General features: G+C 74.4%; 86 protein-coding genes and 1 pseudogene (2 of these 87 cut by a window edge). 40 read left to right on the forward strand and 47 right to left on the reverse strand.

Annotation, left to right across the window (positions count from 1 at the left end; all coding sequences use genetic code 11):
- Positions 1 to 807 carry the 5' portion of an ABC transporter permease gene (locus ACZ3IG_RS26135; protein ID WP_467435180.1) on the reverse strand. It extends 111 nt beyond the left edge of the window, so only the first 807 of its 918 coding nucleotides appear in the window; its start codon is at positions 805 to 807; its stop codon lies off the left edge, out of view.
- A 5-nt stretch (positions 808 to 812) separates the two neighbouring features.
- Positions 813 to 1,892 carry a LacI family DNA-binding transcriptional regulator gene (locus ACZ3IG_RS26140; protein WP_467435070.1) on the reverse strand — a complete coding sequence of 360 codons (1,080 nt, stop codon included), beginning with the start codon at positions 1,890 to 1,892 and terminating at the stop codon, positions 813 to 815.
- Positions 1,893 to 2,120: 228 nt separating this feature from the next.
- Here ACZ3IG_RS26140 and ACZ3IG_RS26145 point away from each other — a divergent pair, with 228 nt between their 5' ends.
- On the forward strand, positions 2,121 to 2,996 hold the full coding sequence (locus tag ACZ3IG_RS26145; protein ID WP_467435071.1) for a phytanoyl-CoA dioxygenase family protein: 876 nt from the start codon (positions 2,121 to 2,123) through the stop codon (positions 2,994 to 2,996).
- 4 nt (positions 2,997 to 3,000) lie between these two features.
- Entirely contained in the window at positions 3,001 to 3,900 is a 900-nt protein-coding gene (locus ACZ3IG_RS26150; RefSeq protein ID WP_467435072.1) for a helix-turn-helix transcriptional regulator, read from the forward strand.
- Positions 3,901 to 4,133: 233 nt separating this feature from the next.
- Here ACZ3IG_RS26150 and ACZ3IG_RS26155 read toward each other — a convergent pair whose 3' ends face one another.
- Complete coding sequence (locus tag ACZ3IG_RS26155; protein ID WP_467435073.1) at positions 4,134 to 6,122, reverse strand: LamG-like jellyroll fold domain-containing protein; 1,989 nt, start codon at positions 6,120 to 6,122, stop codon at positions 4,134 to 4,136.
- Positions 6,123 to 6,308: 186 nt separating this feature from the next.
- Between ACZ3IG_RS26155 and ACZ3IG_RS26160 the strand changes: the two genes are divergently transcribed.
- Positions 6,309 to 7,256 (forward strand): methionyl-tRNA formyltransferase, encoded by a 948-nt coding sequence (locus tag ACZ3IG_RS26160; protein WP_467435074.1) that lies wholly within the window; start codon positions 6,309 to 6,311, stop codon positions 7,254 to 7,256.
- On the opposite strand, the gene ACZ3IG_RS26165 is transcribed toward ACZ3IG_RS26160, so the two are convergent.
- Positions 7,235 to 9,625 (reverse strand): beta-ketoacyl synthase N-terminal-like domain-containing protein, encoded by a 2,391-nt coding sequence (locus tag ACZ3IG_RS26165; RefSeq protein ID WP_467435075.1) that lies wholly within the window; start codon positions 9,623 to 9,625, stop codon positions 7,235 to 7,237. The genes ACZ3IG_RS26160 and ACZ3IG_RS26165 overlap by 22 nt on opposite strands.
- A 1,069-nt stretch (positions 9,626 to 10,694) precedes the next feature.
- Here ACZ3IG_RS26165 and ACZ3IG_RS26170 point away from each other — a divergent pair.
- From ACZ3IG_RS26170 to ACZ3IG_RS26195, 6 genes are all read left to right on the forward strand, one after another.
- A complete protein-coding gene (locus ACZ3IG_RS26170; protein WP_467435077.1) occupies positions 10,695 to 12,422 on the forward strand; it encodes a carbamoyltransferase family protein in 1,728 nt (575 codons plus the stop codon).
- A 47-nt stretch (positions 12,423 to 12,469) separates the two neighbouring features.
- Positions 12,470 to 13,195 (forward strand): HAD family hydrolase, encoded by a 726-nt coding sequence (locus tag ACZ3IG_RS26175; RefSeq protein ID WP_467435078.1) that lies wholly within the window; start codon positions 12,470 to 12,472, stop codon positions 13,193 to 13,195.
- On the forward strand, positions 13,188 to 14,402 hold the full coding sequence (locus ACZ3IG_RS26180) for an MFS transporter (RefSeq protein ID WP_467435079.1): 1,215 nt from the start codon (positions 13,188 to 13,190) through the stop codon (positions 14,400 to 14,402). Before ACZ3IG_RS26175 ends, ACZ3IG_RS26180 begins: the two co-directional genes overlap by 8 nt.
- A gap of 1,783 nt (positions 14,403 to 16,185) precedes the next feature.
- A complete protein-coding gene (locus ACZ3IG_RS26185) occupies positions 16,186 to 17,172 on the forward strand; it encodes an AfsA-related hotdog domain-containing protein (RefSeq protein WP_467435080.1) in 987 nt (328 codons plus the stop codon).
- Complete coding sequence (locus tag ACZ3IG_RS26190; RefSeq protein ID WP_467435081.1) at positions 17,169 to 17,861, forward strand: HAD family hydrolase; 693 nt, start codon at positions 17,169 to 17,171, stop codon at positions 17,859 to 17,861. Before ACZ3IG_RS26185 ends, ACZ3IG_RS26190 begins: the two co-directional genes overlap by 4 nt.
- Before the next feature lie 37 nt (positions 17,862 to 17,898).
- The gene (locus tag ACZ3IG_RS26195; RefSeq protein WP_467435082.1) at positions 17,899 to 19,104 is read left to right on the forward strand and encodes a cytochrome P450; all 1,206 of its coding nucleotides are present in this window, start codon (positions 17,899 to 17,901) and stop codon (positions 19,102 to 19,104) included.
- Between the two features lie 70 nt (positions 19,105 to 19,174).
- Here ACZ3IG_RS26195 and ACZ3IG_RS26200 read toward each other — a convergent pair whose 3' ends face one another.
- A complete protein-coding gene (locus ACZ3IG_RS26200; RefSeq protein ID WP_467435083.1) occupies positions 19,175 to 19,534 on the reverse strand; it encodes an ArsR/SmtB family transcription factor in 360 nt (119 codons plus the stop codon).
- Positions 19,535 to 19,726: 192 nt separating this feature from the next.
- On the opposite strand from ACZ3IG_RS26200, the gene ACZ3IG_RS26205 reads away from it, so the two are divergent.
- The 4 genes from ACZ3IG_RS26205 (at position 19,727) to ACZ3IG_RS26220 (ending at position 24,823) form a co-directional block, all read left to right on the forward strand.
- Positions 19,727 to 21,211: an MFS transporter gene (locus tag ACZ3IG_RS26205; protein ID WP_467435085.1), complete on the forward strand. Its 1,485-nt coding sequence runs from the start codon at positions 19,727 to 19,729 to the stop codon at positions 21,209 to 21,211.
- 5 nt (positions 21,212 to 21,216) lie between these two features.
- A complete protein-coding gene (locus tag ACZ3IG_RS26210; protein WP_467435086.1) occupies positions 21,217 to 22,755 on the forward strand; it encodes an FAD-dependent monooxygenase in 1,539 nt (512 codons plus the stop codon).
- 44 nt (positions 22,756 to 22,799) lie between these two features.
- A complete protein-coding gene (locus tag ACZ3IG_RS26215) occupies positions 22,800 to 23,738 on the forward strand; it encodes a beta-ketoacyl-ACP synthase III (RefSeq protein ID WP_467435087.1) in 939 nt (312 codons plus the stop codon).
- A 62-nt stretch (positions 23,739 to 23,800) separates the two neighbouring features.
- On the forward strand, positions 23,801 to 24,823 hold the full coding sequence (locus ACZ3IG_RS26220) for an aldo/keto reductase (RefSeq protein ID WP_467435089.1): 1,023 nt from the start codon (positions 23,801 to 23,803) through the stop codon (positions 24,821 to 24,823).
- 604 nt (positions 24,824 to 25,427) lie between these two features.
- Here ACZ3IG_RS26220 and ACZ3IG_RS26225 read toward each other — a convergent pair.
- The gene (locus tag ACZ3IG_RS26225) at positions 25,428 to 26,096 is read right to left on the reverse strand and encodes a TetR/AcrR family transcriptional regulator (protein ID WP_467435090.1); all 669 of its coding nucleotides are present in this window, start codon (positions 26,094 to 26,096) and stop codon (positions 25,428 to 25,430) included.
- Positions 26,097 to 26,240: 144 nt separating this feature from the next.
- Here ACZ3IG_RS26225 and ACZ3IG_RS26230 point away from each other — a divergent pair, with 144 nt between their 5' ends.
- Positions 26,241 to 26,993, forward strand: coding sequence for an SDR family NAD(P)-dependent oxidoreductase (locus ACZ3IG_RS26230; protein WP_467435092.1), 753 nt, complete (start codon positions 26,241 to 26,243; stop codon positions 26,991 to 26,993).
- 42 nt (positions 26,994 to 27,035) lie between these two features.
- Here the strand turns inward: ACZ3IG_RS26230 and ACZ3IG_RS26235 are convergent, their stop codons facing one another.
- Complete coding sequence (locus ACZ3IG_RS26235) at positions 27,036 to 27,767, reverse strand: glycoside hydrolase family 75 protein (RefSeq protein ID WP_467435093.1); 732 nt, start codon at positions 27,765 to 27,767, stop codon at positions 27,036 to 27,038.
- 362 nt (positions 27,768 to 28,129) lie between these two features.
- Here ACZ3IG_RS26235 and ACZ3IG_RS26240 point away from each other — a divergent pair, with 362 nt between their 5' ends.
- A complete protein-coding gene (locus ACZ3IG_RS26240; protein WP_467435094.1) occupies positions 28,130 to 29,125 on the forward strand; it encodes a fibronectin type III domain-containing protein in 996 nt (331 codons plus the stop codon).
- Between the two features lie 286 nt (positions 29,126 to 29,411).
- On the forward strand, positions 29,412 to 30,089 hold the full coding sequence (locus ACZ3IG_RS26245; protein WP_467435095.1) for a helix-turn-helix transcriptional regulator: 678 nt from the start codon (positions 29,412 to 29,414) through the stop codon (positions 30,087 to 30,089).
- Between the two features lie 53 nt (positions 30,090 to 30,142).
- On the opposite strand, the gene ACZ3IG_RS26250 is transcribed toward ACZ3IG_RS26245, so the two are convergent.
- The 3 genes from ACZ3IG_RS26250 to ACZ3IG_RS26260 form a co-directional block, all read right to left on the reverse strand.
- A complete protein-coding gene (locus ACZ3IG_RS26250; protein ID WP_467435096.1) occupies positions 30,143 to 31,939 on the reverse strand; it encodes a hypothetical protein in 1,797 nt (598 codons plus the stop codon).
- Between the two features lie 58 nt (positions 31,940 to 31,997).
- The gene (locus tag ACZ3IG_RS26255; protein ID WP_467435098.1) at positions 31,998 to 33,587 is read right to left on the reverse strand and encodes a COG1470 family protein; all 1,590 of its coding nucleotides are present in this window, start codon (positions 33,585 to 33,587) and stop codon (positions 31,998 to 32,000) included.
- Between the two features lie 441 nt (positions 33,588 to 34,028).
- On the reverse strand, positions 34,029 to 36,089 hold the full coding sequence (locus tag ACZ3IG_RS26260; protein ID WP_467435099.1) for an AAA family ATPase: 2,061 nt from the start codon (positions 36,087 to 36,089) through the stop codon (positions 34,029 to 34,031).
- A 270-nt stretch (positions 36,090 to 36,359) separates the two neighbouring features.
- On the opposite strand from ACZ3IG_RS26260, the gene ACZ3IG_RS26265 reads away from it, so the two are divergent.
- Positions 36,360 to 36,911, forward strand: coding sequence for a hypothetical protein (locus ACZ3IG_RS26265; RefSeq protein ID WP_467435100.1), 552 nt, complete (start codon positions 36,360 to 36,362; stop codon positions 36,909 to 36,911).
- On the opposite strand, the gene ACZ3IG_RS26270 is transcribed toward ACZ3IG_RS26265, so the two are convergent.
- The 6 genes from ACZ3IG_RS26270 to ACZ3IG_RS26295 all read right to left on the reverse strand — a co-directional run bounded on the left by ACZ3IG_RS26270 (position 36,912) and on the right by ACZ3IG_RS26295 (position 42,585).
- Positions 36,912 to 37,469, reverse strand: a complete 558-nt coding sequence (locus tag ACZ3IG_RS26270; protein WP_467435101.1) for a PadR family transcriptional regulator — start codon at positions 37,467 to 37,469, stop codon at positions 36,912 to 36,914.
- Positions 37,470 to 37,500: 31 nt separating this feature from the next.
- Positions 37,501 to 39,516 carry an FAD-dependent oxidoreductase gene (locus tag ACZ3IG_RS26275; protein WP_467435103.1) on the reverse strand — a complete coding sequence of 672 codons (2,016 nt, stop codon included), beginning with the start codon at positions 39,514 to 39,516 and terminating at the stop codon, positions 37,501 to 37,503.
- 101 nt (positions 39,517 to 39,617) lie between these two features.
- Entirely contained in the window at positions 39,618 to 39,992 is a 375-nt protein-coding gene (locus ACZ3IG_RS26280; protein ID WP_467435104.1) for a hypothetical protein, read from the reverse strand.
- Between the two features lie 101 nt (positions 39,993 to 40,093).
- On the reverse strand, positions 40,094 to 40,984 hold the full coding sequence (locus tag ACZ3IG_RS26285) for a hypothetical protein (protein WP_467435105.1): 891 nt from the start codon (positions 40,982 to 40,984) through the stop codon (positions 40,094 to 40,096).
- Between the two features lie 342 nt (positions 40,985 to 41,326).
- Entirely contained in the window at positions 41,327 to 41,620 is a 294-nt protein-coding gene (locus ACZ3IG_RS26290; RefSeq protein WP_467435106.1) for a nuclear transport factor 2 family protein, read from the reverse strand.
- Between the two features lie 140 nt (positions 41,621 to 41,760).
- Complete coding sequence (locus ACZ3IG_RS26295; protein ID WP_467435107.1) at positions 41,761 to 42,585, reverse strand: putative protein N(5)-glutamine methyltransferase; 825 nt, start codon at positions 42,583 to 42,585, stop codon at positions 41,761 to 41,763.
- A 221-nt stretch (positions 42,586 to 42,806) separates the two neighbouring features.
- Between ACZ3IG_RS26295 and ACZ3IG_RS26300 the strand changes: the two genes are divergently transcribed.
- The 5 genes from ACZ3IG_RS26300 (at position 42,807) to ACZ3IG_RS26320 (ending at position 46,768) form a co-directional block, all read left to right on the forward strand.
- Entirely contained in the window at positions 42,807 to 43,295 is a 489-nt protein-coding gene (locus tag ACZ3IG_RS26300; protein ID WP_467435108.1) for a MarR family winged helix-turn-helix transcriptional regulator, read from the forward strand.
- 81 nt (positions 43,296 to 43,376) lie between these two features.
- Positions 43,377 to 43,982 carry a sulfite oxidase-like oxidoreductase gene (locus ACZ3IG_RS26305; RefSeq protein WP_467435110.1) on the forward strand — a complete coding sequence of 202 codons (606 nt, stop codon included), beginning with the start codon at positions 43,377 to 43,379 and terminating at the stop codon, positions 43,980 to 43,982.
- Between the two features lie 16 nt (positions 43,983 to 43,998).
- Positions 43,999 to 44,739, forward strand: a complete 741-nt coding sequence (locus ACZ3IG_RS26310; RefSeq protein WP_467435111.1) for a ferredoxin reductase — start codon at positions 43,999 to 44,001, stop codon at positions 44,737 to 44,739.
- A 263-nt stretch (positions 44,740 to 45,002) separates the two neighbouring features.
- Complete coding sequence (locus ACZ3IG_RS26315; protein WP_467435181.1) at positions 45,003 to 45,587, forward strand: Rv1733c family protein; 585 nt, start codon at positions 45,003 to 45,005, stop codon at positions 45,585 to 45,587.
- Positions 45,588 to 45,799: 212 nt separating this feature from the next.
- The gene (locus ACZ3IG_RS26320) at positions 45,800 to 46,768 is read left to right on the forward strand and encodes an acetylxylan esterase (RefSeq protein WP_467435112.1); all 969 of its coding nucleotides are present in this window, start codon (positions 45,800 to 45,802) and stop codon (positions 46,766 to 46,768) included.
- Positions 46,769 to 46,791: 23 nt separating this feature from the next.
- Here ACZ3IG_RS26320 and ACZ3IG_RS26325 read toward each other — a convergent pair whose 3' ends face one another.
- Complete coding sequence (locus tag ACZ3IG_RS26325; RefSeq protein WP_467435113.1) at positions 46,792 to 47,514, reverse strand: class I SAM-dependent methyltransferase; 723 nt, start codon at positions 47,512 to 47,514, stop codon at positions 46,792 to 46,794.
- A gap of 283 nt (positions 47,515 to 47,797) precedes the next feature.
- Between ACZ3IG_RS26325 and rho the strand changes: the two genes are divergently transcribed.
- Together rho and ACZ3IG_RS26335 are read left to right on the forward strand one after the other, a co-directional pair.
- Positions 47,798 to 48,940 carry a transcription termination factor Rho gene (gene rho / locus ACZ3IG_RS26330; protein ID WP_467435114.1) on the forward strand — a complete coding sequence of 381 codons (1,143 nt, stop codon included), beginning with the start codon at positions 47,798 to 47,800 and terminating at the stop codon, positions 48,938 to 48,940.
- A 128-nt stretch (positions 48,941 to 49,068) separates the two neighbouring features.
- Positions 49,069 to 49,956: pseudogene (locus tag ACZ3IG_RS26335) on the forward strand (D-alanyl-D-alanine carboxypeptidase family protein); the annotation flags it as partial.
- A gap of 11 nt (positions 49,957 to 49,967) precedes the next feature.
- Here the strand turns inward: ACZ3IG_RS26335 and ACZ3IG_RS26340 are convergent.
- Together ACZ3IG_RS26340 and mptB are read right to left on the reverse strand one after the other, a co-directional pair.
- Entirely contained in the window at positions 49,968 to 51,350 is a 1,383-nt protein-coding gene (locus ACZ3IG_RS26340) for a glycosyltransferase family 87 protein (RefSeq protein ID WP_467435115.1), read from the reverse strand.
- A complete protein-coding gene (mptB, locus tag ACZ3IG_RS26345) occupies positions 51,347 to 52,756 on the reverse strand; it encodes a polyprenol phosphomannose-dependent alpha 1,6 mannosyltransferase MptB (protein ID WP_467435117.1) in 1,410 nt (469 codons plus the stop codon). The genes ACZ3IG_RS26340 and mptB overlap by 4 nt, the downstream gene beginning before the upstream one ends.
- A gap of 215 nt (positions 52,757 to 52,971) precedes the next feature.
- On the opposite strand from mptB, the gene ACZ3IG_RS26350 reads away from it, so the two are divergent.
- Positions 52,972 to 54,042 (forward strand): fatty acid desaturase family protein, encoded by a 1,071-nt coding sequence (locus ACZ3IG_RS26350; protein ID WP_467435118.1) that lies wholly within the window; start codon positions 52,972 to 52,974, stop codon positions 54,040 to 54,042.
- Positions 54,043 to 54,056: 14 nt separating this feature from the next.
- Here the strand turns inward: ACZ3IG_RS26350 and crcB are convergent, their stop codons facing one another.
- Entirely contained in the window at positions 54,057 to 54,431 is a 375-nt protein-coding gene (gene crcB / locus ACZ3IG_RS26355) for a fluoride efflux transporter CrcB (RefSeq protein WP_467435119.1), read from the reverse strand.
- Entirely contained in the window at positions 54,428 to 54,892 is a 465-nt protein-coding gene (locus tag ACZ3IG_RS26360) for a fluoride efflux transporter FluC (RefSeq protein ID WP_467435120.1), read from the reverse strand. Before ACZ3IG_RS26360 ends, crcB begins: the two co-directional genes overlap by 4 nt.
- 286 nt (positions 54,893 to 55,178) lie before the next feature.
- Between ACZ3IG_RS26360 and ACZ3IG_RS26365 the strand changes: the two genes are divergently transcribed.
- On the forward strand, positions 55,179 to 55,577 hold the full coding sequence (locus ACZ3IG_RS26365) for a MarR family winged helix-turn-helix transcriptional regulator (RefSeq protein ID WP_467435121.1): 399 nt from the start codon (positions 55,179 to 55,181) through the stop codon (positions 55,575 to 55,577).
- Between the two features lie 7 nt (positions 55,578 to 55,584).
- Here ACZ3IG_RS26365 and ACZ3IG_RS26370 read toward each other — a convergent pair whose 3' ends face one another.
- Positions 55,585 to 55,986, reverse strand: a complete 402-nt coding sequence (locus ACZ3IG_RS26370) for an SseB family protein (RefSeq protein WP_215171741.1) — start codon at positions 55,984 to 55,986, stop codon at positions 55,585 to 55,587.
- A 260-nt stretch (positions 55,987 to 56,246) separates the two neighbouring features.
- On the opposite strand from ACZ3IG_RS26370, the gene ACZ3IG_RS26375 reads away from it, so the two are divergent.
- From ACZ3IG_RS26375 to ACZ3IG_RS26410, 8 genes are all read left to right on the forward strand, one after another.
- Positions 56,247 to 58,010 carry a glycoside hydrolase family 35 protein gene (locus ACZ3IG_RS26375; RefSeq protein ID WP_467435122.1) on the forward strand — a complete coding sequence of 588 codons (1,764 nt, stop codon included), beginning with the start codon at positions 56,247 to 56,249 and terminating at the stop codon, positions 58,008 to 58,010.
- Between the two features lie 153 nt (positions 58,011 to 58,163).
- Positions 58,164 to 59,207 carry a LacI family DNA-binding transcriptional regulator gene (locus ACZ3IG_RS26380; RefSeq protein ID WP_467435123.1) on the forward strand — a complete coding sequence of 348 codons (1,044 nt, stop codon included), beginning with the start codon at positions 58,164 to 58,166 and terminating at the stop codon, positions 59,205 to 59,207.
- A gap of 77 nt (positions 59,208 to 59,284) precedes the next feature.
- Positions 59,285 to 60,550: an amidohydrolase gene (locus ACZ3IG_RS26385; RefSeq protein WP_467435124.1), complete on the forward strand. Its 1,266-nt coding sequence runs from the start codon at positions 59,285 to 59,287 to the stop codon at positions 60,548 to 60,550.
- A 118-nt stretch (positions 60,551 to 60,668) separates the two neighbouring features.
- On the forward strand, positions 60,669 to 62,114 hold the full coding sequence (locus ACZ3IG_RS26390) for a glyceraldehyde-3-phosphate dehydrogenase (RefSeq protein ID WP_467435125.1): 1,446 nt from the start codon (positions 60,669 to 60,671) through the stop codon (positions 62,112 to 62,114).
- Between the two features lie 129 nt (positions 62,115 to 62,243).
- Positions 62,244 to 62,663, forward strand: a complete 420-nt coding sequence (locus ACZ3IG_RS26395) for a CBS domain-containing protein (RefSeq protein WP_467435127.1) — start codon at positions 62,244 to 62,246, stop codon at positions 62,661 to 62,663.
- Positions 62,664 to 62,776: 113 nt separating this feature from the next.
- Positions 62,777 to 63,622: an MBL fold metallo-hydrolase gene (locus ACZ3IG_RS26400; protein WP_467435128.1), complete on the forward strand. Its 846-nt coding sequence runs from the start codon at positions 62,777 to 62,779 to the stop codon at positions 63,620 to 63,622.
- A gap of 76 nt (positions 63,623 to 63,698) precedes the next feature.
- Positions 63,699 to 64,235: a hypothetical protein gene (locus ACZ3IG_RS26405; RefSeq protein ID WP_467435129.1), complete on the forward strand. Its 537-nt coding sequence runs from the start codon at positions 63,699 to 63,701 to the stop codon at positions 64,233 to 64,235.
- A 106-nt stretch (positions 64,236 to 64,341) separates the two neighbouring features.
- The gene (locus ACZ3IG_RS26410; protein ID WP_467435131.1) at positions 64,342 to 64,782 is read left to right on the forward strand and encodes a DUF6098 family protein; all 441 of its coding nucleotides are present in this window, start codon (positions 64,342 to 64,344) and stop codon (positions 64,780 to 64,782) included.
- Between the two features lie 72 nt (positions 64,783 to 64,854).
- Here ACZ3IG_RS26410 and ACZ3IG_RS26415 read toward each other — a convergent pair whose 3' ends face one another.
- The 4 genes from ACZ3IG_RS26415 to ACZ3IG_RS26430 form a co-directional block, all read right to left on the reverse strand.
- On the reverse strand, positions 64,855 to 65,445 hold the full coding sequence (locus ACZ3IG_RS26415; RefSeq protein WP_467435132.1) for a hemerythrin domain-containing protein: 591 nt from the start codon (positions 65,443 to 65,445) through the stop codon (positions 64,855 to 64,857).
- Positions 65,446 to 65,456: 11 nt separating this feature from the next.
- Positions 65,457 to 66,656 carry a hypothetical protein gene (locus ACZ3IG_RS26420; RefSeq protein ID WP_467435133.1) on the reverse strand — a complete coding sequence of 400 codons (1,200 nt, stop codon included), beginning with the start codon at positions 66,654 to 66,656 and terminating at the stop codon, positions 65,457 to 65,459.
- 218 nt (positions 66,657 to 66,874) lie between these two features.
- Positions 66,875 to 67,792: a Rieske (2Fe-2S) protein gene (locus tag ACZ3IG_RS26425; RefSeq protein ID WP_467435134.1), complete on the reverse strand. Its 918-nt coding sequence runs from the start codon at positions 67,790 to 67,792 to the stop codon at positions 66,875 to 66,877.
- Between the two features lie 77 nt (positions 67,793 to 67,869).
- Positions 67,870 to 68,931: a sulfite oxidase gene (locus ACZ3IG_RS26430; RefSeq protein WP_467435135.1), complete on the reverse strand. Its 1,062-nt coding sequence runs from the start codon at positions 68,929 to 68,931 to the stop codon at positions 67,870 to 67,872.
- Positions 68,932 to 69,103: 172 nt separating this feature from the next.
- On the opposite strand from ACZ3IG_RS26430, the gene ACZ3IG_RS26435 reads away from it, so the two are divergent.
- Positions 69,104 to 69,907, forward strand: a complete 804-nt coding sequence (locus ACZ3IG_RS26435; RefSeq protein ID WP_467435137.1) for an SDR family NAD(P)-dependent oxidoreductase — start codon at positions 69,104 to 69,106, stop codon at positions 69,905 to 69,907.
- Between the two features lie 30 nt (positions 69,908 to 69,937).
- On the opposite strand, the gene ACZ3IG_RS26440 is transcribed toward ACZ3IG_RS26435, so the two are convergent.
- Positions 69,938 to 70,558: a TetR/AcrR family transcriptional regulator gene (locus tag ACZ3IG_RS26440; protein ID WP_467435138.1), complete on the reverse strand. Its 621-nt coding sequence runs from the start codon at positions 70,556 to 70,558 to the stop codon at positions 69,938 to 69,940.
- Between the two features lie 169 nt (positions 70,559 to 70,727).
- Here ACZ3IG_RS26440 and ACZ3IG_RS26445 point away from each other — a divergent pair, with 169 nt between their 5' ends.
- Complete coding sequence (locus ACZ3IG_RS26445; protein ID WP_467435139.1) at positions 70,728 to 72,185, forward strand: amidase; 1,458 nt, start codon at positions 70,728 to 70,730, stop codon at positions 72,183 to 72,185.
- Between the two features lie 529 nt (positions 72,186 to 72,714).
- Here the strand turns inward: ACZ3IG_RS26445 and ACZ3IG_RS26450 are convergent.
- The 7 genes from ACZ3IG_RS26450 to aztB all read right to left on the reverse strand — a co-directional run bounded on the left by ACZ3IG_RS26450 (position 72,715) and on the right by aztB (position 83,395).
- Positions 72,715 to 75,648, reverse strand: a complete 2,934-nt coding sequence (locus tag ACZ3IG_RS26450; RefSeq protein ID WP_467435140.1) for a hypothetical protein — start codon at positions 75,646 to 75,648, stop codon at positions 72,715 to 72,717.
- 2 nt (positions 75,649 to 75,650) lie between these two features.
- On the reverse strand, positions 75,651 to 77,507 hold the full coding sequence (locus ACZ3IG_RS26455) for an HSP90 family protein (RefSeq protein WP_467435141.1): 1,857 nt from the start codon (positions 77,505 to 77,507) through the stop codon (positions 75,651 to 75,653).
- A gap of 259 nt (positions 77,508 to 77,766) precedes the next feature.
- Positions 77,767 to 78,759: a hypothetical protein gene (locus tag ACZ3IG_RS26460; RefSeq protein ID WP_467435143.1), complete on the reverse strand. Its 993-nt coding sequence runs from the start codon at positions 78,757 to 78,759 to the stop codon at positions 77,767 to 77,769.
- Between the two features lie 191 nt (positions 78,760 to 78,950).
- Positions 78,951 to 80,162 (reverse strand): zinc metallochaperone AztD, encoded by a 1,212-nt coding sequence (aztD, locus tag ACZ3IG_RS26465; RefSeq protein ID WP_467435144.1) that lies wholly within the window; start codon positions 80,160 to 80,162, stop codon positions 78,951 to 78,953.
- Positions 80,163 to 80,251: 89 nt separating this feature from the next.
- Complete coding sequence (aztC, locus tag ACZ3IG_RS26470; RefSeq protein ID WP_467435146.1) at positions 80,252 to 81,241, reverse strand: zinc ABC transporter substrate-binding protein AztC; 990 nt, start codon at positions 81,239 to 81,241, stop codon at positions 80,252 to 80,254.
- The gene (locus ACZ3IG_RS26475; protein ID WP_467435147.1) at positions 81,238 to 82,518 is read right to left on the reverse strand and encodes a hypothetical protein; all 1,281 of its coding nucleotides are present in this window, start codon (positions 82,516 to 82,518) and stop codon (positions 81,238 to 81,240) included. The genes aztC and ACZ3IG_RS26475 overlap by 4 nt, the downstream gene beginning before the upstream one ends.
- Before the next feature lie 31 nt (positions 82,519 to 82,549).
- Complete coding sequence (gene aztB, locus ACZ3IG_RS26480) at positions 82,550 to 83,395, reverse strand: zinc ABC transporter permease AztB (protein WP_467435148.1); 846 nt, start codon at positions 83,393 to 83,395, stop codon at positions 82,550 to 82,552.
- 15 nt (positions 83,396 to 83,410) lie between these two features.
- On the opposite strand from aztB, the gene aztA reads away from it, so the two are divergent.
- The 4 genes from aztA (at position 83,411) to ACZ3IG_RS26500 (ending at position 86,810) form a co-directional block, all read left to right on the forward strand.
- On the forward strand, positions 83,411 to 84,154 hold the full coding sequence (gene aztA, locus ACZ3IG_RS26485) for a zinc ABC transporter ATP-binding protein AztA (RefSeq protein WP_467435149.1): 744 nt from the start codon (positions 83,411 to 83,413) through the stop codon (positions 84,152 to 84,154).
- 121 nt (positions 84,155 to 84,275) lie between these two features.
- Positions 84,276 to 85,106: a class I SAM-dependent methyltransferase gene (locus ACZ3IG_RS26490; protein WP_467435150.1), complete on the forward strand. Its 831-nt coding sequence runs from the start codon at positions 84,276 to 84,278 to the stop codon at positions 85,104 to 85,106.
- 54 nt (positions 85,107 to 85,160) lie between these two features.
- Positions 85,161 to 86,351 (forward strand): GTP-binding protein, encoded by a 1,191-nt coding sequence (locus ACZ3IG_RS26495; protein WP_467435151.1) that lies wholly within the window; start codon positions 85,161 to 85,163, stop codon positions 86,349 to 86,351.
- A 39-nt stretch (positions 86,352 to 86,390) separates the two neighbouring features.
- A complete protein-coding gene (locus ACZ3IG_RS26500; RefSeq protein ID WP_403539998.1) occupies positions 86,391 to 86,810 on the forward strand; it encodes a Fur family transcriptional regulator in 420 nt (139 codons plus the stop codon).
- 62 nt (positions 86,811 to 86,872) lie between these two features.
- On the opposite strand, the gene ACZ3IG_RS26505 is transcribed toward ACZ3IG_RS26500, so the two are convergent.
- From ACZ3IG_RS26505 to ACZ3IG_RS26565, 13 genes are all read right to left on the reverse strand, one after another.
- Positions 86,873 to 93,544: an amino acid adenylation domain-containing protein gene (locus ACZ3IG_RS26505; RefSeq protein WP_467435152.1), complete on the reverse strand. Its 6,672-nt coding sequence runs from the start codon at positions 93,542 to 93,544 to the stop codon at positions 86,873 to 86,875.
- Between the two features lie 260 nt (positions 93,545 to 93,804).
- On the reverse strand, positions 93,805 to 94,947 hold the full coding sequence (locus ACZ3IG_RS26510; protein WP_467435182.1) for a cytochrome P450: 1,143 nt from the start codon (positions 94,945 to 94,947) through the stop codon (positions 93,805 to 93,807).
- A gap of 149 nt (positions 94,948 to 95,096) precedes the next feature.
- A complete protein-coding gene (locus ACZ3IG_RS26515) occupies positions 95,097 to 96,713 on the reverse strand; it encodes a (2,3-dihydroxybenzoyl)adenylate synthase (protein ID WP_467435153.1) in 1,617 nt (538 codons plus the stop codon).
- Between the two features lie 50 nt (positions 96,714 to 96,763).
- On the reverse strand, positions 96,764 to 97,981 hold the full coding sequence (locus ACZ3IG_RS26520) for a cytochrome P450 family protein (protein WP_467435154.1): 1,218 nt from the start codon (positions 97,979 to 97,981) through the stop codon (positions 96,764 to 96,766).
- Between the two features lie 123 nt (positions 97,982 to 98,104).
- Complete coding sequence (gene asnB / locus ACZ3IG_RS26525) at positions 98,105 to 99,946, reverse strand: asparagine synthase (glutamine-hydrolyzing) (RefSeq protein ID WP_467435156.1); 1,842 nt, start codon at positions 99,944 to 99,946, stop codon at positions 98,105 to 98,107.
- Between the two features lie 34 nt (positions 99,947 to 99,980).
- A complete protein-coding gene (locus ACZ3IG_RS26530; RefSeq protein WP_467435157.1) occupies positions 99,981 to 102,731 on the reverse strand; it encodes a methyltransferase in 2,751 nt (916 codons plus the stop codon).
- A complete protein-coding gene (locus ACZ3IG_RS26535; RefSeq protein ID WP_467435159.1) occupies positions 102,728 to 103,855 on the reverse strand; it encodes a saccharopine dehydrogenase NADP-binding domain-containing protein in 1,128 nt (375 codons plus the stop codon). The genes ACZ3IG_RS26530 and ACZ3IG_RS26535 overlap by 4 nt, the downstream gene beginning before the upstream one ends.
- Positions 103,852 to 105,618 carry an ABC transporter ATP-binding protein gene (locus ACZ3IG_RS26540; RefSeq protein ID WP_467435160.1) on the reverse strand — a complete coding sequence of 589 codons (1,767 nt, stop codon included), beginning with the start codon at positions 105,616 to 105,618 and terminating at the stop codon, positions 103,852 to 103,854. Before ACZ3IG_RS26540 ends, ACZ3IG_RS26535 begins: the two co-directional genes overlap by 4 nt.
- Positions 105,615 to 107,429, reverse strand: coding sequence for an ABC transporter ATP-binding protein (locus ACZ3IG_RS26545; protein ID WP_467435161.1), 1,815 nt, complete (start codon positions 107,427 to 107,429; stop codon positions 105,615 to 105,617). The genes ACZ3IG_RS26540 and ACZ3IG_RS26545 overlap by 4 nt, the downstream gene beginning before the upstream one ends.
- Entirely contained in the window at positions 107,426 to 113,032 is a 5,607-nt protein-coding gene (locus ACZ3IG_RS26550) for a non-ribosomal peptide synthetase (RefSeq protein ID WP_467435163.1), read from the reverse strand. Before ACZ3IG_RS26550 ends, ACZ3IG_RS26545 begins: the two co-directional genes overlap by 4 nt.
- Positions 113,029 to 113,781, reverse strand: a complete 753-nt coding sequence (locus ACZ3IG_RS26555) for a VOC family protein (RefSeq protein ID WP_467435183.1) — start codon at positions 113,779 to 113,781, stop codon at positions 113,029 to 113,031. The genes ACZ3IG_RS26550 and ACZ3IG_RS26555 overlap by 4 nt, the downstream gene beginning before the upstream one ends.
- A 50-nt stretch (positions 113,782 to 113,831) precedes the next feature.
- Positions 113,832 to 114,977, reverse strand: coding sequence for a Gfo/Idh/MocA family oxidoreductase (locus tag ACZ3IG_RS26560; RefSeq protein WP_467435164.1), 1,146 nt, complete (start codon positions 114,975 to 114,977; stop codon positions 113,832 to 113,834).
- Positions 114,974 to 115,343, reverse strand: partial view of a salicylate synthase gene (locus tag ACZ3IG_RS26565; RefSeq protein ID WP_467435165.1) — the end only. It continues 1,109 nt past the right edge of the window; the window shows 370 of its 1,479 coding nt (coding positions 1,110-1,479); the start codon falls outside the window, past its right edge; it ends in the stop codon at positions 114,974 to 114,976. The genes ACZ3IG_RS26560 and ACZ3IG_RS26565 overlap by 4 nt, the downstream gene beginning before the upstream one ends.

The raw sequence follows: 115,343 nt of genomic DNA on the forward strand, positions 1-115,343 counted from the left end.
CGTGTAGTCGCGGTTGGCCACCGCGCCCACCACGAGCGAGCCGAGGCCGGGCCACGCGAACACGTTCTCGACGATCACGGCGCCGCCGACCAGCGCTCCGACCTGGACGCCCACCACGGTCACCACCGGGATCAGGGAGTTGCGCAGGGCGTGGCCGATGAGTACCTGCCGCTCGGTCAGGCCCTTGGCGCGCGCGGTCATGACGTAGCCCCCGCGCATCGTCTCCGTGAGGCTCGTCCGGGTCAGTCGGGCGATGATCGCGATGAACGGGAAGGAGAGGGTGACGGCCGGCAGCACCAGATGCTGGGGGGTACCGGTCCCGGAACTGGGCAGCAGGCCCAGGCTCAGGGCGAAGACCAGCACCAGCATGATGCCGGTCCAGAACGTGGGGAACGACTGGAGGGCGATCGTACAGGCCGAGACCATCCGGTCCAGCGGCCCGCCCGGCCGGCCGCCCGCCAGCACGCCGAGCGTGAGTCCCACGGTCACCGCGATCACCGTCGCCGTCACTGTGAGGTCGACGGTGGCGGGCAGCCGGTCGAGGACCGCGCCCATGGCGGGCCCGCCGAGCCAGTGCGACTCGCCGAAGTCGAGCCGGCAGACGTCACCGAGGTAGCCGAGGTACTGCGCGGCGAGCGGCCGGTCGAGGCCGAGCGAGGCGCGCAGGCTCGCGATCTGGCTCCGGTCGGCGTCCGGGCCGAGCAGTACCGTCGCGGGGTCACCGGGAGCGGCCCGGACGACGAGGAAGATCAGCGAGGCGGCGCCCCACATCACGAAGACCCCGATGAGCAGCCGGTGCGCGATCATGCGGATCACGGCCCGGGCCTCCCGTCGGGTGCCGGACCGATGGAGTCACCCGGTACGAAGGCGCAGGGCACCGTCAGCCGGCGCGGCTCGGGGGTGTCCTGGTCGAGCAGTTCGACGAGGACGCGTACGGCTTCCCCCGCCATCCGGGCACGCGGGAGCGAGAACCGCGTCCAGTCGCGCTCCTGGGGTGTCCACAGCGGTGGGTCGCCCAGCAGGGCCAGTGAGCAGTCCTGCGGGAAGCGGACCCGTCGTGCCGCGGTCATCACCGCCAGCGCCTCGGTGAGCCGGTCGTCCTCGGTCGGTTCGACCAGCACGGCGGTGACGCCGAGCCCGTCGGTCCATCCCTCCAGCCGCTCGGCCGTCAGGTCCGCCGGGTCGGCGAGGCACCGGATCAGCGCCTCGTCCCCGGCGATGCCGGCCTCGGCCAGTCCGCGCCGGTACCCCGCCTCCCGGTCCCTGGTGGGCTCGCCGTCCTCAAGGGCCCGCAGATACAGGATGCGCCGGTGGCCCAGGCGCGCCAGCTCCGCGACGAGTGCGGCGGTCGCCGAGACGTAGTCGGCCGCCACGTAGGAGAGTTCACCGCCGTCCACCTCGCGGCGTCCGACGAAGACGACGGGGAAGTCCTCGCGGACCAGTGCGGACAGCTCCTCGCGGCGGACGTTCCGGCCGAGCAGCACGCAGCCGTCCGCGATCTTCAGCCGGTTGGTCCCGCCGGCGTAGATCGACCGTTCGGCCCGTGCCGCACCGGAACAGAACAGCAGCAGGTCGTACCCCTGCCGTGCCGTCTCCTCCTCCACGCCCAGCAGGAACGGGTAGTAGAAGTCCCGCTGGTCGGTGGGGAACACCGACTCGAAGGTGTAGAGGCCGAGCAGCCGGTTGCGGCCGCGCTTGAGACTGCGCGCGGCGACGTTGGCCGCGTAGCCCAGTTCCTCGGCCGCGGCCAGGACGGCCCGGCGGGTCGGTTCGGCGATCTGCGCACCCGTCGCACCCCCGCTGATCACCAGTGACACGGTCGCCTGGGAGACCCCGGCACGTCGGGCGATGTCCCGCTGGGTGGAGCGTCGAGGCCGTTCGGGAGGAACCATGAACACTCCCGGCTGATGGCTAATACGTATTAGCGGATGCCGCAAGACGCTACTCGGCCCCGGAAAAAGCCGTCAAGGGTCGTGAACGGGCCTTGTACCGCCTCTTGGTGACTGATCACCAATAACCCGGGCATGACAGGATTCGCCATCCGCGTGCGCGGGCGAGCCATGGCACCGGGTGACGGTGTCCAGGACCATCGGGAGTACGGCCGTGCGAAGGAGGACTCGATGAACGTCCACATCCGTCCGCAGACCACCGGGAGCACCCTGGCGTCCCGCTTCGACCGGGACGGTTACGTCGTTCTGCCGGACGCCCTGACGCCGGACGAGGTGGCGGAGCTGCGCGCGGAGACCGTGCGGATCTGCCGCGGTGAGCGGGGCGCCGTCGAGGGGGCGCCGGCGGCGGTCAGGGGGGAGAGCGACGACGACACCGTACGGAAGTTCCTGTGCGTGCACTATCCGCACAAGCTGTCCGCGCTCATGCTCGACGCCATGCGCCATCCAGCCGTCGTGGGACCGCTGACCGAACTGATCGGTCCCGACGTCAAGTCGATGCAGTCGATGCTGTTCGTCAAGTCCGAGGGCAGGCCTGGCCAGGCGTGGCACCAGGACGAGATGTTCATCCCCACCCGGGACCGGTCGCTGACCGCCGCCTGGCTCGCCCTCGACGACGCGACCGTCGAGAACGGCTGCCTGTGGGTCCTGCCTGGTTCGCACCGGCCCGGCGTCATCTACCCCAACCGACAGCACGAAGACGCCCGTTACGACTGCACCGTCGAGTCCTACGGCTTCCCGTACGACGAGGCCGACGCGCGGCCCGTCGAGATCGCCGCGGGATCGGTGCTGCTCTTCAACGGCTATCTGTTGCACAAGTCGCTGCCCAACACCGGCCGGCACGGCTTCCGGCGCGCCCTGGTCAACCACTACATGAGCGCCTCGTCCCTCCTCCCGTGGGCGCCGCCCGACGGCGGAGTCCCCGTGGCGCAGGCCGACTTCAGGGACATCGTGCTGGTCGCGGGCCGGGACCCGTACGCCTACAAGGGCCTCACCGACGTCCGTACCCCCCGGGTGCGGCGCGACCGGTCCGGTGGTTGCGACAGGTGAGGCCGTGACAGACCGCGCCGGCCCCGTCCTGCCGCACGCGCCCGTGCTGCTGGCCCGGCTCGGTCCCGCGGTCGCCGACTACCCGCCCGGGTCGGTCTTCGGCCCCAGGGACGCGCGTTCGCACGAGTTCGTGTGGCTGCTGCACGGCAGCGCCCGCTGGGTCTGCGGTGACCGGACGGTGCCCCTGACGCCCAGCGTGCTGCTGCTCGTACGTCCCGGCATGCGCGACACCTTCCACTGGGACGCCCAGCGGCCCACCCGGCACGCCTACACACACTTCAGGCTCTCCCCCGCGGTACGCGACGACACCGGCTGGCCTGTCGTCCGGGACCTGACGGGGCGGGGCAACCCGCTGGTCTCCCTCTGCCAGTACCTGCTGACCCTCGGAGCGACCCGCCCGCCGGGCTGGGAGCGGCACGCCGAGGAGACGCTGCGGCTGCTGCTCTTCACGTTCGTGCACGGCACCGGTCCCGACGCGGGCGAGCAGCGGCTCCCCGAGCCGCTGCTCGCCATGATGGCGGCGGTCCGCGCCCACTGGTCGGACGGGGTGACCCGGCCGCTGGGCCTGCAGTGGCTGGCGCGGGCGGCCGGAGTCTCGCCGAGCACCCTGAACCGCCTCTGCCGGCGGCGGCTCGGCGTCAGCCCGGTGGCGGGGATCGAACGGCTCCGCCTCGCGAGGGCCGAGCCGCTGCTCTGGCTGAGCAACCTCTCGCTCGGGGCCGTGGCCGCCCAGTGCGGCTTCGCGGACGCGTACCACTTCTCGCGTCGCTTCCGCGCCGTCTACGGGATGTCTCCGAGCGCGTTCCGCGCCATTCCGCCCGAGTCGGCGCCCCCGCCCCCGATCGGCCACGGCGCGCTGTCCGCGCTCGGGCCTTCGGTGCCTCCCCCGCTCCCGGGCCGGTGACCGGGAGCAGGCACCTGACGGCGAGCGCGGTGACAGGTGGACCAGTACTGCCCTCCCCGACGGGCGGGGTCAGGCCTCGTGCGCCGTGGCCGCCGGGGCCGGCCGGGGGGCGGTGGGCTCGGCGGTGCGCCGGGGGCGGCGGCCCGTGGGGCCGGCGGGGCAGACGCCGAGGAGGCGGCTTCGAGCCGCCACCCCCTCGGCACAGCGAAAGCGAGGCCGCCCGAGTTGCCAGGTCAGGCGTTCATGAACTGTCCCGGCTTCAGCGCCCGGCCGCTGATCCGCACGTCGCCGATGGTGCCGTGGAACACCTGGCTGACGGCGTCGGCCCACTGGTAACCGCCCAGCAGGAACGGCAGGTCGAGGGCGGTCAGGCCGACGGCCCTGGAGGTGGGGTTGCGGCCCTCCTCGCAGCCGTTGACGTAGAGCTTGCTGATCCGGCCGTCGTTGACGACGGCGACGTGCCACCACTCCTCCTTCTGGAGCAGGTGGCTCCAGGCGGTCGTGGCGCCGTCCTGGTTGAGCGGGTAGGCGTTCCACTGCAGTTCGATGGAGCTGGACAGGCCGAGGCTGAGGACGGGCTCCTCCGCGGTGGCGGTCGGCCCGTTCTTGCCGGCCGCGGCCGCGGTGCCCGCGCGGCTGAGCATCGCCGACCAGCCGTTGCGGCCGCCGTCCCAGTCGGCGGGGACCTTGAAGAACACCTCGAAGGTGTAACCGCGTGCGAAGGTCTCGCGGTTGAGGGGGGCGCTGTCGACCGTGCGCAGATAGCTGCCGCTGACCGGGTTGCCCTGCCCGGCGAAGACCAGGCCGGCGTGGGCCGGCTGGTCGGGGTGGTGGTCGTCGGTGCGGACGAGGGCGTGCGCGGGGGTGCCGGGCACGGTACGCAGTTCCAGGTCGTTGCCGTTGCCGCTCCGGTCCTTGAACACCGTGCCGGCGGCGACGTCGGTGCCGGCGGCGCCCTCGTCGAACCGCCAGTAGGCGAGTGTGCCGGGCAGCAGCATCCGGCGGGCGGGGCGGGCCTCGCGGGGCGGTACCGGCGCGAAGCCGGAGAACCGCTCGTCGAAGTCGATCTCCATGGAGAACCGGTCGACGGCGGAGGTGAGTTCCAGCTCCTGGGCGGCGAGCGCGTTCAGCTCCCCGTCCGCCGCCAGTTCGCGGATCCACGGGGAGAAGGTCGCGATGTCGATCCGGCCGCGGTCGAGGTCGAACCGGTACGAGCGGACCATGCCGGCGCCGCCGTAGTACCGGTCCTGGTAGTTGGTGATGTGCAGGTGCACGTCGTGACCGGCGTCGTTCTTCATGACGGTGCTGCCGGGCGGCCAGTAGTGCCCGTTGAGGGTGAGGAAGATCTGGTCGTTGCCCTTGATGAGCTTGTCCCACAGCTGCTGTCCGTAGCCGGACAGGCCGGCCGTGCCGTCGTCGTAGGAGCCGACGATCTCGTGGGTGGTGACGATCACCGGGAGCGTGGGGTTGTCGGCGATGACCGAGTTGGCCCAGGCGAAGCCGGACTCCGACAGCCGCCAGTCCAGGGCGAGCAGCATCCAGTCCCGGCCGCCGGCCCGGAAGACGTGCGCGGTGTTGTAGCCGTCGGGGCTGGAGGCGTGGTGGCTGGGCCGCTTCTTGGCCCGGGCGACGCTGAAGGTGTCCAGGTACGGGGTGTCACCGCGCTGGTCGTCGTCGCTGACGTCGTGGTTGCCGGCCAGCACACCGTAGGAGGCGCCCGCGCGGTCCAGCAGGCCGAAGACCTCGGTCGCCGCGGCGTACTCCTCGGCGAGCCCGTTGTTGGTCACGTCGCCCAGGTGGGCCAGGAAGACGATGTTCTCGTCGTTGCCGCCCGCGCGGCCCTCGGGGTCCAGGACCCAGCGGAAGGACGCCTCCACCGGGGCCGGGTGGATGCGGTCCTGGTCGAACATGTACTGGGTGTCGGGCATCACGACGACGGTGAACCGGGGGCTGTCCGGGTCCGGACTCCACTTGCCCCGCGGCCCCCGGGACGTCGTGGTCCGGCCGTAGGGGTCGTCGTCCGCGCCCCGGCCGCCGTGGCCGGCGCCGGCCGCGTGCGCGGGGGCCGCCGCCAGCAGCCCGGCCGCGCCCGCGCCCGCGCCGAGCGCGCCCGCCCGCTGGAGGAAGGTGCGGCGGCTCGACGCGGCGACGCCGTCACCGTCGGGGTCCGCGGTGACGGGGCACGCGCAGTCGGATGGGTGCGCGTCGACAGGTCTGTGCATGATCACTCCCGTACTCGTCGTTCGAACGGGCGCACGCTAACGACGGCTCGGGAACGGCAGACCCGCGCACCGGAGTCCGGATACCGAACGCTGCCCCAACAGCACACAGCGATCGCCCCATTGTGCCGTTAGGTAAGCCTTGCTTTACTCAAACCCAGTCAAGTGCCGTTCCTGGGAGGAACCTCCATGCGGGTCGTCATGTTCGGCTACCAGACCTGGGGACACCGGACGCTGCAGGCCCTCCTGGACTCCGACCACGACGTGGTCACGGTCGTGACCCACCCCAGGAGCGAGCACGCCTACGAGAAGATCTGGAGCGACTCGGTCGCCGACCTGGCCGCCGCCCACGGCGTCCCCGTCGTCATCCGCGACCGGCCCGACGACGAGGAACTGGCCGGCCTCCTGGAGAAGGCGGAGCCGGACATCATCGTGGCCAACAACTGGCGCACCTGGATCCCCCCGCGCGTCTACTCCCTGCCCCGCCACGGCACCCTCAACGTCCACGACTCGCTGCTGCCGAAGTACGCCGGCTTCTCGCCCCTCATCTGGGCGCTCCTCAACGGCGAGCCGGAGGTCGGGGTCACCGCCCACATGATGAACGAGGAACTCGACGCGGGCGACATCGTCGTCCAGCGCGCCGTCCCCGTCGGGCCGGCGGACACGGCGACCGACCTGTTCCACAAGACCGTCGGCCTCATCGCCCCGGTCACCATCGGCGCGCTGGAGCGCATCGCCGCCGGGGACACCGAGTTCACCCCGCAGGACCGCTCCCAGGCGTCCTTCTTCCACAAGCGCGCCGAGGACGACATCCGGATCGACTGGAACTGGCCGGCGGAGGACCTCCACCGCCTGATCCGCGCCCAGTCCGCCCCGTATCCCGCGGCGTTCACCTTCCACAAGGGCAGGCGCCTGGAGATCCTCGCCGCCTTCGTGTCCCGGGGCCGCTACGGCGGCACCCCCGGCCGCGTCTTCTACCGGGAGGGCGACGGTGTCGTGATCGTCGCCGGAGCCGACGCCCGCAGGGGGCGCAACCACGGCCTCGCCCTCACCCGCGTACGGACCGAGGAGGGCCGCGAGTGCCCCGCGGCCGAGTACTTCACCACGATGGGCGGCTACCTCACCAGCCGGCCCTGACCGGCCTGACACACACACGCCGCGGCGTCCGTACGGCGTCCCGGTCGTCGAGCCGGAGCCGGGCCCCGGCGGGCGACGGTGCTCACGGCCGTCCGGCCGGTGAGGAGCGGAGGGCTTCCCCCTCCGCCGTCCTCGGGGCCGGCACCGGCAGCCGGGCGGCCAGCGCGGGGGCCGTGCGGCCCAGGGGCGTGGCCATGACGCCGGCGACGGTGGTGTGCCCGGCGATGTAGGCGTCGAGGCGGTGCCACGCCCAGGGCAGGCGGGTCAGGGCGGTGTGGGCGAGGCCGGGGGCCCGGGAGAACAGGCGCGTCAGCGCGCCGCCGGCGCTCATCTCGACGCCGAGGGTCTCGTCGATCCGGCGGCCGTAGTCGCGGGTGGCCGCGGCCGCCTGCTCGGCACCGGTGGCGGCGGCGAGGCGGACGGCGGCCCATGAAGTGGCCGATCAGGGCCGCCGGTTCGACGCCGTGGGCCCGCCACATCGCGGCCAGTCCCGACTGCACGGCGAAGACGACCGGCTGCACCCGGTCGAACCCGGTGACCACCTCGGGCCGGTCCAGGATCTCGCGCAGGGAGAAACCGGACTCCGCGGCCACGAGCGGTTCGAGCATGTCGACGACCCGGGTGAAGTCGGGGTCGTGGCCGAGGAGACCGCGGCACATGCCCGCCCACTGCGAGCCGTGCCCGGAGAAGACCCACACCACGCCCTTCCCGGCCTCCGGCACGGCCCGCCCGGTCGCCGTGCCCACGGCGGGCAGGGACCCCCGGGCCAGTTCCTCCAGCCGCGCCACGAGTTCCGCCCGGTCGGCGGCGACGACGGCGGCGCGCTCCCGGGCGGGCGAGCGGCGCACCGCCAGGGTGTGCGCGACATCGCCCAACGGCACCCGCGCCCCCGCACCGCGCAGCCACCGGGCCAGCCGTCCGGCCGCGGCCCGCAGCGCGCCGGGCGTGCCGGCGGAGAGCGGGAACACCCGGGAGGCCGCGCCGGAAAGAGCCGTACCGCTCACACCGCCCGGTGCCGGACGACGGGCCGTGCGCCGAGCGGCGGGGACCGTCGGCGGCGCTTCCACCACCACATGGGCGTTGGTCCCGCTGATGCCGGACGAGGAGACCGCCGCCAGCCGCGCTCCCGTCCGGACCGGCCACCGCACGGCGTCGGTCGGCACGAACAGCCGGGTCCCACAGGGGTCGATCTGCGGGTTCCAGTCGGTGAAGTGCAGACTGGCCGGCACCGTGCCGTGCCGCAGTGACGCGATGGTCTTCAGCAGGCCGGCCACGCCCGAGACGGGCTCGGTGTGCCCGATGTCGGTCTTCACCGAACCCAGTGCGCACCGGTCCCGGCCCTTGCCGTAGACGGCGGCCACCGCGGCGAACTCGATCGGGTCGCTCACGGCCGTGCCCGGCCCGTGCGCCTCCACCATGCCGACGTCCCCGGCCCCGGCCCCGGCCCGCTCCAGCGCCAGCCGGTACAGATCGATCTGCGCGGGCTCCGAGGGCGCGCTCAGCCGCGTGCCCCGCCCGTTCTGGTTGACCGCCGTGCTCCGCAGCACCGCCAGCACCCGGTCCCCGGCCCGCCGCGCGTCCGACAGGCGCTTGAGTACGACGACACCGGCGCCCTCGCCCCGGACGTACCCGTCGGCCGCCGCGTCGAAGGCGTGGCAGCGGCCGGTCGGGGAGAACACCCCCCTCCACAGCGCGGGCGCGACGACCCTCTCGGGTCCCAGGGTGAGCATCGCGGCCCCGGCGAGGGCGATGTCCGACTCGCCGGTCCGCAGGCTCTGGCAGGCGGTGTGCACGGCGACCAGCCCGGACGCGCAGGCGGCCTCGACGACGACCTGGGGCCCGCGAAGGTCCAGCATGAACCCCACCCGGCCGGGTCCGATGCTGTCGAAGCCGGTGTACATCGCGTAGGCGTCGACCTCCTCCAACGGCCGCTGCACCCGCAGCATGCAGTCCTTCTGATACATCCCGAAGAACATGCCCGTCGGCGTACCGGCCAGCCGCCGGGCCGGGATTCCGGCGTGCTCGATCCCTTCCCAGGCCACCTCCGACAGCAGCCGGTGCTCCGGGTCCACCCAGGGTCCTTCCTGCGCGTTGATGCCGAAGAACTCCGGCTCGTAGGCGCAGACGTCGTCGTCCAGGAAACAGCCGTGGCGCAGCCGGTCCGCGACCGGGGCGGGCAACCCGGCCAGCTCCGCCCGCTCCCACCGCTCCGCCGGCACCTCGCGCACCGTCTCCCGGCGTGCCAACAGCAACCGCCACAGCGAGGCGAGGGAGCGGACCTCACCGGGGAACCGGCAGGCGGCCCCGACGACCGCGACCGGCTCGTCCCCGCCGGCCCCCGGCTCCTCGACCCGGGCTCTTGCGTGCATGGGCAGTCCGTCCTTCGCCATGAGGGAACCGGGAGACGGCCGGTCCGGCACACCCTCCGCCGCGCCCGCAGACCGATCGGACGAGGTACCTCCATAGCGGCACGGGACCTGGCACGGCCCAAGGGCGTTCAGCGGACGGACGGAAGTGCGCCGGAGGAAGATCCGTGGGCCGACGCAACGAGTTCAGCCGGTCGAGTGGGCTGTTGAAGGACATTCATTCCGGTCCGGCGGTCACGGCGACAGCCGTACGCCGCACCGGTTCACCGAACCCCTCGGACCGGCCCGTGACCGGTGTCCGGACACGGCCGTCGGCGTTCACGCGTCCGACCAGCGACGAGCCCGGCCGGCAGCGGTCTGCCCGGAGCAGGATCGCAGGGTGCCACGGGGCCGGTCGCGCGAACGGAGCGTCTCACAGGAGACCGCGCGCAAGGGGCGGGCCCGGTTCGTCGCGGCCCGGCCGGGGGCCTGGTGGACCGGCCGCGCTCGGGAGCGCCGTCACCGAGCGCGGCCGGTCCATGACAGCGAGTCGGCCAATTTCCTCAGCCCGTTGCCCCCGTCCGGAACGGACCACGGGGGCGGAATTCCGCCCCGGGAACCCCGTCGCTTCAGGTTCGGTCCGCTGCGTGCCGCCCGGCGGCACGTCCCCACCGGCCGGCGTGACGCCCCACGCCCCGCCCTCCGCCGGCCCCGCGCGCGCCGCGCCCCGGCCCCCTCCGGCCGGCGAGTCCGGCCGCCGTCCCCCGGCCGACCAGCGGATGTCGCCGCCGTGGCGGCGACGGCATCCGATCGGGGCGCCGCGTCCCGGTGCCCACTGGGCGGGGCCGCCCGGCCCGCGGCCTGCCTCCATCGGCCGCGCAGCACGGTACGACCCGCTGATTCCATAGCTGGCCATCACACAACATCGAGGTTAACGCAACACCCATTGCCGTCGTATTTCTGGCCGCCGGACCGGATGGCCTAGAAGTGATCGTGACCTTGTCGAGTGGCGGACGCCCTGCCTAGCATCGGCGCCAGCCCGGGACATTCACGTCGTTTCCCGGGTTCCCGCATGGTCTTCGGAGGCATTACCGTGAACATTCTGGGCATCACGAACAACGACCTCGCCGGTGCATGTCTCGTCCGGGACGGAGAAATAGTCGCGGCGGTGAGCGAGGAACGCTTCACCCGCGTGAAGGACCACAAGACCTGGCCGGCCCGTTCCATCGAGTACGTCTTACGGGAGGCCGGCGTCACCCTGGAGGAAATCGACCGCGTGGCGTACGGCTGGTGTGCGGGATTCGACGCGGACAAGCACCTCCTCCTGTACGTCGACCGCGTCGCCGAGGAGGCCCGGGAGCGGCCCGAGGGCCTCGTCCACCTGCGCAAGCGGGTGTCCGACGAGATACGCAACGACAAGGCGAAGCGCGCCGAGTTCGACGAGTTCGTCGAGCGGAACGGGCTGCGCGGCAAGGCGGTCCTCGTGGACCACCACGAGTCCCACGGCCTCGGCGCCTTCCTCTGCTCGCCCTTCGACGAGGCGCTGGTGCTGACCTGTGACGGGCGCGGCGACTTCCAGTCCCTCACGGTGACGCACTGCTCCCCCCAGGGCGAGGAGGTCCTCCAGCGGGAGACCTCCGTCGACAGCCTCGGCTATTTCTACGGCCGTGTGACCAAACTCCTGGGATTCAAACCGAACCGCCACGAAGGAAAGATCACCGGACTGGCCGCGAACGGCGACCCGGAAAAGCTTCTCCCCCTGATGCGGAAGATGATAGACATCACCCCGGACGGGGCCATCAGGGCGCGGACCGGTAATTACTACCAGCCCTCCTACGAAGGTTATTCCGAGGAGCTTCTGGAGGAAATAGCCAAGCACGACCCGGCCGACGTCGCCGCCGCCGCGCAGGCGCACGTGGAAAACCTGCTGACCGCGGTGGTGGCCCACCACATCGGAAAGGTGCCGAGCGGGAACGTCTGCCTGGCGGGTGGTGTCTTCGCGAACGTCAAGCTGAACCAGCGCATATTCGAGACCCCCGGTGTCCGCAACATCTACGTCCTGCCGCCGATGGGCGACGGAGGACTCCCGCTGCAGGCGGCGTCGGTGGTCTCCTACCGCGAGAGCGGGCAGCGGCACAGGGTCCCGTCCATGGCGCTGGGCCCGGACGCCGCCATTTCCGAAGGACAGCTGGAGGAAATCCTCCAGGACTATCCCGGACTCCGGTTCCGCCGGGTCGACGACGGTCTCCAGGAGCTGCTGGTGCGGGCGCTGGAGAAGGAGAAGGTCATCGGCGTGCACCGCGGCCGCATGGAGTTCGGCCCCCGGGCACTGGGCCGGCGCAGCGTCATCTACCGCACCGACGACCCCTCCATGAACGACTGGCTGAACAAGCGCCTCAACCGCACCGAGTTCATGCCGTTCGCCCCCATCACCGCGGAGGAACTGGCCGCGGACTGCTACCGGGGCTGGGCGCCCGACCAGCCCTCCGCCCTCTTCATGACCATCACCTACGACTGCCACGAAAATTTCGCCAAGGCGTGCCCGGCCGTGGTGCACGTCGACAACACCGCCCGTCCGCAGATCGTGCGCCGCGGTGACGATCCCTTCCTGCACGGCCTGCTGCTGGCCTGGTACGAACGCAGCGGGCAGGCGGCGCTCGTCAACACCTCGTTCAACAAGCACGAAGAACCTATCGTGGGATCGCACCGCGACGCCCTGGACCCGCTGTCGGACGAGGTCGTCGACCTGCTGCTCATCGACGACGTGTACCTGGTGTGGAAGGACGGCGCGAACGGACTCATGGACGAGCTGACGTTCTGACGACCCGACGTCGACCGGACGCCGTGAGCGGCCGGGTGAGGAGAACAATGCGACCGGCAGCCGGCGGACCGTACGAGGTCGATGCCGTCGTCTTCGACATGGACGGGGTCCTCATCGACTCCAGACCCGTGATCGAGAACGCCTGGCGTGATGTCGCGCGGCGGCACGGCAGGACGGTGACGCACGCCGACATCGAACGGTACGTGCACGGACGGACCGGGTCCGAGACCGTCGCGCTGCTGTTCCCCGACCACTCCGACAGCGACCGGTCGGCAATCTGGGCGGAGGTCGACAAGGTGGAGGAGGAGGCCCTCTACCCGGCCGTGCCCGGCGCCGTCGCACTGGCGACCGGGCTGGCCGGCCGGGGCGTCCCGCTGGCACTGGCCACCAGCAGTTGGGCGCGCAAGATCGAGCACGCCCTCGGCGGGCTGGGCCTGCTCGACGTGTTCTCCCTCCAGGTCACCCGCGACGACGTCGCACGCGGGAAACCTCACCCGGACCCCTATCTGGCGGCCTGCCGGCTGTTGGGGGTCCGGGCGCACCGCGCCCTCGTCTTCGAGGACTCGGTCAGCGGGGTGCGCTCGGCCGTGGCGGCGGGCTCCGTCTGCGTCGGTATCGGCGGGGCCGAGCTGTCCGCGGCGGGCGCCGTGGCCGTGGCCCCCGACTTCACCGGCCTCGGGACCGCGAGTGCCCCCGGCGGGGAGGGACTGGTGCTCACCGGGCTCGACGCCCCGATCGTCATCGCCGCGGCCGGGGAGCGCGCCCATGGCTGAACCCGCCGCCGGGTCCCCGGCCGCGTCGGCCGCGGTTCCCGCGTCCCCCGCCGGTGCGGCAGCGCCCGAACCGCACCTGGCGAGGGCCGCGGTCGTCTCCGCGTTCTGCCTGTTCTTCGTCCTCGGCGCGCTCACCGCGTCGCTGGGGGCGTCGCTGCCGTACCTGAAGGACGAGTTCGGCTCCGGGCACGCGGTCGGACGCATCGTCTCCTTCTACAACCTCGGGGCGCTCGCGGCGACCGCCCTGATCGGACTGCTCGGCCGCAGGGCACGGCCCCGGCCGACGATCACCCTCCTTCTGGCGGTGTTCGCCGCCGCGACCACCGGCATGGCGCTCAGCCCCGACTGGGCCACCTACCTGTGCGCGGCCACCGTCGCCGGGGTCGGCTACGGCGGGATGGTACTCACCCTCAACACCGCCTTCGCCAAGGGCTTCGGCGGCAACAGCGTCGTCATGGTCAACCGCCTCAACGCCGTGTTCGGTATCGGTGCCATCCTCGGCCCCCTGGCCACCGGCCCCGTCGGCCGGACGGACATCCGCCTGCTGGCCCTGGCAGCCTGTCTGCTGGCCCTTCCCTGCGTCCTGGTGCGACGCCTGGGTGCGGTACTGGAGCAGCCGGCCCCCGCGCGGGCGGACAGCGCCCGGTTCCGGTCCGGCCGGCCGAGCGCGGTCCTGGTCCTCTTCCTGGTGACCGGTCTGCTCTACGCGGGTCTGGAGACCAGCATCGGCGCCTGGCAGTCCACCCAGTTGCAGAGAAGCGGCTGGAGCCTGGCCGCGGCGACCATGGCGGCGTCCGGCTTCTGGGCGGGCATGGCGCTGGGCCGCCTGGTGGTCCCCCACCTCACCGCACGCCTGCCGGCCGGCACCGCGATCCCGCTCTACCTCGTCAGCGCGCTGGGGGCGCTGCTGCTGGCCGCCGTGCCCCACTTCGCCGTAGCCGCCTACCCCCTGGCCGGACTCTGCCTCGCCCCGGTGCTGCCCACCGTCATCACCTGGGTCTCGGGCGTAGCCGACGTCCCCCAGCGCGCGACCTCCGTGCTCACCCTGTGCTGCATGTTCGGCAACGCCACCGTCCCGGCGGTGGTGGAGGGCCTCACGGACAGCGGGCCGGCCGCGGCGATCCCCCTCGTCCTCGCGGGGTTCTGCGCTCTGTGTCTGGTCTTCGCCCTGCTCGCCCGCCGGGCACAGCGCACGGGCCGGCCCTGACGGCGAGCCGCGCCGGCGGACGCTCTTTCGCCGGACGGCGAAGCGAGCGCGCGCCCATGCCGCCGCCCAGCGACCGCGTGGCCTTCCCGCGTCCACGCCGCCGCCGTTCCGGTAACCTCCGCGTCGCCGTCATGGGTCCGCGGGACGAGCCAGGCATCTCCCCCCTGCGTCACGGGTCCGGAGCCCCCTGCCGCTCGCCGGAGGCAGCCCCGCCTCCGCGCTCGCGGCGGGACGAATCATGGGCCGCCTCGGAGTACGCGGGCCGATGCTCCTCGGCCCGGTACTCGTGCCGGCTGTCCTCGCCGCCGGGCCGCCGCTGTTCGCCCGCCACAGCGCGCTGGTCTTCCCGCTCGTCCTGCTCGGCGCCGGCCGCGGTCTGCCGGTACCCACCACGCCAGCGGCCGACCTCACGCGTGCCCTGGCCGGCACGGCGTCAGCGGTGAGATGTCCGCATGGTGCTCCCCTCGCGTCCCGACACCCGGCAGAACGTCCGCCGGCACCCCCTTCGGCCACGTCGCCGGCCACTGGGCCGAAGGCCCACAGACGCGGTCCCCGATTCCGTCCCGCGCACGCGGCGAGGCTCGTACCGCCGGCGCGGTGTGCGCCCGCGACGGCGACCCCTTCGCGTCCGACCGCGACGGCGGCCGGGTCCTGGGCAACCGACTGCTGCGGCACTGCCGCAACGAGTTCACCTCCTGTCCCGGCTGCCGCCCGGGCTCCGCGCCGGTCCAGGGAGCCGCGCACCTCGTCCGGGACGGCGGTCGCCGCCCGGTGCACGAGGTCTCGGTCCCCCGGTCATGGCGGGGGCGCAGCCGGTGGGGAAGCCGGTGGCGTGCACCCGCCGGAGCCCGGGCCGCCGTTGACGTCGGCGCCCAGCCCGTTCACCCCGCAGGTCCGCGGCGCGTTCCGCGGACGAGCAGTGGGTGTCCGGCCAGGGCCCCGTCGGCTACGTGGGCGCCCCGCCCACGAGCCACCGCGCTTCCGGCCGGCACACGGGGCGCGCGCGAGAAGCCGAGGCGGTGGTGGCCGAATCCGAGAGAAGCGTGGCGGCCACTGACCGGCACGAGGACCCCGCGGGCAGCGACTGCTCTGGTCCCGCCCATGGACGACACCCCCTGCGCGGGACGGCCCGGTGTCCTTGAGCCCGCCTCCAGTTCTCCGGAGGCGTGGACGCGGCGCAGGGCGTGGAAACGTACTCCCCGGGACGGCTCCCACCCGCGCACACCTTCCGGCGCCGCCCCCGTCCCCGCCCTCGTCCCGGCCGGGGCCGGGTCGTCCCGGGGCAGCGTCACCGGCGCGCGCTGCTCCACGTGCTGCCGGATGGCCCGGGCCACGCCGGACGGCAGCGGCACGTCCGGACCTCGCGCCCTCGGGAAGCGCGCAGGCCTCGACGACGGTGATGATCAGTGGATCGCCATCCTCCGCTTCTCGCGTGCGTCGACAGCGTGCGGACACCGGCAGCACCGGCCGGCACGGGCAGCTCGCCGGAGCCCGGGCTTCCGTACTCGGAAGTATGGGGCGTCGTTCAGTTAGTCAATGCGGCCCACACGGAGCCGATTGTGAACGCCGGATGTGGCGCTGGTTACAGGCACTCTCCGTGTGCGAGATGTGACGCGTCGCACATTCAGGGGGTGAACGCGCGGTCTGGCCAGGGGCTTTATTCAGCGTGTAACGAGAGTGCGCACATTCGATCGTTAGCAGCGTAATTAATTCACTGGCCGTCGTCCTGTGGGCATAGGTATGGTCGCCGTCGTACCTCGCTCTGACGGAAGGGGAGCCTGTCATGGCAGCCACACAGCTCGGTTATTCGAGCACGGTCCCGCGCGCTCTGGTGCACAGAGAGGCGTTGGCGGAAGTGTTTCTGACCGACTATCAGCCACAAGGGGACGGCCTGTCGGTTGCCGCTCAGCTGCCGCGCACGCACAGTTACTACAACGATCACACCAGCAACCCCGCACTGTACGACCCCCTTGTGATCATGGAGGTGCTGCGGCAGTGCGGCATCCTTGCCTCGCACTGCCTCCTCGACGCGCCGCAGGAGTCGAGCATGGTCTTCGACGCTGCCACGCTGGACGTGCTCGACATGCGTCCGCTGCGCATCGGGGCCAGGCCCACGCACGTCACGGTCGACTTCCAGCCGGAGCAGGTGAAGCAGAGGGGCGGGCGGGCCAGCGGGGCGGTGTTCCGGGCTTCCGTCTCGGTGGACGGCGCCGTGGTCGCGCAAGGGTGCCTGGAGTGGCGGTGGATGACGCGCCGGACGTGGCAGGCCCTGCGGGAACGGGCCCGGGCATCGCTCGATCTGACGCCCCGTGCCCACCTCACCGAGTTGCGCCTGCCGACCTACCTGGTCGGCCGGGGGTCGGCGCAGAACGTCGTACTCGCCGGTGCCGAGGTCGAGGGTGACCAGGTGACCGGACACGTGGTGGTCGACAGGGACCACCCTGGCCTCTTCGATCACCCGTTGGACCACATATCGGGCGCGCTCATGTTCGAGGCGTTCCGCCAGACCGCCCTCTACGCCGCGAGCGAGGTGCACGGCCTCGCTCCACGAGGGCTGGTCGTGACCTCTGTGGCCACGGAGTTCCTGCGGGTCGGGGAGTTCGAGCTGCCGACCGACTGCAGGGCGCGGGTCGGTGCGGTCGGCACGGACGGCGTCGCGGTCACCATGGACATGGTGCAGGAGGAGCACACGATCGCCACGGCGCGTTTCGGCCTGGCGCGGTCCTGCTTCGTGGCCCCCGCGGCCGCGGCCGAGCTGGTGTCGGTGTGACGGCGGGTTCCCGGGCCGGGGCCGGCCACAGTCCCGCGCTGATGGTCTGGTTCGACTTCGGCGGGGTGCTGTCCCCGCCGTTGGACGAGCTGTTCCGGTCGTTCGAGAAGAAGACCGGTATCACCCCGGAGCAGATGCAGAACGCGATGGCCGAGGTAGGGCGTGAGCTGGGGGTCCCGGCCCTCGAACCCATCGAGCTCGGCACGATGCCCGAGGCCAGGTGGGCCGCGTTGCTCTCCGCGGCGCTGCGGCGGAAGTGGCCCGAGGTCGATCAGTCGCGGGCGGACTGGGACCACTTCGGACGGCAGTGGTTCGACGGGATCACGGTCAACGAGGGCATGGCCGCCGCGGCCCGGCGGCTGCGCCGGGAGGGCTTCCGGGTGGGCGTGCTCTCCAACAACGTGCGGGAGTGGGGGCCGTACTGGAAGAAGATCGTCGATTCCGTGGCGTTCGATGCCGTGGTCGACTCCTGCGACCACGGTGTCCGCAAGCCGCAGCCGGAGATGTACGCGCTGGCCGGGCGGACCGCGCGTGTGGCGGCGGAGGACTGCGTGCTCATCGACGACCTGGCGGAGAACTGCGCCGCCGCCGAGACGGCCGGCTGGACCACGGTCCACTTCCGCGACACCCGCCAGGCCCTTCTCGAACTGAGCGCGGTCACCGGTGTCCTGCTGTGCCGCATGCCCTGATGAGTCACGACCACATCCTTTCTCTTCTGGAGCACACATGACCACCCTCGTTCCCGAAGTGGCCGGCGTCGAAGGCATTCCGAACCTCGACCCGGTCCCCGCCTTCACTCCGCTCGCCGAGCGCAGCCGGGGTGGCGTCAGCCAGATCGTCCTGCCCAGCGGGCACACCGCCTTGCACCTCACCCGCTACGCGGACGTACACCGGGTCCTCACCGACCCCTCCTTCGGCCGCACCGCCACCAACACCGAGGACGGGCCCAGCTTCCTGCCGACGATCATGCCGAAGGAGCTGCTGCTCAACCTGGACGCGCCCCACCACGCGCGGATGAAGACGTTCGTCAACGCCGACTACAGCGCGTCCGGTGTGGAGAAGCTCAGGCCCGTCGTGCGCGAGCTGGTCCTCGACAAGGTGGAGCGCCTGCGGGCCGAGGAACGGCCGGACCTCTACGCGACGGTCCTCGACCGGCTGCCCGCCGAGGTCAACGGGCGTTTCCTCGGCATACCCGACGCCGACATCCCGTTCTACCGCCCGCTCGCGCACACGGTGCAGATCGCCTCCCACGACGACGTCCCCGGACTGGTGGAGGACTTCACCGCTCTGTACGGATACCTGACGGACCTGGTCACCGGCGCCCGGCCGCGTGCGGAGGGCGGTCTGATCGACCGCTTCGTGGCCGCGCGCGGTACCGCGGCGGAGCCCCCGCTGAGCGACGCGGAACTGGTGGGCATCCTGCTCGGTTCGGTGCTCGGCGCGGACCAGAACGTGCTGTCCGTCGCCTCCAAGATCGTGTACACGCTGCTGTGCAGGCCCGTACTGTGGCAGCGGCTGGCCGACCGCCCCGAGGACACCGGCCTGATCCTGGACGAACTGATCCGGCTGATCCCACTGGGCAACATCTCCGCCTTCCCCCGTCTGGCCACCCGCCGGGTCGAGGTCTCGGAGGGCGTCATCGAGGAGGGTGACGTGGTGTACCCGGACGCCTTCCAGGCCAACCGGGACCCGGAGGTCTTCCCCGACCCGCTGGTCGTCGACCCGGACCGGCAGGGCAAGAGGCATCTGCAGTTCGGGTACGGGATGCATCACTGCATGGGCGCGGCCCTGGCCCGGATGGAGATCACCGAGCTGCTCACCGTCCTCGCGGCGGAGCTCCCCGGCCTCGCCCTGGCGGCGGACGCGGAGACCCTGCCGTGGGACAGCGGGGTGATCCTGCGCCGCCCCACGTCGCTGCCCGTCCGCTGGTAGCACCGACCGCACGACGTCCACCGGAGCTCCCCCGTCCGCGTGTGCCCCGCTCACACGCGGACGGACCGTTTCACACGCCGAGTGCCTCCCGCGGAAGGACGTCCGCCGTCACCGGCGGTGACGGATTGTCCGCGATGAGCCTCAGCAGGCCGGGGAAGCGGTCCTCGATGTCCTGCCGGCGCAGTTGCGCGCTGCGGCTGTTTCCCCGGTCGACCTGCCGGATCAGACCGGCCTCCCGCAGGATGCGGAAGTGGTGGGTGCGGGTGGATTTGGACACCGGCAGACCGAAGGACGTGCAGGTCCGCTCGGTGTCCTCGGACTGGCGTACCAGTGTGGCCATCACGTGGTAGCGCAACGGGTCCGACAAAGCTCTGAGCACGGTGAAAAGGTCCATCTCCCCGGTGGTGGGGTGCCCTTCGGTGTCCGGCATGCCGCTGCTCCTCACAGGGTGTGCTTGCTGCGTCGTCGCATCCCCTCAAAGGTACTACTTGCATCCGACCTCTATCTCGTGCCAGCTTTAGGTACGACAGAAACCGTACCTTCGAGGCGGCGGTTCCGCGTGAGTGTTCACCGCCATCCGGCGCCCCGAAGAGACGTCCGCTCAACGAATCCGGAGCCTTCCGTGGCCTCATCGACCACCGATCCCGTGTCATCCGCGCACTCCGCCGCTCCCCCCGCCGCCGCGGACGCCCGGACGGGTGCGGCAGCACCGGGCGGCGCGGGACTGACCCTGTTCGCCGTGCTGCTCGCGGTGTTCGTCGTCCCCACCTCCATCTCCGGCACGGCCGTCGCCCTGCCGGACATCGGCGCCGACACCGGCGCCGGATCGGCCTCCCTCCAGTGGGTGGTGAACGCGTTCAACGTCGCCTTCGCCTGCTTCACCCTGGTGTGGGGAACGCTCGCCGACCTGATCGGCCGCATCCGCGCCTTCGCGCTGGGCGCAGCCGTCTTCGCCATCGCCTCGGCGGCGTGCGCGCTCGCCCCCAACATCTACGTGCTCGACGGCGCCCGGGCGCTGGCCGGCCTGGGCGGCGCCGCGATCTTCGCCTGCGGCAGCGCGATCCTGTCGTCCGCCTACGACGGCCCGGCCCGCGCCAAGGCATTCGCCCTGTTCGGTACGGTGGCCGGGGTCGGCGTGGCCCTGGGGCCGACGGTGTCCGGCCCGGCGGTCGACGCGCTGGGCTGGCGCTGGATCTTCGGACTCCAGGCCGTGGTACTGGCCGTCGTCCTGCTGTGCGTGCCGGCGATCTCGCGGCGCGTGAAGGAGCAGGCTGCCCGCACCGGACGCCTGGACGTACGCGGCGCGGTGGTCTTCGTCGTCGCCATGGCCGCCCTGACCTACGGCATCGTCCAGGGCTCCGCGTGGGGCTGGGCCTCTCCCGGCACGCTGGGCCTGCTGGTCTTCGCCCTGGTGCTGCTGGCGCTCTTCTCCGCACTCGCCAAGCGCACCGAGGCACCCCTGCTCGACGTGTCGCTGCTGCGCAACCGGCGCTTCGTCGCCTACACCCTGGTGCCGGTCGCCGCCTCCTTCGGCTTCGTCACCCAGCTCACGTACCTGCCCTCGTACCTGTCCACCGTCGCCGGGTTCAGCGCCTCCACCGCGGGCGCCACCATGCTGCTGCTCACCATCCCCGTTCTGGCGTTGCCCATGGTGGGTGCCAAGCTGGTCGAGCGGGGCGTCTCGCCCATGGCCGTCGTCTTCGCCTCGCTGGTGTGCCTCGTCGTCGGCGACCTGGCGCTGCTCCTGATCGGCCCGGACGCCTCCTTCACCGTGATGGCGCCCGCCATGCTCGTCACCGGCGCGGGCATGGGTCTGTCGGCCGGACTGGTCGACGGCCAGGCCCTGGAACTGGTCGAACCCGCCAAGGCGGGCATGGCCGCCGGCTTCATCAACACCCTGCGCCTGGGCAGCGAGGCGATCGCGGTCGCCGTCTTCGGTTCCCTCCTGGCCTCCCTGGCGGCCGACCGCTCCTCGACCGACCCGGCCGGCGGCTACGACAGCGCCTTCCACACCCTGCTGTGGGTGATGGCTGTGGTCTGCCTCGTCCTCGCCGCCCTCGTGGTCACCCTGACCCGCGGCTCGTCCCGCACGGAACAGGCCGGGTGACACCGGTGACCTCCTCCAGCTCCGAGGGCACCGCCCGGGCGGCCCGGCGCGTGCCGGTGGCCGTCGTCGGCGGCGGCCCGGTCGGCATGCTCGTCGCCGCCGAACTCGTCCGGTACGGCATTCCGGTCACGGTCGTCGAACAGAACCCCGCCACGCTCGACGTCCCCAAGGCCGGCACGCTGCACGCGCGCACCGCCCAGACGCTGAGCCGGCGCGGTTACCTGCCCGTGACCGAGCCCGCCCCGCACCTGCTCGGCGTGGAGCGCGCCCAGCCCTTCCACTTCGCCGGACTGCCCGGACTGACGATCACCGGACCCGCGGTGGAGGGCGAACCCATCGTCGGCCGGTCACAGGGCGACCTGGAACGCCTCTTCGAACGCGTCGCCCGCGAGCACGGAGCCACCGTCCTGCGCGGCCACCGCGTCGTCGCGCTGGAGCAGGACGAGGAGGAGGTCACCCTCACCCTGGAGGGCCCCGACGGCCCGTCGCACCTGCGCGCCGACCATGTCGTCGGCGCGGACGGCGCCCGCAGCCTGGTGCGCGAACAGACCGGCTTCACCTACGAGGAGCACCTGCCACGCACCCAGGCCGTGCTGGGCCTGGTCGACCTGGACGAGCCCCACGCCGCGCCGCCCGGCTGGACGGTCACCGAGCACGGCTGGACCGTCATCGGCCCGAATCCGTTCGGGCCCAGCCGGGTGGCCGCGTTCGACTTCGCCGGTCCCCGGCCCGACCGGCGCACCCCGCTGACCCTGACGGAACTCAAGGCCACCGTCTCCCGGATCGCGGGACGGGACATCCCCATGCGCAACGCCCGCTTCCTCGACCGTTTCAGCGACTACTCCCGGCTCACCCACACCTACCGCAACGGCCGGGTACTGCTGGCCGGGGACGCCGCCCACGTCCACTTCCCGGTCGGCGGCCAAGGGCTCAATCTCGGCATCCAGGACGCGGTCAACCTCGCCTGGCGCCTCGCCCACCGCCTCCAGGGATGGCCCGGCGCCGGCCTGCTCGACGACTACACCGCCGAACGCCGGCCCGCGGCCGCCCGCACCATCGACAACACCCGCGCCCAGCTGGCCCTCATGACCCCGGGCGCCGCCCACGACCCGCTGCGCGCCCTCTTCACCGACCTGCTGCGCAACCCGGCGGTCAGCAGGCAGATCGGCGACATGATCAGCGACCAGGACGTCCGGCTGCCCAGCACCCCCGGGCAGTCCCCCTGGACGGGAACCTTCCTCCCGAATCTCCCGCTGCTCGTCGACGGCGGCCGGACCGGGGCGGCGAACCTGACCCGGTCCGGCCGCATCCAGTTGCTCCTGCTGGACTCGGCCACGGCAGCCGAGCTGGAGAAGGCCGCCGCCCCCTGGCAGACGGCCGTGGACGTCGTCCACGCCGGCGCGGAGATGTCCTTGCCCTTCACCGCCCTGCTGCTGCGGCCGGACGGCTACCTCGCGTGGGCCGACGACGGTACGGCCGCCGGCAGCCCCGGGCTGGAAGCCGCCCTCGACTCGCTTCTCGGGCGGCGCGTCCCGGCCCCCTGACCCCACCGACCCGCCCACAGCAAGCCCACCCCCGGAGGTCCCACGTGGAGGGAACCCGCATCACGGCCCTCGGCCACTACCAGCCCGCCCGCGTCCTCACCAACCACGACCTGGAGCAGCTGGTCGACACGGACGACGCCTGGATCCGCAGCCGTGTGGGCATCCGCACCCGGCACATCGCGGACGACGACGAGACGGTCGACTCCATGGCCGCCCAAGCCGCCGAGAAGGCACTGGCCGGCGCCGGTGTCGCCGCCGGCGACATCGACCTGGTCCTCGTAGCCACCTGCACCGCGGAGCACCGGGCTCCCAACATGGCCGGTCGCACCGCGGCCCGGCTCGGCATTCCGCACCCCGCAGTCCTCGACATCAACACGGCCTGCTCGGGCTTCAGTCACTCCCTCGCCCTCGCCGATCAGGCCATCCGCACCGGTTCGGCCACCCGCGCCCTGGTCGTGGGATCCGAGAAGTTCTCGTCCGTCACCGACTGGACCGACCGCACCACCTGCATCCTCGTCGGCGACGGGGCGGCGGCGGCCGTGGTCGAGCCGGCCGCCACCCCGGGCATCAGCCCCGTCGTGTGGGGCTCCTTCCCCGACAAGGGGTCCGCCGTGCGGATCGAGGGCACCCCGGCCCGCTTCGCCCAGGAGGGCCAGACCGTCTTCCGCTGGGCCACGGGCGAACTGCCCGCGCTGACCCGCGCGGTCTGCGAACGGGCCGGCATCGCACCACAGGAGCTGGCCGCGGTCGTCCTGCACCAGGCCAACCTCCGCATCATCGAGCCGCTGGCGGCCCGGCTCGGAGCCGTCAACGCGGTGGTGGCGACCGATGTCACCGACTCCGGCAACACCTCCGCGGCCAGCGTTCCGCTCGCCCTGTCCAAGCTCCTGGCCGAGGGAGCCGTCACCTCCGGAGCCCCGGTCCTTCTCTTCGGCTTCGGCGGCGGACTCGCCTACGCCGGACAAGTCGTCACCGCCCCCTAAGGGGTGCCGTCCCGGCCCCGTCGGCACTCCGCGGCGCCGAACACCCGACAGGAGCAGAGGAAATGAACGGCATCGGCACCACCGGCGCGCCCCGGCCGGCAACCGTACGGCTCGGCCGCGGCGGCCCGGCCGTGGGCATCCAGGGGCTGGGCTGCATGGGCATGAGCTTCGCCTACGGGCCCACCGACATCTCCGAGGCCCGCGCCACACTGGCACACGCCCTCGACCGGGGAGTGACACTCTTCGACACCGCGGACGTGTACGGCGCCGGCGCGAACGAGGAACTGCTCGCCCCGTTCCTCGCGGCCCACCGCGACGACGTGGTCATCGCCACCAAGTTCGGCATCTCCATGGACCGCCGTGACCCCACCCGACGCACCGTCCGCGGCGACCGGACCTACGTCCGCAGCTGTATCGAAGGCAGTCTGCGCCGCCTGAACACCGACCACGTCGACCTCTACTACATGCACCGCCGCGATCCCGCCGTGCCGATCGAGGAAACCGTCGGGGCCATGGCGGAACTGGTGACCGAGGGCAAGGTGACCCACCTCGGCCTCAGCGAGGTCACCGCCGCCGAGGTGCGCGCCGCCGCGGCCGTCCACCCGATCGCCGCCATCCAGTGCGAGTGGTCACTCTTCAGCCGGGGCGTGGAGGACGGCGTCGTCCCCGCCGCCCGGGAGTCGGGGGCCGCGCTGGTGCCGTACTCCCCGCTGGGCCGGGGCTTCCTGGCCGGCCTGTTCCGCGACGCGGAAGAGGAACTGCACCCGGCAGACCTGCGGCGCATCCTGCCCCGGTACACCGGCGAGGCCGCCCGGTCGAACCAGGCGCTGCTGTCCCCCTTGCGCCACGTCGCCCGCAGGCACAGCGCGACCCTCGGACAGATCGCCCTGGCCTGGGTCCACCACCGGGCAACCGCGCACAGCCTGCCGGTCGTTCCCATACCCGGCACACGCCGGCCCCAGCGGGTGGCCGAGAACACCGCGGCCACCCGCATCACCCTCACCCCCGACGACCTGTGCCTCCTCGACCCGCTGGCGGCCCAGGTCGTCGGGGCGCGCTATCCGGAGATGACCACGCCGTCATAAGGGACGGTGTCGTCCACGACAGCCAGGTCTTGATCCCGCTCGTGCAGGACCGGGTGCGTCAAGCAGCCGCTCGGCACGACGTCCACGCGCGTCATGGCCGGCCCGCGCGGCCTCGCGATCAACCCACCGCCAGGACGGACGGTGCAGCCACTTCAGCCGGGGAACACGCCGTCGAGCGGGAGATTCCCGGCGGCCGCGAGCGGCGACAACAGGTCGAGGACGTACTTGCGCTGACCGGACTCCAGCTGCCGGCCGGTGTCAGCGGCCCGGTCGCTCGGGTGTCCGCGCCCTCGTGGTCGCTCCCCGGTTCACCGCACGGCTCGACGGACTCGACGGTCCGGGGCTGGAGACGGCGGAGCTCCGGCTTTCCGGACGCGGGACGCGGGACGCGGGCAACCGCATCCTGACGGACCCGCAGGGCGCCACAAGTGCCGCCGGCGTCTACGCGGCCGGCCACGTCGCAGGCCTCACGGAGACCGTCATCGGCGCGGCCGCCGGTGCGAAGGCGGTGGGGTTCGGCTCGGTGGAGCCGGACCTCGATGAGCGGGCGGTCGCGCTCCCGAAGAGAGCGCGCTTCCGGATCACCGCGGTGACCCGGCGTCCCTCACCCGACTCCCTCCGCCACCACCGCCAGCGCCGAGCGCAGGGTCGCGGCCAGTTCGGCGCGGGCCGTCGCCGGGTCGGCGGGGATGGCGGCGGTGTGCCAGGCGTGGTGTTCGACCGCCGCGCGCAGCGCCCCGTTGAACATCGCCGCCTGGATCGCCGGCCGCAGGTCGCCGTCGGGCAGCCCGGCCCGTTCGGCGAGGGCGCGGGCGAACGCCGGTTCGGCCTCGTCGTGCGTCTGGAGCCAGACGGCGCGCAGCCCCGGCTCGGTGCGGGTGAGCCGTACCAGCGCGCCGACGGTCGCCCGGTCCGGTCCGGCGAGCAGACGGCCGCCGGTGCCGTTCTCCGCACCGGAGCCGGAACCGACGCCGGAGTCGAAGTCGAGGGCCTCGTCGAGCGGCCGGCCGGGGCGCCAGTGGCGCAGCGCCTCCGCGATCAGCTCGACGCCGGCCATGAGCAGCGGCCGTACGCAGCTCTCCTTGCTGGGGAAGTAGCGCCAGACGGTGCGCGCGGAGACGCCGACCGCCTGTCCGATCTGCTCGCCGGTGGTGGCGGCGACGCCCTGGGTCACGAAGAGGCGCACGGCGGCGTGGGCGATCTCCAGCCGGATCTCGGCCTTGCGTTCCTCGGTCAGGGGCGGCCGTCCCGTCCGTCCGCGGCCTGCGGTCACGTGCTCCTCCGTCTTCCTGTGGCGCCGGTGGTCGCTGCTCGGGAATTCTCCCCCACGACTTTTTGTCGCTCGACGACATTAAGTCGTAGGGTGCGGGCGAGGGGTGCGACGCCCCCTGCCACGCGCGGAACAGAGGAGCAGCACATGGCCGGCGGACGCAGTGTGATCGTGACGGGGGCGGCATCGGGCATCGGGCGGGCCGCCGCGCTGGCCTTCGCCGCACAGGGCGACCGCGTGGTGGCCGCCGACCTCGACACCGAGGGCGCCGCGGCGGTCGTGCGGGAGGTGGAGCGGGCCGGCGGTACGGCGGTGGCCGTCGCCGGTGACCTGAGCGAGCAGGCGGTGGTCGACCGGGTGGCGGCCACCGCGGTGGAGCGGTTCGGCGGGGTGGACGTGCTGGTGAACAACGCCGGGATCATGGACCGCATGTCGGCGCCGGCGGACGTGAGCGACGCCGAGTGGGAGCGGGTGATCCGGGTCAACCTCACCGCCCCGTTCCTGCTCACCCGCGCCGTCCTGCCGCACATGCTGGCGGCGGGCAGGGGCGCGATCGTGAACACGGCCTCCGAGGCCGCCCTGCGCGGCAGTGCCGCCGGCGCCGCGTACACCGCCTCCAAGCACGGGGTGGTGGGGCTGACCAAGTCCCTCGCCGTGATGTACCGGGGGCAGGGCATCCGCGCCAACGCGGTCTGCCCCGGCGGCACGGCGACCGCCATCTCCATGGACGCCGACCGGAGCGCCCACGGCCCGGCGACGATAGCCCCGCACTTCGTGAACCTCGGCCGGGTGGCGCGGCCCGAGGAGCAGGCGGCGGCGATCGTGTTCCTCGCCTCGGACGCGGCGAGCAACGTCAACGGCGCGGTACTGCCCGTCGACGACGGCTGGTCGGCGGTCTGAGGCGGGGACGGCTTCCGTACGGCCACGGCCTCGCGTCGGCCACTACGACGCCGTCAGGAACCGGCGGGCCAGCCGCTGCCCCGTCCGCTCGACGGCCGACCGGTCCTCGACGGTGTCGACCCGGCTGCCCTTGAAGACGATGTACGTGACGCCGGAGGGCACTCCGCCGGCGCGCGGGTCGGGCCGGATGCCGAGTTCCTCGGCCAGGGCGTAGGACCCCTCGCCGACCACGCCCCGCGGACCGACGTCGCCGACGACCGCGTACCGCACCCGGTCCCGGTACACCACGGCCGCGACCGAGCCGCCGGTGATGCCGTGGTCGCGGTGGTCCCAGGCGGCGTCGGCCCCGGGCACGACGATGTACGGCAGGCGTTCGGCGTCCAGCGGCCGGCCGTCCGACCGCGTGAAGGCCGTGGAGGCGGTGAAGGCCGGATCGGCGGCGCGGTTGCAGCGGGCGCCGGGCCGCCCGTCGCAGTCGACGTCCAGGTCGGCCTTCCAGAACACCGCGCCGGGCGTCCCGCACACCGGGATGTCGGCCGGTCTGCCGGCGTCGCCCCGGTAGCGGCCGGGTGCTACGGGGTCGCAGTCGCGCACCTTCGCCAGCAGGCCGGCGGCGGTGACGGCGTCGTCGCCCGGTTTCTCCCGGACCTCCTCGAAGGCGGTGCGGGCATGGGCCTCGGCGCCGGGGCGGGCCGGGGGCGCGTCCGGGAGCGTCGTCGGGGCGAGCAGGGCGGCACTGGCCGCGACGAGCGTCAGCGACTGGGCGCGCGTCATGGGTCTCTCCTGGGACGTCGGCGGGAACTGACGGGTACTCAGCCCCAATGTCCGGCCGCGTCCACCGCGCGGCCACCGGAGGAGGGCCAGACGGTGCACGCCGGGTACGCCGACGCGAGACGGGCGGCCGGCGCCTGATCGGCTCCGGCCGCCCGCACGGCGCGGCACAGCGACGACAGCGGTTCGCGCCCTCGGCCCAACTTTCCCGTCGAGTCGCGGAGTTGGGCCGTCGTGGACCTCAGCATACGTAACTCTTCCGAGTGACCGCGAACTCCCACCCACTTGATGTGGCCGCGTCAGCGGGGTCATATTGGTCCGGACCATTTCCGTCGGCCCGTCCGGGAGGCAGCACCGTGCCAGCCGTGTCCGCTCCCGCCGGCCCCCGGCGCCCGCGCCCCCTCCCCCGCGTCGCCCTGCTCTGCGCCGCGTCGGCGCTGGCCGCCTCCTGCGGCTGGGGAGGCGCGGCCGGGGACGGGGACGAACCGCCGCCGGGGGCGCCGACCGGGGTCACCGCCGAGGCCGGGACCGCGACCAGCGTGCACGTGATGTGGAATACGGTCACCGGGGCCGACGGCTACGAGGTCTACCGCGGGCGGACGAAGGTGCGGGAGGTGTCCGGCTCGGAGCGCATGGTGGACGTCACCCGGCTCCGGCCGTCGACCGCCTACGCCTTCACCGTGCGGGCGCGCGACGAGGACGGGCGTACCGGGCCGCCCAGCGGGGAGGTGCGGGCGACCACGCCCGCGGCCGTCGCGGAGGACCACACGCCGCCCGCCCCGCCCTCGGACGTCCGGGGGCGGGCCGCCGGCGGCCGTGCGGTCCAGCTCTCCTGGAACACGGCGACGGACGACCGGGAGGTGGTCTCCTACGACGTCCACCAGGGCGGCACCAAGATCCACAGCGTGGGCGGGGACCAGACGGCGGCCGTGGTGACGGGGCTGCGGCCCGGCCACCGCTACGCCTTCACGGTCCGGGCCCGGGACGCGGCCGGCAACGTCTCGGCGGCCGGCGGGCCCGTCCGGATCAGCACGCCGGGCACCGACGACGGGCGGGCCACCGCCCCTGCCGGGCTGCGCGCGAGCAGCCACCGCGCCGACGGGGGGTACCACATCGACCTCAGCTGGGTGCCGCCGGTCACGGACGGCGTGGTGACCGAGTACCGGATCCAGCTCGACGGGGAGCCGGCCACCTCGCTCGTCTACGGGGGCGACGCCCCGCGCGACCGGGCGGAGCACAGCTTCTACGCGGGCCGCGAGGCCGGCGTCACGCACCGGGTACGGGTCCGGGCGAAACTGCCCGACGGGACCTGGGGCGGCTGGTCGGCGGAACGGACCGTCACCACGGGCGCCCGGAACTGACCGTACGGTACCGGCGTCGTCCGCCGATGAGCACTTCTGGACATCTCGGTGAGCTTCCCGGTGAGCAGTCGCCGACGGCAGTGTGGACGCCGCGACGGCACAGTCCGGACGGGAGCGGCGCGGTCACCTCGTCCGCCCGCACGACCGTGCCCTCGCGCACCCGGGCACCAGCCGTCCCCTCGGCCCGCGCCCGCATGCCGACGTACTCCCGGAACGCACCGGCCCCCGCCCACCGGCGGGGGCGGACGCGGTGGCGCCGACCGGGCATGAGACCAGAGGAAGACACGTGCACAGTTCGTACGCTCACCAGGCAGGCCAGGCCGACGCGGCGCTCCAGGCCGACCGGCCGCGGATCCCGGTGACGATCCACGCCCAGGACCCCCTCTCGCAGGCGGGGACGCGCAGTCAGCTGCGTGAGCTGCCGGACCTCGACATCGTCGAGTCCGCCCGGCCGGCCTCCGGCGCGGTGGCCGTGCTGGTCGTCGAGGCGCTGGACGAGGAGGCGTACGCCCAACTGCGCAAGATCCTGCGCACCGACGGCTCCCGGTCCGTCCTGGTGGTGAGCAGACTGCGCGGCCATGAACTCCTCGACGTCATCGAGTGCGGCGTCGGCGCGGTGGTGTGGCGGCACGAGGCGACGGCGAGCCGTCTGCTGGAGGCGGTCCTCGCGGCCTCGCGGGGCGACGGCCACCTCCCCGCCGACCTGCTGGGCAGGCTCCTGAACCAGGTCGGCACCCTGCACCGCGGCACCGCCTCCCGGCCGGCCGTCCCCGCCGGGCTGTCGCTGCGGGAGACCGACGTGCTGCGGCTGATCGCGGACGGGCTGGAGACGCGGGAGGTCGCCGCGAAACTGGCGTACTCGGAGCGCACCGTCAAGAGCGTCCTGCAAGGTCTTACCATGCGGCTGCATCTGCGCAACCGGACGCACGCGGTGGCGTACGCCCTGCGCGAGGGCCTCATCTGACACCGGACAGGCCCCCCTCGCCCCCGCTTCCCGCGTCCCGTTCACCGGCCGCCTCACTGTTTTTCCGCCTCGCCCGCTGCTCCGGCACACCGTCCTCGGTGTACGCCTTGGGCGGCCCGTACACGGTGGGGCGCTCGGCCGGGGAGACCGTGACGTGCCGGGCGTTGCTCCTGGCGTGCGTCTTCAGGGTGATGGCCTCGCGGTCGACGTCCTGCGCGGCGAGGAAGTCGCGGACGGTCCGGGCCCGCCGCGCCGCCGGCCTCGCCAGGGGGCACCGCACCGCCCTTGGCGTAGGCGTCCACCGTGACGGGGGTGCCGGTCTCCCTCGCGGTGGCGGCGATCTGCGCCAGGTGGTCCCGGGAGAACGGCATCAGTCGCGCGGTGTGGCCGTCGAAGAAGAGTCCCGGGACGTGGGCGACGGTGAGGATCATCGGGTTGAGCGCGGTCTTCTTGCGCGCGTCGTGCAACATCGCTCCCGGGCCGGGGCCGTACATCTTGAAGTACCACATCCCGCCCAGGGCGTTCCTGGTCTCGTTCGTGACCTCCCGGTACTGCTGCCTGGCGGCCGCGACGACCTCCTCCTGGAGCTGCCCGGCCCGTCTGCGCGGCTCGGCCAGGAGGGTGACGGAGGCGCGCTCCGCGATGAGGTCCTTCTGGGCGTCGAGGCAGTCGATGAGCCCCCGGATCCGGTCCCCGAACCGGTCGGCCAGGGCGTGGGCCAGGTCCTCCGGGGCGAACTCCTTGGCCCACAGGTTGCGGTTGCAGTTCTCCAGGGTGATGTGGTGCGTGCCGTCGAGGCTGTTCGCCACCATCGCGCCGAAGTGGTAGTCCCGGACGCGGTTGTTCTGCTTCCTCGGCAGCCTGCGCGAGTAGTCGGTCCGGTCGCCCCGGCCGTCGGGGAGGTCGGGGTCGGGGACGGTCTGGGTGGTCAGTCCCTCGCCGGCCCGGGGCCGGGCGTACTCGCTCACGCCGATCCGCTCGGCGTTCTCCCGGGTGTGGGCGGCCCCCTGGTACAGCGCGTCGCCGTACTCCCCGCCCGGCGCCGCGATCACGTCGCCCTGCGCCGTCTCGGCCGCCTCCCGCGGGGTGCGCGGGCCGTTCTCCCGGGTCATCGCGTGCGCCGGCCGGGGGGTGCCGACCTTGCCGCGCGGTCCCATGCAGGCGGCGACCGAGTCGCCGGCGGCGTCGCGGAACACCGCGTGGTCCAGCGCGCCGCCGAGCCCGCGTTCGGCGACCTCGACGCACTGGTGCTCGGTCAGCTTCAGGTACGCGTTGCGCGGGTCGGTGCCCCTCTGCCCCTCCAGCACGGGACGGACGACGACGAGCATGTCCCCCTGCGCGTTGGCCACCGCGTGGTCGCCCGTGATCAGCCGGAGCCTGCTGCCGCTCGCGGCCAGTTCGCGATCGCCCCGGTGCATGACCTCCATCTGGGCGTAGAACTCCTTGGCCTGGTGGTCCCCGTTGAGCGCGAGGGACCCGTCGCCCGACCAGTGCGGGTACGCCTCGGACAGCGGCGTGTTCGCCCGCACCCCGACCTGAGGCATACCGGTGGCGGGGTCGAGGCCGACCGTGATCGAGGGTTCGGCGGTGGCGAGGGCCGGCAGTGCGTCGGGCCTGATGCCGAGCTGGTCGGGGACGGTGGGGTGCTCGTCCGTCACGATGCGCTGAACGGCGGGAGCGGGGGCGCCGTCGCCGTGCCGCCGCTCCCCCACGGCCCGGGTCACTGCGGCGTTGCCCGCCGGCCGCTGCAGCGCCAGCAGGCCGGCGGCCCGTCCCGGCGGGTCCGCCCGCCGCGGCGCGGCTGCCCGGCCGTCGGCGGCCGTACCCGCCCGTTGTCCGCGCGTGCGCACGGCGTGTCCCCCCTCCTGAAGACTCGAATGTTCACTGTCCGGGTGTCCCGGCGGGGCCCTACCGCTCGACCGGCGCGGGCGGGAAGTCCCGCGCGGTCGACGTCCCGGGCTGGTCCTGGTCCTTGACCCGGCCGGCGTGCAGGGCCGCGAAGAGCGCGTCGTCGACCGTGCCGGTCGCTTCCAGGCCCAGGGACCGCTGGCAGGAGGCGACGCGCTGGGCGAAGAGGTCCTCGGCGACGTTGCTCGCCCGGCCGTCGGCGCTCCTGAGGTAGTGGAGGTCGGCCTCGACATAGCCCCGCAGCGCTTCCACGTCACCGGCGTCGTACTCCGAGTTGTCCGCCCACACGAGGATGCCGTTCATCCAGACGACGTCCGGGTTCTCGTCACCCGGCTGGACGGAGGACGTACTGCTGCCGAAGTGGGCCATCATCAGTGCCGTCATCGTGGACCGGCCCAGGTTGCCCGGGCCGTCCGTGGTGGCCGTGACCCCGCCGTACCGGGCGTCATTGGCCTCCTGGAAGCACGTGACCGCCGCTGTGGTCGCCTCGTCCATGACACCCGTACGCACCGTGCTCGTCAGCCGGCAGGGGTCCGACGCGTTCAGGGTGCTCAGCCGTACCTGGGCGAACTGCACGAACAGGTTGGGACCGTCCCCCGGGCGGAACGGCAGCGGTCCGGCGGCGGTCTCCCGCTGCTCGGCGTCCGACGCACCGGACCCCCCGGAGCCGCCGGACCCCGAACCCCCGGACCCCGCGCCGGAGCCGCTGTCCTCGGCGTCGCCCCCGGAGGTACCGGGCGCTTTCTCCGGGCTGACCAGGGGCGCTTGCGAACCGGGCGCGTCCGGCGAGGACCCGGGGGCGGGCGCGAGGTCCGCGGCGACCTCGTCGGTCCGCTCCGTCGCCAGGCTGCGCAGCTGCGGCTGATATCCGAACCACAGGACGGCGAAGGCGATGGCGAGCGCGGCGGTCACGCTGAGGCAGGTGGCGAGCCAGCGGGGCAGCACGCCGCGCTGCACGAACACGCCGTCGGTGTCGTGCGGTTCCGCGCCGGAGCGGTGGACGCGCAGGGTGTACGGCCGTTCCTCGCTCGCCCCGAACCACGTGATCCCCCGGGGCTTCAGCCTCACCTTCACGAAGGCCGCGCGGCCGGGTTCGATCCGCACGTTGGCGGGGCTCAGCTCGTAGTCCAGCTGGTCGCCGTTGTCGGAGCCGGTGAGCGACGCGGTCAGCGGGGTGTTGCCGAGGTTGTCGACGGCCAGCCGCGGCCGGCCGCTGAACCGGCCCTTGACCGTGTGGGGTACGAGTTCGGCCCGCAGTTCGGTGAAGGGTGTGACGGTGAGGGTGCCCTCGACGACGGTCGCCGCACCGGTCTGCTCCGTGGGGGTGACCCGGATCGCGTACGGGTGCGGGCCCGCGGCCGCGTCGGGGGTACGGGGCAGCGCGAAGGTCAGCTGCGCGGTTCCGGTGGTACCGGGGTAGAGCCGCAGCGTCCGCGGCTCCACGGCCGTCCACGGCGCGAGGTCGCCGACCGCTTCAAAACGGTACTCGTCGACGATGTCACCGGTGTTGCGCAGCCGCATCCGTACCGTCACGTCGGTACCGGGGTCGACGGTGGTGGAAGCGGGTTCGAGGGAGGTCCAAAGGCTCACGGGCCGACAGTAGGCAGCGGCCCGAACGGTGTCAGCGTCCAGGAGGGCGGGGTTGTCGCCCGTCCGCGCGGCACCGGATGCCGCGCCCGGCCGTGTCCGTTCCCGGCCGTCCGGTGCCGTCCGGTGCCGTCCGGTGCCGTCCGTGACGCCGGCCACGGCGCCGGCCGCGCGATCGGGCAGGGGCCGCCGGGCCCTTGCCGGGGCCCGGCCGCGGACGGACGCGGCACCCGCCGGGCGGGCGCGGCGGCGTTGGCCCGCCCGGCGGGGACCGCCCTTCCGGGCGCGCCCGCTGCCCCGCCGGGCGGATCGCGGGCGGCCGTCCGCGCTCCGGCACCGTACGCGCGGGCCGCGCGCGGCGGCCGTCGCGGCACGGGGGTCCGTCGCGGCACGGGCGGCCGGGAGCGCCGAGCGGCACCGGCTCGCCCCCGTGGGGCCCGGTCGTCAGCTCAGCGCGCGCAGCGCCCGCTCCCGCTCCCACAGCGCGTCGCACACCAGGTCGATGCCGAGCGTCAGATGGCGGCGGTAGGTGCTGAACGGCAGGCCCAGCCGCTGCGCGGCGCCCTGCTGGGTCCGCACGCGCTGGAAGTAGGTGGTGTACAGGGCCTGGTACGCCTTGGGGTGGCCTGCCGTCCCCTTGAGCCGCTCCACGGTCTCGGCCAGCAGCGAGCGCAGCAGGTCCGTGGGGTCGGCCTCGCTGTGGCGGGCCCGGTCGTCGAGGAGACCGGTGTGCAGCAGCGGGCTGCTCTCCAGCGCGCTCGGCTTCAGGACGCAGCGCAGCGCGTCGCGGACCGCCGCCCGGAACTCCTCGCCGCCCAGGGCGGCGGCGGGGGCGTCCGCCCGGCCGGCCGGCGGGCTCGGGTGCAGGGCGCCCGGCTGGGTGCGGTCGAACCAGATCTCCAGGGGCGTGACCCGCCAGTCGCAGCCGAAGGTGGTGAAGACCCGGTCGTTGTCCCAGGGCGTCTCGGCCACCTGCCGGTGTCCGAGGTGGTGCATCAGGCCGCTCCACAGGGCGGCGTCCGGGGAGACGATGAAGGACCACGCCAGGTTCCGGGAGCGTATCCAGTCGCGGCAGATCCGCAGCTGCATCAGGTGGCCCACCGTCGAGATGCCGCCGTAGTCGGCCGGGTAGACCATGAACCGGGACATCAGCAGGTGCTGGCCGGGGCGCAGCGGGGCGACGGCGTCCACGTGGTGCCAGGCCGCCGCCGCGACGGGGTCCTGGTCGGCGCCCTCCCCCGGCGTGGTCAGCCGGAGCCAGGCCATGAAGGCGACGAGTTCGCCGGTGCGCGCGGAACGGTAGGCCCAGAAGCCCTCGGGGTGCCGCCCGAGCCAGTGGCGCACGAGACGGGCGGAGCGTTCGCCCTCCGTGTCCGCGGTCATCCGGACGGCGGTGTCGTGGTCCTCCGGCCGCAACGGGTCCTCGTACACGTCGCCTTCGCGGGTGATGCCGGTGAAGTACGGCCCCATGGGGCCGTAGCGCTTGAGATGGGTCAGCGCCCGGATGGCGGCCATCGCCTCGTCCTCCGGCGCGTTCTGCGCGCGCTGCAGGAGGTGGTGGCCCACCACGCGGTGCATCCGCTCGTATCCCTGGGCGTCGCGCCAGCGCAGGTCGCGGTCGATCACCTCGGCCGCGGTCTCGTGCAGGAAGAGGCCCTGCCGGCCGAGCTCGGCGTACGGCAGGCCGCGCAGCCACGCGAACATGCGGGGGGCGTCTTCCTCGCCGACGACCGCGCGCAGCAGGCCCTCGGTGGTGACGAGGGTGTGGGCCGCCGTCTCCAGGGCCAGCCGCTCGTGTCCGGCGGGCAGCTCACCGACGAGCGAGGTGAGCAGGTCGGTGATGACGTCGGGGGTGGGGGACCAGTCGTCGGCCGTCGAGGACTCGGTGACGGCGACGCTCGCGGCGAGGCTGAGCGCCAGGGGGTGTCCGCCGGCGAAGGCGAACACGGCGTCCCGCAGGTCCTCCCGGACGCCGCGCCGCTCCAGCAGGGTCCTGGCGTCGTCCCGGTCGAGGGCGGCGAGCGGCAGGACCTCCAGGATGCCCTGCCAGGCGACGTCGTGCACCCAGTGCGGGGCGGGGGCGAGCCGGCTGGCCACCACGACGGCCGAGCCCGCGGGGAGGTCCGGGAGGTAGCCCTCCCGCAGCCAGTCCTCCAGTCCCTGGCAGTGCTCGAAGGCGTCGACCAGCAGGACCGCCGGCCGGCCGGCCTCCGCCGGCGTCTCCACCGTGTCGGCTTCCAGCGCGAACCCGGTCGGCGAGGGGTCGATACGGCGGCCGTCCACTCGGGTCACCCGCCGGCCGCGGGTCAGCGCCTCGTCGGCGTACCGTCTGAGCAGGGCGGACTTGCCGACTCCGCCGGGGCCGTGGACGTAGAGCACGGACGGGGCGGCGGGGTCCTCGGTCAACGCGGCCCGGAAGCGGGCGAGTTCGCGGGAGCGCCCGATGAAGGCCCGTTCACGGGCGGCGGACAGGCGGGTGGACAGCCGCGGACTTCCGGAACGCATGATCGGCAATCTAACACCCGGCCGGGTGCGGGCCCCGGCGTGCTTCTCCTGGTGAGACGCGTGCACGCGGCCGCGCGGGACGGGGTGCGCCGGCGCCCCGGCCCGTACGCGGGTGCCGGTGCCGTACCGCCGCGCGTCACCTGCCCGGATGCGCTGGGCATGCGGCGCGGGCCGCCGCCCTGTTGGCTGCCCGTGGGACGGCACGGGCCGTTGCCGATTCGGCGGTGTACGGGATGTGCCGCCGGCCGTGCTGTCGAAAGGGCAGTCCCCATGCGCATCTCCCAGCCGCTTCTCCGCCCCGGCCCGCTCGTGGCAGCCGCCGCGCTGCCCCTCGCCCTGACCGCCGGCCCGGCCGCCGCCGGCCCCGGTATCTCCGTGAGCACCACCGGGAGCACCGTCTCGGTCACCACCGCCGCCTGCGCCCAGCTCAACGGCAGCTGGGGCACGGCCTCGCTGCTGAACAGCGGCCAGTCCAGCTTCGCCCAGGGCCGCCAGGTGGCGCTCTCGGGCACCAGCGCGAGCCAGACGGCCGCGTGGTCGGGCGTCAGCCCCGGCACCTACACGGTCATCGTGATGTGCTCGAACAACAGCACCGCCGGAACCCAGACCGTCATCGTGTCCCGGACCGCCTCCCCCTCGCCGTCCAGCAGGCCGACGATCTCCGCGACGGCCTCGCCGTCCCGGGGCGTGATGGGCGGCGTCGGCGGGGCGGTCCAGGACTACGGCACGGCCACGCTGGTGGCGGGCGGCGCCCTGGTGGGTTCCGGTGTCATCGCCACGGCCTGGTTCCTGCGCCGCCGCGCGAAGCCGTACCGGTTCTGATCATCCGGTGTCACCGGCCGGATCCGGCAGCTCGGGGAAGTCGGTGAGCGCGTGCCGCAGCCACTGCGTCCAGAAGGTCTCCAGGTCGATCCCGGCCCGCAGCACCAGGTGCCGCAGCCGGTCCTCGGCGCCGTCCCTGCCCGGCGGGAAGTCGCGCCGCTCGATCTCCCGGTACTCGGCCAACTGGGCCTCGTGCAGCTCCAGATGGCGGCGCAGATCCGCTTCGATCCCCTCGGTGCCGACCACCGCCGCGGCCCGCAGCCGCAGCAGCGTCGCGTCCCGCAGCGGTCTGGGGTCCTGCGCGGCGGCGGTCCAGCGGGCCAGTTCGGCGCGGCCCGCGGGCAGCACCTCGTACGCCTTCTTCTGGCCGCGGGCCGGCCGCTCGGCGGGCAGGGCCCGGATCAGTCCCGCGTCCTCCAGCTTTCCCAGCTCGCGGTAGATCTGCTGGTGCGTCGCCGACCAGAAGTAGCCGATCGACCGGTCGAAGCGGCGCGTCAGTTCCAGTCCCGACGACGGCTTTTCGAGCAGGGCGGTGAGGATGGCGTGCGGGAGTGACATGGGCTCATCCTAGGGACGGCCGGGCGGCGTCCTACAGGCTCGCCGCCAGCTCCGTGCCCCGCGCGATCGCGCGCTTGGCGTCCAGTTCGGCGGCCACCTCGGCGCCGCCGACCAGGTGCGCGCGGCGGCCGGCGGCGACCAGCTCGTCGTAGAGGTCCCGGCGCGGTTCCTGGCCCGTGCACAGGACGACGGTGTCGACGTCGAGGACCGTGCTCTCGCCGCCGACGGTGACGTGCAGTCCGGCGTCGTCGATCCGGTCGTAGCGCGCGCCCGGGATCATGGTGACGCCGCGGTGCTTCAGTTCGGCGCGGTGGATCCAGCCGGTGGTCCTGCCGAGCCCGGCGCCCACCTTGGCCGTCCGGCGCTGGAGCAGGTGGACGGTGCGGCGGGGGGCGGGGCGCTCGGGTGCGGCCAGGCCGCCGGGGGCGCGGTACTCCATGTCGACGCCCCAGTGGCGGAAGTACGTCCGGGGGTCCTCGTGGGCCTTGTCGCCGGCGTCGGTCAGGTACGCGGCGACGTCGAAGCCGATGCCGCCGGCGCCGAGGACCGCGACGCGCTCGCCGACGGGGGCGCCGCCGTGCAGGACGTCCAGGTAGCCGAGGACGCTCGGGTGGTCGACGCCGGGGATGGCGGGGACGCGCGGGGTGACGCCGGTGGCGACGACGATCTCGTCGTAGCCGTCGAGGCCGGCGGCGGTGACGGTGGTGTTCAGGCGGACGTCGACGCCCTCGTCGTCGAGCCGGGTGCGGAAGTAGCGCAGTGTCTCGTCGAACTCCTGCTTGCCGGGGACCCGGCGGGCCACGTCGAGCTGGCCGCCGATCTGGTCGGCGGCGTCGAACAGGGTGACCCGGTGGCCGCGTTCGGCCGCGGTCACGGCGCAGGCCAGTCCGGCCGGTCCGGCGCCGACGACGGCGACGCGCTTGCGCAGCCGGGTGGGGGCGAGGACGAGTTCCGTCTCGTGGCAGGCGCGCGGGTTGACCAGACAGGAGGTGATCTTGCCGCTGAAGGTGTGGTCCAGGCAGGCCTGGTTGCAGCCGACGCAGGTGTTGATCGCCTCGGGGCGGCCGGCCGCCGCCTTGGCGACGAAGTCGGGGTCGGCGAGCATCGGGCGGGCCATGGAGACCAGGTCCGCGGTCCCGTCGGCGAGCAACTGCTCGGCCAGCTCGGGGGTGTTGATCCGGTTGGTGGTGACCAGCGGCACGGACACCTCGCCCATCAGCCGCCTGGTCACCCAGGTGTAGGCGCCGCGCGGCACGGAGGTGGCGATGGTGGGGACCCGCGCCTCGTGCCAGCCGATGCCGGTGTTGATGATGGTGGCCCCGGCGGCCTCGACGGCCCGGGCGAGGGTGATCACCTCGTCGAGGGTGGAGCCGCCGGGGACCAGGTCCAGCATGGAGAGCCGGTACACGAGGATGAAGTCCTCGCCGACCGCCTCGCGCACCCGGCGGACGATCTCCAGAGGGAAGCGGATCCGGTTCTCGCAGGAGCCGCCCCAGCGGTCGGTGCGGTGGTTGGTGCGCGCGGCGGTGAACTCGTTGATCAGGTAGCCCTCGGAGCCCATGATCTCGACCCCGTCGTAGCCGGCCGCGCGGGCGAGGCGGGCGGTGCGGACGTAGTCGTCGATCGTCCGCTCGACCTCGGCGTCGGTCAGCTCGCGGGGGACGTGGGCGCTGATCGGGGCCTGGAGCGGGCTGGGGGCGACCAGGTCGCGATGGTAGGCGTAGCGGCCGAAGTGCAGGATCTGCAGGGCGATCCGGCCGCCCTCGCGGTGCACGGCGTCGGTGACGGTCCGGTGCCGCTCCGCCTCCGCCTCGGTGGTGAGCTTGGCACCGCCCTCGTACGGGCGGCCCTCGTCGTTGGGGGCGATGCCGCCGGTGACGATCAGGCCCACTCCCCCGCGTGCCCGGGCGGCGTAGAACGCGGCCATCCGCTCGAAGCCGCGCTCGGCCTCCTCCAGGCCGACGTGCATGGAACCCATCAGGACCCGGTTGGGCAGCGTGGTGAAGCCCAGGTCGAGCGGGCTCAGCAGGTGGGGGTAGCGGCTCATCGGGCCCTCCGTGCGCGGTGACGTGCCTCTGTTGTAGAGGACGGCCGCCACTTTGTGCAACTAGTTGCACAAAGTGGCGTCGCACACAGAGGGCCCGCTGGTCAGCGGCGGTTCTCCAGCCGGACGTGCAGCTCCCGCTCCTGGTCCCCGGAGGCCGTGCACAGGTCCCGCACGGTGAACAGGGAGTCCAGGGTGGTGCGGAACCGGTCGATCGCCCAGTAACCGCCCTGCACGTCGGCGTCGACTGTGGCGTTCAGCCGGATGGGGCCGCACTCGCCCCGCAGGTCGTCGGCCACGTCGAAGGTGCCGAGCCACACGGTGGGCCGCACCTCGTGGCACTCCCGGGGGACGTCGTCCGCGCACCGGTCGGACGCGTAGCAGGCGCACAGGGTGTCGAAGACGGTCCGGGCGTCTTCCTTGCTGCATCCGCTCAGCTCCACCGAGACGGATTCCGGGTGGGTTCGCTCGGCGTCCATGGTGTTCGCTCCTCTCGGGCCGTGGCCCCCCACCCACCAAGAAAAGCACCACCCCGGGCGGAGCACTACCGCGCGCCGTCCGGGGTGGCGGGCGGTGCGGCTCAGCCGCGGGTGAAGCGGTAGGTCTTGCTGTCGGTCAGCACGCAGAAGCCCGGGGAGACGACGATCACGCGCAGGGTGCCGGTGCGGCGGTCGTAGTCGATGCCCTCCGCCTCGAAGGTGCCCGAGCAGGCGCTGCGCAGCGGCAGCTGCCGCAGGGCGGTGACCTGGCCGGTGACGTCGGCGGTGCCGCTCGGGGCGGCGGACAGGTCGATCTGGAGGAGCGGCTTGGTGATGCCGAAGAGGGTGCCGGCCGGGTCGTCGGAGGAGCAGAGCAGCCGGGTGGCGGTGACGAAGTCGCAGCCCTGGACGTCGCGCACGGGGCGGTCGAGGCGCACGGTGGCGGCCTGCGGGAGGTTCGCGGAGGGCGAGGTGGCGGGGTTGACGCCCGGGGTCGGGAAGACCAGCAGCCGGTTCATGGTGCCCCACTCGCCGGACAGCATCCACTGGCCGTCGGGGGACACCGCGGCCCAGGAGTTGTTCAGCGCCTCGCCGGAGCCGAGGGCGTGGGTGTACTCCGACCAGGTCCCGTCGGGCGCCTGCACCCGGAACATCTTGGCGGCCCCGTCGTCGCGCTGGTACGGCTCGATGTAGTGGCCGTCGTAGGAGGCGTCGGGGTCGCCGACGTGGTTCCAGCCCCGGGTGGAGAGGCCGAGCGGGATGGTGCCGATGCCGGTGTAACGGTTGGGGCTGTTCGCCGGGACCTCCACGGAGGCCAGCCCCTGGCTCTCGGTCAGCGGGTCGGCGCGGTCGGAGCCCACCTCGGTCCAGGTGTCGGCGGCGGTCGACGCGTCGGCGGAGGCGGGCGGGGCGGCGGCGAGGACGGCCGCGAGGGCGCAGGCGGCGATCCCGGAGAGGACCGCCTGACAACGTTGCCGGACGTCAAGGGGCATGGGTCGGCTCCTCGATGGGGGTGGAAGGGGCGGGAGGGACGTGTCCGGCGCACAGTGTGGCGTGACCCAGCAGGTCATGTACAGACCAGCGTCGGCCCCGCCCGCCCCTGCTCCACCCCTGCCGCGGCCTCGCCGCCCTCGCGGGAGCCGTGCGCCGCCGGGCGCATCGCGGGCGCTCTCCTCCGGTCCGCAAGGCGATGCGAGTGGACCGTCCCCGGGCTCATGACGGGGCGCCCGGGAAGGACGGCTTGATGACGCGGCTGCCGAACTTCCACTCTCCGTCCCGGCGAACGTATGCGTCCTCGTACTTGACGCGGGAGCGAACGTAGCCGCCGGCGTTCTTCACCACTTCCCCCAGGCAGAAGACGCTCCCCGCCGCGCGGTTGCTTTGATGTCCGTCACCAGGTGGTTGAACATGATGGGGATGACGTCGCGGGCACGGACGAAGAGTGAGTCGCGGAAGAAGTCGCGTATCGCCTCGCGCCCTTGGACCAGGCCGAAGCCGGTCTCGCGTTCATCGAGGACGCCGTCCTCGGCCCAGCAACCGGAGGACTCGTCCAGCCGGAAGCCGTCGAAAGCAACCGCGTGACGCGTGTTGAGGTCGTGGATGGCGGCACGATCGGCGAGCTGGTTCATGGGACAGCCTCACATGAAGAAGCGGCGCATGGGCCCATGGCCCTGGCCGGCTCGGACGAGCCGGGGAACGGTGCACACGGCCCCCAGCCCGTGTCAAGGCTCCCCGGCCATGAACCGACCAGTGGTCCGAACGGAGCTGCCTAGCGCCGCACTCCCATCACCACATGGGCGTACAGTTCCTCGGACACCGCCAGCCGGGCCGTCAGACCGGCGCGGGTGAGGACGTCGAGGGCGGCGGGGGCCTGGCGTTCGCTCGTCTCGGCCAGGAGGCAGCCGCCGGGGGCGAGCCAGTGCCCGGCGCCGTCGGCGACCCGGCGCAGCACGTCGAGCCCGTCGGCGCCGCCGTCCAGGGCGAGCGGGGGCTCATGGTCGCGGGCCTCGGCGGGCAGCAGGGGCACCTCCGCGGTGGGCACATAGGGCACGTTGGCCGTGAGGAGGTCGACGCGGCCCCGCAGCGCGGCGGGCAGCGCGTCGAACAGGTCCCCCGCGTACACCCGGCCGCCGGCCGCGGCGAGGTTGCGGCGGGCGCAGCGCACCGCGGCCGGGTCGATGTCGGCGGCGTGCACCTCGGGGGCGTCGAGGCCGGCGGCCAGGGCGGCACCGACCGCGCCCGACCCGCAGCACAGGTCGACGACGACGGAGGCGTCCGGGGCGTGCGCCAGGGCCTGGCCGACGAGGAACTCGGTGCGGCGCCGGGGGACGAAGACCCCGGGTTCCACGGCTATCCGCAGACCGTGGAACTCGGCCCAGCCGACGACGAGTTCGAGCGGCCGGCCGGTGACACGGAGGTCCACCAGGGCGCTGATCTCGTCGGGGGTGCGGGCGGCGGAGAGGATCAGCTCCGCCTCGTCCTCGGCGAAGACACAGCCCGCGGCGCGCAGCGCGGCCACGATCCCGTCACGGGAGGGAGGAAGGGCGGAGGGAGAGGACGAAGAGGGAGAAGAGGAAGAAGACGGTGAGGACATGAAGGACGAGAAGCCTTTCGGGTACCGAAGGGCGCTCTCGCGGTCACCTGCCGGGGGTGACCCGGCTGCCGGGAGATGAGAACGCCCGCGCCGACACAGCGGTGATGGGTCCCACCTCCTCGGTCACGACGGCCGGGACGGTCCGCGGCCGTCGGTCACACTACCCCACCGCCACCCCCTGCCAAGTTGTATAATGCAACCAAGTAGGCGGAGGAGGTCCCGTGACAGCACCCGACAGGCCCCAGGAGGCGGTCCCCGCCCCCGGCGCGCGCGAGGCCGAGGAGATCATCCACCGGGAACTGACGGCCTTCGCCCGGCGGGCCCGCGCCTCGGCGGGCCGTATGCATACCGAGCTGTCGCTGGTGTCGTACACCCTGCTCGGGCACCTGGAGGAGCGGGACGGCTGCCGGGCCACCGACCTGGCCGCGCACTACGCGCTGGACAAGTCCACCGTCAGCCGCCAGGTGGCCGCCCTGGAACGGACCGGTCTCGTCGAGCGGCGCCCGGACCCCGACGACGCCCGGGGGCAGGTCCTGCACCTGACGGCGGCGGGGCGGCGCATCCTGGCCCAGGTCACCGAGAGCCGCCGTACGGCGTTCCGGGAGCGTCTCGCGGACTGGCCGGAGGAGGATCTCGTACGGTTCGCCCGCTACCTGGCGCGGTACAACGCGTGGCCCGCGCCCCACGGGCGCCCCGGCCCGGACACGTAGTCCTCCGGTCCGGACCCGTACTGTGGAGGACTCCCGCACGGTTCGCACGCCGCCGCCCGGCGGCCCGAAAGGCACCACCGCATGAACATCACCCGAGGCTTCACCGGACGCCCCCGCGCCGTCCGTCCGGGGCTGCCGCCCGGCCAGTACGACGCGCGCGACGACTGGCCCGTCCTGTCCGCCGAGGTCACCCCCGACCTGTCCGCCGCCGACTGGTCCTTCCGCGTCGGCGGGCTGGTGGCCGAGCCCCGCGTCTGGAACTGGGAGCAGGCCCATGAGCTGCCCGGGGCGGCGTACGAGGGCGACATCCACTGTGTGACCGGCTGGTCGAAGTTCGGGATGCGGTTCGAGGGCGTGTCCCTGGACTCCTTCCTGGCGGCGGCCGGTCCGCTGCCGTCCGCCACGCACGCCGTGGCCTACGCGCACACCGGCTACACGGCGGGCCTGCCGCTCGCCGACCTGACCGGCGGGCGCGCCTGGATCGTCTGGTCGTCCGGCGGCCGGCCGCTCGCCCCCGAGCACGGCGGGCCGGCCCGGCTGGTCGTGCCCCACCTGTACTTCTGGAAGAGCGTGAAGTGGGTCGCGGGCCTGGAACTGCTCGACCACGAGGAGCCGGGCTTCTGGGAGGGCAACGGCTACCACGCGCGCGGCAACCCGTGGGAGGAACAGAGGTACTCCGGTGACTGAGCGGACCGTTTCCCCCGTGCCGCGCACGCGGTTCGCCGTTCCGGGGCGGATCGCCGTGGACGAGCAGGTCGCGGCCCGCTGGCAGACCGCCACGCTCACCGAGATCCGCCGGGAGACGCCGCGCGCGGCCACGTTCCGGTTCGCGGTGCCCGGCTGGGCCGGTCATCTGCCCGGCCAGCACCTGCTGCTGCGGCTCACCGCCGAGGACGGGTACACGGCCCAGCGCCACTACTCCCTGGCGTCCGCCCCGGACGGCTCCGGGCACATCGAGCTGACCCTGGACCGGGTCGCGGACGGCGAGGTCTCCGGGTGGTTCCACACGGTGGCCAGGCCCGGTGACCAGGTATCGGTGCGCGGGCCGCTGAGCGGGTTCTTCGCCTGGCCGGGCGACCGGCCCGCGCTGCTGATCGGCGCCGGCTCCGGCGTCGTACCGCTGATGTCGATGGTGCGGCACCACCGGGCGCGGAACCTGTCGGTGCCGCTGCGGCTGGTGGTGTCCGCGCGCGGCCCCGAGGACCTGCTCTACGCGCGGGAGTACGGCGCGGAGACGACGCGGGTGTTCACCCGGTCCGCGCCGCGCGGGACGCCCGTGGGCCGGCTGGCGGCCGCGCACCTGGCGCCGCTGCTGGCCGAGCGGCCGGCCGGTGGCTGGGAGGCGTACGTGTGCGGGTCCAACTCCTTCGCCGAGCACGCCTCGCGGCTGCTGGTGGCGTCCGGGCAGCCGGTCGACCGGATCCGTATCGAGCGCTTCGGCTGAGCCGGTCCCGCGGAACGCCGTCCGGGCTGTGCGGTCGCGGTGCCCGGCCGCGTTTTCCCGTGCCGCGGCTGGGCACCCTGAGCGGCGGCACGGAGCGGTCGTCCGGCGTGGCGGGCGGCACGGTGCACGGGACCGGCCGGACGGGGTACCAGAACCGTGCGGGTACTCGTACACGCGGGCGGGACGCCGAGGGACCGGCGGCCCGGGAAGCCGTACGGCCGGCCGTCCGGCCCTCCGGCCGCGGTGACGGCGAGGAGGACGAGATGCGAACCCGGGTGCGCGGCTGGCGCTGGCGGCGCAATCCGCTGCGGCGCCGGTCGGACGTGATCGAGGCGTGGACGGTCCTGGTCGTGGCCGTACTGCTGCTGGTGGGAGCGCCCGCGCTGGGGGCGGCCACGGCGTGGTGGGCGCACGGCCAGGCGCGGGCGGTCGCCGCCGAGCAGCGGGCCGAGCGCCGGCAGGTCCGCGCCGAGGTGGTCGGCACGACCCCCGAGACGCTGCCGTCGGTGCAGTCCGGCGGGCAGCACTCCTACCGGGCCACCGTGCGCTGGAGCGAGCCGGGCGAGGCACCGCGGACCACCACGGCACGGCTGCCGGCCGAGACCCGGCACGGCGAGACCGTGACCGTGTGGCTCGACGCGCGGGGCCGGAGCGTGCCGCCGCCGGCCGACGGTGCCACGGTCTGGCGGCACGCGGTCACCATGGGCGCGTGCGCCACGGCGGGCTCGGCGGCGGTGGTCCTCCTGGGGCACTGCGCGGTACGCCGGGTGGCGCTGCGGCACCGGATGGCGGAGTGGGACCGCGCCTGGGCCCGCGCCGAACCTCAGTGGTCGCACCGCGACGCCTGATCCGATCACCTTCCCCACCGAGGTCCCCCTGTCGGCACGTCGGGTTCCCACAGAATGCGATTGACCAGCGGCGATGCCTGACGACAGTCCGTCGGGAGCGGCGTCGGCCACGGCCGGTTCCGGCCAGGATCTGGCGAGTCCTCCGATCACTCACGTACGGTGTGATCATCCGGACGGTCCGGCGCCGTCCCTCACCCGAAGGCGGTTTCTCGATGGCCCTGTTCGACCTTCCGCTCGACGAACTACGCGACTACCGCAGCGCGGCGCCCGAGCCGGAGGACTTCGACGCGTTCTGGGGCAAGACGCTCCAGGAGTCGCGCGAACACGACCTGGACGCCCGCTTCGAGCCGGTCGACACGGGGCTGACCACGGTACGGACGTACGACGTGACGTTCGCCGGGTTCGGCGGCCACCCGGTGAAGGGCTGGCTGAACCTGCCGGCCGACGCCGAGGAGCCGCTGCCGCTGGTCGTCGAGTACATCGGCTACGGCGGCGGACGCGGCCTGCCGCACGAGCACCTGCTGTGGGCCGCCACCGGCCGGGCGCACTTCGTGATGGACACCCGCGGCCAGGGCAGCGGCTGGGGCGGCGGGGGCGGCACGGCCGATCCCGTCGGCGGCGCCCCCGCGTACCCGGGGTTCATGACCAAGGGCGTGGACGCGCCGGAGAACTACTACTACCGCCGGGTCTACACGGACGCGGTGCGCGCCGTCGAGGCGGCCCGCTCGCACCCGCTGACCGACGCCGCGCGCACCGTCGTCCTCGGCGCCAGCCAGGGCGGCGGCATCACCGTCGCCGTGGGCGGCCTGGTGCCGGACCTGACGGCGGTCGCGCCCGACGTGCCGTTCCTGTGCGACTTCCCGCGCGCGACCACGCTCACCGACCGGCACCCCTACCGGGAGATCGGCCTGTACCTGAAGACGCACCGGGGCCGCGCCCAGGACGTCCGGCGGACGCTGTCCTACTTCGACGGGGTGCACTTCGCGGCCCGCGGCCGGGCCCCCGCGCTGTTCTCGGCGGCGCTGGAGGACATGACCTGCCCGCCCTCGACGGTGTTCGCGGCCTTCAACGCCTGGGCCCACGAGGACAAGGACATCGAGGTCTACGAGTTCAACGACCACGAGGGCGGCGGCCCCTTCCAGCAGGCCGCCAAGGTGCGCTGGCTGAGCGGCCGGCTCTGACCGGCGTCGGACTCCGGCCGGCGTCAGGGTCTGCGGGCGGTGACCAGGCGGGCGCGCGGAGCGCCGTCGGGCCGCCGCCCGAAGCCGGGCAGGGGCCGCAGGCCGACCTGGAAACCGGCCCGGACCAGTTCCCGGCGTACGTCGTCCAGCCGGAAGGTCCGGTAGTACATGACGAACGGCGGCCGCCACACGGCGTTGCGCACCCGCATCGCCGCGTCGAAGCCGAGCAGCGCCCAGTAGGCCCGCGAGCCCGGCGGCGGCGGCGCTCCGAGCGGGAAGGCGAAGCGGCCGCCCGGCCGCAGCGCGGCGTACACCTGGTCGAAGAGTCCCGGCAGTTCCCGGGGCAGGAAGTGGCCGAACGCGCCGAAGCTCACCACGAGGTCGAACGCCTCGGTGAACGGCAGGGCGCGGGCGTCGGCGCGGACCCAGGAGACCGCCGGCCCGGCGGGGCGGACCGGCCGCCGGGCCACCTCCAGCATGCCCGCGCTGAAGTCGACGCCCGTGGCGCTCCCGCGGCACAGGCGGGCCAGGACGTCCATGCCCGCGCCGGTGCCGCAGCACAGGTCCAGGCCCGCCTCGAAGGGGCCCAGCGGCAGCAGGGCGGAGGCCACGGCGTCGAGCACCCGTCGCGGGGTGCGGTACGGGGTGTGGTCGAACTTCGGGGCCAGCAGGTCGTAGCCGTGCTCGACCGACGACAGCGCCTGGACGGCGAGTTCACGCAGGGTGGGAGCCTCGGGGCGGGACATCCGGTCAGCCTAGCGGTGCTTCGCAGGTTGTGGTACATTGTATCCAGCACACGTGCACGCCTCCCTTTCTCGTGAGGCGCCGGTGCCTTTCTCTCCCGGTTCGCCGAACCGCTCGCCCACTGCGGTCGGAGCGTCGGCTTTCCCACACACCACCTCAGCTCTCCCGAGGTGCTGTTCCCACCGTCCGCGGGCATGTCTCATGGCCCGCTCGCACGGCCCTCTCCCTCCCCCTCGCATTCCCCCGCGTCTCGTTCGCCCGCCGTCCTCGAAAGGACCGTCCCCCATGACCACCACACTCGAACACCCTCCCGTCCAGCAGGCCCCGGCCGAGACCGTCAGCGGTGTCCTCGACCTGGACGCGGGCGGCAAGGGCCACCTGCGCACCGCCGGTCTGCTGCCCACCCCCGCGGACGTGCAGCTGCCCGCCGCGCTGATCCGCCGGTACGGCCTGCGCAAGGGCGATCTCGTCGAAGGCGTACGCGGCGACCGGCGCGCCCTGACCGACGTCGTCCGGGTCGACGGCCGTACCCCGCGACCGCCTGCCGCACGCCGGCACTTCGCCGATCTGACGCCGCTCCACCCTCACCGGCGGCTGCGCCTCGAACACCCGGCGGCGGGTCTCGCCGGACGCGTCCTCGACCTGCTGGCCCCGGTCGGAAAGGGCCAGCGCGGTCTGCTCGTGGCCCCGCCGAAGACCGGAAAGACCGTACTCCTCCAGCAGATCGCGGCCGCCGTGGCCGGCAACCACCCCGAGTGCCGGCTGATGGTCCTGCTGCTCGACGAGCGGCCCGAGGAGGTCACCGACATGCGGCGCTCGGTGCGCGGCGAGGTCTACGCCTCGACCTTCGACCGGACGCCCAAGCAGCACATCGCCCTGGCCGAGCTGGTGATCGAACGGGCCAAGCGGCTCGTCGAGGCCGGTGAGGACGTCGTCGTCCTGCTCGACTCGCTCACCCGGCTGTGCCGGGCGCACAACAACGCCGCCGGTCCGGGCGGACGCACCCTCAGCGGCGGTGTCGACGCGGGCTCGCTGACCGGGCCCAAGCGCTTCTTCGGCGCCGCGCGGCAGACCGAGGAGGGCGGCTCGCTCACCATCCTCGCCACCGCGCTGGTGGAGACCGGTTCCCGGGCCGACGAGTTCTTCTTCGAGGAGCTCAAGAGCACCGGCAACATGGAACTGCGGCTGAGCCGCGAGCCGGCCTCCCGCCGTCTCTTCCCGGCCGTGGACATCGACGGCTCGGGCACCCGGCGGGAGGAACTGCTGCTGTCCCCGGCCGAGTTGACGGCCGTGGCCGGGCTGCGGCGGGCGCTGCGCTCGCGGGACGGGCACGGCGGCCTGGAGACGCTCGTCGAGCGCATGCGCGAGACGCCGGACAACGCCACCTTCCTGCGGCGCGTCCAGCCGACGCTGCCCGCCACCGGCTGACGGTCCGTCCCCTCCCCCCCACCGCCGCCCGCGCGGCCCGTGCGGCCCGTGCGGCATCCGGGTGCCAGTCCCCGGCCACTCGGCCCTGGCGGGGTGGCGCCAGGCCGACCCATTCCTACGTTTGCGGTATGACTATCGGATTCTCATCCCGGCTGGCCCTGTCCGGATGCGCACTCTGCGCGTTGGGGCTGCTGGCCCTGGCGCCCGCCGCGGCGGCGGTCCGCACCCGGCCGCCGGACCCCGGCCCGGCCGCCGGACCCCGGGCGCCGGCACCGCAGCCCGGCCTGCTGTACCACTCCGGCACCCAGGTCCGCCCGCGCCCCGGGGCGCCGGGGCTCCCCGATGTCTCCGCCCTGTCCTGGGTGGTGGCCGACGCCGGCAGCGGCGAGGTGCTGGCCGCCCACGACGCGCACCGCAGGCTGCCGCCCGCCTCCACCCTGAAGACGCTGTTCGCCCTCACGGTGCTGCCCGTGCTGCCGGGCGGCATCCGCCATGAGGTGCGTCCCGGGGAACTGGCCCGGGTCGGCCCGGGCAGCAGCCTGGTCGGGGTCGCCGAAGGGCGTACCTACCGGGTCGCCGACCTGTGGAACGGGGTGTTCCTCAACTCCGGCAACGACGCCGTGCACGTACTGGCCGCGCTCAGCGGCGGCTGGGGCGAGGCGGCCGCCCGGATGGAGGCCAAGGCCCGCGCGCTGGGCGCCCGCGACACGGAGGTGCGCTCGCCCGACGGCTATGACGCGCCGGGCCAGGTCTCGTCCGCCTACGACCTGACGCTGTTCGGCCGGGCGGGGCTGCGCAACCCGGAGTTCGCCCGGTACTGCGCCCGGGCCGCGGCCCTCTTCCCGGGCGGCGGCGGGGACGTGTACCCGATCGAGAACACCAACCGGCTGCTGACCGGCGCGGACGGGGTCGCCGCCTACCCGGGGCTGGTCGGCGTCAAGAACGGCTACACCAGCGGCGCCGGACACACCCTCGTCGCCGCCGCCCGGCGGGACGGACGGACCCTGCTGGTGACGGTGATGAACCCTCAGGAAGGCGGCGCCTTCACCGTGTACGAGGAGGCGCGCTCGCTGCTGGACTGGGGGTTCGCGTCGGCCGGGCGGGTCGATCCGGTGGGCTCGCTGGACACCCCCCGCGCGCGGTCGCGGCCGGGACCTGAGCCGTCGGCCGAACCGGTCGCGGTGTCGGCTTCGGCCGAGGACGGGCCGGGCTGGGCGGAGACCGGGGCGGTCACGGCCGCGGCCGGGTTCGGCGCGGGCGCGGTGGCGCTGGTGCTGCGGCGGGTGCCGGACCGTCCGGACGAGGAGTGACCGGCCGGCAGCGCCAGCAGCAGGCCGAGGGTGATCCAGACGTAGGCGTTGCCGCCGAGGAAGCCGGCCACGCCCGAGGCGTCGTCGGTCCACAGCCACACCACGCTGGTGCACAGCACCGCGTACAGGGCGCCCGCGACGCGCGGGTGCCCGGTGCGCAGCAGCACCGCGAAGGACGGCAGCAGCCACACCAGATGGTGCACCCAGGTGACCGGGCTGACCAGGCACGCGGCCAGTCCGGTCAGGGCGAAGGCCGCCGTCCAGTCCGCCGCGGCCAGGGCCCGGCGGGTCCGCCGGGCCCACACGCCGAGGACCAGCAGCACCGCCGCCGCCCACACCGCCCGGTCCGGTTCGCCGAGTCTGGCCAGCATCCCCTGGAGGGACTGGTTGGAGACGTAGTCGAGGCGGCCGACGCGGGTGGTGTCCCACATCGCGTGGGTCCAGTAGAAGCGGGAGGCGTCCGGCACCGCCCAGGCGGCCAGCGCGGTCGCCCCGGCGGCCACGGCCGTCGCGACACCGGCCGCCCGCCACCGCCGGGCGAGCAGCAGCAGGCCGATGAAGAGCGCGGGGGTGAGCTTGACGGCCGCGGCGAGGCCGATGCCGACCCCCGCCCATCGGCCGCGCCCGGTGGCCAGCAGCCGTCCGTCGGCGAGCACGAGGGCCAGCAGGATCAGGTTGACCTGGCCGAAGCTGACGGTGTCGCGCAGCGGTTCGAACAGGGCGAGCAGGCAGACGGCCAGGGCCCAGCCGTAGAGGCCCGGCCGTCGCCGGGCGCCGTCCGCCAGGATGCGCAGCACCGCCGTGAGGGCGATCAGGTCCAGCAGCAGACAGACGACGACCGCGGCGGACAGGCCGAGCAGCGCCATCGGCAGCATGGCGAGGGCCGCGAACGGCGGGTAGGTGAAGCCGTACGCCGTGCCGGGCACCCGGTAGTCGTAGATCCGGCCGCCCTGGTGGATCCAGCTGTCCACGGTGCCGTGGTAGACGCGCAGGTCGAACCAGTCGCGCAGCAGCGGCACCGTCGCGGTGAAGACGGTCACGGCGGCGGCCAGGGCCAGGACCAGGGCGAGCCGGCCGCGGTCGGTGGACGGCTGCCTCATCCGACCGGGTCCAGCGCCGGGGCCGGCCGGGCCTGCCGGAACTGGTGGGCCTGCCACAGCACGACCGCGGCGAGGACGCCGCCGCAGACGGCCAGGGCCAGCCGGCCCGCGTCCGCCGCGCCGCCGCCGGGCAGGGTGGCCAGGGCCAGCACCCCGGCCACGGCCGCCGCGCGGTGCCGTACGGGGGCGGGCGCGGCGGCGGCGATCAGGTAGAGGCCCCACAGGGCGTACCAGGGGCGGATCGCCGGGCCGAGGGCGGCGACGACGGCGAGGCTGAGACCGACGGCGTACACCGGGCGGTGCCGCAGCCGGAGCCAGACCAGGAGGACGGCGACGGCGGCGCACGCCAGGCCGAGGGTGTGCCAGGCGGGGACGGCCAGGTGCGCGAGGCCGCTGCCGACGCCCTCCAGGAGGTCGCGGGTGGCGCTGCCGAGGAGGGTTGTCAGGGCCCAGTTGCCGGTCGAGACGGGGGTGTCGAGGGCGGCGGTCCAGCCGTATCCGGTGCCGGTCACGGCGGTGGCGGCGACGGTGGTGGCCGCGGCCGTGAAGGCGGTCGTCAGCAGGGCGCGCGCCGGGCGGCGGCCCGCGCGGATCTGGAGGGCGACGACGGCGGCGAGCCCCAGCGCGGCGGGCGCCTTGACCAGGGCGGCCAGGGTGACCAGCGCGGCCCCGGCGGCGGGCCACCGGCCCAGCGCGGCGACCAGGCCGGCGCCGAGCAGCCCGAGCATGACGGCGTCGTTGTGGGCGCCGGCCACCAGGTGGAGCAGGACCAGCGGGTTGAGCGCGCCGAGCCACAGCGCGGCGGCCGGGTCGGCGCCGCTGTGCCGGGCGAGCCGGGCCAGGGCGAGCGCCATCAGCGCGACGCCGGTCAGCGCGACCAGCCGCATCCCGGCGACGCCCGCCGCGAGTTCGCCGCGGGTCAGGCCGGACAGGAGGGCGCAGACGCCGATGAACACCGGCCCGTACGGGGCGCTGGTGTGCTGCCACAGCGGCGCGACCTCGTCGGCGAGCGGTCCGCCGAGGTGGGCCGGGCCGTGGGTGTACACGTCGATGCCCGCGTCGGCCATGGCGCCCTGCGCGAGATAGCTGTAGACGTCCCGGCTGAACAGCGGCGGGGCGAGCAGCAGCGGCGCCGACCAGAGCGCCAGGACCAGCAGCAGGGCGCGCGGCGCCGGCGGCTCGGGGCCGCTCACCAGACGTCCGAGCAGGGCCCAGGCCGCGATCAGCAGGACGATGCCGAAGTAGACGGCGACCAGGCCGAGGGCGGCACCGCCGGAGGCGGGGGCGAGCAGCTCCCGCACCGGCAGGGCACCGGCCGTCTCACCGCCCGTCGCGAGGGCGGCGGTACCTGCCAGGCCGAGCAACCGGCAGCGGCGGAGGTCGGCGGAGAGGACGACGGGCAGCACGCGGGCAGCATGTCGGCGCCGGGTGGCCGGGAAGCGACGTACCGCCCTCCCCTCGGCGGACTGCGTGTGACCGCCGGGTGATCCCGGGCCGGCCCCGGTGGCTGTGGCGCCGCCGATGGTGGGGTCAGCCCCACCCCGGCCCGGGGGTGAGCACCTTCGGGGCTCGGGGGCCAACATCATTCTGCTGCCGGGTGGCCGTTCACATACTGAAGTACATGGTCGATCCGACGGCGCCCACGACGGTGCGCACAGACAACACGTCCATACGCCGGCCCGCGCGGGACCGGGAACGGGGCAGTGATTTCGCCGAACTCTCCCGCCGTGTCACCGAAGCGGGACTGCTGCGGCGGCGCCCGCTGTACTACACGGTGCGTTTCGGCGCGGTGGGAGCCGCGCTCGCGGGGAGCGTGGCGGCGTTCCTGGCGCTGGGTGACAGCTGGGGGCAGGTGGGCATCGCCGTCGTCCTGGCCGTCGTCTTCGGCCAGCTCGGACTGGCCGCCCACGACCTCGCCCACCGCCAGGTGTTCTCCCGCCGGCGCCCCAGCGAGATCGGCGGTCTGCTCACCGCCGACCTGCTGCTCGGCATGAGTTACGGCTGGTGGATGAACAAGCACACGCGCCATCACGCCAACCCGAACCACGAGGAGAAGGACCCGGACGTCTCCCCCGACATCCTGGTCTGGAGCCGGCGGCAGGCGCGGCGGGCCGACGGGGTCGCGCGGTTCGTCGGGAAGCACCAGGCGGCGCTGTTCTTCCCGCTGCTGACGCTCGAAGGACTCAACCTGAGTTTCAACAGCTTCAAGGCGCTGCGCAGCCCGTCCATGAAGCGGCCGGTGCTGGAGGGCACGCTGCTGGTCGCCCACTTCGCGCTGTACTTCGGCGGGCTGTTCACGGTCCTCTCCCCCGGCAAGGCGCTCGTCTTCGTCGCCGTCCACCAGGGCCTGTTCGGGGTCTACCTGGGCTCGGTCTTCGCCCCCAACCACAAGGGCATGCCGATGATCGAGGAGGGCACGAGCCTGGACTTCCTGCGCCGTCAGGTGCTCACCTCCCGCAACGTCCGGGGCGGAGCGTTCACCGACGCGCTGATGGGCGGCCTCAACTACCAGATCGAGCACCACCTGTTCCCGAGCATGCCGACGCCCGCCCTGGCCCGGGCGCAGGACATCACCGAGCGGTACTGCGCCGAACTCGGCGTCCCCTACCACCAGACGGGGCTGCTCGCCTCGCACCGGGAGGCGCTGCGGCACCTGCGCGCCGTCGGGGAGCCGCTGCGCGCCGCCCGGTGACCGGCGGGCGGGGCTCAGCCCCAGAGGACCTGGCCCAGGGCGACGCCCGCGAACGCCGCGCCGACGCCGGCCGCCACGCTGAGCAGCACGTTGCCGGCGGCGTGCCGGCCGTTCCCGGCCTCCGCCAGCCGCAGCGTCTCGTACGAGAAGGTCGAGTACGTGGTGAGGGCCCCGCACAGGCCGGTGCCCAGCAGCAGCTGGAGGCGGGGGCCCGCCGCGCCCGTGAGGGCCGCGCCGGTGAGCAGGCCGAGGATCAGCGAACCGGCGATATTGACCAGGAAGGTGCCCCAGGGCAGGGACGAGCCGTACCGGGCGCGCACCGTGCGGTCGGTGAGGTAGCGGAGCGGGGCGCCCACCATGGCGCCCACGACGACGAGCAGCCAGTTCACGAGGACCGCCCGCCCGTCGCCGTCAGGATCCGGCGGGTGGCCGAGGCGGCGAGCCAGACCGCGGTGAGCGCCGCGAGCGGGGTCACGGCGAGGTAGGCCAGGGCGACGGGGAGGTGCCCGGTACCGGCCAGTTGCCGGAAGTCGACGGTGAACGTCGAGAAGGTGGTGAAGCCGCCGAGCACCCCGGTGCCGAAGAAGGGCCGCAGCAGGCGGTGGACGGGCCACACGTCGGTGAGGGTCATGAACACGCCGATCGCGGCGCAGCCGGCCACGTTGACCCAGAAGACGGTCCACGGGAAACCGCCGGTCCCGGCCGGCCACCCCAGGGTGGCCGCGTAGCGGGCGGCGGCTCCGGCGCCCCCGCCGAGCGCCACGGCGGTGAGCACGGGCAGCCGGCTCCGGGCGGAACCGGGCGGGGCGGCGGAAGGCACGGCGGCGCTCTCGGTCTCGGGGGCGGTCATGCGGGGGTGGCCATGAGGTGGTGCGTCTTCCTACTCGCCGGCACGGATGCCTTCGTACGCAAGCAGGGACCGTTGGCGGCGCCTGTGCCGCGGTTCGGGTACGGCGGGCCCCTCCGCCGCGCCGCGCGGCGGTGGGCGCGGCCGGTGACCAGGGTAACGCGGGCCGCGCCGGGGCGACCGGGTCACCACCGTCTTCTGTCGAACACCTGAGTGATGTCGGCGGCGGGTCCGCCGGTGGGCGGCTCCGGCCCGGGGCGCGGGGCCCGCGCGGTACTACCATGCGGATATGGCAGCGAAGACGGCCGACGTGCGGCTGGAGGACCGGTGGCGGGAGATCCTCTCGGTGCACGCGCGCACGTCCTGTGAGATCGACCGGGTCCTGCACCCCTACGGGCTCGGCGCGAGCGACTTCGAGGTGCTCGACCTCCTCGCCGCCACCGCGCACGAGGAGGGGGACCACTGCCGGGTGCAGAACCTCGTGGGCCGGGTCCATCTCAGCCAGAGCGCGCTGTCCCGGCTGATCGCCCGGCTGGAGCGGGACGGCCTGGTGCGGCGCACCGTCTGCCTGGAGGACCGGCGCGGCGTGTGGGTGGAGCTGACCCCCGAGGGCCGCGACCTGCACGCCGAGACGCTGCCGTTGCAGCGGGCGGTGCTGGCCCGGACGCTGGGCGACGACGGCCCGTAGGGCCCGGTCAGGGACGCGCCAGCAGGGTGCGGACGCCGTCCGAGGTGAGGGTGAGCCGGTGCTCGGAGCCGGCGTCGATGGACAGGGACAGGTCGTCGGCCGGCCACTGCGCGGCGAGGGCGCCGAGCGGCACCAGGCGGTACCGGGAGACGAACGGCAGCAGGTCGGCCATCTCCAGCTCCGAGGTGAAGACGGGCACCACCTGCCCGCCGCCCGACTGTTCCAGCACGGGCAGCGCCAGCGAGGTCGCGCCGGTGGCGTCCTCGTCGCTCGCGTCGTCCGGCACCGGTACGAGCACCTCACTGCCCGCCAGCGTGTCGAGCGCCGCCGTGTCCGCGGTGTTCTCGGCGAGGGTGTCCAACGCCCGCTGCGCGGGGGTCGCGGTGTTGTCGTTCGCAGGTGTCTCCATGGCGGTTCCCTGGTAGCGGCGGCGTGCCGCCCGTCCTCGTGGTGATCGGCACGGGCGCGGTCCCGCCTCGCGTACCCGGTCGGGGCGGCGGCAATCCTGTCCGGGGCGCGTCTCGCGCGGCCGGCCGCCGAGGAGGGCCGCCGACCGCCGGGGAACCAGCGCGGGGGGGTTGACCCGGGGCCCGGCCGACGGGTGTCATGTTACCGGTAACACACGCTCGGTCCCGCGCGGTGCCCCGCCCCTTCGAAGGGAACCCCCGTATGCCCGCCCTGACGACGACGTCCGACGGATTCCTGCTCCACGGCGAGCCGTTCCGCATCATCTCCGGTGCGCTGCACTACTTCCGGGTCCATCCGCGGCAGTGGGCCGACCGGCTGCGCAAGGCCCGCCTGATGGGGCTCAACACGGTCGAGACGTACGTCCCGTGGAACCTCCACCAGCCGGACCCCGCCGGTCCGCTCGACCTCGACGGCATCCTCGACCTGCCGCGCTTCCTGCGGCTGGCCGGCGAGGAGGGGCTGCGGGTGCTGTTGCGGCCCGGCCCGTACATCTGCGCCGAGTGGGACGGGGGCGGGCTGCCCGGGTGGCTCACCGCCGACCGGGACATCCGGCCGCGCAGCGGCGACCCCCGGTTCACCGCCGCCGTCGACCGCTACCTCGACCTGCTGCTGCCCCCGTTGCTGCCGCACCTCGCCGCGTCGGGCGGACCGGTGATCGCCGTACAGGTGGAGAACGAGTACGGGGCGTACGGCGACGACACCGCGTACCTGAAGCACCTCGCCGAGGGGCTGCGGGCGCGCGGTGTCGAGGAGCTGCTGTTCACCTGCGACCAGGCCGACCCGGCGCACCTGGCCGCCGGCAGCCTGCCGGGCGTGCTCGCCACCGGCACCTTCGGCAGCCGGATCGAGGAGTCGCTCGGCACGCTCCGCGCCCACCGGGGCGAAGGGCCGCTGATGTGCGCCGAGTTCTGGATCGGCTGGTTCGACCACTGGGGCGGGCCGCACCACGTGCGGGACGCGGCCGACGCCGCCGCCGACCTGGACCGGCTGCTGTCGGCGGGCGCCTCGGTGAACCTGTACATGTTCCACGGCGGCACCAACTTCGGCCTCACCAACGGCGCCAACCACCACCACGCCTACGCCCCCACCGTCACCTCGTACGACTACGACGCCCCGCTCACCGAGTGCGGCGACCCCGGGCCCAAGTACCACGCCTTCCGCGAGGTCATCGCCCGGCACGCCCCGGTGCCGGACGGACCCGTCCCGGCCGCGGGCCCCAAACTGCCGCCCACGCCGGTGGAGCTGGACCGGCGGGCGCCGCTGCTGCCGTACGCCTCGGCCTCGGCGGCGGCGGTGCGCGGTGACGATCCGGCGGCGATGCACGAGCTGGGGCAGGCGTCCGGCCTGGCCCTGTACCGCACCACCGTGCCCGCCACCGGGGACGGACTGCTGCGTTTCGAGGGCGGGGTCGGCGACCGGGCCCAGGTCTTCGTCGACGGCGCCCCCGCGGGGGTGCTGGAGCGCGAGCGCGGCGAGGAGACGCTGCCGGTGCGCGTGCCCCGCCCCGGCGCCACGCTGGACGTCCTGGTGGAGAACCTGGGCGGGGTCAACTACGGGCCGCACATCGGGGACCCCAAGGGCCTCCTCGGGCCGGTCTCCTTCGACGGGACGGTGCTGCGCGGCTGGGAGTGCCGTCCGCTGCCGCACGGCGTGCCCGGCGCGCGGGCGTTCACCGCGTCCGGCACCGGACCGGCCGCCGCCCCGGCCTACCACCACGGCACGTTCGAGGTGACGGAGCCCGCCGACGCCTTCCTGGCGCTGCCCGGCTGGACCAAGGGGCAGGCGTGGGTCAACGGCTTCGCCCTCGGCCGCTACTGGAACCGGGGTCCGCAGCGCACGCTGTACGTCCCCGCGCCGGTGCTGCGCCCGGGGAGCAACGACCTGGTCCTGCTGGAACTGCACGGCGCTGTCGCCGGACGTGCCCTGCTCACGGACGCCCCCGACCTCGGTCCGGACAAGGTCTGACCGGGTCTGACCAGGTCTGACGAGACCCTGGGCCGGGCCCGGCCCAGGCCCGGCCCGTGTCGTGCGCCCGTCCCGCCCGGCCTATGCTGTGCTTCCGCCGGGCGGGACGGGTCCGCCGTACCGCCGTCTGCCGACGCGGAGGAACGGACCCGTATGAGCCCGAGCGCACCCGAGGGACCCGCGCGGCGCAGCCGGCGGGGCTTCGCCGGGGCCCGTCCCGTGATGGACGACGTGGCACGCCGCGCGGGCGTCTCCAAGCAGACCGTCTCCCGGGTGCTCAACGACCATCCCGCCGTCCGCCCGGAGACCCGGGAGGCGGTGCGGGAGGCCATGCGGGCGCTCGGGTACCGCCCCAGCCGCAGCGCGCGGTCCCTGGCCAGCGGGCGGACCCGGATGCTGGGCGTCATCTCGTTCGACGCCGCGCGCTACGGCCCCGCCGCCATCCTGGCCGCGATCGACACGGCGGCGCAGAAGGCCGGTTACCTGGTCAGCTCCATCGCCCTGGACACGGCCGACCGGGACACGGTGGCCGAGGCCGTGGCCCGGCTGTCGGCCGAGGGCGCGGACGGGGTGATCGCCATCGCGCCGCAGCGGTGGGTGGGCCGGGCCCTGGCGGACACCGGTCCGGCCGCGCCCCTGGTGGTGCTGGACGACACCCCGGCGGTCGTCGGGGACTCCGGCAGCGGGGCCCGCAAGGCCACCGGGCACCTGCTGTCCCTCGGCCACCGCACCGTCCACCACATCGCGGGCCCGGCCGGCTGGACCTCCGCCGACCTGCGGCGGTCCGCTTGGCGGACCGCCCTGGAGGATGCCGGGGCCGAGGTGCCCGAGCCGCTCGTCGGCGACTGGAGCGCGGACGCCGGGTACGAACTGGGCCGGCGGCTGGCGCGGCGGGCGGGGACGACGGCCGTGTTCGTCTCCAACGACCAGATGGCGCTGGGCGTCCTGCACGCCCTGCACGAGGCCGGGCGGTCCGTCCCCGGCGAGGTCAGCGTCGTCGGCTACGACGACATTCCGGAGGCGGCCCACTTCCTGCCCCCGCTGACCACGGTGCGCACGGACTTCGCGGAACTCGGCACCCGGTCGGTGCGGCTGCTCCTCGACCGGATCGACGGCGCCGGGCCGGCGCCCTCGGGCACGCCGGTCCCGGCCGAGCTGGTGGTACGGCGCAGCAGCGGGCCGCCGCCGGTCCGGTAGCGCCCGGCGGTCGATTGCGGCGCTGTCCCCGGGGTGTTTCGCTGACGCCTGGAGATCAACGAGTGGGAGGCATCGCCATGACCGTCGAGACGGCAGCGCAGGCCGTGTTGTCCGGGCTGAACGACATCCGGTCCGACGTGGAGGACCTGTACCGCGACCTCCACTCCCACCCCGAGCTGGGCTTCCAGGAGCACCGCACCGCCGCGAAGGCGGCGCAGGCGCTGCGCGGCTGCGGTTACGAGGTGACGGAGGGGCTGGGCGGGACCGGCGTGACCGGCGTACTGACGCGGGGCGACGGTCCCACGGTGCTGCTGCGCGCGGACATGGACGCCCTGCCGGTGCGGGAGGCGACCGGCCTGCCGTACGCGTCGACGGCCACGGCGAAGGACGCGGAGGGCCAGGACCGGCCGGTGATGCACGCCTGCGGGCACGATGTGCACGTGGCCTGCATGGCCGGGTTCGCCCGGCTGATGGCGGCGGCGCCGCAGGGCACCTGGCAGGGCACCCTGGTCGTGCTGTTCCAGCCCTCGGAGGAGAACGGCGACGGGGCCCGGGCCATGCTCGACGACGGTCTGACGGAGAAGGTGCCGCGGCCGGACGTGGTCCTCGCCCAGCACGTACTGCCGTACCCGGCCGGATACGTCGGCACCCGCCCCGGCTCCTTCCTCTCCGCCGCCGACAACCTGCGGATCACCCTGCACGGGCGGGGCGCGCACGGCTCGGCCCCGCAGACCGGGGTCGACCCCGTCGTCATGGCGGCTATGTGTGTGATCCGGCTCCAGACGGTGGTCTCCCGCGAGACCGGCGCGACCACGCCCGTCGTCGTCACCGTGGGCAGCGTCCAGGCCGGCACCGGGCCCAACATCATCCCCGACCACGCCGTCCTCCAGCTCAACGTGCGCACGTACGACGCGAGCGTGCGCGAGCAGGTGCTGGCCGCGATCGAGCGGATCGTGCGCGCGGAGGCGCAGGCGTCCGGGGCGCCGAAGGAGCCGGAGATCGAGCACCTGCGGTCGTTCCCGCCGACGGTCAACGACGCCGGCGCGACCGAGACCGTCACCCGCGCGTTCGCGGACCACTTCGGCGACAGTCTGCACACCGTCGAACTCCAGACGGCCAGCGAGGACTTGAGCGAGATCCCGGCGGCGTTCGGCGTCCCGTACACCTACTGGGGCATCGGCGGCATCGCGCCGCGGACGTATGCCCGGGCCGAGCGGCGGGGCACTCTCCGGCAGGACGTGCCCTCCAACCACAGCCCGAGGTTCGCCCCCGTCCCGCAGCCCACCCTCGACACCGGCGTACGGGCGTTGACGGTGGGCGCGCTGGCCTGGCTGGCGGGGTAGCGCGGGCCCTGTCACCGAGGCCGGGCGGCGCTCATTCGATCACCCCTGCCCCCACTTGATCGATCATCGGGGCGGTGCGGTTAACATATGAGCGCCGCCTAGCTCGAAAGATGGAACCGTGACTGTCAACGACGACTCGTTCACCGACTGGAAGAACCGCGAGGAGATCGCGGAATCGATGATCCCGATGATCGGGAAGCTGCACCGGGAGCGGGACGTGACGGTCCTGCTGCACAGCCGTTCCCTGGTGAACAAGTCGGTGGTCAGCATCCTCAAGACGCACCGCTTCGCCCGGCAGATCGCCGGCGCGGAGCTGTCGGTCACCGAGACGCTGCCCTTCCTCCAGGCGCTCACCGCGCTCGACCTCGGCCCCTCCCAGATCGACATCGGCATGCTCGCCGCGACCCACAAGGCCGACGACCGGGGGCTGTCGGTGGCGGAGTTCACCGCCGAGGCCGTCGCCGGGGCCACGGGCGCGAACAAGATCGACCGCCGTGAGCCGCGGGACGTCGTCCTCTACGGCTTCGGCCGCATCGGCCGGCTCCTCGCCCGGCTGCTGATCGAGAAGGCCGGCTCCGGCAACGGGCTGCGGCTGCGCGCCGTCGTCGTCCGCGACAGCGGGGGCGGCGACCTCGTCAAGCGCGCCTCGCTGCTGCGCCGGGACTCCATCCACGGCCAGTTCCAGGGCACGATCACCGTCGACGAGGCCACCAGCACCATCGTCGCCAACGGCAACGCCATCAAGGTGATCTACTCCGCCGACCCGACGACGGTGGACTACACGGCGTACGGCATCAAGAACGCCATCCTCATCGACAACACCGGCCGCTGGCGCGACCGGGAGGGACTGTCGAAGCACCTGCGCCCGGGCATCGACAAGGTGGTGCTGACCGCGCCCGGCAAGGGCGACGTCCCCAACATCGTGCACGGCGTCAACCACGAGACGGTCAAGCCGGACGAGCGGATCATCTCCTGCGCCTCCTGCACCACCAACGCGATCGTGCCGCCGCTGAAGGCGATGGCCGACGAGTACGGTGTGCTGCGCGGGCACGTGGAGACGGTCCACTCGTTCACCAACGACCAGAACCTGCTGGACAATTACCACAAGTCCGACCGGCGGGGCCGTTCGGCGCCGCTGAACATGGTGATCACCGAGACCGGCGCCGCCTCGGCTGTCGCCAAGGCGCTCCCGGACCTGAAGGCGCGGATCACCGGCTCCTCGATCCGCGTGCCGGTGCCGGACGTGTCGATCGCGATCCTCAACCTCCAGCTCGCCCGTGAGACCACCCGCGAGGAGGTCCTGGACCACCTGCGCGAGGTGTCGCTGACCTCGCCGCTGAAGCGCCAGATCGACTTCATCACCGCCCCGGACGCGGTCTCCAGCGACTTCATCGGCTCCCGGCACGCCTCGATCGTCGACGCCGGCGCGCTCAAGGTGGAGGGCGACAACGCGATCCTCTACCTCTGGTACGACAACGAGTTCGGCTACTCCTGCCAGGTCGTGCGGGTCGTCCAGCACGTCTCCGGCGTGGAGTACCCGACCTACCCGGCGGTCGATGCCTGATCCCGGCCGGGACGCCGGAGCGGACAGGTCGACACCCGCCTGTCACGGCCGCGTCGGCACGTCGCCGGTTCGGTCCGCCCCAGGAGTGGTACCTCTCCTTCACGTCCGCTGCCCGGCAAGGAGGAGGAAATGGCTCCGCTGGTACGCGAGGTGATGACCCTCGGCCCGGTCACCGTGACTCCGGACACCCCGGTCCCGGAGGTGGCCCGCGTCATGCGCGACAAGGACATCGGCGCGGTACTGGTGGTGGCGGACGGGCGGCTGCGGGGGCTGGTCACCGACCGGGACCTGACGGTGCGCATCCTCGCCGATGCCCAGGACGCCTCGGCCCGGACGGTCGCCGAGGCGTGCAGCGGGGACGTGGTGTGCGTCGCCCCCGAGGACGACGTCGACCGGGCGGTGCAGCTGATGCGGGGCAAGGCCCTGCGCCGGCTGCCCGTGGTCGACGACGGCCGGCCGGTCGGCATCGTCACCTTGGGAGACGTGGCCGTCGACCAGGACCCGACGTGCGTCCTGGCGCGGATCAGCGCGGCCGGGCCGAACCGCTGAGGGCACCCCGGCGCCGGGGCCGGGTGAGCCGTCTCCCGAGGGGTACTCCGTCCTTGCCCGAGGACCCGGGCCGCCGGGCCCGGCCGAGCACTCCCGGACAGGATCGATCACTCATGGACCCGTCCTCCCCCGACGACTCGCTGCGGCTCCACTTCATCGGCAACGCCACCGTGCTGCTCCGGTACCGCGGGCTGAGCCTGCTCACCGACCCGAACTTCCTGCACCGCGGCCAGCTCGCCCACCTCGGGTACGGGCTGGTCAGCCGCCGCCTGACCGAGCCCGCCCTGGACCCGCGCGCCCTGCCGGCCCTCGACGCCGTGGTGCTGTCGCACCTGCACGGCGACCACTTCGACCGCCGGGCCAGACGGCACCTGCCCCGGTCCCTGCCGATCGTCACCACCCCGCACGCGTCCCGCCGGCTCCAGGCCGTGCACGGCTTCCACCGGGCCGTGGGGCTGCGCACCTGGCAGGAGGAGACCGTGCGGCACGGGGACGCCCAGGTCCGCGTCACCGCGCTGCCCGCCCGGCACGCCGGCCACCCGGTGCTGCGTCGCCTGCTGCCACCGGTGATGGGGAGCCTGCTGGAGTTCGGACCGCTCGGCGGGCCCGCGCGGCACCGTCTCTACCTCTCCGGCGACACACTGCTCTTCGACGGCCTGGACGAGATCGCCCGGCGCCACCCCGGACCGGACCTCGCCGTGCTCCACCTGGGCGGTACGACGCTGCCGGGCGGCTTCGTGGTGACCATGGACGGACGCCAGGGCGCGGAACTCGCGCGGCGGCTCGGTCCACGGCTGATCCTGCCGGTGCACTACGACGACTACACGGTCTTCCGCTCACCGCTCGACGCCTTCCTGGCCGCAGCCGGCCGCGAGGGACTCGCCGACCGGATCGTGCACTGCCGCCGCGGCCGGCGGGCGGTCCTGGGCCCGGACGGCGGGCCGCCCGTCGTCACGTAGCGCGGGGGTGTCCCGGGCTGCCGGGCGCCGGAGCGGAACGAGGTGAAGACGCCAGGGCGCGGGTACTCGCGGCGGCATGAGGAAGCACGCGTGGTGGCAGGGGCCGGCGGCCGGCGCGGCCGGGGTCGTGGTGATGACGCTGGCCGAGAAGGCCGAGCAACGGCTGACCGGCCGCCCCGATTCCCATGTGCCCGCCCGGACCCTGCAGCGGCTGACCGGCCTGCCGGAACACCCGGGCGGCCGTCAGCCCGTGCCGGTGAACCTCGCCATGCACCTCGGGCAGGGCGCTCTCCTGGGCGTCCTGCGGTCGGTGATGGCACACGCCGGGCTGCGCGGGCCCTGGTCGTCGGCGCAGTTCGCCGTCGTACGGCTCACCAGCGACCAGATCCTGGAGAACGCCACCGGCGTGGGCGCCCCGCCGTCCACCTGGCCCCGCCGGGAGCTGGTGGTCGACCTGCTCCACAAGACGGTGTACGCCTTCGTGACCGGTGCCGTCGCCGACGCCCTGGCCGCCCGCTCGGGCCCGGGGCCCGGACAGCGGCACGCCGCGGCGCGTCCCGGCCGCCACGCGGACGCGGGGCCCGTACCCCGCGCTCGGGCACGGGGGCGATGACCCGGTCCCGGACCGGCGGAAGGGCGCCCCTCGTCCCAGCGGCCTCGTCCCAGCGAGCGGCAGAACGGCACGGCAGAACGGCAGGACCATGACGGACACCCCCCACATGACCACTTTCACCACCCTGCGCGGCCTGACCGCCCTGGTGACCACCCGCGACGGGCTCTACGTGCGCTGGTCGCTGGGCCCCGGCAAGGACCTGTCGGCGATCTCCAGCACGGACGATCTGACCGGCGTGGCGATGCCCGGTCTGTCGGCCAGCCCGCTGGACATCGAGGGCTGGTGGGGCGACCGGCCGCCGGACGTCTGGGTCGCCCGGCGGCTGCACGACTACTCCCACCTGCCACGGGTGAAGCACTCCGGCACCCGCCCCTGGGTGCTGGCCGGCCGGGAGGTGGCCCGTGGGCCGGACAACGAGCCGCTGGTCACGGACGTGGAGCCGCTGGGCTGGATCGACGCGCGGGTGATCGCCGAGGCCGGTGAGATCATCCGTCGGCAGCGCGGCCCCTGGGGGCCGTTGAACCGTGACGGTGCCGTCGGAGCCTGAGCGCCGGGCCGGATCCCTGTTCCCCCCCCGACTCACCGTCCGGGCCCGGCGTCCTTCCTCCCGAACCGGCGTTCAGCCCTTGCCCATGGCCCTGCGGGCGGCGTCCTTGGTGCGGTCCATGAGGGCGGCGACGGGGCCCAGGGCCATGTTCTTGGCCCCCGACTCCACCCCCGGGTGCGGGCGGGTGGGTGCCATGGCCTCGGCGGCCTTGATCGCCCGCGCCATGGCGGCCAGGCTCGCGGCGTCGGTGCTGCGCCGGATGTGTGTGAACTCGTACCGCTCCTCGGCCCGGGCGTGTTCCTGCACGTCGGTGCGCAGCCGCATCAGCCGGGAGAGGAACTCCGGGTCGTCGGTGTCCATGTCGTCGAGGGCCGCGAGGGTCTCCTTGGCGGCCCGCTCCTCGGCGAGCCGGTCGGCGACGACCTCCTCGCCGCCGTCGAACGCGCGCCGCGCGAAGGGATGGATCACCTCCTCCTCGGCGGTCTCGTGCACCGCCAGCAGCCGCACCAGCCGGCGGAAGGCGTCCCGGCGTTCCTCACCGGTGCACGCCTCCACCTCGTCGAAGAGGTTGCGGATGTCGCCGTGCTGGCGCATCAGCAGCGCGACGACGTCGTCGTCCTTGGCGTGGTCGTCCCCGGCCTGCGGGGTGTGCAGCTCGGTCATGTCGTGCCCCCTCACTTCTCGCGCATCGCGGGGTCGGGGTGCTCGCCCTCGGTCTGGACCCGGTACTCGCGGCCGAACATGGCGTCGTGCTCGGCCATGACCCGGTCGCTGGGCGGGGCCTCGCCGCCGTGGATCTGCTCCTGCATCGCCTCGAACCGCTCGTGCGCCTCGCGGACGTAGCCCGCCCCGAGTGTCGTCAGGTCCATCTGGGTGTCCAGCAGCTCCCGCAGATAGCCCTTGTTCGGCTCGAAGGTGAGCACGTTCGGCAGCTCGGGCGCCAGCACCGAGGCCGGGTCCCGGCCGTCGTGGCGGCGCATCAGGTCGCAGGCGGTGTGCAGGTGCTCCAGCTCCATGTTCAGGTGCAGCTCCCAGATCGCCTTGACCCTGGGGTCGCTCTCCTGCTCCATGAAGGAGTAGTACAGGTAGCACTCGTTGTACTCGTGGTTGACGAGCTGCTCCCACCACGTCTCCCCCGGGTCCACCAGGGACTCGTAGTGGGTGACGTGCTCCTCCTCGATCAGCCCGATCTCCTGGTAGAGCCGGCGGGCGATCGGCTCCATGTAGGTGGGGCCGGTGTTCATGTAGAAGTTCATGGTCTGCTGCTCCGCCGACATGATGGTCAGCGCGTGCAGCTTGGACAGCGGGTTCGTCGTGTCCTTGTCGTACGGGTCGCGGACGTTGTCGACCGGGTCGCGGTGGTGGAACCGGGTGGGCCGGCCGGGCATGACCTCGGTGAGGTTGTCGACGATCGACTCCGCCTTGCGGTGCTCGATCATCTCGTACAGGTTGGCGTACCGGTACAGGTGGTCGAAGTCCTCCAGCACGCCGAACTGGTACGCCTGCTTCAGGTACGGGTCCGGCTCCATCCGCGCCACCCACGCCGTCAGGTCCACCGCGACCTGCTCGTAGGCGATCGTCGTCTCCAGCACCGAGGAGACACCGGGAAGCAGCCAGTTCACGACCTTCTGCTGCTGCGCCTCGATGTACCGGGTGCGGGCCAGCTGCCGCTTGATCTCGGGGTCGGGACAGTGCCGGGCGAGCTGGTGGCTGAAGAGGATCGCCTCCACCTCGATCCCGTTCATGGTGATGATCCGGCAGCGGGTGTAGGGGTCGCACCGGTCCGGGTCGATGGGCTCCACGTTCAGCTCGCGCCAGCTGCGCAGTTGGCGGTCGAGCGGGATACCCCGCTGCTCCAGCGGATTGAACGTCATACGCCTGCCTCCTGAGGACGAGGGGGGACTCGCGCGCCGCCGGGGTACCCCGGTTCCGGCGGTCGGCGCGGACGTGCACTCGCAGTCTTCCGCCGGGGGCGGTTCCGGGCCACCGCTCACGTCCATGGGCCGGAGGGTTCCCCCTGGTGGCTCAGTCAGGGCGAGAGCGGGCCCGGCGTATGACATGTCCGGATGCCGCTGGGCGGAGGAGGCGTCCGTCAGCCGCTGTGCTCGTGGGTCCGCTCGTCGGCCCCGTCGGCTTCCGGCTCCGGCCCGTCCTGCCCGCGCAGCCGCACCTCGACGTGGCCGTCGACGACGCGGGTGTCGAAGGCGGGCTGGGGCGCGGTGGCGGGGCCGCGGACGTTCCAGCCGTCGGAGAGCCGGAAGACACTGCCGTGCCAGGGGCAGGTGACGCAGCCGTCGGCGACCGTGCCCTCCGACAGGGGTCCGGCGAGGTGGCTGCACCGCTCGGCCAGCGCGTGGACGGTGCCGCCGGTCTCACGGACGACCAGGACCGGCACGTCGTCCACGGTCCGCCGTACGGGCTCGCCGGCGGGGAACTCCGCCACGTCGCCGACCCGGTGCCAGCCCGGCGTGAGGACGTGCGGGACCTCCTCGGCGTGGTTGGCGCCGGAGGCCTGGCGGTAGGCCAGGTGGCCGCCGAGCATGCCGCCCGCGCCGACCGCCGTCAGACCGAGGAACCCGTACACCCGTCCGGCCGCCGGCCGGCCCGTGAGGCGGCACAGCAGTGAGGCGCCGTAGAGGCCCAGAGCGGTCGTGTTGGCCAGGGCGTGCACCAGGCCGACGCGCTGCTGCTGCGGGTGGAGTTCCGCCCAGTCGACGGCGCCCGTCACGGCGGCGGGCGCCGCGGTCGCGAGCCCGACGCCGACGAGCAGGCCCGCCTCCCGCGAGCGGCCGGGGCACAGGTCGAGCACGGCGGCCGACAGCCAGCTGCCGATCGGCACCTGCACCAGCAGCGGGTGCACGGGGTGCCCGAGCCACCGGCCGTGCAGCAGGTCCCGCGCGGACCCCAGGGGCAGCGCCCGCACCCTCCTGCCCAGGGCGTCGATGACCGTGTCCGCCTTGGGTGTGCGTTCCAGGGCGTCCAGCAGCCACAGGACGCGGTTCTGCCCCATCCGACGGTGACCTGGCTTTGTGTTCATGAGCGGTGAGTCCCCCGGCGAGCGGGGCGGAAACGCCCGGTGGGTCCGGGTCAGCCGCAGTGCACGCGGACGCGTGGCCAGGAGTTGTTGGCGTAGCCCTTGGGGTTCCACACGGTGGCGGGTGACTCGGGGGTGGTGGCACCGGCGCAGTCCCAGGCCCGGGCGACGACCTCCGACGCGCCGGCGGGCAGGTCCAGTACGGTGCGCCAGTGCTGCCACACCCACGGGCCGGCGGCCTCGTCCAGGGCGGCCCGCGTCCAGGAGCGGCCGCCGTCCGGTGAGACGTCGACCCGGGCGACGGTGCGGCCCTCGCCGGCCAGGGCGTAGCCGGTGATCCGTGTCGGGCCGGCGGGCGGGCGGGAGCCGTCGGCGGGGCTCAGGACGGCGCAGTTCAGGGGGAGCGGTCCGAGCGGGATGCCGTCCCCGGGGCCGGTGCGGCCGGGGTCGGCGCCGGCCGGGAGCAGGCGGTAGGCGGTGGTCTGGAAGTGGGCGTCGGACGGTGTGGCCCGGGCGGTGACCCGGTGCAGCCACTTGACGCTGCGGGCGCCGATCCAGCCCGGCACCACCGCGCGCAGCGGCGCTCCGTGCACGCGGGGCAGCGGGCGGTCGTTCATGGTCCAGGCGAGCAGCACCTCCGGCCCGAGCGCCTTGCCGAGCGGGATCGAGACGCCGTAGGGCTGCGGCGGATCGGCGAGCGGGGAGACGTCGGGGGCGGTGAACGCGATGTGCGCCGTACGCGGGTCCAGGCCGGCGCGTGCGAGGACGTCGGCCAGCCGGACGCCGCGGAAGCGGGCGGTGGACAGGGCGCACGGACCCCACGGTGTCTCGCCGGGGATGTCGCGTACGCCGGTCAGTTCCGTCCGCCGGTTGCCCGCACACTGGAGGGTGGCCGTCACCTCCGCCTCCTCGAACCGGGCCCGCAGCTCGGCCGCCGACAGGCTCAGCCGCCGCTCGACCAGGCCGTCCACCTCCAGCCGCCATCCGGCCGGGTCGATGTCGGGGACGGGCCCGTGGTTGCGGCTGTAGAAGGCGTCCAGGGGTGTGATGCCACCGCCGGTCAGCGCGGCGGGCGGTGGCTCGGCGTTGAACGGCTCCCGTTCGTGCACCACCATGTCGTTCCGTTTGCCCCACAGGCCCATATGCCGTGATTATCCGCCTTTCTTCCGGTGTCCGCCCGGCAGCGCCTCCGGGGCGGACCCGGGCGATCCTGTACGGAGGAGCCGGCCGGGGCGTCCGGCACCGATCCCGGTGTCACCGGCCGGCAGCACGAAAGGCGGCATGCGGATGAGTACGGAACGTGGCGCGGCCCTGGTGACGGGAGCCTCCTCGGGCATCGGCGCGGCCTACGCGCGACGCCTGGCCGGACTGGGCTGGGACACCGTCCTGGTGGCCCGGCGAGCGCAGCGGCTCGACGACCTCGCGACGTGGCTGCGCACGGAGACGGACACGGCGGTGGAGACGCTCGTGGCCGATCTGTCCGAGCCGGACGACCTGGCCCGGGTGGTGCGGCGTGCGGCGGGCGACGACATCGGGTTCCTGCTCAACAACGCGGGGATCAACGGCTACGGCCCGTTCGCCCGGCTCGAACCGGAGCTGATGGCCAAGGTCCTCGGCATCAACGTCCTCGCCGTCACCGCGCTCACCCGGGCGGCGGTCCCGGCCATGCTGGAGCGCGGGCGGGGCACGGTGGTCAACGTCGCCTCGCAGCTGGCGTTCGCGGGCGGGCTGCCGCCTCATCCGCTGCCCGAACGCGCGGTGTACGGCGGCACGAAGGGCTACGTGGTCACCTTCACCCGCACGCTCGCCGCCGAACTGGCCGGTACGCCGCTGCGGATCCAGGTGCTGTGCCCCGGGCTGACCGCCACCGAGTTCCACCGGTCCCGGGGGCAGGAGCCGGTGCCGGGGCGCGAGCAGTCCGTGCACGAGGACGGCGGCATGCCGGTGGACCAGGTGGTCGACGCCTCGCTGGCGGCGTTGGACACCGGCGAGTCGGTGTGTGTGCCGGGGCTCGCGGACCAGGCACCGCTGACCCGGCTGGCGGAGGCGGAACTGGCGATCCGGACGGCGGCCCGCGGGGGCGGCAGCTGACCCCCGGCGCGTGCGCCGGGCCGGGGAGGGTCAGCGGTCCCGGAGCGCGTCGTGCCGGTCCACGATGGCCTCGACGATGCGCATCAGCCTCTCCCCCGCCCGGTCGATGCTGCCGTTCTGGGTGCTGACCTGCGCGCCTTCGAGTACGAAGGTGATCTCGGCGGCGGCCTGCCCGGGGTCGGGCAGCCCGGCCTCCGCGCACATGGCGGTCAGCCTGTGGGTCTGGCGGGCCTTGTGTTCCTCGATCACCCGCCGGGCGGGGTGGTCGCGGTCGGGCAGTTCGGCCAGGGAGTTGATGAACGGGCAGCCCCGGTGCGAGACCGCCGGCAGCCCCTCGGCGATGAAACGGGCCAGGCCCAGGATCTGCTCCCTGGGCCGCCCGGGGTGTTCCGCCTCGGCCCGGTCGAAGGCCGCCTGGTAGTCGGCGGCGACGATCCGCAGCCACTCCGCGACCAGCGCGTCCTTGGTCTCGAAGTGCCGGTAGATCGCCATTTTGGTGGTCTCGGCCCGCTCGGCGATCGCCTGGACCCCCACCCGCCGGATCCCCTCGCTCTGGAACAGCTCCTCCGCCGCGTCGAGGATGCGCTCACGGGGCGGCAGTTTCGCCACCCGGTCCGGTCTTCTGGACGGCCTCGCGGCGGTCGGTTCCATGGCTGCTCCGTGACATCCGATCGGTTTCGGCCCCTGCGCCCCTCGGCCCCGGCCTTTCGACTCCTGCTACGGTACCAGTCCGTCCCATGCGATACCGATCGGTATCGTCAGGGACTCATCGGTATCGTTCGTGTTCTTTTCGCATTCTCTTCTCTCATCGGGAGTGGCAGTGGAAGTTGCCGAGTACGTGCAGTTCGACGGAGTCGGACTGGCGGAGCTGGTGGCCGGGGGCGAGGTGACGCCCGCCGAGGTGGAGGCCGCCGCGCGGGCGGCGGCGCGGGCGGTCGGTCCGCGGATCAACGCCGTCGTGGAGACCTGGGACACCGACGACCGGCCCGCTCCCGGCAGCGCGCCGCTGGCCGGTGTCCCCTTCCTGATCAAGGACCTCGGGGTCACCATGGCCGGGCGGCGCACGGAGCTGGGCAGCCGGCTCGCGGCCGGTCTCGTCGCCGGCGCCGACTCCTTCCTGATGACCCGCTTCCGGCGGGCCGGCCTCGTCACGTTCGGGCGGACCACGACCCCGGAGCTGGCGTACAGCGTCACGACGGAGCCGGTGCTGTACGGCGCGACCCGCAACCCGTGGGACGTGGCGCGCAGCGCGGGCGGCTCCAGCGGGGGCGCGGGCGCCGCCGTCGCCGCCGGGGTGGTGCCGATGGCGCACGCCACCGACGCGGCCGGTTCCCTGCGGATACCCGCCGCCTGCAACGGCCTGTTCGGGCTGAAGCCCACCCGCGGCCGGGTCTCCATGGGGCCCGGCGTGGACGAGATCTTCAACGGCCTGGCCGTGCACGGCGCTGTCAGCCGCTCCGTGCGCGACAGCGCGGTCCTGCTCGACCTGATCAGCGGACCGGAACCGGGCGACCCCTACTACGCCGTGCCGCCGACCCTGCCGTACGCGCAGGAGGTCACCCGTGACCCGGGCTCGCTGCGGATCGGGGTGCTCACCCAGGCGTGGGGCGGACGCCGCACCACCGCTGCCGTGGCCGACGCCCTCGCGCGCACCGTGTCCCTGCTCGAATCCCTCGGCCACCGGGTGACGGAGGCGGAGGTGGACCTCGGAGCGGGCTGGGAGGAGTTCGTGCTGGCCAACGCCCGTCAGTGGGCGGCGAATCTGGCCGCCCAGGTCGACGAGCTGGCCGCCGCGCTCGGCCGGCCCGCCGACTCCTCGACCCTGGAGCCGCCCGTCCTGGCGAGCTACCACTACGGGCGGCAGGTCACCGGCACGCAGTTCGTCGCCGCCCTCGGGATGCGCAACCGGGTCGCCCGGAGCCTGGCCCGGTGCTTCGACGCGTACGACGTGCTGCTCACCCCGACCCTGCCCGAACTTCCCCTCCTCCTCGGCACGTTCGCCGAAGGGGAGGAGACGCTGGACGGCCACGGGTGGCTCGACCGGGTCCTGTCCCGTGCGCCGTTCACCGCGGTGTTCAACGTGGCGGGCACGCCCGCCATGTCCGTCCCGGTGACGGCGGACGCCGGGACGGGGCTCCCGGTCGGCATGCAGTTCGCCGCCGGTCACGGCCGCGAGGACAGCCTCTTCCGTCTCGCCGGCCAACTGGAGCAGGCGAGCCCCTGGTCGGGCCGGACACCCGCGGTGTGGGCGGGGACCGCGCGGGCCGCCGAGGCGTGACCCCGCCGGGTCCGCGCCCTCGTACGGCCCGGGGCGTCCGGTCGCCGGGAGGGTGTCTCCCGGTTGGTGAGGAGGGTCGGGGAGCGGCGCCGGGCGCGGGGCCCGCCTCGGTGAGGTCGGCGCGGCCGGCGGTCTCGGCGGCCCGGTCGGCGTCGACGTACGGGCCGCCGAACCGGCCGACGACGAACGTCTCCCGCAGGACCCGGCGCGAGGAGGCGTCCAGGCGGTACCCGCGGACACGGCCCGAGGTGACGAGTTCCTCGACGAGTCCGGGGCGGGCCCCGCCGCCGAACTGGTCGCGGCCCGCCTCCAGCACCCGGGCCGCCCGGGCCGCCTCCGACAGCGACGGCTCCAGGCCCCGGGCGCGCTCCCGGCGGCGATCACCGCCTTGCCCCGGACGCGTACGGCACCGCGGGCCGGCTGCGGACCTGTCTCGACCGGCTGCCGCGCTCGGTCACGGTGGACGGCTCCGGGCCGCCCGCGCGCCCCTGAGGGCGGCCCCCCGGGGGGGGACCGCCCCCGCGCCGGGTCACTCCTCGTCGCGCAGGCGGGCCGCCAGGGCGGTCAGGGGTTCGGTCTCCTCGGTGTGGCCCAGGGCGGTGAGGCGGGCGACCGCCGCGTCGAGGCGGGCCAGGGCCGGGACGGGGCGTTCCAGGTAGATGCCCTCGACGGCGCCCGCGAGCCGGACGCACTCGGCCCACTCGCCGGCCCCCTCCGGCTCCGGTCCCGGCTCGCCGAGCAGGGCGAGGGCCTTGTCCAGGGCGGTGAGGGCGTCCTCGTACGCACCGGCGTAGGCGTTGACCCTGCCGTGCTCGTAGGCCAGGGCGGTGTCCAGGGAGCGGCCGTGGGGCACGTGTCCGGCGGCGCGGGCCTCGTCGGCGACCCGGGCGGCGTCGGCGAGGAAGGCCCGGGCGTCGGCGAGGCCCTCGGGGCCCTGCCGCTGGGCCTGGAGCCGGGCGAGTTCCCGCAGGCAACTGCTGAGCTGCTCGTAGCGCGGGGCGCGGGCGTGGGCGGCGAGCGCCTGGCCGGCGGCCTGCCGGGCCCGGTCGAACTCGCCGGACTCACCGAGGAGTACGGCCGCCTCCGCGGCGATCATGGCATGGCTGCCCGGGTCGTCGTCCCAGTCGGCCGACTCGGCCGCGAGGGCGACGAGTTCCGCCGTGGCGGCCTTGAGGTCCTCCCCCGCGCGCAGCGCGCGGCCGCGGGTCAGGCGCAGTTGGGCCACGAGCCGGTCGTCCAGCTCTCCGGCGGTGACGCCGGGGTCGGCGAGCAGGGAGTCGAGCAGGGCGATGCAGTCCTCGACGCGGCCCAGGTCGAGGCTGAGCTGCGCGGCGTTGCCGTAGGTGCAGTACGCGTCGGTACGGCTGCCGGTGCGCAGGTCGAGTTCGGCCGAGCGGGTCAGGTGGCGCAGGGCCTCGTCGGGGCGGCCCAGGTGCACGCAGGTCTCGGCCAGGTCGCCGTGCAGACGGGCGGTGTCGCTCGTGCCGGCCGGCCAGTCCGCGGCCAGGCGCAGGGCTTCGGCCAGGTTCGCGTGGGCGGCCTCGGCGTCGCGCAGGCCGAGCTGGAGCCGGCCGCGCAGGCCGAGTGTGCGGGGCAGGTGCCAGGCGGGGCCGTGGGTCCGCAGCCGGTCCAGGAGGGCGTCGATGCCGGTGACCGCGGCGGGCAGGTCGCCGGAGAGGGCGTGGGTGCTGGCCCGCAGCAGCAGGGCGCCGGAGAGCTGCCCGGCGAGGTCGTGCCGGGTGGCGAACGCCTCCAGCAGGTCCACCTCGGCGAGGACCGGCGCGATGTGCCGCTCGCTGCCCGAGGTCTGCAGGCGCAGGCCGAGCGCGGTCGCCCGCAGCCGCAGCAGCCGGGCCTCCTGGTACGGGGCGAGGCCGGGCGTCCGCTCGTGCAGGCGGACGACCGCCTCGTGGGCGGCGGTCAGCGCGGCGGTCCTCGCCTCGTCCGCGTCGGCGCCCTCCCCCGGGATCTGGGTGGCGGCGAGCAGGGCGCAGCCGCGCGAGACCGCCGCGTCCCCCGGCCGGCCGGCGTCCTCGTACAGCCCCGCGGCCTCCTCGTGGAGGGCGGCGGCGAGGGCGTGTTCGTCCTTCTCGGACGCCAGACCCGCCTCGTCGGACAGCAGGTCGGCGCGCAGCCGGACCAGCGGGCCCACGGCCGGGTCGTCGGGGTGGGTGTAGTCGCGGGCGGCGGCGAGGGTGCGCAGCCGCGCCCAGCGGGCCCGTGCGCCCGGATGCCCCTGCTGCTCCAACGCCCGCGCCCGGGCTATGAGTTCGGGGAGTGACTCCGGCTCGTCGGAGGAGGCCGGAGGGGCGGCGGGCGGGGCGGCCGGGGCGACGTCGTCGAGGGCGCGGGGGCGCAGGGTCAGCTCCAGCGCGTCCAGGAGCGGTTGCCTCGCGAGGCGGTCCCCGCGGCGGTCGGTGTGGACCGTGGTGCCGCCCCGGGCGTCGAAGCGGGCGGCGAGGTCGTCGGCGCGGGCGTGGATCTCGGTGCGCAGGGCGGCCACCGTCCAGGTGCGGCCCGACGGGCCCGCGGCGGGCAGGCCACCGTGGCCGAGGGACTCGACGCGCTGGAGGAGGACCTCGACGCCGGTGAGGAAGTCGAGCTGGTCCAGCGGCGAGTCGACCTCGTCGAACAGGGTGCGGTTCTCGGCGAGGAGTTCCAGGCCGCGGGCCTCGTTGCCGGTCAGCGCGCAGAACTCCAGGTGCCGGCCGACCTCCCCGGACATCGAGGGGTTGCGCCGGCAGCCCCGGTAGCCGGCCAGGTGCAGGGCGCGGGCCCGGTCGGCGCGGCCGGTGCGCAGCAGGGGCAGCAGCGCGTACGAGACGGAGCGGGCCGGTTCCTCCTGGCAGGACTCCTGGCCGGCCAGGACGGGCTCCCAGACGCGCAGCGCCCGCTCGTCGTCGCCGGCGGCGAGGTGGTGGCGGGCGCGCTGGCAGGTCTCGCATGCCTCGCAGTCGCTGAGCCGGGTGCGGACGCGGCCCGCCCACAGCTCGTAGGCGCGCTCGGTGTCCTCCCCGAGGTGGGCGGCGAGCTGGTAGGCCTGGCCGTAGTACGGCTGGAGGCCGAGGCCCGCCTTCTCGTAGCGGTCGCGCATCTCGGTGAGCCACTGGCGCAGGCTGGTCAGGGGGATCTCGGGCAGCTGGCGCAGGGCGTGGGCGACCCACTTGAACCGCCAGAACAGCAGGTGGCGCAGGCGCTCGTCGAAGAGGTCGGGCTGCTCGTCGAAGAGGCTGAGCAGCCGGGCGAAGACGACGGGCGACTTACGGGGTTCGGAGCCGTAGGTGTACGCCTCCTGGAGTTCGAACAGCGCGTGGATCAGGGGGACCGGCTCCTCGAACCGCTCGGCCGCGTCGACGAGTTCCTCCGCGGTGACGGTGCGGGTGCGGCCGTAGGGGCGCCGGTCGTTCTCCTGGAGCGCCTGGTACAGCTCGTCCGTGCTCTGCGGCTGGGGTGTGGTGGGCATCGTCAGCTGTCCTTGCGGAGGGCGTGGGCGAGGAGGTCGAGGAAGGAGCGGTTGATGAGGCTCGACTCGGCGGGTCTGAGCGGACGCCGGGACAGCATCGCGGCCTGTCCGTAGAGGGCTTCGGCGCTGGTGCGGGCCAGTTCGGGTTCGTCGATGGCGACGGCGGCGCGGACCAGCGGGTTGAGCTGGTTGAGGATCAGCTGGGCGCGCGGGGCCTCCTGGCGCAGCGCGCCGAGGATGTCGCCCCACAGGCCGCCTTCCTGCTCACGGGCGAGCCGGGAGCGGGTGCGCTCGTGCCGGGCCTCGCGGCTGTCCATGAGGAGGGCGGGCGCGGAGGCGGGCTGGAAGGTGCGCAGGGCGACGTCGCAGTCGAAGACGGCCAGGGCGTCGCGGGCGAGGGCGAGGTAGGCCGCGGCGGCGAGTTCCGTCTCCCGGTCGACGGGGTCGAGGTGGGCGGTGAGGGTCGCCGGGTCGAGGTCGGCGACGGTGGATTCGGGGCGGATCTCGGGGAGCCGGTGGACCAGTTCGCGGTCGTAGGTGTAGCCGCCGTTGACGACGCCGAGTCCGGCGGCCGAGGCGATCGCGGCGATCTGCCGGAACTCCTCCACGCTGGAGGTGACCAGGACGGTGCGGTGGGTGCGGGCGAACTCGTCGAGGGTGGTGTGTCCGTCGGTGGTCTCGAACGGCAGCCAGGGCAGCAGCATCCGCAGGATCTCGTCGTCGTGCACGGCGAGGGACTTCACGGCCAGGTGGTGGATCCGGAGGAAGCGGCCGAGCAGGTCGGGGTCGCTGGCGGCGGCGCGCGCGATCCACTCCCGCAGCCGTTCGGCCAGGGCCTCGCGGACGGCCGCGAGGGTGTCGTCCTCGTACAGGGACTCGCGGGAGGCGGTGGGGCGCAGGCCCTCGGCGTCGATGACGCAGCGGACGAAGAACGCCCACTCGGGCAGGATCTCCTCGGCCTGCTCGGACAGCAGCATGCCCTTGACGTGCACGCGGTGGCCGTGGCGGCGGCCGGCCGGGACCGTCTCGGGCAGCACGCAGGCGATGCCCTTGAGGCCCACGGCGGGCAGGTCCAGTTCGACGGTGTCCAGCGGGGTGAACCCGAAGACCTCCTCCCCGTACGCGGCGAGCGCGCGGGAGCGGGCTCCGGGGGTGGGGTGGGCACGCGCCCAGGGGGCGGGTTCGGGGTTGACGGACACGCCGGGGCCGTCCGGGCCGGCCGTGCCGTCGTCGAAGGTCACCGGGTGGCGCAGCAGGGAGCCGAAGTGCCGGGCCAGGGCGTGCACTTGGGCGGGCCGGGTCCACTCCCCCGCGTCGGCGCGGGGCGTCAGGGTGACGGTGGTGCCGGGCCGGGGGCGGGAGGTGGCGGGCAGGGTGCGGACGGTGTAGCTGCCGTCGCCGCGTCCGCGCCACTCCACGGCGGGTGCGTCGGGGGTACGGGCGGAGCGGCTCAGGACGTGGATCTCGTCGGCGACCAGGAAGCAGGAGAGCAGGCCGATGCCGAACTGGCCGATGAAGTCGCCGCGTTGCTCGGCTATCCCCTCGGCCCGTTTGCTGCTGCGGCCGATGGTGGCGAGGAAGGCGTGCACGTCGGCGTCGGTGAGGCCGACACCGTCGTCCTCGACGCGGACCACGGAGCCGTCGGCGTACAGGCGGATGCCGAAGGCGTCGGCGCCCGCGTCGGGTCGGAGCGCGTTCCGGGCGGTCAGCGCGTCCACCGCGTTCTGGAGGAGTTCGCGGAGGTAGACGCGGGGGCTGGAGTAGAGGTGGTGGGAGAGGAGGTCGACGAGGCCGCGCAGGTCCACCTGGAAGGTGTGGTCGGCGCCGGCCGCGTTCGCGGCGGTGTCGGGCAGAGTCATCGGGCAGTCCGGGATGGGAGGGTCGGCAGGGGCAAGGGAAAGGCGGGGGCAGAGGCAGCGGGCTCGGAGGCCGGGGCGGCGGGCGGGGCGGTGGTGCGGGCCGGCCGGGGCGTCGATGACCGGCGGACCGGGTGCGGCGTACGCGGACGACGGACCGGAACCGGCACGCCCCCACGGGACGGCACCGAGGGCGAGCGGACCGGGACGGGCCCGCGCCGGCGGGACGTCGGCGGTGGGCGGGCCGCGGCCGGCCGTGGGGTCAGACGCGGCGGTGGTGGCGGGCGAACCGCTTCTCGGGCTCCGCGAGGTACTTCCAGGGCCAGCTGTCGGTGTAGGCGCCGTCGAGCGTCTGGAAGACCCGCCGGATCGTGTGCCGTTCGTCGGCCAGCGACAGGGCCATCGCGAAGAGGTTGAAGTCGTACTGCCAGCCGGGCTGCCGCTGGTAGGAGGGGTGGAGGACGCTGTGCTCGGCCGCCTGCCGCAGCTCCGCCCGGATCTCGTCGGTCTGCAGGCAGTCCCCGCTGTCCGACTCGACCCAGTCCTCGATGTGCGCGATGGCGATCACGCAGCCGAGCCGGTGGCCCTGCGGGGTGCGGGCGAGCGCGTCGCGGGCGTACGCCAGGGCCTCGCCCGGCTCGCCGCCCCACCGGGGCTGCAACTGCGACACCCACTCGATGTGGCACTCCAGGTCCAGCGGGTCGCGGCGCAGGGCGGCGTCGCGCCGGGTCTCGTTGACGGCGGCGCCGAGCGACATGCCGCGGCCGGAGGTGAGCAGGCTGCGCCAGGGAGTGACCCATTCCGGCCGCAGTTCGGCGGCGGCGAACAGGTGCTCCTCGGCGATGTGGAGCCGCTCGTGGAAGATCCGCCACTGCTCCTGTGTGACGTTCACGGCGCGGTCGCTGGTGCGTGCTTCCCAGCCCCAGCTGAGGTGGCGCTTCCCGGAGATCAGCAGGGCGGTCGCCCGGTGCTCGTCGTCCTTCTCCTCCTCGACGGCGCGGCCGATCCAGTCCTGCACACCGTCCCGGTCGGCCAGTTGGCCCAGGACCTGGTGGTCACGGCCGGCGTCGAAGGGGGCCAGCGCCGTCTTGACCGCGTCCCAGTCACCGGCTTCGGCGGCCTCCGCCAGGGCGAGCACCCGCTGGTCGCCGAGCGCGCGCAGCGTGTACATCCCGTTCTTCTGTCTGTGCGGATCGGGAAGGGCGTGCGGGTCCGCCGGTCTCTCCCCGCCCCTGCCGAACAGCTTGCCGAACATGCCGCGTCCTCCCCTGGTCCCGCGTGATCAACTGGTGCAGCATAAGCGGCACCGCTGACATCGCGCCCACAGGGTGTTCACGGATGCTTCACGGACTCGGCCCCGGGCTCCAGGTCGGTGGGGAGCACGGCGGACGCCGCCGCTCCGCGGTCCGTAGGGTGCGGGGCGGCGGCGTGCCGGGGCGTACCGGGTCAGTGTCCCGCGACGACCCCCGACAGCTCGTTGGTGCTCTTCGGCAGGGTCACGGAGGCGATCTTCTCGCCGGTCGCGAGGTCGACGGCGTGCAGGGCCTTCTCGCCGGGTTCGGAGACGTAGGCGGTGGTGCCGCGGACGAACAGGGTGGGCCGGGGCTGCTGCCAGTCCAGCGGTTCCTGCCACTCGGCCACGACGGGGATCTTCTTCTCGATCTTGCCGCTGGCCGGGTCGATCACGCGGATCGCGCCGTCCGTGCCGAGGACGAGTGCCTCGCCCTCGGGACCGCGGGCCAGTGAGCGGAAGGAGTAGCTGGTGCCCAGGTCGACCAGGCGCAGCTTCTTCTTCTCGGTGTCGATGAGGGAGACGCGGGTGGGCCGCTCCAGTTCGGCCTCCGGGTCGGTCTTGTAGTCGCCGAGCAGGACCGGGGAGGCGTCGCTGCCGGCCTGGTTGCCGATGCGGCCGTAGTCGTCGGGGGCGTCGATCTTGGTGAACTCGCCGTCCTTGTAGATCAGTACGCCGTCCTCGCAGCCGACGGCGATCGCCTCGTTCCGCGCGGCGGCCTCACCGTGGACGCCGGGGCACTTCTCGTTGCGGTCGATCTCCTTGTCGTTCTTGTCCAGGACCAGCGCGCCCGTGCGCTTCTCCTCGGTGCCGAGGGTGGTGAGCAGTTCGCCGTTGGCCAGTTCGATGGCGACGCCGTGGTGGGCCTCGGCGGAGGTGTAGGTGCGGGTCTCGGGCTTCTCGCCGGCGCCGAGGTCGGCGGGGTCGAAGACGTTGACCTCGCCGGTGCCGTCGGTGAAGAGCGCCGTCCTGCCCGCGTGGCGGACGACGTGGCCGGGCTTGGCGCCCTTGTACTCGATGCCGGTGAGGGCCTGTCCGGTGGCGTCCAGGACGCGGAAGCCGCTGTCGGTGGAGACGATGACGTGGTCCTCGTCGCCCGCGGGGTTGACCCGGTTGAAGCCGGCCAGCTCGATGGTCTTGCTGAGCTTCAGCGTTTCGCCGTCGAGGATGTAGAGGCCGCCGTCGAAGGTGGCGACCAGCGGGTCCTTGACCGCCGCGGCGGGACTGGCGCTCGCGGTGTCCTCGGTCCCGGCCTCGGCGCCGGAGGAGGAGTCCGAGTCCTGCCCGCCGCAGGCGGTCAGGACGGTGGACACCGCCAGGGCGAGTGCCGTACCCGTGAGGGTTCTCCTGCGTGTGGTCGTGTTCACCGGTGTGTTCCTTCCGTGGCCGCGCGTGGCGGCGGGAGTCGGGTTGGGGTTCCCGGCCGGTCGGCCGGGGCCGTTCGGTCGGTGGGAGGTCAGTCGCCGGTGGTGCCGGCGGTCAGGCCGTCGGTCATGGCGGTGGTGTTGGCGCGCATCATCCGCAGGTAGGTGTCGGCGCCCTCGCCCTGGGCGGTCAGCGACTCCGAGTACAGCTCGACGACCCGCACCTGGCCGCCGAGTTCCGTCTTCAGGACCTCGGCCAGCCGGGTGGGCTGGGAGGAGTCGGCGAAGACGGTGCGTACTCCGGCGTCCTCCATCGCCTGGGTCAGGGAGCGCAGGTCGGAGGAGCTGGGTGAGGCGAGCGTGGTGCCGCTGGGGACGACCGCGCCGATCACCCGGAAGCCGAAGCGGTCGGCGAGGTAGCCGAAGACGTGGTGGTTGGTGACCAGGGCGCGCTTGTCCTCGGGGACGCGGTCGAAGGACTTCTCCATCCAGGTGGTGAGGTCCGCCAGCTCCTTGTCGTAGCGGCCGGCGTTGGCGCGGACGGTGGCCTCGTCCACCCCGTCGACGTGCTCGATCACCTGGTCGGCGATGAGTCCGGCGGCCTTGCGCATCCGGTCCGGGTCGGTCCAGAAGTGCGGGTCGGGCTGTCCTTCCGCGTCCTCCGGGCCGCCGTCGTCGCCGGCCCCGAAGGTGAGCGGGTCGGCGGCCTCGCCCGCGGCGAAGACGGCGATGCCCGCTTCACGGGCGGCGGTCACGTGCCGCAGTACGTTCTCCTCCAGGCCGAGGCCGTTGTGGACGACGAGGTCGGCGCTCTCCAGTTCGGCGGCCTGGACGGCCGACAGGCCGAAGGAGTGCGGGTCGGCGTTGGGCTTCATCAGGACGGTGACGTCGGCTTCGTCACCGACGATCTCCCGGGTGACGTCGCCGAGGATGTTGGTGGTGACGACGATGGCGGGCCGGTCGTCACCGGTGGCGCAGGCGGTGGCGGCGGCGGCCGTGACCAGGGCGAGCAGGCCCATCAGCGCACCGCGCGGCCGTGCCGCGCCCAGGCGCACCCGCCGCTTCGTCGCGCCGCGGCTCATCGGCCGGTCTCCGCCATGAGGACCGGCTCGATGTCCAGGTCGAAGGAGCGGGCGACCCGCAGACCGTCGTTGTAGTCGATCTCGAACACCTTCTTGCCGTCCGGGTCGTTGACGTACGCGCGGCTGCGGTCCACCTCGATCACCGGTGCGCCGTCGTCCGCGCCCGCCCGCTGCTTCCCGGTCAGCAGGCTCTTGGTGCGGGCGGTCTGCTCGCCGGTGGCGATGTCGTAGCCGTGCAGTGCCCCGTCGGTCTCCAGGACGAGCAGCGGGGAGCCCTCCCCGGCGGTGTTGGCGGCGACGACGGGCCCGGTCTCCACCCGGGTCCAGCCGCGCTCGGTGACGTCCAGGACCCATACGGCGTCGTCGCCGGCCGGCGCGGTGAGGGTGTCGCTGCCGGCCCGCTGCCGGAAGGCGGTGGCGCGTTCCGCGGCGGGTACGTCCTCGTCGTAGGCGATCTTCTCGGCGGTGAAGGCGCCGTCCTCCTCGCGGACGAGCAGGGCGCCGTCGGCGCAGCCCAGCACCACGCCGCGCCGGGTGACGGCGTCGCCCTGCGGCTTCTCGCACGCCGCTTCGGGGGCGGCGACGCGCCTGCCCTCGCGGTCGAGTACGACGAGTTCCGTGGCGCCGCCCTCGCCGGTGAAGCCCAGGAGGTGTTCCGCGTAGGGGACGACCGCTCCGTCGTAGGTGCCCGGCAGGGTCCGGGAGGACGCGATCTCGCCCTGCTCCAGCTTGCTCCGGTCGTACAGGACGGCCTCGCCGTCCTCGCCGGTGACCGCGGTGACGGCGATGTCACCGCGCATGTGCGCCTCGGCGCCGACGGGGAGTTCGCCGATGTCGCGTATGGCCGCGCGGTAGTAGTGGACATGGTCGCCGTGGTCCACCATCCAGGAGCCGCTGTCGACGACGTGCGTGGCGGCGGAGGCGTGGAGGTAGCCGAACCGGCCGTCCGTGGCCAGTCGGGCGGCGCCCGTCACCTGGTCCGTCTCGGTCACCTCGCCGGTGATGAGGTCGAGGACCCGGGTGCTACCGCTGTCGGGGTCGTTGAGCAGCAGCCGGGACTGCTGCTCGGCGGCCTCCTGCGCGCCCTCGACATAGCCGTGCGGGGTGGCGGACGGCGAACTCGCCGCCGGGCGGCCGTCGTCGTCCTGCTCTCCCCCGCAGCCCGTGGCGAGCAGCGCGGTGAGCACCAGTGCGGCCGGAGCCCATGGCTTGACGTTTCTGCGGACGGTACGGACGGTGCCGGCAGTGCCGGCAGTGCTCGGGTTGCGGACGGTCAAGACGATCGCCTCGGATTTCGTTCGGTCGGCTTCACAGGGCAGGGGTGGCGGCGGGGCGCGCGCGGCGGTGGCGGAGGCCGGACGCCAGGTGGGAGAGGAAGAACAGGCTCACCGCGAGGGCGGAGACGGTCGCTCCGGCGGCGGTGCTCAGATGCCAGGACAGGAGCAGCCCGCCGAAGGTGGCGACGGCGCCGAGGAGCGCGGCCAGGACCATCACCCCGCGTACCCCGCGGGCCCACGGCAGGGCGGCGGCCGGCGGGGCGATGAGCAGGCCGAGGACGAGCAGGGTGCCGACGATGTGGAACGAGGCGACGATCGCCAGGCCCAGCAGGCCGAGCAGCACGGCGTGCGCGAGGCGCGGGCGCAGCCCCAGGGTCTGCGCCTTGCGGGAGTCGAAGGTGAGGGCGAGGAAGGCCCGGTGGCCCAGGACCGACACGACCAGGGCCGCCAGCAGCGCGCCCGCCAGGAGGAAGAGGTCCTGCTCGCGGACGGCGAGCACGTCGCCGAAGAGGAAGCCGGTCAGGTCCACCGCGAAGGACTGCGACCGCGACACGATGATGACGCCGAGCGAGAGCATGCCGACGAACAGCAGCCCGATCCCGGTGTCCTGGGAGAGCCGGGGCGTCCGTCCGAGCGCGGTGACGCCGGCCGTCATCACGGTCGCGCTCACCACCGCGCCGACCATCAGGTTGCTGCCCAGCAGCGCCGCCAGCGCCACCCCCGGCAGCAGCCCGTGGGACATGGCGTCGCCGAGGAAGGCCATCCCCCTGAGCACCACCCAGGTTCCGGCGAGCGCGCAGATCGCGGACACCAGGATCCCGCCCCACAGGGCGCGCTGCACGAAGGTGACCTCGAACGGGGCCGTCAACCAGTCCATGGCGAGGACACTACAATGAAAACCATGTTCAAAAAACCCGGCCCCTCGCCCGCCCCGCCCCAGGAACGGACCGCGCGCGTCCGCCTCACCGAGCTGTGCGCCGGCTATCCGGGCCGCCCCGTCCTGCGCGAACTCAGCGCGGACATACCAGGGTTGGCCACGACCGCGCTGGTCGGGCCGAACGGCAGCGGCAAGTCGACCCTGCTCGGCGTTCTCGCCGGTGTGATCCGCCCGACATCCGGCGAGACGCACCACCACGGGGAGCTGCCGCCCGCCTTCGTGCCGCAGCGCGGGGCCGTCGGTGACACCCTGCCGCTCACCGTCCGGCAGACCGTGGAGATGGGCCGCTGGGGCGAGCGCGGCCCCTGGCGCCGGCTGACCCGGCGCGATCACGCGACGGTGGACGCCGCGCTCGACCGGCTCGGCATCGGCGACCTCGCCGCACGGCAACTGGGCGAACTGTCGGGCGGCCAGCGGCAACGGGCCCTGATCGCCCAGGGGCTGGCACAGGGGTCCGACCTCCTGCTGCTCGACGAGCCGACCACGGGCCTGGACCCGCGGGCCAGGGAACGGATCGGGCTCCTGCTGAGGGACCTCGTGGCCGACGGCGTGACGGTCGTACAGGCCACGCACGACCTGGCGGCCGCCCGCTCGGCGGACGCCTGCCTGCTGCTCCGCGACGGACACCTCGCCGGACAGGGACCTCCCGACCAGGTGCTCACCACCTCCGCGCTGGCCGAGATCTGGCAGCCGGCCTGACGGCGGGGACGCGACCGGTCACCGTCGGCGGCGAGGTGCCGCCGACCGCACCATTAACAATGAACACCGTTTTCATATAGCGTCGTGGTTCCACTCATCTCCGCAGGCTCTGGAGGCGGCCATGACGGCACGGCGTGAGGTGTCACCCGGCACGGTGCAGGAGACCCTGCTGATCCCGCTGTACGGGCGTGCGGTGGAGAACCGCAAGCCCGAACCGGCACTGCGCGATCCCCGGGCCGAGGAGATCGTCGCGGCGATCGACTACGACTTCACCCGCTTCGACGGTCTGCCCAGTCTGGTGGGTTCGGTCCTGCGCACCGCCCTGTTCGACCACTGGGTGTCGGAGTTCCTCACCGGCTTCCCCGAGGGGACGGTGGTGGAGCTCGGCGCCGGGCTGAACACCCGTCACGAGCGGGTCGACAACGGCCGGGCCCGCTGGTTCGAACTGGACCTGCCCGACGTGGCCGGCCTGCGGCGGTCCTTCTTCGCCGACACCGCGCGCCGGACGTCGATCGCCGCCTCCGTCACCGACCTGTCCTGGGCGGAAACGGTCGCCGCCGGGTCGAGGGGCCCGTACTTCTTCGCCGCCGAAGCCGTCCTGCCGTTCCTCACGGAGGGCGACGTGCGCGGCGTCGTCGCCGGTCTCGCCGGACGGTTCCCGGGCTCCCTGCTGGCCCTGGACACCGCCGGCCCCGGCATCGTCGGCGCGCAGGACGAGCACGACGCGCTCAGCAAGGTCGAGGCGCGGATGCGGTGGGCCTGCGCCGGTCCCGCCGACGTCGCCGCCTGGCTCCCGGGCACCGAGGTGCTCGCCTCGTGCACCGTCGCCGCTCTGCCGTCACCCCTGCGCGACCGTCTGCCCGGCCCCTACCGGGAGATGCTCTCCGGCCTGGCACGGCAGCGTCTGCCGCAGGTCGAGGAGTACCGGCTCGGCCTCCTGCGGCTCCCGTAGCACCACGCCCCGCCCCTTCTCCCCTACACCCCCCCCCACGAAAGGAACCGCTCCATGGCCGTTGAGAGGCCGCCGTCGCGACGCCTTCCCGTCACCGTGCTCTCGGGTTTCCTCGGCGCCGGGAAGACGACACTGCTCAACCACGTCCTCACCCATCGCGAGGGCCTGCGCGTGGCGGTGATCGTCAACGACATGAGTGAGATCAACATCGACGCCGCGCTGGTGCGCGGCGGCGAGGCCGCGCTCTCCCGGACCGAGGAGCGGCTGGTGGAGATGACCAACGGCTGCATCTGCTGCACCCTCAGGGACGACCTGCTCGACGAGGTCGACCGGCTCGCCCGGGAGGGCCGCTTCGACTACCTGCTCATCGAGTCCAGCGGCATCTCCGAACCCATGCCGGTGGCCGCCACCTTCGCCTTCGCCCGCGACGACGGCGCCACCCTGGACGACGTGGCACGGCTGGACACCATGGTCACCGTGGTCGACGCGGCCGGCTTCCTGGCCGAACTCGACCGCGGTGACGACCTGGCCGAGCGCGGGCTGGCCCCGTACGAGGACGACGAGCGCACCGTCAGCGATCTGCTGATCGACCAGGTGGAGTTCGCGGACGTGCTGGTGCTCAACAAGCTGGACCTGGTGGGCGACGCCGAAGCCGCCCGGCTGCGCGGGGTGCTGACCCGGCTCAACCCCCGCGCCCGGCTGATCACCTCGGTGCTCGGGCGGGTCGACGTCCGGGACGTCCTGGAGACCGGGCGGTTCGACCTGCAACACGCCCAGCAGGCGCCGGGCTGGGTGCGCGAGCTGAACGGGGACCATGTGCCGGAGACCGAGGAGTACGGCATCTCCTCCCTGGTCTTCCGGTCGGCGGCGCCGTTCCACCCCGGCCGGCTCTGGGAGTTCGTCACCGAGGGCCTGGACAGCGGGGCGTACGGCCGCGTCCTGCGGTCCAAGGGGTTCTTCTCCCTGGCGGGCCGCGAGGGCGTGACGGGGCTGTGGTCGCAGGCCGGTTCCGTCGCCCGGTTCGAGCCCTCCGGCACGCGCGACGCCGAACTGCCCGACGCCCAGGAGCTGGTCTTCATCGGCGTCGGCCTGCGGGCCGAAGCGCTGCGGAGCGCCCTGGCCGGCTGTCTGCTGGCCGAGGGGGAACCGGTGCCCGAGGCCGATCCGTTCCCCGGCTGGGACACCGGGGAGGTCTGCGCGCACGATCACGACCACGGACCGTCGTCCCTGGCAGCGGCCGTCTGACCGGGGGCGGGCCGTTCCCGCCGTGACGGAGGCACACCGATGTACGGAACGACCCGCGGCGCTTGGCGCTTCACCCCGCAACGGGCAGCCGTCCTGGAGGCGTTGACCGCGTGCGACGGCTTCACCTCGGCCCAGACCCTGCACGCGGCGCTCACGGCCGACGGGGTCGAGGTCGGCCTGACCACCGTCTACCGCACGCTCCATCTGCTGGAGTCCGCCGGCCAGGTGGACATGGTGCGCGACAGCGACGGCGAGCGTCTCTACCGGCCCCGGCCCGCCGACGGCCACCGGCACTACCTGCTGTGCCGGCGCTGCGGCCTCAGTCTCGCCGTCGACTCCGACGAGGTCGAACGGTGGGCGGCGGACATCGCGCGCGTCACCGGCTTCCACGACGTGGACCACACGCTGGAGCTGACCGGCATGTGCGACGACTGCCATACCGGCCGTACGGACGCCTGACGACACCTGTGTGCCGCGCCCGGAAGGCGCGGCACACAGGTGTCAGGCCCCGCGGCCGGTGCTCAGAGCACCCCTTCCTCCATGCTCTCCGTCTCCGTGCTCCCCGCCCGCGTCCGGGCGCGGGCGAGGTCGGCGAAGGCGCCGACGGTCGGCCGGGCGAAGAAGCGGGCGAGGGGCAGCCGTACGCCGAGTTCACCGGCGGCCCGTTCGACGAGCCGGACCGCCTGGACGCTGTCCCCGCCGAGGGTGAAGAAGTTGTCCTCCGCCGTGCGCACCGAGGTGTCCAGGACGCTCTCCCACAGCCGTGCCACCGACCGTTCGACCTGGTCGAGTTCCCGGTCCGCCGGGTCCTGCCCGAGGTTCCGGTCCGCCGCCACGGCCGCGGTCACCGCCCGCCGGTCCACCTTGCCGTTGGCGGTCAGGGGGACGGCGGGCAGCGTCGCGATCCGGCGCGGCACCATCGCGGGCGGCAGCCGGTCCGCCAGCCAGCGCGGCAGCTGCTCCGGGAGCGCCGCGCCGTCGTGGCCGTCGGCGGGTACGACGGCCGCCACCAGCTCACGTGCGGCGCCGGTGCCCAGGACGGCGACCGCGGCGCGGGTCACCGCCGGGTGCGCGGACAGCGCGGTCTCGATCTCCCCCAGCTCGATGCGGTGGCCCCTGATCTTCACCTGGTCGTCGGTGCGGCCGAGGAACTCCAGCACACCCCCGGGCCGGTACCGGCCGAGGTCGCCGGTGCGGTACCAGCGCAGACCGCCGTCCATGACGAACCGGGACGCCGTCAGGTCGGGTGCGCCCCGGTAGCCGCGGGCGAGGCCGGCGCCCCCGATCCACAGCTCGCCGGGCACCCAGTCGGGCCGGTCGGCGCCGCTGTGCGGGTCGACGACCCGGTAGCGCTGGTTGCGCAGCGGCCTGCCGTACGGGATGGACGGCCAGCCCGGGAGCGGACGCTCGACGTCGTGGGCGTTGGACCAGATCGCCGCCTCCGTGGCGCCGCCCAGCGCGACGAGCCGGGCCGCGGGGACCAGTGCGGACAGCCGCCCCGGCAGGTCGAGGCCGATCCAGTCACCGGACAGCAGCGCCAGCCGCAGCGTGCCGGGCACCCGGCCGGGCTGGTGCTCGGCCACCGTCAGCAGCATGTCCAGCAGGGCCGGGACGGTGTTCCAGACGGTCACCCCGTGCCGGACGCACAGGTCGGCCCACCGCTCGGCGTCGCGGCGCTCGTCCTCGGCGACGGTGACCAGCGCGCCGCCGGCCGACAGCAGGCCGAAGACGTCGTACACCGAGAGGTCGAAGTCCAGGGCGGAGACGGCCAGGACGCGGTCGCCGGCGCCCACCCCGTAGCGGTCGTCGATGTCCTCGACCGTGTTGGCAGCGGCGCCGTGGGTGATCTCGACGCCCTTGGGGTCGCCGGTGGACCCGGAGGTGAAGACGACGTACGCCAGTTGGTCCGGCGGGGCGACGGCCGGGGCCCGGAGCGGCTCGTGCCGGTCCGCCTCGGCGAGGGGCAGGGGTAGGGCCGGCCAGTCGCCGGCGGTGTCCTCGGTCAGGGCCAGGCGTACGCCCGCCCCGGTGAGGATGCGGTCCCGGCGGGCCGGTGGCTGGTCGACGCCGACGGGGACGTAGGCCGCGCCGGCGGCGAGGACGCCGAGGACGGCGGCGATCTGGTCCGGGCCCTTGGGCAGGCTGACGGCGACGGGTTCGCCGGGGCGGACGTCGTGCGCGGTCAGCAGGGCGGCGATCCGGCGGGCCCGCAGCGACAGTTCGCCGTAGGTCACGGTGGTGTCGCCGGCGAGGAGCGCCGGGGCGTGTGGGCGGGCGGCGGCGTTGCGGAAGAACGGTGTGTGCAGGGAGGTCTCCCGCCCGGGTGCGGCCGTGTCGTTGGCCCGGTCGCGCGCGGCGCGCTGGGCGGCCGGGAGGGGGACCGGGCGGTGCGCGGTCCAGTCGGCCTCCAGCAGGGCGCGCAGGTGGGCGGTGTACGCGGCGAACATGGCGTCGAGGACGCCCTCGGGGAACAGGTCCTCCACCGCGTCCCAGTGCAGGTCGATCACGGTGCCCTCGGGGGTGCGCCGCTCCACGGCCTGGTGGTCCAGCCAGACCTGCGGGGTCTGGGTGATGCCGTACACCTGGTCGGTGAAGAGGCCGGCCGGGTCGTCGCCGGTGTCCAGGCCGAGGGCGCTGGTGAAGACGACGGGCATGGTGACGTCGGCCTGTCCGGTGCGGCGGGCGAGCCGGCGCAGTACCTGGACGGCGGTCAGGGAGCGGTGGTCGAGGGCCTCCCACAGTTCGCGCTGGGTGCGGCGGGCGCCGGTCAGCCAGGGCTCGCCGGGCCGGTGCTCGTGGCCGACCAGGACGAGGGAGGTGAAGTCGCCCAGCACCCGGGTGATGTGCGGATGGGCCTCCCGCCGGTCGAACAGGGTGAGGTTGACGGTGAGGTCCGGCTCGGCGCTCCACCGGGACAGCACCTCGCAGTACGCCGTGAGCAGGACGGCGGACGGGGTGACGCCGTGGGCGCGGGCGCGTTCCTCCAGGGCGCGCCGGGCGGCGGCGTCGAGGACGGCGGTGCGCCGGGCGAAGCGGGGCCTGGAGAGGTCGGCCGGGTCGCACGCGAGCGGCAGCCGGGGGGCGGCGGGCAGGGTGTCCAGCCGCTGGTCCCAGTGGCGTTCGGCGGCCTCCAGTTCGCCGGGGTCGGGCCGGGCGGCCAGGACGTGGTCGCGGAAGGAGACGTCCACGGGCGGCAGTCCGGCGTCCGGGTCGGCGTAGAGGGCGGAGAGTTCGGCGTAGAAGGTGAGGATGCTCAGGGCGTCCAGGACCAGGTTGTCCATGCCGACGGCGAGCCGTACCCGCTGCTCGTCGCGGACGGCGGCGACGCTGAACAGGGGCCAGCGGCCGGGGTCGAAGACATGGTGGGACCAGGTGTCGCGCAGGGCGGAGCGGGCCGCCTCGGGGTCCGGTCCGGCGTCGGTGACCTCGACCGTGAAGCGGGGCACCTCGGGCAGGACGCGCTGGTGGCCGTCGGTGTCGAAGACGGCCCGGAGCATCTCGTGCCGGGCGACGAGGCGGTTGACGGCCTCCTCCAGGCGGGCCACGTCCAGACCGGGTATGTCGTACTCGCGGTAGAAGTGGCAGCCCACACCGCCCAGGGTGAACTCCTCGCCGCGGCCGAGCCAGTAGGCGAGCTGGACGTCGGTGGGCGGGAACGGGTCGTGGCGGTGCGCGGGGTCGGCGGCGGGCGGCCGGACCGGCGGGCGGGCCGGGCCGAGGTGGACGGTCTCGGCGAAGTCGGCGAGGACCGGGTGGGCGAACAGGGCGCTGAGGGCGGTGCCCCGGGCGCCGTCGGCGCGGAGCCGGGTGAGGAGCCGGGTGGCCAGCAGGGAGTCGCCGCCGAGGGCGAAGAAGTCGTCGGTGCGGCCGGGGCCGGGCGAGGGGATGCCGAGGACGTCCTGCCAGGCGGCGGCGACGAGGCGCTCGGTGTCGGTGCGGGGCGGCTCGTGCCGGTCGGGCATGGTCCGGTCGGCCAACTGGGCGGTGACCGCGGCGCGGTCGGTCTTGCCGTTGCGGGTCAGGGGGAGTTCGGTGAGCACGGCCGTGGTGTCCGGGAGCATGGCGGGCGGCAGGAGGGTGCCGAGGTGCTCCGCGAGGCCGGCGGGCGTGGGCCGGCGGCCGGGGACGGGGACGGCCGCCGCGGCCAGCCGGCGGGTGGGCAGCAGGACCGCCACGGCCCGCGCCACGTCGGGGTGGGCGGTCAGCGCGGCCTCGATCTCGCCCAGTTCGACACGGTGGCCGCGCACCTTGACCTGGTGGTCGGCGCGGCCGAGGAACTCCAGGTGGCCGTCGGGGCGGTAGCGGGCGCGGTCGCCGGTGCGGTACCAGCGCACGCCGTCGTGGTCGACGAAGCGGTCGGCGGTGCGTTCGGGGTCGCCGCGGTAGCCGCGGGCCACTCCCCCGCCGCCGATCCACAGCTCACCGGGCACCCAGTCGGGGCGGTCCCGGCCGAGCGGGTCGACGACCCGGCAGCGCACGCCGGTGAGCGGACGACCGTAGGGAACGATGCTCCAGTCCTTCGGGACGGGGAGGGTGACCTGCTGCCAGGTGGAGTGGATGGCGGTCTCGGTGGTGCCGCCGAGGCCGGCGAAGAGGCAGTCGGGAGCCCGGCGGGCGAGCCGTTCGGCGAGGTCCGGGGTGACCCGGTCGCCGCCGAGCAGGACCGCCCGCAGGGGCAGCGGGGTGGTCTGCGTCTCCGCGACGGTGAGCAGCATGTCCAGCAGGGCGGGTACGCAGTTCAGTACGGTCGCCCGGTGGGTGTGCGCCAGACGCAGCCAGGCGTCGGCGTCCCGGCGCTCCGGTTCCCGGACGCAGATCACCGCGCCGCCGGTGCTCAGCGGCGCGAACAGGTCGAAGACGGAGAGGTCGAACTCCAGCGCGGAGAGGGCGAGGGCGCGGTCGGCGGGGCCGAGTCCGAGGCGGGCCCGGAGGTCGGCCACGGTACACATCGCCGCCGCGTGGGCCACCTCGACGCCCTTGGGTTCGCCCGTCGAGCCCGAGGTGTACAGGACGTAGGCGAGGTCGTCGGGTGAGCCGGGCACGGGGGCGGGCAGGGGCTCGGCGGTGCGGGCCGCGGCCAGGTCGTCCAGGAGCAGGCGGGCGCCGGCGGAGGCGAGGACGCGGGCGCGGCGCGCGGGGGGCTGGTCGACGGCCACGGGGAGGTAGGCGGCGCCGGCCGCGAGGACGCCGAGGACCGCGACGGCCTGCTCGGGGCCCTTGGGCAGGCTGACGGCGACCAGGTCGCCGGGGCGCACTCCCCGGGCGCGCAGGTGGCCCGCGACGGTGAGGGCGCGGGCGGCGAGGTCGCCGTAGGTGTGGTGCGCGGTGTCGTCGCCGAGCAGGGCGGGGGCGTCGGGCGCGGTGGCGGCGTGGCGGAAGAACTCGTCGTGGAGGCGGAGTCCGGCGCCGGGCGGACGGCCCGTGCCGTCCTCGTCGGCGGCGGCGTGCCGGGTGCGCCGCTGGGCGGCGGGCAGCAGGTCGCCGACCGGGGCGGTCCACGCGCCCGGGTCGTCGGTGAGCCGGTCCAGGAGACCCTCGTACGCGGCGAACATGGCGTCCAGCACGCCGGGCGCGAACGCGGCCTCGCGGGCGTCCCAGTTGACGAGGAGTCCGCCGTCGAGTTCGGTGATCTGGGCGTCCAGCCAGACCTGCGGGCCCTGCGAGATGATCCACACCGCTTCCCCGAAGACACGGGTGACGGAGGCCGGGAAGAGCGGGCCGAGGCCCAGGGCGCTGGTGTGCACCACGGGGGCGAGCAGCTGGGCGCCGCGGCGGCGGGTCAGGTCGCGCAGCACCTCCACGCCGGAGTGCCGGGCGTGCGCGGCGTCGGCGTGGAAGCGCTCCTGGAGCCGTCCGGCCCGGTCGGCGAAGCCGCCCGGCGCGGTGCCGTCCCAGGCGAGCAGGACCGAGGAGGTGAAGTCGCCGACCAGGGCGTCGACGTCGGGGTGCAGCGGCTCGCGGTCGAACAGGGGGAGGTTGAGCAGGAAGGAGGGCTCGGCGGACCAGGCGGTGAGGACCTCGGCGAAGACGGCGGTGAGGGCGAGCGCCGGGGTCAGGCCGTGGGCGCGGGCCCGCGCCCCGAAGGCGGCGGCCCGTTCGGGGGCGAGCAGGCGGTGCCTGCGCACGACGGTCGTGGCGTCGGCGTCGTGACCGGCGGCGGGCAGTTCCGGCGGCCCGGGGAGCGCGTCGAGGCGCTCCCGCCACCAGGCCCGGTCCGCTTCCCGCGCGGCGCGGCCGGGACCGGCCCGGTGGGCCTCCCGGTCGGACAGGTAGCGGCGGAAGGAGTAGCCGGGCTCGGCCCGGGGCACCTGGCCGCCCGCGGTGTAGGCGTCGGCGAGGTCGGCCAGCAGGACGCGCAGGCTGAGCGCGTCGGCGGCGATCATGTCGAGGTTGACGTGGGTACGGGTGCGGCCGTCCGGCAGCAGGGTGAGCCGTACGTCGAAGACCTCGCCGGCTCCGATGTCCAGGGTGCGGTGGGACAACGCGGCGCGCAGGCGCTCCAGTTCCGCCCCGGCCCGCTCGGCGGTCTCGTGGCGCAGGTCGGTGACGCGGAGGCCGGGCCAGGGGGCGGTGCCGAGGATCTCCTGGGTGCCGTCGTCGAGGACGCGGACGCGGAGCATGTCGTGCCGGGCGAGGACGGACCGTACGGCGTCCTGGAGGCGGTCGGGGTCGACGCCGGTGCCGTCGAACTCGTGGTAGAAGTGCGCGGCCACCCCGCCGAGCCGCTGCCCGGGGGACCGTCCGGCCCAGTAGGCGTGCTGCATCAGGGCCAGCGGGAAGGGGCCGGTCGGCCGGCCGCTCGCGGGGGTGGTGACGGGGGTGGTGTCGGGAGTGGTGTCGGCGGTGGTGTCGGGCTGCGTACGGGTGGCGAGGAGTGCGTGCCAGGCGGCCGGGGTCGGGTGGGCCGCGAGGGCGCCGAAGGTGAGGTCGGCCCCGGCGCGGCGCCAGCGGGCCGCCAGCTTCATGAGGGTGATGGAGTCCAGGCCGAGGGCGATGAGGTTCTCGTCGTCGTGGACGGCGTCGGGCGACAGGTCGAGGACCGAGGCGAGGCGGGCGCGCAGGGCGTGGAGGTCCGTCAGTTCGGCGGCGGCCGGGTCCGTCCTGGCCGCTGCCGCCTTGTCGATCGGGGCGGTCTGGCCGGTCTGATCGGTCTGGCCGGTCGTGGCTGTCTGGTCGGTCGGGTCGGTCAGCACGGTCTTCCTTCTGTCTCGCGGGTGCGCGGGGCTGTCTCAACGGGTGCGCGGGGGTGTCTCGCGGGTGCGCCGGGGCTGTCGCACGGTGCGCGGCGCTGCCCCGCAAGGCGCTGCGGGGCTGTCCCGCGGGGCGCTGCGGGGCTGTCCCGCGGGGCGCGGTGGCGCGCGGTCCGGCGTCGGGCGGGGCGGGGCTGTCCCGCGGGGCGCGGTGGCGCGCGGTCCGGCGTCGGGCGGGGCGGGGGTGCGGGGGCCCGGTGGTGTCACCAGCGCACGGGCAGGGCGACCGGGCCGCGCAGGAAGGCGGCCGGCCTCCAGGTGGGCTCACCGGCCGGACGCAGGCCGGGCAGCAGCCGGGCGAGGGCGGTCAGGCCCTCCTGGAGTTCGACCCGGGCCAGGGCGGCGCCGGCGCAGTGGTGGATGCCGTGGCCGAAGGCGAGGTGCCCGGAGGTGTCCCGGTCGGGTTCGAGGCGGTCGGGCCTCGGGTAGCGCAGGGCGTCACGGTCGGCGGCGCCGATCGCGACCAGGACGGGTTCACCGGCGCGCACCTTCACGCCGCCGACCTGTACGTCCTCCAGGGCGTAGCGCGGCAGGGAGGCGGACGCGGCCAGCGGGACGTACCGGAGCAGTTCCTCGACCCAGGCGCGGGCCCGGTCGGGACGGCCGGCCAGCTCGGCCAGGGCGTCGGGGCGTTCGGTGAGCAGTACCCAGGTGAAGTTGGCGAGCTGGGCGGCGGTGGTCTCGTAGCCGCCGAGCAGGATCGCGACGCACAGTTCGACGAGTTCCTCCCGCGAGGCCCCGCCGTCCGGGGCGTCCTCGTCGCCGGCGTGCAGCAGCGCGGTCATCAGGTCGTCGGCGGGGTCGGCCCGCCGGCGGTCGAGCAGGTCTCCCATGTACTCCTTGAGCGCGGCGGTGGCGGCCAGGACGTCGTGCGGTCCGGCGCCGCTGGTGGACAGCACGGTGTCGCTCCAGCCGCGGAAGCGGTCACGGTCCTCGGCGGGGACGCCGAGCAGTTCGCAGATGACCGCGATGGGCACGGGCAGCGCGACGTGCTCCACCAGGTCGGCGGGGGCGCCGGTGGCCGCCATGCGGCGGACGGCGTCCTCGGCGATCTCCCTGACGCGCGGGCGCAGCGCCTGGGCCCGGCGCGGGGTGAACGCGCGGGCGGCGGGGCGGCGCAGCCGGGTGTGGTCGGGCGGGTCGGTGGCGACCAGGCCGATGGGGCTGACCGGGGTGGTGCGGGGCGCGTCCCGTCCGGCGTCCGCGCGGGAGAAGCGGGCGTCGGCGAGGACGGCGCGGGCGTCGTGGTGGCGGGTGACGAGCCAGGCCGGTTCGCCGTAGGGCAGTCGGACGCGGAGCAGGCCGGGGGTGCGCTGGGCGACGCGGTAGGCGTCGGCCAGGTCCAGGCCGTCGGGGGTGTCGAAGGGGTAGGGGCAGGCGGCGGGCGGGTCCGGGGCCGGCGCGGACGCGCCCGGGCCGGAGGCACGCTCCCTTGGACCCGGCACAGACGTGTCCGAGCCCGAGGCGGGCGTCCCCGGACCGGAGGCGGGCGTGCTCACAGGGCCTCCGCGACGGTGTTCAGCGTGCGGGCGAGGGCCGCCCGGTCGACCTTGCCCGCGCCGGTACGGGGGAAGCGGTCGACGGTGCGGACCCGGTCGGGGTGTTTGAAGGCCGCGACGCCCCGGCCGACGAGGTGGTCGATGAGGTCGCGCCGGGTGGGGGCCTCGCCCCGGGGGACGACGAAGGCGCAGGTGCGCTCGCCCATGTCGGGGTCGGGGAAGCCGACCAGGGCCACGTCGTGCACGTGGGGGTGGGCGAGGAGTTGGTTCTCGACCTCCTCCACCGGGACCTTGTCACCGCCCCGGTTGATGACGTCCTTCAGGCGGCCCTCCACCACGAGGTTCCCGCCGGGCAGCCGCCGCACCAGGTCGCCGGAGCGGTAGAAGCCGTCGGGGGTGAAGGCGGTGGCGTTGTGCTGCTCGGCGCGGAAGTAGCCGCGCAGGGTGTAGGGGCCGCGCGTCCACAGCTCGCCGGTCTCGCCGTCGGGGACGTCGGTGCCGTCGGGGCCGACGACCCGTACCTCGTCGGCGTCGGACAGCGGGCGGCCCTGGCTGGTGAACACCGTCTCGTCGGGGTCGTCGAGGCGGGTGAAGTTCAGCAGCCCCTCGGCCATGCCGTACACCTGCTGCAGGGCGCAGCCGAGGACCGGGCGTACACGGCGGGCGGCCTCCTCCTTGAGGCGGGCGCCGCCCGCCTGGAGGAGGGTGAGGCTGCTGAGGTCGGGGGCGAGGAGTTCGGCGGCGTCCAGCCAGGCCAGCACCAGCGGGGGGACCAGGGCGACGGTGGTGACGCGTTCGCGGGCGATCAGGCCGAAGGCGGTCTCCGGGTCGGGCGAGGGGGCCAGGACGGTGGTGCCGCCGGCGTGCAGGGTGCCGAGCAGTCCGGGGCAGGCGAGGGCGAAGTTGTGGGCGGCGGGCAGGGCGAGGAGGGTGACCGTGGAGTCGTCGAGGCCGGTGACGCGGGCGCTGGCGCGCAGGTTGTAGGCGTAGTCGTCGTGGGTGCGCGGGATGAGTTTGGGCAGGCCGGTGGTACCGCCGGACAGCAGCAGGACGGCGACGTCCTGGGGGCGGGCGTCGTCGGGGGCGCCGGGGTCCGGTTCGGCAGCGGTGAGCGCGTCGAAGGGCCGGTACGGGCCGGGGGCGACGGTGAAGACGTGGCGGACGGTGTGGGCGGCGGCGCTCACCGTCCGGGCGAGGCGCTCCTGCTCGGGGTCGCCGCCCGCCATGACGCAGGCGGCGGCGCCGGAGAGGCGGGCGAGGTGGACGAGTTCGCTCTCCCGGTGGGCGGGCAGGGCGAGGACGGGGACGACGGCGGCGCGGAAACAGCCGAACAGGGTGAGGACGAACGGCAGTCCGTTGGGGAGGTGGACCAGCAGGCGGTGGCCGGCTTTGAGCCCGTGGGCGCGCAGGCCGGCGGCGACCCGGTCGGCGGCCTTGTCCAGTTCGGCGTAGGTGAGGCGCCGGCCGTCGGTGACCAGCGCGGTGTGTCCGGGGGTGCGGCGGGCGCCGTCCCGGAGGACGGAGCCGAGGGTGGTGCCGGTCCAGTAGCCGCCGGCGCGGTAGCGGGCGGCGGCGGGTTCGGGCCAGGGGGTGAATCCGTCGAGCAGGGGCACGAGGAGTCCTCCGTCGGAAGGATCGCGGATATCGGAGTGGCGGAGCGGGCTCAGCGGGCGGCCGGGCCCAGGCGCAGCGGGAGGGCTTCCAGGCCGTGCATGGCGGTGGAGAAGCGCCAGCGCAACGCGGACTCGTCCACGGCCAGTTCGAGGTCGGGGAAGCGGTCCAGGAGCCGACCGAAGGCGATCTCGCCCTCCAGCCGGGCCAGGGCGGCGCCGACGCAGTAGTGGATGCCGTGGCCGAAGGCGAGGTGGCCGCCGGCGGGGCGGGTGATGTCGAGCCGGTCGGGTTCGGCGAACCGCGCGTCGCGGTTGGCGGCGAGCCAGGACACCATCACGAAGTGGCCGGCGGGGACGGTGACACCGCCGAGTTCGACGTCCTCGGTGGCGTAGCGGGGGCTGGAGAGGTTGTTGGGGGTCTCGTAGCGCAGGAACTCCTCCACCGCCTGCGGCAGCAGGTCGGGGCGCGCCTTGAGCAGCGCGAACTGCTCGGGGTGGCGCAGCAGGGCGAGGACGCCGCTGCTGATGAGGTTGACGGTGGTCTCGAAGCCGCCGGTCAGCAGGACGACGGCGGTGGAGATCAGCTCGTCGCGGCTGAGCCGGTCGCCGTCCTCGCTGACGTGCACCAGGCGGGTCAGCAGGTCGTCGCCGGGGTCGCGGCGCTTGGCCTCGACCAGGTCACCGAGGTAGGCGGCCATGCGCATCGAGGCGGCGCCGATCTCCTCGGGGGTGACGGCGGCGACCATGGTGCGGGTCCAGGCGGTGAAGTCGTCGCGGTCCTCGAAGGGGACGCCGAGGAGTTCGCAGATGACGCGGATGGGCAGGGGCAGCGCGTAGTCGGCGAGGAGTTCGCTGTCCGGGCCGGACTTCTCCATGGCGTCCAGGAGTTCGTCGGTGATGGCCTCGATGCGCGGGCGCAGCGGGGCGACGGCGCCGGGGGTGAACACCTTGGTGATCAGGGACCGCAGCCGGGTGTGGTCCGGCGGGTCGAGGTTGAGGAGGTTCTTGGCCAGTTCGGGCGCGAAGTGGCTCTCGGTGTCCTCGCCACCGCCCAGGCGCAGCCGCTCCAGCCGGTCGTAGACACCGTCGCTGCTGAAACGGGGGTCGGTGACGGCGGCGCGGGCCTCTTCGTGGCCGGTGACGAGCCAGACGGGGAAGCCGCCGGGGAGTTCGACGAACCGTACGGGTGAGGCGGCGCGCAGGCCCGCGGCGACGGTGTGGGCGTCCTGGACGAAGGTCTCGTCGAGCGGGAGGGGGGCGGTGGTCACGGGGTTCTCCGGTGGCTCGGTACGGCAGGGAACGGGACGGTCACGGGGTTCTCCGGTGCGCCGGCGGGAAGGAGGCCGCCGGTCACGGGGTTCTCCGGCCCGTCGGCGGGAAGGGGCCGCCGGTCACGGCAGGTCCAGCGTGGGGCGGTACAGGTCGGCCCAGACGTGGAAGTCCAGGAGGCGTTCGAGGCCGGTGCGGACGGCGCCGGTGACGGCGGCCGGGTCGGCGGCGGCGGTGGAGCGGGCCCAGTCGGGGTCGAAGACGGCGAACACCGGGTGGCCGGGGTCGGTGAGCACCTCGCGGACCTGCTCCTGGAGGGCGGCGGCGTACGCCGTGTCCTGCGTGGACGGGTACGGGCTCTTGACGCGCTCGGTGACGGACCGGGGCAGCAGGTGGGCGACGGCCTGCCGCAGCAGGCCCTTCTCACGGCCGTCGACGGTCTTCAGGGACCAGGGCGCGTTGTAGACGTAGGAGACCAGGCGGTGGTCGGCGAAGGGGACGCGGACCTCCAGGCCGGTCGCCATCGACATGCGGTCCTTGCGGTCGAGCATGGCCCGCACCAGCCGGGTGATGTGCAGGTGGCTGCTGGTGCGCATCCGGCGTTCGAAGGCGTCCTCGCCGGGCAGGTGCTCGACCTTGGCGACGGCGCCGGCGTACTCGTCGGTGACGTAGCCGCCGATGTCGAGGGCGGTGCGCAGCGCGGGGCGGAGCGGTTCGGCGCGGTCGGCGGTGTAGGTGTTCTGGAAGGCGAGCCAGGGGAAGGTGTCGGCGTCGCGGGCGGCCGGGTGGTGGAACCAGACGTAGCCGCCGAAGAGTTCGTCGGCGAACTCCCCGGACAGGGCCACGGTCGACTGCTCCCGGATGGCGCGGAACAGCAGCAGCATGGAGCTGTCGATGTCGCCGAGGCCGATGGGCATGTCGCGGGCGGCGACCACCGCGCGGCGCAGTGCCGGGTCGGTGAGCGCGCGGGAGTCCAGGACGACGTTGCGGTGGTCGGCGCCGACGTGGGCGGCGACCTCTCGGATGAACGGGGCGTCGGGGGTGTCGCGGAACTCGTCGGGCCGGAAGTTCTCCTCGTACCCGGCGAAGTCCACGGAGAAGGTGCGGAGTTTCTCCCCGGTCTCCCGCTGCCGGCGGGCGGCGAGGGCGGTGACGGCGCTGGAGTCGAGGCCGCCGGAGAGCAGCACGCACTGCGGCACGTCGGAGACGAACTGCTCGGGCACGATCTCGCCGAGCAGGGCGGCGACCCGTTCGACGGTCGTGGCGGCGTCGTCGGTGTGTTCGGCGGTCTCCAGCCGCCAGTAGGTGTGCTCGCGCATCCCGTCGCGGTCGACGGTCAGCACGGTCCCCGGCTCGACCTCGTACAGGTCCTTCCACAGCGACCAGCCGGGCGCCTTGGTGAAGCCGACGAGTTCGCGCAGGCAGGAGGTGTCGACGCGGCGCGGGAAGGCCGGGTTGGCGAGGACGGCCTTGGGTTCGGAGCCGAACAGGACGCCGTCGGGGGTGCGGTGGTAGTAGAGGGGCTTCACGCCCATGCGGTCGCGGACCAGGACGAGGCGCTGTCGCCGTTCGTCCCAGACGGCGAAGGCGTACATGCCGGTGAGGCGTTCGGCGACGGCCTCGCCCCACTCCAGGTAGCCGCGCAGCACGGTCTCGGTGTCGCTGCGGGTGGTGAACCGGTGGCCCCGGCGCTGGAGTTCGGCGCGCAGCTCGGGGTGGTTGTAGACCTCGCCGGAGTAGACGAGGGTGACGTCCCCGTCGGGGGTGCCGGCCGTCATGGGCTGGGCGCCGCCCGGCAGGTCGATGACGGCGAGGCGACGGTGGCCGAGGGCGGCGTGCCGGTGGAGGCGTACGCCGCCCTCGTCGGGGCCGCGGTCGGCGAGGGTGGCGGTCATGGCGTCGGCCGTGTCGCCCCGCAGGGTGAGGTCCTGGTCGAACGCCACCCAGCCGGTGATTCCGCACATGGGTGCTCCTTGGGTCGTACTCGTGGAGGTCGGGTCAGGGGCGCCGGGCGGCGAACACCCGGTGGCCCAGTGGGTGGAGGGGGTGTCCCTCGGCGGGCAGGTCGGCGACGGGCAGCAGGCCGGCGCCGTCGAGGACGGCCCGCCACTGCGGGTGGGTGAGGAAGCTGGCCCCGGTGGCCGCGCGGGCGTCCCTCGGGGCGGCCAGCAGGAAGCCCTGGGAGGCCAGCACCCAGTACTCCTCCCGGGTCGGCTCGGTGAGCACCAGCAGCCCGCCGGGCACCAGCAGCCGGACCAGTCCCCGTACGGCGGCGTCGGTGTCGACGGCCGCGTTGAGGACACCGCCGGCCACCACCACGTCGAAGGAACCGGCGGCGTGCCCCTGCTCCACGGGGTCGCGGTCGACGTCCAGCAGGCCGTAGCGCAGCCGGTCGGCGAAGCGGGCACGGGCGTGGTCGAGGAAGAACGGCGACACGTCGGTGAACAGGTACTCCACGGACGTGCCCGGCAGCCGTTCCAGTTCCGGCAGGACCACCTCGGTGGTGGTCGCCGTCCCGCCGCCCGCCTCCAGGATCCGGCCGCGCGGTGCGCCCCGCAGGTGGTCCGCGACCAACGCGGCGGCGGCGGCGTGCTGGTAGCGGGCGGTGGCGCTCTCCCGGTACAGCGAGCGGGCGGTGTCCGTCTCGCCGCGCGGGAAGAGCAGTGCGGCCGCCGACCGTTCGGCCCGCATCAGGGCGAGGAGTTCGCCGGCCGAGCGGCGGGCGTAGGCGACGGTGGCGTCGCAGCCGTGGGCGGCCCGCCAGCCGCGCAGGGCCGGCCGCCACACCGTGTCGAGGTCGGTGTACGTCTCCGGTGGCACGGTGGGGGTCAGGGCGCCCGACGGGGCGCGGTCGAGCAGTTGCTCCTCGGTCAGTACGGTCAGCCAGCGGTCCAGCAGCCGCCGGTGCTCGGGCGCCGGGCGCACCGCCGCCGCGATCTGGTCCGGGGTGTACGCCCCGGGACCGGTCGGGCAGCCGGCCCGGTGCAGGGTGTGGAGCATGCTGAGCAGGGCGGCCCGGGCCACCGCGTGGGCCGCGTCGACACAGGCGGGGACGTCGAGTCCGCGCAGGGCCGCGTCGGCGGCCGCGGCGGGGGAATCCACGCTGGTGCGGGGAGCGGTCCCCGCCGAGCCGGGGGCCCCCTCCAGGCGGGGGCCCAGCTCCGCCCAGGCCGTGACGTCCGCCGCCGTGACGCCCGGTTCCGGGCAGCTCACGCGGGTCAGGGCGGACAGGTCGGTCAGCGCGGCGGCGGGTGTCGCGGGCAGGGCGCGCGCCAGCGCCAGCGGGAGGACCGCCTCGGTGGCCTCCGCCCGTTCCAGGGCGGCGAGCAGACGGGCCGGCGCGGTGTCCGGCGCGACCGCCGTGACCCGGCCGCCTCGGGCCCAGGCGTCGAGTGCCGCCGCCGCGCCCGCCGGGTCGCCGGTCAGCACGAGGGTGTGCGGCGGCGGCCCCGGGTCGGGTGCGGGCCGCGGCCGTACGGCGGTCAGGGCCTGGGCCAGGTCCGCGCAGAACCGGGCTGCCTCGTCCGGCAGGCGGCTCCCTGGGGCGCCCGGACGGTCCCCGGCGACGGCGGCGAGGACGGCCGCCGCGTCGAGGTCCGTGCCGTCGACCGCGCAGACCGGTTCCCCGGCCCGGCCGTCGAGGAGTCGGCGCAGCTCCGCCGTGTCCACGGCGGCGGGCTCGGGAACGGTGGCGTGCCACAGGTACTGTCCGGCCGGGGCCGGTCCGGCGGTGTCGTCCGGGTGGCGGGCGCGGACGTGGAAGCCGGCCGCCGTCAGGTCCTCCTCCCACTCCCCCGCCGTCGGGAAGACGGTGGCGGTACCGGCCCTGCGGTCGGTGAACCGGCCGTGCGGGCCGGCGGCGTGCGGGGACGAGGCCGGCGGGGAGAGCAGGAACTGCATCGAGGTCAGGACGGTGTCGCAGTCCCCCGCCGAGTCCACCAGCAGCAGCGTGCCGCCGGGCGCGAGCAGCCGCCGGACGCGGCGCAGGGCGGCCGGTATGTCGGTGGCGTTGTGCAGGACGTTGGCGGCGACGACGACATCGGCGCCGCCCGCCGGGAAGCCCTGGGCGGTGAAGTCGGCGTCCACGTCGAGCAGCGCGGTGGCGACCTTGAACCGTTCGGCGGCGGCAGCGGTGTAGAGGGGGCTCACGTCGGTGAACGTGTAGTCGGTGTCCAGGCCGCGCAGCACGTCCGTGGTGGCGCCCGAACCGCCGCCCAGCTCCACCACCCGCACCCGGCCGGGCCCGCGCCGGGCCCCCGTCTCGGCCACCGCTTCCGCGCACCGGGCGTGCAGCCGTCCGGTGAAGGCGTTGCGCTGGTAGGCGCCGAGCGAGGCCACCACGTCGGTGTCCTCGGGCAGCAGGTCGGTGAGGGCGGTCCGGTCGGCGAGCAGGTCGGGCAGCCGCTCCAGGGCGGCGCGGTGCAGGCGGGCCATCTCCGGGGGGAAGCCCAACCGCTCGTACCGCGAGGACAGTTCGTGCAGGGCGGGGGTGTCGGCCGGGCCCGTGGCGTGGAAGACGCCGTGCGCGTCGCGGCGGAGCGCGCCGGCCGTGGTGAGCGCGGTGAGCCACCGGTCGAGGAGGGCGCGGTGCCGTGGCGCCACGGGGAGGGCGGCGGCCAGGGCGTCCGCGGTGGCGGGCAGTACGGTGCGGAGTACGGCGGTCATGGCGGCGCGGCTGATGCCGTCCAGGTGGTGCAGGTCGCGGCGGAGCCGGAGTTCGGCGCCCGCGCCGGTGAGCGTGCCGGTCACAGGGCGCCCACCTCCGCCACCGCGTCCGGTGCGAACGGGTCCACGCCGTCGGGCAGTACGTCGACCCGCGCGCAGGGGCCCGCCGGGGTGCGGGTGAGCGCGGTGACGGCCGCCTCCGGGTCGAGGACCTCGGCGGCGAAGTGCCGTCCGGGCGGCAGGTCGCCGCGCAGCGCGCTCAGTGCCGTGTGGGCCGCGACGGCGCCGCTCAGCGGGGCGTTGCCGGTGCCGTGCAGGACCGCGGTGCGGGTGGTGCCGTCCGCCGCGACGGTCACGGCCAGGGTGACCGAGGGCCGGTGTCCGGCGAGGTCCAGCGCGGCGGCCCGGCACAGGCGCCGTGCCGCCTCGTCGGGCGGCAGGACGTGCACCCGGTCGAAGGCGGCGAGGACGTGCTCGCCCCGGACCAGGGTCAGCCAGTCGCCGTCGCGGACGCCCAGGGCCCGCGCGGTCCGCGCGTCCTCGGCGGACAGCTGCGGCAGCTCGGCACTGGTGCCCGGGAAGAAGGGCGGGTCGGTGACGGTCCGGCGGGTCAGGGCGCGCGCCCGGGGCGCTCCGTCCCGCCAGGCCGCCAGGGGGCCGGCGCCCGGGGTGGCGGCGCCGTGCAGGTACTCCAGCGCGGAGGTGGTCGTGAAGAGGTCCAGTACGCGGGTGCGGACGGTGGCCGTGTCCGGCCGGGCGGCCCCGGCGAGCCCCGCCCAGCGGGCGACGGCCCTCGGGAACAGCCCGGTCAGGCCGGGGCGCAGCCCCGCGGAGAGCACGGCGGTGCGGCCCGCGCGCCGGTAGCGGCCGTCGTCCAGGAGCGCGTACAGCGCGTCGTCCCCGGCGGCGTCCACGTAGTCGGCGCCCGCCCGGAAGGCGGCGTCGGCGGCGACGGAACCGGTGAGGTGGGACGGGCCCGCGCAGTTGACCAGGACGCTCAGGCCCTCGGCGAACGCCGTCACGTCGTCGCCGTCGCGGACGTCCACCACCCGGTGTTCCACCGCGTCGTCACCCGGCAGGTGACGGGCGAGGAACTCCGCCGCTGCGCTCGCCGACCGGCCGCCGACGCGCACCGGCCGGCCCGCCCGGCGCAGGGCCGGCACGACGTGGCGGCCCACGTCCCCGTAACCACCGATCACCCCGATCACCGGGTCACCTCCGCGGCGTCCGCGGCGTTCTCCGGCACCAGCCGCCAGCCCCTGCTGCGGCGGCGCCGTTCCCAGAAGCGGGCGTACAGGCCGTCGGCGGCGAGGAGTTCCTGGTGGGTGCCGCGTTCGGCGACGCGGCCCTCGTCCAGGACGAGGATCTGGTCGGCGGCCACCACGGTGGACAGCTGGTGGGCGATGACGATCAGGGTGGAGTCCCGCATCAGGGTGCGCAGGGCCTGCTGGACGTACTTCTCGTTCTCCGGGTCGAGGGCGGCGGTGGCCTCGTCGAGGAGGACGACGGGGGCGCGTTTGAGGACGGCGCGGGCGACGGAGACGCGCTGGCGTTCGCCGCCGGAGAGGGAGGCGCCGCCCTCGCCGACGCGGGTGGCGAGGCCGTCCGGCAGCCGCTCGACGATCTCGTCGACGCCGGCGATCCGGGCCGCCTCGCGGACCTCGTCGTCGCCGGCGCCGGGCCGGCCGACGCGGATGTTGCCCTCCAGGGTGTCGTCGAAGAGGTACACGTCCTGCTGGACCAGGGAGATGTGGGCCATCAGCTGTTCCACCGGCATCTCGCGCACATCGGTGCCGCCGACGCGGACCGACCCGGCGTCCGTGTCGAAGAAGCGGGCGATGAGCCGGACCAGGGTGGTCTTGCCGGCCCCGGACGGGCCGACCACCGCCGTCATGGTGCGCGGGGGCACCCGCAGGGAGACGTCCCGCAGGACCGGCCGGCCGGCGTCCTCGTAGCCGAAGGTGACGTTCTCGAAGACGATCTCGCCGGGGCGGTCCAGGCCGGCGCGGTCCGCGGTGTCGGGCAGCGGTGGCTCGTCCAGCAGGGCGGCGAGCCGGCCGAGGTCGTTGCCGGCCATGCGCAGCATGCCGCTCATCCCGGCGGCCTCGGAGAGCGGGCCGACGAAGCGGGCGGCCAGCGCGAGGAGCGCGACCAGGGCCGCGGGCTCCACGGCGTCGTTCAGGGCGAGGGCCACACCGGTCGCCACCAGGGCGGCGAAGCAGAGTTGCACGGCGAGGCCGTTGGCCAGCAGCCGGGGCATGGTCTCGGCGAGCATCCGCCCGCCCGCCCGGCTGCGTTCCTCCACCGCCGCCTCCAGCGGGGCGTAGCCCTGCCGGTCGCGGCCGAAGGCCCGCAGGGTCTTCTGCGCTCGGGCGAACTCCACCACCCGGTTGCCGGCGAGCGCGTCGGCGGACTCCCGCTGTTCCTCGCTGCGGCCGATCCACCCCGCCGACCAGCGGTGGGTGGCGTACAGCAGCGGCGCGCAGCACAGCAGGACCAGGCCGAGACGCCAGTCCAGGACGAGCATGGCGACGACGACGGTGGCGGGGGTGACGACACCGCTGACCACGGGGGTGAGCAGATGGGCGAAGACGTTGGTGACGGTGAAGGTGCCGGTGGTGGCGGAGCGCGCGACCCGGCCGACCTTCTCGGAGGTGAACCAGCCCAGCGGCAGCCGCACCAGGTGGTCGCCGAGCCGGTCGTGCAGGGTGGTGAGGGTGACGACGGCCAGGGCGAAGCCGCGCATGGCCTGCTGGTAGCGGGCGACGCAGGTGGCGACGACCAGCACGGCGAGGACCGCGAGGCCCTGCCGGGCGCCGGTGGTGTCGCCGTCGAAGACCGACCGCAGCACGGGCACCAGGAAGGCCATGGCGACGCCTTCGAGGACCGCGTACGCGATCAGCCAGGCCAGGAAGCGGCGCAGGGCGCCCCGGTGGTCGGGCCCCAGGACGGTGGCCAGGTGGCGGATCATCGGTCGGCCTCCTCGGTGAGCGCCCCGTCGGGACGGTGTGCCGCCCACATCCGGGCGTAGCGCCCGTCGGCGGCGAGCAGTTCGGTGTGCGTGCCCTGCTCGACGACGCGGCCCGCGTCGAGTACGGCGATCCGGTCGGCGCCGGTGATGGTGGACAGGCGGTGCGCGACGACGAGGACGGTGCGGCCCCGCACCAGGGTGGACAGGGCGTCCTGGATCTCCGCCTCGGACTCGGGGTCGGCGTAGGCGGTGGCCTCGTCGAGGACGAGGACGGGGGTGTCGGCGAGCAGGGCGCGGGCGATGGTGAGGCGCTGGGCCTCGCCGCCGGAGAACCGGGCGTCCTCGCCGACGACGCTGTCGTAGCCGCGCGGCAGCCGGGTGACGCGGTCGTGGATACGGGCGGCCCGCGCGGCGGCCACGAGGTCGTCGTCGGTGGCGTCGGGCCGGCCCAGGCGCAGGTTGTCGGCGACCGTGCCGTGCAGCAGCTGCACGTCCTGGAGGACGAAGCCGACGTGCCGGTACAGCTCCTCGGGCGCGATGTCGCGGACGTCGGTGCCGCCGATGCGGACCGCGCCGGCGTCGGCGTCGTGGAACCTGGGGACGAGGGCGGCGAGCGTGGACTTGCCCGCGCCCGAGCCGCCGACCAGGGCGGTGACGGTGCCGGCCCGGCAGGTGAGGTCGACGCCGTGCAGGACGGGGCGCTCGGGGTCGTAGCCGAAGACGACGCCGTCGAAGGTGACGTCGCTGCCGTCGGGGCGCCGCGGCCGGTCGGGGACGGGGAGTTCGGGGACGTCCAGGAGCGCGGTGATGCGTCCGGCGGCGGCCACCGCCTTGCGCTGCGCGGTCAGGCCCTGGTTGAGGGTGAGCAGGGTGGTGGGCAGCACGGCGGCGACGAGGACCTCGGCGAGGACGTCGGCCGGGCCGACCCACCCCTCGTGCGTGAACCAGATGCCGCCGGCCAGTCCGACCACGGAGATCACCGGCACGGACAGCGCCATGGAGGTGTACGCCTCCAGTTTCAGCACCGGCCGGACCCAGCCCGCGTACTGGTCGCCGTAGGCGTGCACGGCCTCCCGGTACCCGGCGTGGGCGCGGCGGGTGCCGCCGAACACCTTGACGACGCCGATGCCGTGCACGAACTCGACGACCGCCGCGCTGACCCGGCCGAACGCGGTGTCCAGCGCGACCATCTTCTCCGCGAAGCCGCGCATCATGAACGCGTACGCCGTGAAGTAGACCGGCAGGGTGGCGAGCGCCAGCAGGGCGAGCCGCCAGTCCACCCACAGCAGATAGCCGAGCCCGGCCAGGGGCAGGGCGACCGCGCCGGCGAGTTCGACGTCGTGGTGGGCGACGAGGTGGTGCAGGTCGTCGATGTCCTCCTGGGCGGCCTTGCGGACCTGCCCGGAGGTGGTGGCCGAGTACCAGCCCAGCGGGACGCGGCCGAGTTTGGCGACCATCCGGCGGCGCAGGCCGGCCTGGAGCCGGCCGTCGGCGAGGTGGGTGATCCACAGGGCGGCGCCGTTGCAGCTCCAGCCGGCGACGAGGGTGACGGCGACGACGACGGCCGCGGTGACCACCCGGTCCCGGTCCAGCGGGCCGTCGGCGAGCAGCGCCCGGCCGATCTCGGCGATGCCGACGAACGGCACCAGGTTCGTGACGGCGCCGAGGGCGCCCAGCACGATGCCGAGCCGGGTCATCCAGGCGACGGGGCGGCGCAGTTCGCGCAGGGCGTCGGCGGTGGCCGCCGGGGCGGGGGCCGGCCGCTCCGGCGCGGTCGCGGCTTCGGCGGTGGTCGTGGTGGTCGTGGTCATCGGAGGGTGTCTCCCTCGGCGTCCCGGCCCGACGGCCGCAGCGGGGCCGCCAGGTGTCCGGCGACGGTGTGGACGTGCGGTGGCTCGATGACGCTGAAGTGGTTGCCGGGTACGTCGGTGACGGTGAACCGGCCCAGGCAGGTCTCGGCCCAGAACGGCTCGGCCAGGTGGCCGACGCCGCCGGTGACCCCGAACGACTGCTGCTCGGCGGCGCGCAGGAACGTCATGTCGCCCGCGTAGGGCTCCAGTTGGAGGTGGGCGGCCTTCATGCTGTGCCGGCAGGTGCGGAACAGGGCCGGGACCAGTTCGGCGTCGACGGGCACCTGGGCGTTGTCCTCGGCGGCGCGGGCGTACCCGGCGAGCCGCTCCTCCTGGGGGCGGGCGGCGGCCCGGCGGGCGGCGGCGGCCACCGCGGCCAGGCCCTCGTCGGCCCCGTCGGTCTCGTCCAGGGCGGCGAGCGCGCCGGCCGGGACGCGTCCGCCGCCGCGTTCGGTGAGCAGTTCCACCGCCCGGTAGACGTCCTGGTCGGCGACGTCCGGTCCGAAGACGGCCGGGACGGGGTCCAGGCCGAGGTTGGGCACGAAAATGGACTCGTAGGCGAGTTCCTCGTCGGTGTCCAGGAACATCGGGATGCTGTCGACGAGGGTGAGGTCGTCCACCCGCAGTCCGCGTTCGGTGAGCCGGCGGGCGACCTCGGTGGCGAGCAGTCCGCCGAGGCAGTAGCCGATCAGCTGGAAGCGGGTGTGGCCCTCGTCGGCGAGGCGCTGGGCGTACCGGTCGGCGACGGTGGCCACCAGGCGCTCGGGCGGGGTCGCGGTGTACAGCTCGGCGTCGGCGACGGCCACGCCGAGCACCGGGCCGAGGTCCTGGGCGGCCAGGGCGCGGCCGAGGTGCTGGAAGTAGTCCAGGGTGCCCAGCGCCGCGTGGAACATGACGCGCACGGTGCCGTCGGGGTGCGGGGCGCCGCCGAACGGCACGAGCAGGGCGTTGCCGCTGGTGTCGCGGGCCCCGGCGTCGGCCGCGGCGGGTGCCGCCGTCGTGCGCAGGGCACGGGACAGGGCCCGTACGGTGGGCTCGTTGAGCATCTGCCGCAGCAGGGCGTCGTAGGTGAACTCCGCCGCCTCGGGTACCTCTTCGCGCAGCCGGCCCGCGACCCGGGCGAGGATCAGGGAGTCGGCGCCGTGGTCGTAGAAGTTGTCCTCGGGTGCGAGGGCGGTGATGCCGAGGGCGGTGGCCCACAGGGCGCACAGCCGCTCCTCCAGCCCGGCGTCCCCGTCCGCTACGGCCGCTTCCGCGCCGGCGAGTTCGCCGGGCCGCCGGGCGGCCAGCGCGCGGCGGTCGATCTTGCCGTTGGCGGTCATGGGCAGCGCGTCGACGACCTGGAGGTGGCCGGGCACCATGGCGGCGGGCAGCCGCTCGGCGACGAACGCGGCCACCTCCTGGGGCCGCAGCGGCGTCCGGTCCGCCTTGGCGCGCAGGACGAACAGCCGGTGTCCGGCGGCGTCGAGGGCGTGTCCGGCGCCGGGCAGGGTGAGCACCGGGTCGGCCCCGGCACGGTCGAACAGCGCGCGCCAGCCGTCCTCGTCGAGCAGCGGGCAGGCGCCGGCCTCGCGGTCGCCGCCGGCCGGTTCCATCATGAACCCCTGGGTGAGCAGGATGTGCGGGTGGGCGCCGACCGGTTCGGTCACCACCAGCAGCCCGCCCGGGGCGAGGAGTCCGACGGCGGCGCGCACGGCGCGGGCGCTGTCCCGGGCGCTGTTGAGCACGCCGGCGCAGAGCACGAGGTCGGCGGAGTTGGGCGGCAGGCCCTGCGGGAGCGGGTCGCGGTCGATGTCCACCACGCCGAAGCGCAGGCCCTGTCCCTGGAAGGCGGCGCGGGCACGGGGCAGGAAGGACGGGCTGACGTCGGTGAACAGGTAGTCGACGTCGAAGCCGTCGAGCAGCGGCAGTACGGACTCGGTGGTCGCGCCGGTGCCGGCGCCGAGTTCCAGGACGCGCAGCGGGCCGGGACCGTCGTGCTCGGCCGCGCGGCGGTGGACCACGGCGGCGACGGCGGCGTTGAGGTGCCGGGAAAGGGCGTCGTCGCGGTAGACGGCCCGGGCGGGGGCGTCGTCGCCCTCGGGGAACAGCAGGTCGAAGGGGTTGAGGCGGTCGTCGAGCAGGTCGTCGAGCCGGTCGGTGTGCGCGCGGTGGTAGGCGAGGTAGTCCTCCGTGCACAGGCCGTCGGCGATCCCGCGGGCGGCCTCGTCCCAGGCGGTGTCCGGGTCGTCGGCCGCCTCCCCTGCGCGGTAGCGGCCCGCCTCGTCCCGCTCCAGCAGCCCGGCCTCGGCCAGTGCCGTCAGCCAGTGGCGCACCAGCCAGCGGTGGCGGGGGGCCACCCGGGCGGCGTCCAGCACCTCGTCGGCGCTCTGGGCGGCGGCGGAGGCGGCGGCTCCGGCGATGGCTCCGGTTCCGGCTCCGGCGGTGGCTCCTGCTCCGGCTCCTGCTCCGGCTCCGGCTCCGGTGAGTGCGCCGCGGCGCCGCAGGGCGTGCAGCATGGTCAGCAGGGCCGCCCGGTGCAGGGCCCGGTGGTGGGCGGCGGTGCGCTCGGGGCCGGCGTCCGGCAGGAGCCGGTCGGCGTGGCGCTGGGCCGCGGTGCGCAGCCGGGCGTCCCGGGCCGTCTCGTCCGGCGGGGTGCGCGGGGCCGGTTCGACGAAGCCGAGCAGCATCCGGTCACCGTCGTCGTCGCTCACCACGGCCGCCGCGGCACCGACGGCCGGGTGGGCCAGCAGAGCGGCCTCGACCTCGCCGAGTTCGACGCGGTGACCGCGGATCTTGACCTGGTTGTCCTCCCGGCCGAGGAACTCGATCTCCCCGCCGGGCAGATAGCGGCCCACGTCCCCGGTGCGGTACAGCCGCTGTCCGTCGTGGGGGTGGCCGGGGAAGCGGCGGGCGGTGAGGTCCGGGTCGTCGAGGTAGCCGAGGGCCAGCCCCTCCCCGGTGATGCACAGTTCGCCGGGCACCCAGACCGGGCAGTCGCGGCCGTCCTCGTCCAGCACCCGGAAGCCCTGGTTCCGCAGCGGGACGCCGTACGGGATGCTGGTGCGTCCGTCGTCCGCCTCGGTGACCGGGTGGTGGATGGACCAGATCGCCGCCTCCGTGGCGCCGCCCAGGGACATCAGCGACAGGCCGGGCAGCAGCTTCCGCAGGCGGCCGGGGAGCGTCACCGGGATCCAGTCGCCGGAGAGCAGCGCCAGCCGCAGCGAGCCCAGGTCGGCGGGTTCGGTGGTCAGGTAGTCGGCGAGCATGTGGAGCTGGGCGGGGACGGAGTTCCACAGGGTGACGCCGTGCCGGGCGACCAGGTCCGCCCAGTGGGAGGGGTCGGCGCCGCGCGCCGGGTCGGGCAGGACGAGGGCGGCGCCGGCGGCGAGGGCGCCGAAGACGTCGTACACCGACAGGTCGAAGCCGAGCTGGGCGAGCTGGAGCGCCCGGTCGGTGCCGGTGACGCCGAACCGCTCGTTGACGTCGTCGACGGTGTTGAGGGCGGCGCGGTGGGAGGTGACGACGCCCTTGGGGTCGCCGGTGGAGCCGGAGGTGTAGATGACGTACGCGGGTGCGCCGGGGTCGCCGGCCGCCGGTACGGGTATGGACGCGCCGGGTACGAGCCGGTCGACGTCGACGCGGTCCACGCCCTCGGGGCGCCCCTCCCCGTCCTCGATCCAGGACTGGGTGAGGACCTGCCGGACTCCGGCGGAGGCCAGCAGCCGGGCGCGGCGCAGCGCGGGCTGCGTGGTGTCGACGGGCACGTACACACAGCCGGCGAGCAGGACGCCGAGCACGGCGGCGGCCTGTTCGGGGCCCTTGTCCATGACGACGGCGATCCGGTCGCCGCCGGTGCGGCCCGCCGCTCTCAGCGCGTCGGCCACGGCTCCGGCGCGGCGGGCGAGTTCGCCGTAGCCGACCGTGCCGAAGGCGCCCAGCAGGGCGGGGGCGTCGGGGGTGCGGGCGGCACGGGCGAAGAAGCCCTCGTGCAGCAGGCCCGCGGGCAGCGGCCCCGCCGTGTCGTTGACGGCCCGGCGCTCCCGCTCCTGCCAGGCGGGCAGGCCGACGAGGCCGGGCCGGTCCCAGGCGTCCGGGTCGTCGGCCAGGAGGTCCAGCAGCGCGCCGAAGGCGGCGAGCATGTCCTCGGCCATCCCGTCGGGCAGCACGCCCTGCCGGATGTCCCAGTTGACCTCCAGGTCCCCGGAGCCGTCGCCGACCTGGCAGTCCAGGAAGACCTGCGGGGTCTGGGTGATGCCCAGGCCCAGCCGGCGGCCGCTGCGCTCGGACGAACCGGGGCCGAGCCCGAGCGAGCTGGTGAAGACGTACGGCATCAGCGCCGCCTCCCGGCCGCGGGCCCGGGTGAGGTCGCGGATGACCTCCACGCCCGAGTACAGGCGGTGGTCGAGATCGGTGAAGAGCCGCTCGCCCAGCCGCTTGGCCCGCTCGGCCGGTGCCGCCCCGGCCTGTGCCTCGACGGCGAGCAGGGTGACGGAGGTGAAGTCGCCGACCAGGCGGTCGACGTCGGGATGCAGCGGCATGCGGTTGAGCAGCGTCAGGTTGACGGTGAAGGAGGTGCGGCGGCTCCAGCGCTCCAGGACCGACACGTAGGCGGCGAGGACGGCGGTGGTGGGGGTCAGTCCGCGGGCCGCCGCCTGGCCGCGCAGCCGCTCCCAGGCCGGTGCGGGCAGACGGTGGGAGAGCCGTGCGAAGCGGGGCGCCCCGCTGTCCGGCGCGCTGACCAGGGGCAGGTCGGGGGCGGGCGGCAGGGACGCCAGCCGGGAGCGCCAGTAGTCGCGGTCGCGGCGGTGGCGGGCGGTGTCCTTGAGGGCGCGTTCGGCCAGCACGTAGTCGCGGAAGGAGATCGCGGCCCGCGGCAGGGAGGAGGTGTCGGCGGGGTCGGGCGAGGCGAGCAGGGTGTCGAGTTCGTCCAGGAGGACGGCGGCGCTGGCCCAGTCGGCGATGAGGGAGTCGAGCGAGAAGTGCAGGACGTCACCGTCGGGCAGCCGGGTCACCCGCAGTTCGAACAGGGGCCAGCGGGCGGTGTCGTACGTACGGTGGCCCAGGTCCGCCCGGACCGACTCCAGGTGTCGTTCCCGGGCCGCCGGGTCCTCGCGCAGATCGGTGACGGCGATCCGGCAGCGCGGCACCTCGGCGAGGACCCGCTGGTAGCCGTCCTCGTGGACGACCGCGCGCAGCATGCCGTGCCGGGCGATCAGCGCGTTCCAGGCGACCTCCAGCGCGGCCGCGTCGAGGCTCGGGTAGTGGATCTCCAGGTAGCCGTGGCAGGCGACGCCGCCGAGCCCGAACGGGTCCCGCCGGCCCAGCAGGTAGGCGCTCTGCACGTCGGTGAGGGGGAACGGCTCGTGGGCGGCGGCGGGGTCGGCGGTGACGGTGCGGGCGGCGTCCTCCGCGTCGAGCAGGGCGACGACCCGTTCCTTGTGGTGCCGCAGGGCGGCCCGGCGTTCCTCGGTGAGGACGCCCTGCGGCGCCCGGAACCGGATCTGTCCGTCCTCGCTCCACAACTCGACGCCGAGTGCGGTGAGTTCGTCGATGAGGCCGGCCGCGGTGGTGGGTGCGGTCATGACGTGGAGGACCCCTTGCCGTGTGTGGTGGGCGGTACGGGTGCGGTGCCGGCCGGGAGCAGCACGGCGCCGTGCAGCAGGGCCGGGTCGAGCGGTGCGGTCAGACCGGCGAGGTGGACGGCGCGTACGGCGGTCACCGGCGCCTCCTCCAGGCGGAGGCCCGGCGCGTCACCGGCCAGGCGCCGTACGGCGGGCAGGTCGGCGGGGCGGACCCCGAGGACGACCTCGGTCAGGGCGGTGGCGCCGTTGGGGTGGCGTACGCCGGGCGGGTGCTGGGGCGGGTCGTAGGGGGTGACGAGGAAGGGGAGGCGGCCGGACCTCGGGTAGGAGAAGGCGAACCGGGTCTCGGCGCCGTCGGGGCGCTTGCGGGTCCAGCGCACCACGCGCCCGCAGGGCACCTGCCGGGTGAGGGCGGCCAGTTCGGCCTCCTCGCCCTCGACGAGCAGGGCGAGGTCGCAGAAGCCCTCGTCCTGGCGGGCCCAGCGGACCATGCGCTCGCCCGCGCCCCGGCCGAAGCGCAGGTCGACGGGGAGACGCATCCAGCGTGCCCCGGGCGGCGTGGCCAGCAGCTCGATGACCGGTCCGGAGGGGAACCAGACGTGCGCGTGCAGGGCCTTGTGCTCGGGGGCGGTGGCGTAGGCGACCTCGAAACCGGCGGTGCGGAAGTCGGCGACGGCGCGGCGCAGGTCGTGCACGCGGAGGAGTACGTGACTGCAGCGGCGGGCGGGAGTGCCGGTTGTGCCGTTGATTGCGGTTGTGCCGGGAGTGCCGGTTGTGTCGGGGGTGTCGGGGGTGTCGGTCATCGTGCGTGGTCTCCTGCGGGGGCGGTGACGGATGAGGCCGCGGCGTCCCGCAGGTCGGTCCAGGGCACGACGGGCGGTTCGGGGGGCCGGATCAGCTCCGGCAGGCCGAGCTGGGCGGTCAGGTCGGCCCAGCAGCGGGACACCGACAGCGCCCACTGCCCGGCCGCGGGCCGCAGCGCGGGGTCGGCGGCGGCGTCGCGCAGCCGGCGCAGGGCGGCCAGGACGGCCCGCGGCCACAGGTGGGCGAAGACGTCGTGGTAGCTGTCGGCGGCCGGGTGCAGTTCCACGGTGGAGGGGGTGGCGAGCCGTTCGGTGCCGGGTCCGGCGAGGACCAGGCGCCCGGTGGTGTCGCGGGGCGCGTGCAGGCGCGGGTTGAACAGCACCGGACCGTGGGTGTCGGCGAGGGTGAGGACGCCGGCGTCGGTGCCGAGCGAGAGGCGGTGCAGCAGGTGGGAGTGGTTGTCGGGGTCGTCCGGGTGGACCTCGTTCTGCACCCGCAGGGTGACGGGGGCGCCGCCGACCACGGCGTGCAGCGTGCGGAACGGCTGCGGCTGTCCGGTGAGTGCGGCCAGTTCGGCGTCGGGACCGGGCTGGGCGCGGAAGGCCCAGGGGCGCAGCGTCCCGGCGGCCCGCCCGAGGACGTCGAGCAGGGGGTAGGCGACCTGGCTGTTGCAGGCGGCGTCGAGGAACCGGACCGGCCCTCGTGCGCGTAACACCTCGGCGGCGGCCAGGAACGCGCGCACCGGCGCCAGGTCGGGGTAGAGGGTGCCGACGGCGTAGGCGGCGTCGCCGTCGCGGGCCGCCCGCAGGTTGTCGGCGAGTTCGCCGGCGTGGACGGGGTGTTCCTGGAGGACGTGGATGCCGCGGCGCAGCGCGGTGCGGGCGATGTCCGACCCGGGGCCGCCGGTGGCGCCCGAGCGGACGACGACGCAGAGGACGTCGGTGTCGTCGGGAAGCCGCTCGGCGTCGGTGTACAGCGGCACTCCCGACCGCTCGGCCAGCCGCCTGGAGTAGTCACCGCCCTTGGCGAGGACGCCGGTGAGGGTGAACGCCTCCGGGTCGGCGCGGACGGCGTCGAGGTAGATCCGGCCGAAGGCGGTACCGGCGACGACGACCCGCAGGGGACGCCGGGCGCGGCTCACGAGAGCACCCCGACGGCCACCGCGTCCGTACCCGTGCCGGTGCCGGCGCTTGTGCCGGTGTCTGTACCCGTGCCCGTACCGGTGTCGGAACCCGTGCCGGTGCTCGCACCCGCACCACCCGGCACTCCCGCCCGGGAGACGGCCACGAGGTGCCCGCTCACCGCGCGCAGCTTCTCCCGGGTCTCCTCCAGCTCCCGTTCCGGGTCGGAGTCCGCCACGACCCCGGCTCCCGCCCGCAGCCAGGTCCGGCCGCCCCGGCGCAGTACGGTGCGCAGCACGAGGGCCGCGTCCAGGGTGCCGTCGGCCTCAAGGCGTACGACCGCGCCGCTGTACAGCCCGCGTTCGCCGGGCTCGGCACGGCGTATC

It is taken from the genome of Streptomyces sp. NPDC016677 (assembly GCF_055562815.1).

Excerpts from the sequence above, each read along its gene's own strand:
- ACZ3IG_RS26540 (WP_467435160.1), bottom strand. The coding sequence starts at position 105,618 with ATGATCCGCCACCTGGCCACCGTCCTGGGGCCCGACCACCGGGGCGCC.
- ACZ3IG_RS26415 (WP_467435132.1), bottom strand. The coding sequence starts at position 65,445 with ATGACCGAGCTGCACACCCCGCAGGCCGGGGACGACCACGCCAAGGAC.
- ACZ3IG_RS26325 (WP_467435113.1), bottom strand. The coding sequence starts at position 47,514 with ATGTCCCGCCCCGAGGCTCCCACCCTGCGTGAACTCGCCGTCCAGGCG.
- ACZ3IG_RS26295 (WP_467435107.1), bottom strand. The coding sequence starts at position 42,585 with ATGTCCTCACCGTCTTCTTCCTCTTCTCCCTCTTCGTCCTCTCCCTCC.
- ACZ3IG_RS26550 (WP_467435163.1), bottom strand. The coding sequence starts at position 113,032 with ATGACCGCACCCACCACCGCGGCCGGCCTCATCGACGAACTCACCGCA.
- ACZ3IG_RS26430 (WP_467435135.1), bottom strand. The coding sequence starts at position 68,931 with ATGGTGGTGCACGAACGGGAGCCGTTCAACGCCGAGCCACCGCCCGCC.
- ACZ3IG_RS26435 (WP_467435137.1), top strand. The coding sequence starts at position 69,104 with ATGAGTACGGAACGTGGCGCGGCCCTGGTGACGGGAGCCTCCTCGGGC.
- ACZ3IG_RS26160 (WP_467435074.1), top strand. The coding sequence starts at position 6,309 with ATGCGGGTCGTCATGTTCGGCTACCAGACCTGGGGACACCGGACGCTG.
- ACZ3IG_RS26380 (WP_467435123.1), top strand. The coding sequence starts at position 58,164 with ATGAGCCCGAGCGCACCCGAGGGACCCGCGCGGCGCAGCCGGCGGGGC.
- ACZ3IG_RS26360 (WP_467435120.1), bottom strand. The coding sequence starts at position 54,892 with ATGACCGCCCCCGAGACCGAGAGCGCCGCCGTGCCTTCCGCCGCCCCG.
- ACZ3IG_RS26490 (WP_467435150.1), top strand. The coding sequence starts at position 84,276 with ATGACGGCACGGCGTGAGGTGTCACCCGGCACGGTGCAGGAGACCCTG.
- ACZ3IG_RS26455 (WP_467435141.1), bottom strand. The coding sequence starts at position 77,507 with ATGACTCTGCCCGACACCGCCGCGAACGCGGCCGGCGCCGACCACACC.
- ACZ3IG_RS26285 (WP_467435105.1), bottom strand. The coding sequence starts at position 40,984 with ATGCCCCTTGACGTCCGGCAACGTTGTCAGGCGGTCCTCTCCGGGATC.
- ACZ3IG_RS26305 (WP_467435110.1), top strand. The coding sequence starts at position 43,377 with ATGAACATCACCCGAGGCTTCACCGGACGCCCCCGCGCCGTCCGTCCG.
- ACZ3IG_RS26180 (WP_467435079.1), top strand. The coding sequence starts at position 13,188 with ATGGCTGAACCCGCCGCCGGGTCCCCGGCCGCGTCGGCCGCGGTTCCC.
- ACZ3IG_RS26260 (WP_467435099.1), bottom strand. The coding sequence starts at position 36,089 with ATGCGTTCCGGAAGTCCGCGGCTGTCCACCCGCCTGTCCGCCGCCCGT.
- ACZ3IG_RS26230 (WP_467435092.1), top strand. The coding sequence starts at position 26,241 with ATGGCCGGCGGACGCAGTGTGATCGTGACGGGGGCGGCATCGGGCATC.
- ACZ3IG_RS26370 (WP_215171741.1), bottom strand. The coding sequence starts at position 55,986 with ATGGAGACACCTGCGAACGACAACACCGCGACCCCCGCGCAGCGGGCG.
- aztB (WP_467435148.1), bottom strand. The coding sequence starts at position 83,395 with ATGGACTGGTTGACGGCCCCGTTCGAGGTCACCTTCGTGCAGCGCGCC.
- aztA (WP_467435149.1), top strand. The coding sequence starts at position 83,411 with ATGAAAACCATGTTCAAAAAACCCGGCCCCTCGCCCGCCCCGCCCCAG.
- asnB (WP_467435156.1), bottom strand. The coding sequence starts at position 99,946 with ATGTGCGGAATCACCGGCTGGGTGGCGTTCGACCAGGACCTCACCCTG.
- ACZ3IG_RS26140 (WP_467435070.1), bottom strand. The coding sequence starts at position 1,892 with ATGGTTCCTCCCGAACGGCCTCGACGCTCCACCCAGCGGGACATCGCC.
- rho (WP_467435114.1), top strand. The coding sequence starts at position 47,798 with ATGACCACCACACTCGAACACCCTCCCGTCCAGCAGGCCCCGGCCGAG.
- ACZ3IG_RS26200 (WP_467435083.1), bottom strand. The coding sequence starts at position 19,534 with ATGCCGGACACCGAAGGGCACCCCACCACCGGGGAGATGGACCTTTTC.
- ACZ3IG_RS26270 (WP_467435101.1), bottom strand. The coding sequence starts at position 37,469 with ATGTCACTCCCGCACGCCATCCTCACCGCCCTGCTCGAAAAGCCGTCG.
- aztC (WP_467435146.1), bottom strand. The coding sequence starts at position 81,241 with ATGAGCCGCGGCGCGACGAAGCGGCGGGTGCGCCTGGGCGCGGCACGG.
- ACZ3IG_RS26290 (WP_467435106.1), bottom strand. The coding sequence starts at position 41,620 with ATGAACCAGCTCGCCGATCGTGCCGCCATCCACGACCTCAACACGCGT.
- ACZ3IG_RS26495 (WP_467435151.1), top strand. The coding sequence starts at position 85,161 with ATGGCCGTTGAGAGGCCGCCGTCGCGACGCCTTCCCGTCACCGTGCTC.
- ACZ3IG_RS26400 (WP_467435128.1), top strand. The coding sequence starts at position 62,777 with ATGGACCCGTCCTCCCCCGACGACTCGCTGCGGCTCCACTTCATCGGC.
- ACZ3IG_RS26385 (WP_467435124.1), top strand. The coding sequence starts at position 59,285 with ATGACCGTCGAGACGGCAGCGCAGGCCGTGTTGTCCGGGCTGAACGAC.
- ACZ3IG_RS26460 (WP_467435143.1), bottom strand. The coding sequence starts at position 78,759 with ATGTTCGGCAAGCTGTTCGGCAGGGGCGGGGAGAGACCGGCGGACCCG.
- ACZ3IG_RS26165 (WP_467435075.1), bottom strand. The coding sequence starts at position 9,625 with ATGCACGCAAGAGCCCGGGTCGAGGAGCCGGGGGCCGGCGGGGACGAG.
- ACZ3IG_RS26320 (WP_467435112.1), top strand. The coding sequence starts at position 45,800 with ATGGCCCTGTTCGACCTTCCGCTCGACGAACTACGCGACTACCGCAGC.
- ACZ3IG_RS26185 (WP_467435080.1), top strand. The coding sequence starts at position 16,186 with ATGGCAGCCACACAGCTCGGTTATTCGAGCACGGTCCCGCGCGCTCTG.
- ACZ3IG_RS26420 (WP_467435133.1), bottom strand. The coding sequence starts at position 66,656 with ATGACGTTCAATCCGCTGGAGCAGCGGGGTATCCCGCTCGACCGCCAA.
- ACZ3IG_RS26375 (WP_467435122.1), top strand. The coding sequence starts at position 56,247 with ATGCCCGCCCTGACGACGACGTCCGACGGATTCCTGCTCCACGGCGAG.
- ACZ3IG_RS26235 (WP_467435093.1), bottom strand. The coding sequence starts at position 27,767 with ATGACGCGCGCCCAGTCGCTGACGCTCGTCGCGGCCAGTGCCGCCCTG.
- ACZ3IG_RS26145 (WP_467435071.1), top strand. The coding sequence starts at position 2,121 with ATGAACGTCCACATCCGTCCGCAGACCACCGGGAGCACCCTGGCGTCC.
- ACZ3IG_RS26500 (WP_403539998.1), top strand. The coding sequence starts at position 86,391 with ATGTACGGAACGACCCGCGGCGCTTGGCGCTTCACCCCGCAACGGGCA.
- ACZ3IG_RS26195 (WP_467435082.1), top strand. The coding sequence starts at position 17,899 with ATGACCACCCTCGTTCCCGAAGTGGCCGGCGTCGAAGGCATTCCGAAC.
- ACZ3IG_RS26155 (WP_467435073.1), bottom strand. The coding sequence starts at position 6,122 with ATGCACAGACCTGTCGACGCGCACCCATCCGACTGCGCGTGCCCCGTC.
- ACZ3IG_RS26395 (WP_467435127.1), top strand. The coding sequence starts at position 62,244 with ATGGCTCCGCTGGTACGCGAGGTGATGACCCTCGGCCCGGTCACCGTG.
- ACZ3IG_RS26340 (WP_467435115.1), bottom strand. The coding sequence starts at position 51,350 with ATGAGGCAGCCGTCCACCGACCGCGGCCGGCTCGCCCTGGTCCTGGCC.
- ACZ3IG_RS26275 (WP_467435103.1), bottom strand. The coding sequence starts at position 39,516 with ATGAGCCGCTACCCCCACCTGCTGAGCCCGCTCGACCTGGGCTTCACC.
- ACZ3IG_RS26350 (WP_467435118.1), top strand. The coding sequence starts at position 52,972 with ATGGTCGATCCGACGGCGCCCACGACGGTGCGCACAGACAACACGTCC.
- ACZ3IG_RS26545 (WP_467435161.1), bottom strand. The coding sequence starts at position 107,429 with ATGACCACGACCACCACGACCACCGCCGAAGCCGCGACCGCGCCGGAG.
- ACZ3IG_RS26450 (WP_467435140.1), bottom strand. The coding sequence starts at position 75,648 with ATGCCCACCACACCCCAGCCGCAGAGCACGGACGAGCTGTACCAGGCG.
- ACZ3IG_RS26265 (WP_467435100.1), top strand. The coding sequence starts at position 36,360 with ATGCGCATCTCCCAGCCGCTTCTCCGCCCCGGCCCGCTCGTGGCAGCC.
- ACZ3IG_RS26175 (WP_467435078.1), top strand. The coding sequence starts at position 12,470 with ATGCGACCGGCAGCCGGCGGACCGTACGAGGTCGATGCCGTCGTCTTC.
- ACZ3IG_RS26365 (WP_467435121.1), top strand. The coding sequence starts at position 55,179 with ATGGCAGCGAAGACGGCCGACGTGCGGCTGGAGGACCGGTGGCGGGAG.
- ACZ3IG_RS26315 (WP_467435181.1), top strand. The coding sequence starts at position 45,003 with ATGCGAACCCGGGTGCGCGGCTGGCGCTGGCGGCGCAATCCGCTGCGG.
- ACZ3IG_RS26405 (WP_467435129.1), top strand. The coding sequence starts at position 63,699 with ATGAGGAAGCACGCGTGGTGGCAGGGGCCGGCGGCCGGCGCGGCCGGG.
- ACZ3IG_RS26220 (WP_467435089.1), top strand. The coding sequence starts at position 23,801 with ATGAACGGCATCGGCACCACCGGCGCGCCCCGGCCGGCAACCGTACGG.
- ACZ3IG_RS26425 (WP_467435134.1), bottom strand. The coding sequence starts at position 67,792 with ATGGGGCAGAACCGCGTCCTGTGGCTGCTGGACGCCCTGGAACGCACA.
- ACZ3IG_RS26410 (WP_467435131.1), top strand. The coding sequence starts at position 64,342 with ATGACCACTTTCACCACCCTGCGCGGCCTGACCGCCCTGGTGACCACC.
- ACZ3IG_RS26280 (WP_467435104.1), bottom strand. The coding sequence starts at position 39,992 with ATGGACGCCGAGCGAACCCACCCGGAATCCGTCTCGGTGGAGCTGAGC.
- ACZ3IG_RS26440 (WP_467435138.1), bottom strand. The coding sequence starts at position 70,558 with ATGGAACCGACCGCCGCGAGGCCGTCCAGAAGACCGGACCGGGTGGCG.